The organism is Enterococcus sp. 3G6_DIV0642 (assembly GCF_002140635.1).
Taxonomy (GTDB): domain Bacteria; phylum Bacillota; class Bacilli; order Lactobacillales; family Enterococcaceae; genus Enterococcus_D; species Enterococcus_D casseliflavus.
Genome location: NZ_NGLH01000001.1, coordinates 3,295,781 through 3,411,123, shown reverse-complemented (window position 1 = coordinate 3,411,123; position 115,343 = coordinate 3,295,781). Strand labels below are relative to the sequence as shown.

Genomic DNA, 115,343 nt, shown 5'->3' with positions numbered 1-115,343 from the left:
TCCATCGTGGTGCACCATTGACGGAAGGTTCGATCGATCCAAAACAACTGTTACAAGTTCGCGATGTCTTGTCTGTTGAAAACTACCTATTACGGGAAGTTCAACGCGTTTACCGGATGCAAGGGGTAGAAATCGGCGACAAACATATCGAAGTAATGGTTCGTCAAATGCTGCGTAAAGTCCGCGTTATGGATCCAGGTGATTCAGGCATCTTGCCAGGAACATTGTTGGATATCGCCGACTTTAAAGACCGCAACTACGACACATTGGTAGCCGGCGGCGTTCCTGCAACTAGCCGTCCAGTCCTATTAGGGATCACGAAAGCATCCTTGGAAACCAACAGCTTCTTGTCTGCTGCGTCCTTCCAAGAAACCACTCGTGTGTTGACCGATGCAGCGATCCGCGGCAAGAAAGATCCACTTCTTGGATTGAAAGAAAATGTTATCATCGGTAAGATCATCCCAGCTGGTACTGGTATGCCTCGTTACCGTGAAATGGAACCAAAAGAAGTAACAGTTGCCAGCGAAAATGTCTACAGCATCTCAGACATCGAAGCACAAATGGCTGCTGAAGACGCATTGAACAGCCAAAACTAATCAATGCCCAGCACCTGATTGACTCAGTGTGACGGAAAAGCTTGTCATTCTTCGGAATGGCAAGCTTTTTTTGTTTAGCAAAAGGAAATGTTACGAAAAAGAATGCGTCCTTCTTTCATCCTAGAAAAAGGGCATTTGGAACAATAAATGAAAGCGTTATTTTTGAAATGTCCAAATCAGTGGACATCGATTAAGAAATACTCGAGCCAAAGAGGGCTATAGTAAAGATACGGAGGGAGACAGTATGAAGCTGAGCAAGAGAGAAACACGTTTGATTGAGCAGTTTATGACACAAGGAATGAATTTGACCGCTAATGAACTAGCCACAGCTGCTAAGGTTTCAACAAAAACCATTTATCGGACAATCAAACGGATCAATGAGGCTGCTGGTTCAGAAATCATTCGGTCTGAAATCGGCAAAGGATTTTGTTTGGATTATGAAGCGTATCTCAAAGGCACGATTGAAAATCAAGAAACGGATCAAAATGATGAGCCGCTTGAGCGGCGTCATGCGATTGCACTGCATTTATTGTTTAAATCACCAAAGCGATTAATGATCAAAGAGCTGTTCGCCCCTTACTATTTGAGTGAAGCAGTGATAAGTAGTGATATCAATCGTCTTTCGGAATATTTTCAGTACTTTGAACTCCAGTTGATCCGATCCGATAAGAGAATTTCAGTGATTGGTACCGAAAAAAATATCCGTCGCTGTGTCAACGATCTCTTTACGAAGACCCATGTGTGGAATGAAGAAATGGTTACGCAAAAATATCCCATCAATGCCTTTGATATCAACTTTATTACCTCAATTCTTGAATTTATTGAGCGAAAACTCGCGAACAGTATTGCGTATCCTTACAATATGAATATTTTCTCGCATCTGTATATTCTGATTTTACGAATGAGAGAAGGAGAAATTGACCGTGAAGAATTTATTGAGGGCTTAGATGAGGAAGAACAGCATTTGATTGAACAGCACCAAGAGTTTTATCAAATTGCCCAACAAGTGATTGAAAAAATCAATGCCTATCTCGTGACGGAGCTGCCAGAAAGTGAGGTATTTTATCTCTACCAGTATTTAGTGTCTTCCAGAGTGGAAAACAAACCCTTGGCAATGACCAATCTGACAAAAGAAGCCAGCGAAATCACGGAGTTTTTTACTAACCAGATGGAAAAAGCACTGGGTATTCAATTGAACCAGCAAACAGACAAGACCGATCTACTTTGCCATATCCAGCCGATGCTCTATCGGCTAAAGAATAAAATTATCGTGAAAAACGGTCTGCTAAGTGACATCCAACTAGAGTACCCAAGGATTTTTGAGCAAGTGGCACAAGTCAGCAAGGAAGTGGAGAAAACCTATGGAACGAATCCCATATCGGAAGACGAGATTGGTTTCTTAGTGCTGTATTTTGTGAAATTTAAAGTCATTCGTCGGCGCAGACAGCGAGTCTTAATCATGTGCAGCAGCGGCGTAGGGACTTCTGAGCTGCTGAAAGTCAAAGTCCAACGAGCATTTCCTGAACTGGATATCGTGGATGTGCTTTCCGCTCGTATGTACCGAAAGCATGCGCAAGACTACCAGAATATCGATTTGATCTTAACCACCATTAATTTGCCAGTAGAAACGCAGGTGCCGACGATTTTAGTCAATTCGGTATTTACCAAACAGGATGAAAAGCGAGTCCAACAACTATTAGGAGAGATGTAAAGATGAAAAACGAAAGCCAAACGATCCAAACGTTCAGCATCGCAGATGTAATCAATCCCAATCTTATCAAGATGGAAATGGAAGCGAATTCAAAAGAAGAAGCGATCACTGAACTGTCTGAACTTTTATATGAAAACCAAATAATTACCGATTTAGCAGGGTTCACCCAAGATGTCTTTGCCCGAGAAACGGAAGGAATGACCGGTATCGGACATGGCTTAGCAATCCCACATGGAAAGTCAGACAGTGTGAAAAAGACTTCCTTAGTGATCGGAAAAACCAAGCGTCCGCTTGAATGGGAGTCCATCGATGAAGCGCCCGTTCAAGTAATCATCTTGTTTGCAGTCAAAAATACCGATGCCAATACGATGCATATCAAGCTGCTGCAAAAAGTAGCGATGCTACTAGCGGATGAATCGTTTATTGATCGTCTCGTTGCGTCAGGGACAAAGGATCAAATGATGGCCTTGCTTGCTAAAGATCCAATGGCAGAAAACTAAGAAAGGGGGAGAAGAGATGAAAATCGTTGGTGTAGCTGCTTGTACTTCAGGAATCGCTCATACGTATATCGCTAAGCAAAAAATCGAAACAGCTGCGAAAGAACTTGGTCATGAAGTCCATATCGAAACCCAAGGAACCATCGGGACAGAAAGTGAATTGACGGAAGCAGCTATTCAAGCAGCCGATGTTGTCATTATTGCGGCAGATATCAAAATCGGCGGCAGAGACCGTTTTGAAGGCAAGCGAATAGTAGAAATTCCAACTAGTATGGTGATCAAAGCGCCTAAGCGTTTGCTTGAAACGATTGAAGAAAAATTAAATCAGGGATGAATCAACGAATGTTTTAACGACTTAAATTCAAAGGGGGATGAAACAAATGATGAAACAGCTGCAGTTGAAAAAACATGCCTTAACCGCCATCTCGTATATGCTACCTGTCGTTGTAACAGCTGGGCTTTTAATCGCTATCGGAAATCTTGCCAACGGCACGGCCATTGAAAATTACGATGCTGCCTATACGATCCCGGATGCACTGGTTTCGCTGGGGGTTTTAGGGATGGGACTGCTGGCGCCAGTGATCGCTGCCGCGATCGCCTATTCCATTGCCGATCGTCCAGGAATCGCTCCTGGTCTTTTTATGGGACTGATTGCCAATGCGATTGGTGCAGGCTTTTTAGGGGGAATGTTAGGAGGCTATCTCGCAGGTTATCTGGTCTTATTCTTAGTAAAAAACCTTAAAGTACCACGTTGGGCACAAGGTCTGATGCCAATGATGATCGTACCGGTCTTGTCGACACTGATCGTTGGTGCTTTGATGTTCTTCGTCATCGGTGTACCGATCGTGTGGGCTACTGAGGCGTTGACTACCTTCTTAACGAATCTGCAAGGCTCGGGAAATTTCTTATTTGGCGCGATTGTCGGTGGTATGGCTGCCTTTGATTTTGGCGGCCCCGTCAACAAAGTCGCCTCGCTATTTGCTGATGGTCTATTACTGGAAGGCATTCAAGAACCCGAAGCCGTGAAAATTTTAGCCTCAATGGTGCCGCCCTTTGGTGTTACAATCTCTTGGGTCCTCTCTCGTCTCTTACGCCGGCCCAAATATTCTACGGAAGAAGAAGACAACATCAAGATCGCTTTTCCAATGGGCCTTTGTATGATTACAGAAGGAGTGATCCCGATCGCTGCCGTCGACCCGTTTCGCGTCATTTTTTCTTGTACGGTCGGAGCAGCCGTCGGCGGTGGTCTAAGCATGGTTTGGGGCGTCGGTTCACCAGTGCCATCTGGTGGGGTCTTCATCATTCCTGCCATGACGGATCCACTGAAATTTACCATCGCACTCCTGATTGGTTCTGCCATCACCGGTGTTTTGCTGTTTGCATTGAAAAAGGCACCCGTGGAAACGCCGATCATGGAAGAGGAAGAAGACGTTGACTTTTCGTCGATTGAAATTTCTTAAGAAAAGGAGCGAAGAAAATGTATGTATCAATGAGAGAGATGCTGCAAAAAGCCAATCGAGAAAACTATGCCGTTATGGCTATCAATTGTTTTAATATGGAAACCGCTAAAGCAGTGATCGACGCCGCTGCAGAATCTCATGCGCCCATCATCGTGGATTTGTTGCAAGACCATTTAAAAACCCATCTGGATCATCGTTACTTAACCCAGCCGATCATTCGAATGGCAGAAAATGTCAATGTGGAGGTTGCCATCAATCTGGATCACGGACAGGATATCGCCTTCGTCAAACAATGTCTCCATGAAGGATTCTCAAGCGTCATGATGGATGCCTCTATGCATCCTTTAGAAAAAAACATCGCCATCACCAAAGAGATCGTGCAATTTGCGCAAGCCTATAATGCCAGTGTCGAAGCAGAGGTTGGGGACATGGGAGCAGTGGCTGGGGATCAGTATACTAGCGATGCGATGTATACCGATCCAGAGGAAGCCATCCATTTTATTCGAGCAACCGGGGTCGACTGTCTCGCTCTTTCTTACGGCTCCAGTCATGGGGATTATCCAGCAGGGTACCGCCCGGCATTTCGCTTTGATATCGTTCAAACCATCAAAGAAGCCACTGATCTACCGCTGGTTTTGCATGGTGGCTCGGGAGCCGGTAGAGAGAATATCTTACGTTCCGTGGCATTAGGAATCAATAAAATCAATGTAGGGGCTGATTTTATGAAAGCCCAAAGAAATGCCCTGCACCAACAGCTGGATGCTTGTCCGGAAAGCGATTATCCGACCCTGATCCACCAAACCATCGAAGCAGGAAAAGCAGTCGTCAAAGAGTATATCGAATTATCTGGATCAAAAAACAAATCACTTTAAAAAAGAATGGAGCACACTTATATGTTGATCAATATGAAACAATTACTGACCGTTGCCAAAGAAAATCAATTTGCCGTTGGTGCCTTTAACGTCGCAGACAGTAACTTTTTACGCGTCGTTATCGAAGCAGCAGAAGAAAACGATGCACCAGCCATCATTGCGGTCCACCCAACAGAATTGGCCTTTACAAAGGATGAATTTTTCCACTATGCAGTTTCCAGAGCGAAAAACAGTTCTGTGCCGATCGTGATCCATATGGACCACGGCGACAGTTTGGCAAGTATTATGCGGGCGATCCATTGCGGATTCAGCTCGGTGATGATCGATGGGTCGTTGCTGCCTTTTGAAGAAAATATTGCTCTAACAAAACAGATTACCGAGATTTGCCATCCGATTGGGGTATCTGTCGAAGGCGAGCTAGGAACGATCGGCAATACCGGAACCTCCGTTGAAGGGGGCGTCTCCGAAGTGATTTATACTCGTCCTGAAGATGCACAAGAGTTCATTGAGAAGACAGGCATTGACACACTAGCAGTTGCGATTGGAACTGCCCATGGTATTTATCCGAAAGATATCAAACCGGAATTAAAAATGGATGTCTTGCAAGAAATCAAAGATCGTGTCGATATCCCATTGGTGTTGCATGGCGGATCGGCCAATCCCGATGAAGAAATCGCTCAGGCAGTGGCAATCGGTATCCAAAAAGTAAATATCTCCTCTGACTATAAATACGCCTTTTATAAAAAATGCCGCCAAATCTTAGCAGAAACGGAATTGTGGGATCCAAATGCCATTTACCCAGAATGCATTGAGGCAGCCAAAGCAGTGGTTACGCAAAAAATGACCCTCTTCAATGCAATTGGGAAAGCAGCTCTGTATCGCCAGCAAAACGTCCAGCCATGGCGTAGTGAACAAAATTAAACAGTAAATAAATAACAAAAAAACCCTCAAAAATCGCTAAATTGCGGCTTTTCGAGGTTTTTTTTATTGCGCATTCTTTTCTTGCAGCATCCGAATCCCCTTTTCCTGAATCTGCCGAGCGATAAACGCCAAATCATTCGAAGTCAGGTTGATGTCTGCATAATGAAACACATTTTTTCTGCAGGAGGGGGTCAAATTGCCGATGATCAAATCATAAGTCTCGTCCAGTTTGGTCAGAGAAAACGAGTCCAGAGGATTTAAAATCGTGATTGTTAGCTGATAAGGAATAAACTGTTGGATTTTCGTCTGGATAAATTCCGTATGGTAACTATTTGTATCATAAAACAAAGCTAAGCGAAAGTCAGCGTGGGTATCGATGATTTCTTTGGCGAAATTTGGAAAAGAGGTATGGAAAATATAAATTAGGTAATTGATCGTACTTGGTCGAATGATTGGCAAATTCGAATGGGTCAAAACCTGAACGATGTCTTGATTGACTGTCTGTTGGACCAAATCACAGTTATTGACAAAACGAGCAAAGCGATCATCCAAGATGCAGTAAGGAACCTGCAAGTTGATTCCAAGAAAATAGGAAAAGACGACGGCATCCAACTTCTCTTCAAAATTGGCTTCATGATAGTTGTATTTTTTAAATATACGCTTGGTCATTTGATAAAACTCTTGTTTGGTCTCGCGAAAGACAGCGGGGTCTTGACCGATATGGGTTGTGATATAGCCGACCATTTTCTCGACGTAAGCACGACTGTAGCCAGTAAATTCGCTTAAATCGATTTTTTCTAAGAAATATTCGATGTGGTTCCCATTGGGATTGGAAGCGTATAAGCGATCGCGCTTCGTGTTGATATAGATTACAAAGGCAATTTTTTTGATGTCGGAAAAATAAAGTTTTAAGGGTGTCGCAGCAGCCATGATACGGGCGATCTTCAAGAAATCCTGCTCTTGGTTAATGTTGGCATCCACAAATTCATACTGGTACTTCTCTAAGAAGAAAATCAGAAAAAATTGGCGAATATTGTTTTCATTTCCTTTTAACTGGATGGGTTTGGTTGCGATGAAGAAATCATACGGTGCCAGAACCAAATTGATCCTCTTGATCAAACGAATGATCGATGACTTGCTTAAATTTAATTCTAGTGCCAGCATGTCATAACTAGTGAAACTTGATGAGAAGAGTAGTTCTAACAATTGAAACGCAGACGAGCGATTTAAAAACTGGCTGTATACGTCTAGTCGAGTAGCGAAAGGCTGCAAGTGTAGGCGAACAGCTGAATAATCGTCAAATTGTAAGTCCAGAAACGAAAATTCATTGTCGATTTCCGCGATATAGGTTTTCGCTGCAGACATTGAAATGGAAAATTTCACTGCCAAATCGTGAAGACTCGTCCCCTGATCGTCTAATAAATACTTAATCAGCTGTAGTTTCTTTTGTGTTGTAGATGATAACAATTTCCGTAACATGATTGCCCCTGAGCCCCCTTTTAAGTAAATAGTATCACGTTTTTACATGTATTCAAAAAAATTGCGTGTTGTATTTTTTTTGAATACATCCCACCCCAAAATTTTGGGAAAATAGAAGTGTGGAATAGTAGTAATACGTTTGATACAAGTAGCAAAGACCAAAATTTTTGAATCATGGGGAGGAGGCAAAAAGCAGTTGTTTGTTGGGATATCTTGCTCACTGTTGAACAATATTATTCGTCGAGCGCTTCCGAGATCAATTGAAAAAATTTATAAAAAGGAATGAACAATTATGAAAAAACAATTTTCTATCTATATATGTTTGCTAGTCTTGCTTGGTTCTATCCTTTGTGAACCAACGATCATACTGGCAGAAGCAATCAACGCAACCGAAAGCACCGAAAGAACGACCGAAACATTAGAAAGTACTGAACCTGTGACCGGAACGATCGATACGGAAAAAGCACCTACGGATTCATCGACAGCGGGAGCAGTTCAGTCAGCAACGAGTCAAGCAGAAGAAGAACAAGCAACCGTCCCTAGTGAAAGTCAAGCAACCCAAGCATCTTCGACACTGAATCAAAACAGCATTCAACCCCGAGCACCAGATGCTGAGACGGAAACGGAAGCTTCTGCTACCGCTGAAAATCTTAGTGCCAACCTGAATGAACGGGGCGTGCAGCTTTTTGACAATGTCCGAATCACTGACTTAAACGATCAGCCTTTCACTGCCGAAAATCCACCGATGTATAATGACAATATCAAAATTCATTTTGACTGGTCGTTAGCAGATACGGAAGAAATTCGTGCTGGTGATTATTATACGTATCAATTGCCGAATTATTTTGCCATTCATAACACCGTCAGTGGTGAATTGACCCGTTCCGGCGGACAATCGATCGGAAGATTTACCTTAGCACTCGATGGTACATTGACCGTTACTTTTAATGAGGCGGCACAAACACTTTCCAACCGCTCAGGGACTATTGATCTGATCACTGAATTAAGTGTAAGCACCGTTACTGAGGAAGTGACCATTCCTACCGGGATTTACGATGAAGATGGCCATGAGATCATCATTACATTGCCTATTTATGAGGTCGATATCATTAAGACTGGTAACGTGACTTCCAGCGGTTCAGTGGTTTGGGAAATTATTTTTAACCAAACCAGTCGTGAATTGCATGATGTGGTGATTACCGATAAGATGCCACAAGGATTAGCTTATAGTACCTCGACAGGCTACTTGTACGATGAATCCACCGATGAATGGATTCGTACCGATGGCTTATATACGTATAACAGTGTTAACAACACGTTTACCTTCAATCAAACGGTTAATCAACCGGTTCGAATCGTCATCAATAGTGCAGTCACCGATCCAACGGCTTCTTCTTTCAAAAACACGGCAACAATCAACGGTAGCGATTTTACAGAAAAAACCGCAGAAGCAACGGTTACCTACGATGAACAATCAGAATACAAACGATTTAAAGGCTACGATCCAGAAACGAAACGAGCATCTTGGGAAATTTCCGTTACATTGGACAAAGACCAAGCCAGAGTTTTGGATCAGACCTACTCGGGAACAGATCCTGAAAAAGCCTTGCACTTTTTTGTTCCAGAAACTTTGGTGATCACTGACAAAGACGGTAATCCAATCCCTTCAGAGGACTGGTCCTTTGATGGGACATACCAGCTGGACAAAGAGGGGGAAATCGTACGCTTTGGCATCACGTTTGCCAAAGCTGGCTACTACAAGATCCAATACGACACCCAGTTGTATGAATCGGTTTTAGCCGATACCCGTATATACAATTACGCTTCGATCCGCGACAATCAAAATACCTCGTTGACGGGCAGCGGGACAGTGACACCAACCAAAACGATCGGTGTCGTGAAAACCGCTGGCTCCAAAGACTATGAAACGAAGACTGTCGCATGGAAAATTGAAGCCAATACCAATCAGCAAAAAGTTAGCGACCTGATTATAGAAGACCGCTATCAATTGATCTCTGGCTCAAACAGCAGTGCTTTAGCTTTATTGGCGGATACGCTAGTCGTGACAGCCAGCGGGGTGACCGAGCCTTTAGAGCTCAATACCGACTATACGCTAGAGCTGATCACAGAAACGAAAACGCTAGCCGATGGCTCAACGAAGGAACTTGAGACTGGTTTTCGCATCAAGCTGCAAGGAGCGTACCAAACGACCTCGGCAACGATCACTGTTAATTTTAAAACCAGCTTCGATGTTTCACAACAGATCGCATTAGGAAGTTCTAGCAGCCGGTTTAGTAATGCAGCGTTTGTCCATTATAAAGATGAAGCCGGCAATACGTTCACGGAAGCTTCTGAATCCAATACTTGGATGGATACCAACTGGTTAAAAAATGCCTTGAAATACGGCCTATTCATTGGTGAAGGCGAAGATGTCGCCAAAGCGATTACCGCTGTATTTGGTCGGAATCTAGGAACTATTTTTGATGAGCAGACTGCTTCAAGCGATCAAGTCTATTGGATGGGGCTATTCAATACGTACAAAGAAAAAATCAATAAAGATGCAGTCATCACTGACCAGCTGCAAGAAGGCCAAACTTTGAAAGACTTGGCGCTTTACACGGTCACGGTAACTGGATATACGACACAAGTCAGAGCACTGAAAGAGCAATTGGTGCTAAACGAGGATTACAGTTACACTTATGACCCTGACACGAAGAAAGTTACGATCACCTTGCTGAAAGAAACGTCAGAAACACTGGCGGTCTTCTTGGCAACGGAAGCATCTGAAGAAGTATTTACCTACAAAAATACTATTACATTGACGGACAATGACACAACGTTGACTGCTGATGGGCAAGTCGATAAGTCTGCGAAAACGGACTGGTTGATGAAAAACGGCAGCCAGAATGCCGAGAAAAATCGATTGCTCGATTGGGAAATCATGATCAACGCTGACAGTCGCAAAATCCACAATGCGGTAGTGACCGATACCATCAACTACAATCAGCACACCTTTTTACGCGATGCCGACGATAACGTGATCGTAGATGTGTATGAAGCAGTCTTAAACAATGGCACTTGGGAAAAAGGGGAAAAAGTCACCTTCACCAACGAAGACAATCCGAAAATCACCTCGGATGTGGTGGCAGGGACGCAATCGTTAGTGATCGCTTTTGAAGAAATGATTGATAAACCGTACTTTATCGTTTATCAAACACAGCTTGATCCCGGGATTTTGAACAATGAACGGGTGGCCAATAGTGTCAATTTGACGGGTAGTGAGATCGAAATTCACACAGTGACCAAAGAAGTTACCATCAAGTCGACAGACGGTAGCGGAACCTCTTCTGGGACAAACGGCTCCTTGACGATCGTGAAATACGATGCCGATGGCACCAAAGAACGAGGGATCGATGAAGAAGCGGTTTTCCAATTAAGCCGTAAAAATGCGCAAAACACCTATGAAGTCATCTTGTCGAATCTGGTGGTGAAAAACAATCAGATCATGGAAAACGGCAACGCCATTGAACGGATCGACAATCTGCGCTACGGTGATTACATGATCCAAGAAATCACCGCACCAGAAGGATATGAACGAGATGCGACTCAGTACACCTTCACTATTTCTGATGAGCAAGTCAATTATGTTTTTGAACTAGCCAATAAGCGAGAAATCAAAGAAACAACCCTTGCCTTGAATGTTCAGAAAATGCTTGATGGACGCGAGTTGAAAGACGGCGAATTTACTTTCCAACTGGTGGATGAAGCTGGCTCTGTGATTTTAACGCAAACCAATGACGGTAACGGTCAAGTTGCCTTTGACGCCATCACTTACAACGAGCCTGGCGAGTACCACTATACGATTCGGGAAAAAGCCGGCAACGATCCAACCATCACCTATACTGACAAGGAACTAAAGGTAACTGTGACCGTCACGGAAGAAGACAGCCAGTTGATTGCGAAAGCAGTCTATGAAGGCAATCAAGTCTTTGAAAATGTCTATACGCCAAAAGCCGGTAGTGTCGTTTTGAGTGCTGAGAAAGTACTGATTGGTCGTGATTTGAAAGCAGAAGAATTTGACTTCGAGTTAGTCAATGAAGCAGGAACTGTACTTCAAACAAAAGCCAATGATGCAACTGGCAAGATCTACTTTGACGCTCTTCCTTATGATAAAGCAGGTGAATACCGCTATACCATCCGTGAGAAAGCAGGAACTGACGGTACCATCACATACGATGCAAAAGAACTGGCGGTAGTTGTAACCGTCACCGATGAAGACGGACAGCTTGTGGCAGTTGCCGAATACGAAGGCAACCAAGTCTTTGAAAACGACTATACGCCAAAAGCCGGCAGTGTCGTACTAAGTGCCGAGAAAGTCTTAACCGGTCGTACCTTACAAGCAAATGAATTCGATTTTGAACTAGTCGATGAAGAGGGAACTGTACTTCAAACAAAAGCCAATGACGCCACTGGCAAGATCTACTTTGACGCGCTCCCTTACGAGGAAACAGGTGAGTATCACTACACCATTCGTGAGAAGGCAGGAACTGACGGTACCATCACATACGATACGAAAGAACTAGCGGTAGTCGTGACCGTCACCGATGAAGACGGACAATTGACCGCAGTTGCGGAATATGAAGGCAACCAAGTCTTTGAAAACGACTATACGCCAAAAGCTGGCGGTGTGGTCTTGAATGTAGAGAAAGTGTTGACAGGCCGCACACTAGCAGCCAACGAGTTTGCCTTTGAGCTAGTCGGTGAAGCAGGCAACGTGTTACAGACGAAAACCAATGACGTAAATGGTCAAATCTATTTCGATGAATTGACATATGGCGAAGTCGGCGAATACCGTTATACGATTCGGGAAAAAGCTGGCGCAGATAGTACCATTACCTATGACACGAAAGAAATTGGTGTTGTCGTGAAAGTAACCGATGAAGACGGGCAACTAGTGGCAAAAGCAACGTATGATAGCAATGCGATCTTTGAAAACGACTATACACCAAAAGCTGGTAGTGTCGTACTGAGTGCCGAGAAAGTCTTGACAGGCCGCACGTTACAAGCTGACGAATTTATATTTGAACTGGTAGATGAAGATGGTAACATTCTTCAAACAAAAGCCAATGATGCAACCGGGCAAATTGCCTTTGATGCTCTTGCATATGACAAAGCAGGCGAATACCGTTACACCATCCGTGAGCAAGCAGGAACTGATGGCACCATCACTTACGATGCAAAAGAACTAGCGGTAGTTGTAACCGTCACCGATGAAGACGGACAGCTCGTGGCAGTGGCCGAATACGAAGGCAATGCGATCTTTGAAAACGACTATACGCCAAAAGCCGGCAGTGTCGTACTTAGTGCCGAGAAAGTCTTAATCGGCCGTACCTTACAAGCAAATGAATTCGCTTTTGAACTAGTCGATGAAGATGGAACTGTACTTCAAACAAAAGCCAACGACGCCACTGGTAAGATCTACTTTGATGCTCTTGCATATGACAAGGCAGGCGAATACCACTACACCATTCGTGAGAAAACAGGAACTGATGACACCATCACTTACGATACAAAAGAGCTGGCGGTAGTTGTAACCGTGACGGATGAAGACGGACAGTTGACCGCAGTTGCCGAATACGAAGGCGATCAAGTCTTTGAAAACAGCTATACGCCAAAAGCAGGCAGTGTCGTACTAAGTGCCGAGAAAGTCTTAACTGGTCGTACGCTACAAGCAAATGAATTCGATTTTGAACTGGTCGATGAAGACGGAACTGTTCTTCAAACAAAAGCCAACGACGCCACTGGCAAGATCTACTTCGATGCTCTTGCATATGACAAAGCAGGTGAGTATCACTACACCATTCGTGAGAAAACAGGAACTGACGGTACCATCACCTACGATACAAAAGAGCTTGCAGTAGTTGTGAACGTGACGGATGAAGACGGACAGCTCACGGCAGTTGCCGAATACGAAGGCAACCAAGTCTTTGAAAACAGCTATCAACCACAAGCAGGCAGTGTCGTACTAAGTGCCGAGAAAGTCTTAACTGGTCGTACACTACAAGCAAATGAATTCGCTTTTGAACTAGTCGATGAAGACGGAACTGTTCTTCAAACAAAAGCCAATGACGCAACTGGCAAGATTTACTTTGACGCTCTCGCCTATGATGAAACAGGTGAGTACCACTACACCATTCGTGAGAAAGCAGGAACTGACGGTACCATCACCTACGATGCAAAAGAACTGGCCGTAGTCGTGACCGTCACCGATGAAGCTGGACAGTTGACCGCAGTGGCGGAATACGAAGGCGATCAAGTCTTTGAAAACAGCTACCAACCACAAGCAGGCAGTGTCGTACTAAGTGCTAAGAAAGTCTTGACGGGTAGAGATTTGCAAGCCAACGAATTCGCATTTGAATTAGTGGATGAAGCTGGAAAGGTTCTGCAAACCCAACGCAATGACGCAAATGGAACGATTACCTTTGATGCAATGACGTATGACGATGCTGGGGAACATCGTTACACGATTCGTGAAAAAGCTGGCAACGACGCCACGATCATCTATGATGAAACCACCTATCAAGTAACGGTCACAGTCAAAGATCAAGCAGGAAAATTAGTAGCTGAAGCGGAGCAAACGGCAGACATGGTATTCAACAATCGTGTCAAAGAAGGCAAAACAACGAAGCAGGGAACTGACAACTTACCGAAAACCAATGACACCACGACCGCTGGTTGGGTCGTCTTGGGGCTGTTGTTAGTAGTGATCGCAGTAGGCATCTACCTTGATCGCAAAAAACGGACGCCGTTATCATAGGCAGGGGAAGCAACAGAGCAGAAAGAGAAAGCGGGATGAGGCCAACTTGTCCCGCTTTTTCCTGCCCTATTTTTCTTCACTTCAAAGAAAAAAAAGCGTCAAAAGTATGAAACGCTAGAAAGCGAACAATCAGCAAACCAAGACTCAAGAAGGGAACGAAGGGCAACTGCGCCAATCGTTTCTTCCAGATGCCTTGATAGCTAAAAAAAGCGAGGAGACCAAGACTGCTGGCTACTAGTAAGAGGGCCAAAAGTGTCGACGGCGATAGCCAAGTGCCCCAGCCTGCCAGCACTAAGAGATCGCCGTCGCCCATTTTTTCCTGCCAGACAAAAAAGACCAGTGGAACCAGCAAGCCTAAAGACAGCCATTGAAAAGAAGCGCCGCTTCTAAACTGTGCCAGCGCTAGCAGTAGGTGGGCGGGGTACAGCAGTTGTGGGTAGACGCTATAGTCTATCAAGTCGGTCAAGCTGAGTAAAAAGGCACTGGTCAGCCAGACAAAAGCCAGGAAGCTTTCGGAATCATGAAAGGCAAGCCCGCAAAGCCCGCCATAGCATATGCCAGCGAAGACCCAATAAAGCGGGGGTGAAAGCCATCTTGTAGGAAGGAGAAAAAACCAATGGTTATCCGAAACTTTGTTCACCCTCGGGGAATGAGAACGAGAATCACTTTTTGGCAGATTCCAAAACAGGGTTTGCAATAGTAAAAGCCAAAAGAAGCCGAGTAAAGCGCCTAAAAAAAACACGAAAATCGTCATTTTTCGTACCCCCTCATAAAGAAATACGTAAGAGAGTGAGAAATTTTCTCAAATAGATGATTTTGTTGTACTTTTTAATTGTTTCGTATTATCCTTAAAATAGATAATTTAGAGGAGGAATCGTTATGAAATTTGAACAAACAAAAGAAGTATTAAACCAACTTGTTGCTGATTTAAGCCAAATGGCTATGGTCGTTCACCAAACACACTGGTACATGCGTGGACCTGGCTTTTTGACATTGCATCCAATGATGGACGAATTCATGGATGATTTAAATGAGCAATTGGATGAAGTTTCTGAACGCTTGATTACATTAGATGGTTCACCATATTCAACTTTGCGTGAAATGGCTGAACACACTCAAATCCCTGATGAAGTCGGCAACTGGGACCGCACGATTCCAGAACGCTTAGCTACATTGGTGGAAGGCTACCGTTACTTAGCGGACTTATACCAAAAAGGGATCGAAGTATCTGGTGAAGAAGGCGACGATCCAACCCAAGATATCTTCATCGGCTTCAAAACAGCCATCGAAAAACGTATTTGGATGATCCAAGCGCACTTAGGCGAAGCGCCATTGATCGATCCAGCGAAATCTCGCGTACGTCATTAATCAACAAAAAACCAGCGAAGAATTTTCTTCGCTGGTTTTTTTACTTGCCCGCCAATAATGCTTTGGCGGCTTCAATTTGCTGTGCCACTTGATCAAAACCGGTGCCGCCATAAGAATGGCGATTTTTGACGGCGGTATAGGAGTCAAGTTTTTCAAAAATATCGCTGTCGATGGCAGGATGGATCGCTTGGTATTCTTCCAAAGAAACATCTTGCAGATAGATGCCTTTGCTCAAACACTCACTGACGAGCTTGCCGACGATCTCATGGGCTTGTCTGAAAGGTACGCCTTTGCCGGCTAAGTAATCCGCTAATTCTGTTGCATTGGAAAAATCCTTTTCAGTGGAATCTTGCATCCGTGCTTGATTGACCTTCATCGTTGCGATCATGCCTGTCATGATCTGCAAGCTTTTCGTGATGGTTTCGGCACTGTCAAACATGCCTTCTTTGTCTTCTTGGAAATCTTTGTTGTACGCCAGCGGCAAGCCCTTCATGACCGTCAAAAGACCAAAGAGGTTCCCATAGACACGTCCTGTTTTTCCACGGATCAGCTCCGCCATGTCAGGGTTTTTCTTTTGAGGCATGATGGAGCTGCCGGTGGAGAAGGTATCGATCAGTTCCACAAATTGGTATTCATGGCTGCACCAAAGAATCAGCTCTTCACAAAAACGAGACAGATGCATCATCAATAAAGAGGCGTTGCTTAAAAATTCCAAGATAAAATCACGATCGCTGACCGCATCTAGGCTGTTGCTGTAAATATTGCTGAACCCTAACTCTTGAGCGGTGAAAGCACGATCGATAGGGAAGGTGGTTCCTGCCAAAGCGGCACTGCCTAAAGGCATCACATCGATGCGGCTCAAACTCTCTTTGAAACGCTCTTGGTCACGCGTCAGCATACTGTAATAGGCTAAGAGGTGATGGGCAAAAGAAATCGGCTGTGCATGCTGCAGATGGGTATAACCGGGCATGATGGTGTAGATATTGGCTTCGGCTTGTAAAACCAGCGCTTCTCGCAACTCAGCGATCAAAGTGATCACCTCTTGCACGACTTCTTTCAAATACAAATGCATATCGGTCGCCACTTGGTCGTTTCGACTGCGGGCAGTATGCAGTTTGCCTGCCACGGGTCCAATCAATTCATGCAAGAATGTCTCGATGTTTAAATGGATGTCCTCATTTTCAATCGTGAAGGTCAATTCGCCAGCGGCCAATTGCTGCTGAATCGTGGTCAAGCCGCCAATGATCGCTTCGCCATCGGTTTGACTGATGATGCCCGTATGGACCAGCATTTTGACATGTGCCAAACTGCCAAGAATGTCTTGTTTTGCTAACTTTTGATCAAACGTGATGGAAGCCCCAAAAGCATCGATCCATGCTTCATTTTTCCCATCGAAACGTCCGCCCCATAATTTTGCCATATTCTCACCTCAAAAAAAGATTACGGCTGAAGCGGCAGCTTCAGCCGTGCATACTTAAATCAATGTTTCTGTTAGTTGCTGTTGTGCTTGGATCTCAGCGTGCACTTTGCTTGGCAGTCCCCATAATTTGATGAAGCCGATAGCCGCATGCTGATCAAAGGTATCTGCAGAAGTATACGTTGCTAAGTTTTCATCGTACAGGCTGTTTTCAGATTTCCGTCCTTCACAAATGACGTTGCCTTTGAATAATTTCAAACGCACGATTCCGTTGACGTAGACTTGTGTGCTTTTCAGGAAGGTAATCAAGGCTTCCGTCAATGGATTGAACCAAAGACCATCATAGATGACTTGGGCTAATTGCTGCTCGATGATTGGTTTGAAATGCGCCAATTCCCGAACAAAGACCAAATCTTCCAATTCTTTATGAGCCGTCATCAAAGCGATCGCTCCTGGACATTCATAAACTTCCCGTGATTTGATTCCCACCAGACGATTTTCGATATGGTCGATCCGACCAACGCCATGCTCGCCAGCCACCCGGTTCAGTTTCATGATCAATTCTGCTAGATTCATCGTTTCGCCATCAATGGCCGTCGGTACCCCTTGATCAAAGGTGATCTCAACGATCGTCGGTACGTCAGGAGTATCTTCTAATTCTTGTGTGATGGCGTAGGCTCCTTTTGGCGGTGTTGCCCAAGGATCTTCTAAGACGCCGCACTCACAGGCACGTCCCCACAAGTTTTGGTCGATGGAATATGGATTGTCCAAGTCAGCGGGAATCGGCACTCCTTTTTCAGCCGCATAGGCAATCTCTTCTTCTCGGGACCATTTCCATTCCCGAACCGGTGCGATGACTTTCAAGTGAGGCGCTAAAGCAGCGATCGCCACTTCAAACCGAACTTGGTCGTTGCCTTTACCAGTACAGCCGTGGGCGACGGTCGTTGCGCCAGTCGCTAATGCCAACTCCACCAATTTCTTGGCAATCAATGGACGAGACAAAGCGGAAACAAGAGGATAAGAATTTTCATAAAAAGTATTGCCTTGTAAAGCGATCAAAGCAAAATCTTGGGCGAATTCTTCGCGGGCATCGATGGCATAAGATTCAATCGCGCCAACTGCCAAAGCTTTGTCTTTAATGGATTGGGTGTCGCGACCTTCACCGATGTCTAGGCAGCAAGCCACCACATCATATCCTTGGTCCGTTAACCATTTAATTGAAACGGAGGTATCTAATCCTCCAGAATAGGCCAATATTACTTTTTCTTTCATACTTATTAACTCCTTTTCCGCGTGTTTTCAAGTGATTGAAGCTATCTTATCAGAATAAAAATAATAAATCAAGGGTAAAATTAAATATTTATACATAAAAGTGGTGATTATCAGGTTTTTATACTATTGTCGATGGTTAAGGAAAAGAAGTGGATGCTCACTTTGCTAATGAAAGTTTATACATAATATTCATAAAGATATTCAGTTTTAGAATCCTGCAACAACAAGTTTCGTTTTTCAGAGAAAATGGCAGAAAACGAATGGAGAAAATTTTCAAAAAGAGGCGGAATTACGTTGACATTAGGCTTTATAGAAGGTATTATGTTATATGGTATTGTTTGCCCCACAAGAGCCCCGGAAACTCAAGTGTATGTCAAACATTCGTGAAATTGAATTGGAGGAAAAAATTGTGCGTACAACATATATGGCCAAACCAGGCGAAGTAGAACGTAAATGGTACGTAGTAGATGCAACAGATGTTCCTATGGGTCGTCTTTCAGCAGTAGTAGCATCTGTCTTACGTGGTAAAAATAAACCAACATTCACACCTCATGTGGATACAGGCGATTTCGTAATCGTCATTAATGCAGAAAAAATCAAATTAACAGGTAACAAAGCAAGCGATAAAATTTATTACCGTCACTCAAACTTCCCAGGAGGATTGAAATCAATCTCTGCTGGAGAATTACGTGCTAAAAATTCTCGTCGTTTGATCGAAACTTCTGTAAAAGGCATGCTTCCTAAAAACACTTTAGGCCGTAAACAAGGAATGAAACTTCATGTTTATGCTGGCGCTGAACACCCACATGCTGCACAACAACCAGAAGTATTGGACATCACAAACTTAATCTAATAGGAGGGAATTTCATTGGCACAAGCTCAATATATCGGCACTGGCCGTCGTAAAAATGCAGTAGCCCGCGTACGTTTAGTACCAGGTACTGGTAAAATTACTGTTAACAAAAAAGATGTTGAAGAATACATCCCACACGCAGACTTGCGTGAAGTAATCAACCAACCATTCGGCGTTACAGAAACTAAAGGTTCATACGATGTTTTTGTAAACGTAAATGGTGGTGGATACGCTGGACAATCAGGTGCAATCCGTCACGGTATCGCACGCGCATTGTTACAAGTTGATCCTGATTTCCGTTTAGCTCTTAAACGTGCTGGCTTACTTACACGTGACGCACGTATGGTTGAACGTAAAAAACCAGGTCTTAAGAAAGCTCGTAAAGCTTCACAGTTTTCAAAACGTTAATATATTCTATATATCAACATTTCAAGACATTTTCCATTTATTTGGGAATGTCTTTTTTTTGTTTTGTGGTAACATATAGTATAAAAAATAGAAGGAAATTAAACAAATGAGGTGAGTTCGTTTAATTCTGAAGAAATGGAAATTATGGTTAACAGTGATTTCGAAAACTATTTAATACCTTTGGGACTTCCATCAGAAAATATACTAACTACAAAGTCGTAAAAGAATCAAATATCAGGAAGCTTTTAAACAATAATCCAAAGCATAAATCTAAAAATTCAAAAAATGCAATATAACTTTCGAAATTTAATTGGAAGATTTGTCTCAGCGTTAGATGACTTATGGAATGAGGTTGTTATTAATTTATATAACAAAAATAATAGTGTGTTGTATGGATATTTTTTGTGATTCAGCAGTAGGAGATAATTTAAGAGAAGATTAGTTGATATAAATGACTTAATTGATATTAAAGATAGAGTTTTATTAGATAATTGTTTAAAGATTGAGATAAAAACTGATATTGTTCATCAAAAATTAGTTCATATGTTGAATAAGAGGAATAATATTAGTAGCGCTCATCCAAACGATGGACAAATCAAACTTTTTGAATTATTTGGATGGCTTTAAACATGTACCGTGAAAGTAAGATAATTTCAAAAATGCTGACTTGGTTAACAAGGTCTTAAAAAAGCTCGTAAAGTTTCGCAGCTTTCAAAATGCCAATATAGCAACATTTTCAGACGCTTTGCAATTTAGTTTGGTAAATGCTTTTTTGAACTGACAAAAAGCATAATGATCTCAACCTGAAGACTATATAATTAAGAGATAATTGTAGCCAGTTTAGTGAATGACCAAGATATATGAGGAAATTATAGTTTGCATACGCAGTAAATCAATACTCCAAGAAGTCTGGGAAAATATAAATGAGTCAGACCTCGATTATATGACAATTCACGCTGAATGGTGTTACATATAAAGTAAAGATGGGGTAAAAATGCATTAAGAACTGTAATACTGCTCCAAACAAGTTTACTATACTAAAACGCATATTCACATATTCGTAATATATACTTATAGAGTTATTTCGCTAGGATAAGTAGAAAATGGAATAAGACAATGCTATGTATAAATATATATATAAATGAATAAAGTATTATTTTTAACAAAATTTGATTTTTAGGTTATAAGAAATGCCATAACCTTGTATAATTGTTTAAAAGGAAAGCTATTTTCTATACTAAATAAGAACGGAGTGATTTCATGGGAACAAACAAAGCTAGAGTTGATAAATCTATTAGAAAAATTCTCGCAGGAAAGTCTATTGACGAGGCCAAATCGAGTTTGCCACAAATAACTAGTACGATGAAAAGTAATTTTATTGGCAAAGAAGTTTCTGAAGAAACTTATCAGAGTATTGTAGGTGTTGTAGGTGGAAAGCTTTCAAAACTTTATGCATTGGAAGAAGATGAGTGTGAAGAAATAGCACATAATTTGTTAAAAAGAGAACAATGGATAAACGAGGTAATGGAGCTTGTTGAAGATAATCTGAATGTGGAAATGTCTGAAATATTACTAAAATCATTGCGAATAGCTTTAGCAGAAACTATTAATGAAGAAAAAGATGAAAGGTATTTTATAGAGAAATTGTTATACCGAATTGTGTTCCTGTCATTAGAAAATACAATGCAAGGAGCATTAGAAGGTTTAGATGAAGGATTAACTATCCCGCAAATTAGAAAGGAATTCATTGAACCTCTTGCTGATAAGTTATTTGAAGATGATGTGAGAGAAAATATTTCGAACTTGATTGATGGTAAAATAACATTGGCTACAGTAAATGAACAGATTGCTGATAAACTTAAAAATTTTGGTGGTTTCTAATGGAAACAAATTCTTACTTTCAAGATTTTATTGATGAAGCTACAGATTACTATTATATGAGTGAACATGAACGATGTAATGCTTGTGACATAGTTAACGTAATGCTTGCAGCTTTTGATGGAGATATTTCTACAGGTGGAGATTCAAATAATAAAGCCCCTAGAAAAATAGCTGTTTCAGCAAAAGTATATAATATTGAAAGATGGGAAAGTTCAAAGGATCAATTGATTGAACTTCTTAATTGGGTATCTGGAGATCTGTTTAATGTGATGTTTGAAAAAAACACAAAAATATTTAATATCTTACCATTAGAAATTCCTAGTTCTCAAAAAAAGTGTATAACTCTTTTTTCAGGAGGACTAGATTCTCTAGCAGGAGCATATCATAATTTTTCAAGTAATATTCTAAGTGATTACGTGGGATACGTCAATAAGTCAGAAGAGCAAACACACCAAGTATTATTACAATCTTTTTATAATAAGATTTTTTCTGTCCACGGAAGTGAGATTGATATTAGGAATAAATATCAAAAAGCAAAAACGTTTCACTTTCAGTCTACACGATCTTTATTGTATCTTTCATTAGCGATATCGAAAGCAATATCTAACTCTACAAGAGAGATTAGAATGTATGAGAATGGCATACTATCTTTGAATCCAGAATTTGGAAGATTTACTACAAAAACCACTCATCCTAAAACAATATTTCTTTACAATGAACTTCTTACTGCTCTTGGCTATGATATTCGAATTTTAAACAAGTTTGAGTATAAAACTAAAGGAGAAGTTATTGCAAATATGAATTTTGAATTTAAATCACAAATAAAAAATACTTTTACATGTGGTAAAAGCAGAGCTGGAAGACATTACAAACATAAAGGGCAATGTGGTACTTGTATTCCATGTATACTTAGAAAAATATCTTTAGCTTCGCATGATAATGAGACTTTCGATACTGAATATTTTGTTGGGTATGAAAATATCACTTCTGCGCCAAAGAATTATTTGAAAGATTACAATAACAATGTGGGATATTTTGAAGCATATGTCGAAGCTATTAAAAATGATACAATCTTTGGTGAAATATCTAACAATAAACCGAAATTTCATGAGGATGAAAGTTACTTACAAAAACAAAAAATAATGTTTGATAAATTTGTCGCTGAATACGAAAGGTTTATTGAAAAATATGGGATATATTGATTTGCATGTTCACATTGATTTTTATTCAAAACCATTAGAGTTAGCTAAAGAGTATGAAGAATTGAAGATATACGCTATTTTTGTCACTTACTTGCCGGAAATATTTTTGAAAACTCGATATGAATATGAGAACTATAAGTATGTACGAATGGCATTAGGGTTTCATCCAGATATGGTAGGAGAGTATATTTTTAGTAGGAATGAGTTTGAAAAAGGATTGAAGTATACTAGATATATTGGAGAAGTAGGACTTGATTTTTCTGGATCAAATCAACGATTAAAAAAAGAGCAAGTTGAAATATTTCAACAAATAACTAATCCTAAATACAACAAAGGTAATATTTATTCAATTCATTCTAGAAAAGCAGAAGTGGAAGTTCTTGAGATACTCAAAAAAAATAATGTGAGAAATGCAATTTTTCATTGGTATACTGGTGGAAAAAAAACGTTGAAAGATATTGCTGAATCGGGTTATTTTTTTTCTGTAAATCATAAAATGCTTTCTTCAAAGAATGGGTTGGAAATCATTCAAAGCATTCCGAAATCACAACTATTGTTTGAAACTGATGGACCATTTGCAAGAAAGGATAAAAAGATTGTTTATCCCCGAGACTTAAAAGAAATTTATGATGATTTTGAGAAGGTAATCCCAGGTTTTGAAAAGATAGTTTTTTCTAACTTTAAGAGACTATTGTTTCAGAAGGATATTGATAGAATTAATTGAAATCAGAGTTTAAGACAAGAAGGATCTTAAGAGGTTCTTGAACATGCTATGTTAGAGATTAAGCAACAGTTGAGTGATTACTTTAAAATATGGTGATAAAGTGTGTTGTACTGCGTATATATGTTAGTCGTTGGAGGTTATTATGAAAATATCAGAAATATTCGCTCTAAATAAACAACAACATGAATTAGATTTTATAAACATTGATATAGACAAAGAAATTCCATTATTTTTGGATGCTTATATTTTTTCTGTTAGGGACGATGTCTGGGCTAGGGAATGTAACATTCTAATAGAAGACTTCTTTAGAAAAATTCATGAGTATATTAAATTAGGAAGAAAAAAAGAACTATATAAGTTATGTAGTCCATTAAGTGAACCCAATGAAACATGTCTGGGGAGATCAAAAGGAAAGCCTAGAGGAACATTTCAAAGTACAGAAAAAGTTGTTGAAATTTTTTATAAATTATATGACATTCAGCATCAGCATGGAAATCAGTTTGATGTGATAAAGACTTTGTCTGATATGAAATTTTACATTGAGGATGTCGGGAATGATACTGTTTCTGAATATTATAACGAATTTAATACGGTTTCAATTGCTTGAGTATACTTATGAACAATGCCGTCTACATAATATTCCTACAGAAAAAATGGTATCAAAACCATTTTGGAATGGGATAACATCTAGATGGGAAAAAATGGAAGATATTAATCAATTAATAATTGGAGAAAAAAGAATTTTATTAGTCCCTAAGAATACAGTTTTTTCTGAAGGTGAATATACTTTTGAGAAGGATGTGTTTGTACAACATGACATGCTCAACTTTTTAACCCAACAAGAATTACAAATTCCTAGTAGTTCCTTGATTAAACATAGACAGCCTAAAAAGGATCAAGAAATAGGAGATCCTTACGTGACAAAGAAAAGTATTAGAGAAAGAGATAGAGTTGACAGAAAAGAATTTGTTCTCGAATTTAGTAGTAAGTATCCGGAAATAATGGACGCATTTAAAAAGAAGAAACACTTTAAAAGTTTAGATATAGAAAAACTTTATGAGGTTCAAAATGAGAAGTTAACGGATGATGACTATAATGAATTGATTGATGCGTTTATTTTAACTCTTAAATCTATTCCTAGTGGCAAAAGCAATGCCTATGAATATCATAAGTTTATCTCGGGACTTCTGACTTTTATGTTCTACCCTTCTCTATCCAATCCAAAGGAGGAGACACCTATAGATAGTGATAGAAAAAGGATAGATATATCTTATATAAATACAGCAGAAAAAGGTTTTTTTAAAAACTTGAAATCTGAAATAACCTCTAATTATATATATGTAGAATGCAAAAATTATTCTGGGAAAGTTTCTAATCCTGAATTTGATCAACTTTCGGGAAGGTATAATGAATCATCTAGTAAAGTGGGATTTCTTGTTTGTCGTAAAATATCTGATATTAATAAAGCGTACGAAAGAGTGTCAGCTCAATTTAGAAGAAAAAAAGACCTATCTCTAATTATTACAGATGAGACAATTCATTCAATGTTGAATGCTATGAAGATAAGAGACAATAAATCATTTGTTGACCTCAGCCATGAAAATATATTGTATGACATAAAAAGAAAAATCGAAGTGGAAAAATATTGATTTGAAATATTTGATGTAGAATATTTTAAATACTTATTTTTGGCTCGCACTGATTTTTAAAAAGTTGACACCATTTAATTCCAATTTCTTGAAACTCAATGAAATTTTAGTATGTGAATCACGTTATATTCATTACTATTGTAAGTTTTTAAAACGTTAAACTTTATATATTTTTTTCTTCAGACGATTTGAAATTTAGAGGCTTTTTGTCAATAATGAAAATGAAGAATCAGTTCTGATTCTTCACTCCTATAAATTATAGAGCTGGAAAATGTCTTTTTTTAAAAAGATATAATAATTATTCCGAAATATAAAAAAATAAGGTTGATAAGAATATGGGGAAATATAACAAGAGGAAAGTAAGTCAAGAAATATATGAAATAAGGAAAAAAATAGAAGAAGAATTCTATTCACATGAGTTTTTCTCAATGAATTCTGAACAAGCAGCTGAGTTAATATTTAAAAAATTGGGAACCATTCACAGAATAATTACAGGCCATGAGCATATATTTAAACGACAATTAAATTTAGATTTTCCATTATTTGATATGGCTAGTTTTTTTCAAGAATCATTAAACGAGATATTTAAGGGGTTAATTTTAACATATGAAAAAAAAGAAAGAATAAGCAATTATAAAATAACGGTTGAAGAAATTTTAGACTTAATGTCAATTGGGTACAAAATATCTATTTTTAGGACATATGAATATTTTCATTCTAAAGATGTTGTTAAAGTAACTATCAATAAAAAAAATCGCATGGACTTTAATTATGTCAACGATGAAGTGGTTAAGTATAATATCACTTATGATGTCCTGTTTAGAGACCTAGAGGTATATGGTAATCAAAAAGAAATTGTGAAACGTAATCTGAATAACATTTTTGATGTACTTGATTTTTCTCATAAACAAATGTTTCAAATAAATGTCGATATTGATTTTGGAGATTTCACGTTAAAAGACTATATTGAATTTACTACTATATTAAATAAAATTATCATTAGGGGAACTTATCAGTTTTTTATAGTTGCAAATGAGTATGGATTCGAAAAACATAAATTAAGTGAGTGGGTTAAAAAAATCAGAAAGGAGACTTATCTAAGTTCAAAAAAAATTGAGAAAATTATAACATTTTTAACTTTTGATTTTACAGATAGTCATTCGGATATATCATTATCATATTTTGTATCAGTTGATGGAGAATTAATGGTATTAAATACTTTATTTATGATACAACGATTAGATACTAATATCATTAGACTTCTAAATATAAAAAATAAATCCAAATTTGATAGTGAGCAAAAAAAACTTGAAGAGCATCAAGTTTGTCAAATAATAAATAACTTAGATTCGAGATATTTGATTGAGCGGGGAAAAAAAGCTATTCCTGGAGTTGACTTACTAGTTTATAGCCCTTTTCATAATGAATTACATATTATTGAATTAAAATTTAAGCTGCCAATTGATAGCGCCCAAGAAATTATTAAATTAGATCAACAAAATTTGAAAAAAGCATTAATTCAGAATAAAAAAGCTAAATTTCATATAGATGAAAATTCGGTACTTAGTGAATATTTTGGAGAGAATTTTTTTAATAAAAAACCAAATAGAATTCAATACTTCACGTTAACAAACTATTCTATTGGGATTGGTACTAGTACTGAGCTGCCTTCATCTATATTGTTAATAGATCATTACTTAAGACTCATGAATACTTCAATTGGAAATGTTTTGGTTAACGATGCTCTGAGTAGAAATGATAAAGGGATGCCTAGAAAATTTACGAAAAGATTTTCCAAGATAGAACTTTACGATTACCAATTTGTAATTCCTATGCATGGGGCAGAGTTTAAAAATATTCGGGAATTTATTGATGAATACCATTGTTATTAAAATATATTTAAAGTGAGGATATTTTTATATACTCAGAATCAGGTCCCAAAAAAGCTCGTAAATCATCATAGTTTCAAAATGCTAATATCTATGTATCGACTATTCAAGCATTGTACGATATATTTTTGGTTAAAATAGTTGCTCTCTTACAGTTCTTTGGTACTATGGACTGATCAGTATAATGAATGTAAAACGGGAATATTGGAAATATTAATAGTTCTAGCCATCATATCTATACCTTGTCTTAAATACTATTTTGCTTTATATTTACCTGAGAAATCAAGGTATCAATAATAGAAGGTAGTAGTAGTGATATAGTGAATAATGAAATAAATAAATATTTTTCAATAATAATGTTGCTTATAAGCAATAACACATAATAAAATAAGCACCAAATGATACTCTTATAAGTATCATTTGGTGCTTATTTTTTATTTCGCGGGCCAATGATGAACAATTCTGATTGGGACCCAAGTGATTTTTCATGATCAATCTCATCTAGCATTATTATCTTTTTACACAATAATCTAACTAGAAAACGATGGTTACCTTTTTTCTAGTTATGAAAACTTTCATTTATCCTCAATCGTCAAAATCTCAAGAATATCATCTATATTCAAAGCCTCAGCTATTCGTTCGATGTATTCAATATTGATTCGTTGCCGTTTTCCACTGGATAGTTCACTTAGCTTAGCCGGGCAATATCTATGTCCGCACGCCTAGAAAGCTCTCGTAAAGAAATATTATGTTTTTTCACAAGTTCTTAAATATGGATCACTAACACTTTTTCCTTATACACAAAAATTACCTCTTTATTGATGTTTATGTAAGTATCATAGAGTATAATGTTACCAAATCTGTTGCTTTATTAGCAAACATTATGTGAGTTCTTCCTATTTATCACCTTTAAGCTAAAAACACATCCAGTCATTAATATAAACAGAAAATCCGAGAGAAGAAACTGGTTAATGAGCGTCTACTCATCTCTTATAATGATTTTCAAGCGTTATTACAATGAAATTTCGGTATCAGTGCTCACTGGCTTTATAAGAAGTTCTTACATCAGTCATATTTACCAAATAATCAATACTAGTGTCATAATGGCTTGCTAACTTAATCAACGTTTGAATAGGGATATCCAGCGCACCGTTCTCGTACCGAGAATACGTTGACTGTGAAACATTTAAAAGAGTAGCAATTTGGCGTTGGGTTAAATCGTTGTCTTCTCGCAGATCACGGATTCTCTGAAACATAGTTCTCACCTCGATAACATTCTACTTTATGCGAAAAATGCATATTGACTTCTATGCGTTTTTCGCATAAAATAAGGTTAGTTACGAGGATAAGGCTTTTTGTAATCTGTTAGATTGAGCAAATAATCAACGCTAGTAGAGTAAAAATCTGCTAGTTTTATCAAGGATTGTGTCGGTATGTCTAGCTTCCCTGATTCATATCTAGAGTAAGTAGTTTGGCTAATGTTTAATAATTTAGAAAGTTGTTCTTGATTCAAGTCTTTATCTTCTCGTAAATCACGAATTCTATAATACATAAAATCACCTCACTTATATTTTAGGGGAAGGGATTTATGTTGCGACATTATATGCGATAAGCGCATAAAGTAATTTGCTTTTAACAACACACCTTAGACTTTCCTAAAAGAACCAATAATAAAACTACAATCGTAGTAAACGAAAGGGGGAAAATTACTACAAGTTTACTACTTTATTTTCAGACCAAGTGTATTAAAAAGTTTTAGCTTTTAGTTGATTTTTAACCAAGCAATTATAAGGAGGAATTTATGTGAGAAAAAGATTGTGTTTGCTAGGGGTAGTTTGTTTTGTCAGTATCCTGTTTCTATCTGCTTGTTCCAATGAATCAAATCATGGTGAGTCTAGTAGCAATGATGGGAAAGTTTCGCTAACCATGACAGCCTGGGGAAATCCCGCAGAACAAGAAGTATATCAGCGAGCGATTGATGCCTATATGAAACAAAATGAAAACGTATCCATCGAACTTATTCCTGCTCCTGGTGATACGTATGCGCAGCAATTACTCACGCAGTTGCAAGGAAGTCAAGCTCCTGACTTATTTTATGTAGGGGAGGTACAAATGGCGCAACTGATTGCGACGGGACGATTGATTGAATTAACAGATTTCTTGGAATCAGAGGATAGCTACGTCAAAGTTGATGACTTTGCCTCAGGAATTTGGGGCCCTGCTCGAAGAGGAGAGCAGATCTATGGTGTTTCTGTCGATTCCAATCCGATGTTGTTATATTACAACAAAAAAGTGCTAGAAGAAGCAGGACTTGATCCTAACGAACCGCAAAAATTATATGAATCTGGAAATTGGACTTGGGATAATTTCCAAAAGATAAATGAGACGGTCACTGCTAATGGAAAATATGGTCATGTCCTAGAAAATGGTGCACATCACTACTTCAGTTGGTTGTGGTCAAATGGGGGAGAAATGTATGGGGACGATGGTTCGTTTATTTTACCTGAAAATGAACGAGGAATAGAAACCTTTGCTTATTTGACGAAAAATGTAGTTGAGGGGAATTTTACCTATGCCGGGGCTTTGCCAGAGGGGCAAGGTGGGGATGCCATGTTTATGTCCAACCAAACAGCCTTTGTGTCAGCGGGGCGGTGGTTTACACCAATGTTCAGCGAAAATGAGGCATTAGAGTTTGATTACATTCCATATCCTACTAATACAGGTGAACAAATCGAGCCTAGCTTTATTGCAACCGCGTATTTAGCAGTAGGTGATCATTCAAAAAATAAGGAAGAAGCGTTGCGCTTTCTATCCTATTATACTTCGGAGCAAGGACAACGGGATCGATTAGAAGATGAGGGGAATGCTGTTCCTTCTGTGACGACAGCAGATGACATCATTGAAAATGCCACGATACCTGAGCATGCCAACTATTTAATCGATGCCAGAGATATCGGTAAAGTAGAAGATAAACAGGCATTGGTTCCAGGACTAAGTGATCAATTAGAAAGTATTCTTGATCTACTCTTCTTAGGGCAGTTAGATCTTGATGAAGCTGTAGTACGCTTGGAAAACACAGCCAATGAATTGATCGAAGCCAATCAACCGTAGCAATACTTATTATATGAGGAGGTGGTAGGATGAGGAAAAGCACAACAAAATGGGCCTGGTTATTTCTAACGCCACAATTAGTGGGGCTCATCATTTTTTCTCTGATTCCAGTGGCAATAGCAATTGGCTTGAGCTTCATGTCATGGGATGGGTTTGGTGCTCGGACGTTTGTAGGGATTCAGAATTATGTCAATCAATTTGCCAATCCTGATTTTTGGACAGCAACATACAATACGTTACTCTATACCTTATTCACTGTTCCGATCGGTCTGTGTCTGGCGCTGGTATTAGCGGTCGTTTTGAATAAACGTACGGGAAAAAATGTGTATCGATTGTTCTTCTTCATGCCGGTTGTGACAAGCTCAGTCTCTGTGTCCGTCATGTGGATGTGGATTTTAAATGGTGATATTGGGATATTGAATCAGGTATTAGGGATGATCGGTATCCAAGGACCTAATTGGTTGACGGATACTCGGATCGTGATGCTGTCTATCGCTATGTTAAGTATCTGGTGGCAGCTAGGTTACAATATGGTGATTTTTTTAGCAGGTATTCAAAATATCTCCAAATCCTATTATGAAGCAGCAGAAATGGATGGTGCCAGTAAGTTGCAGCAATTTTTTAAAATCACTTTACCGATGCTTTCACCAACCACATTCTTTCTATCCATTATGGCGATTATTAGTTCGTTTCAAGTGTTTGACCAAGCATTTGTTCTTACTCGAGGTGGTCCGGGGAAAGCCAGTTATACACTTGTCTATCACATTTATCAGCAGGCCTTTATTGATTTTCGCTTTGGGTCAAGTGCAGCAGGCGCGGTTATCCTGTTTGTCGCGATTTTGGTTCTTACATTGATTCAATTTTATGCGCAAAAAAGGTGGGTTCATTATGAAGAATAAGAAAATTAGCGTAGGCATATTGTGCTTACACGGATTACTAGCAATCGGTTCTTTTTTGATGGTCTTTCCTTTTCTCTGGACGATCGGCAGTTCCTTAAAAAATATGACACAGATTTTTGCAATACCACCTGTTTGGTTCCCGAATCCGATTGTTTGGCAAAATTACCTCGATTCATTGCAAGCGATGCCTTTTGGTCGCGCCTATTGGAACAGCTTCTACATTACGATCATCGTCGTTGTTAGTCAGCTTTTCACTGGATCGATGGCTGCTTATGCTTTTGCAAAGTTGAAATTTAAGGGCTCCGAGGCTCTGTTTCTGCTATTTTTAGCGACAATGATGATTCCTAAGCAAGTCACCATGATTCCATTGTATTTGATTATGGACAAGTTAGGTTGGTTAAACACGCATTTGCCATTGATCATTCCTGGTGCTCTATTTAACGCGTTTGCAGTTTTTTTATTGAGACAATTTATTCGAGGAATCCCCAAAGAATTAGAAGAGGCGGCAGTGATGGATGGTGCGAGCATCCCGCGTATTTATTGGAGTGTCATATTACCATTGATCAAACCGGCGCTTGCAGCCATGACGATCTTTATCTTTATGGGCACGTACAATAACTTCATGGATGCATTGATTTATCTTTCAACGCCTGAAAAATTCACGGTTCCTTTGTTGCTAAATAACTTTAAAGGACTCTATGTGACAAATTGGTCTTACATGATGGCAGGTGCCACGATTTCGGTAATTCCAATTATTCTGGTCTATTTGTTTGCCCAACGCTATATTATCGAAGGAATCACATTGACAGGGATCAAGTGATAGATAAAAAAGGATGATTAGTAAATGAAAATCAATCAACTGGCACAGTATTTAGAGTGGATAATGAAATTTGCGTACCTCAACATTCTCTGGCTAGGGTTTACCCTTTTAGGGGGTGGTCTCTTTGGATTTTTTCCAGCTACGATGACTAGCTTCATTCTGTTAAAGCGCTTCGTCGTTGAGGGTGAAACCGAATGGACAGCGCAGGACTTCTTTAGTTGCTATAAAAAAGTATTTTTTCGTAGTAATAAGTTAGGATGCATCTGTTGGTTGATTCTCGGTAGCTTAGGGATCAATTTTCACATAGTTTTAACCTCCGAAGAGCCGCTGTTTATCGGTCTACGCATTCCCATACTATTAGCGATTATTGGTACTTTATCCATGCTTGTCTATGTGTTTCCTATCAGTGTTTATTGGGGAAGATCGATGTATCAGACCTTTTTTTCGGCAGGATGCTTTGCACTAGCATTTCCAGTTCAAACAGCTAAGGTCTTGGCTTTTCTTATTCTCATAGCGTGTATAGGGTTTCTTTTTCCGATGTTTCTGTTGTTCTTTTCTGGAAGTGTATCAATGTATCTAGTGCTGAAAAATTATGTCTTGTTACAGAAGAAAATAGACAAACAATCGATGGAGTAAATGTTGCCAATAGGAAAATAGAAGATGGATTTTTCGAGAAAATATGAAAGAGATTGAGAGGAGCAAGTATATGGTTAAAATTACATTTATTGGTGCAGGAAGTACGATATTTGCAAAAAATGTGTTGGGGGATGCGATGCTGACCCCAAGTTTATCTGAGGCTGATATTGCATTATACGATATCAATGAACAGCGACTTAGAGAATCAGAGCTAATGTTGAGAACGATCAATAAAAATGCCAATCATGATCGGGCAAAAATCCGAACCTATCAGAATCGCAAAGAAGCTTTAACAGGCGCAGATTTTGTCATCAATGCAATCCAAGTAGGCGGCTACCAGCCATCTACAGTGATTGATTTTGAGATTCCCAAAAAATACGGTCTAAGACAAACCATTGGTGATACCATGGGGATCGGTGGGATTTTCCGCACCCTACGGACATTGCCAGTGATGCTAGAGTTTGCAAGAGAAATGGAGGAGGTCTGCCCTCAAGCTTGGTTATTAAATTACACCAATCCAATGGCGATGTTGACGATGGGGATTTTGAAAGGAACGAAGATTAAAACTGTTGGACTCTGTCATAGTGTGCAAGTTTGTGTGTCAGAGTTGTTTAAACAACTGGGGATTTCAGAACAATATAATGCTGACGAATTTCAGTGGAAGATCGCTGGGATCAACCATATGGCTTTTTTACTGGAATTGACAAAAGACGGGAAAGATTTTTATCCAAAAATCAGAGAACTAGCAGCAGCAAAATCACATCCCCATCAAGATTCGGTGCGTTTTGAATTGATGAAACGTTTTGGCTATTACATTACAGAATCTAGTGAGCACAATGCGGAGTATCATCCTTACTTTATTAAAAAATTGTACCCAGAATTAATCGATAGTTTCGATATTCCACTAGATGAGTATCTACGCCGCTGTGAAAATCAAATTAGTGACTGGAATCAGATGAGGGAAAGTATTGTTATGAATGGGGAATTAACCCATACTCGCAGTAATGAATATGCGTCATACATTATGGATTCAATTGTAACTGGTACTCCTTCTGTTATCGCAGGGAATGTTTTGAATAAAGGCCTCATAACCAATCTTCCTGAAGACTGCTGTGTCGAAGTTCCCTGTTTAGTGGACAAGAACGGCGTTCAACCAACCTATGTAGGGCAACTGCCTACTCAGTTAGCAGCGTTAAATCGAACAAACATCAACGTACAAGAATTAACAGTCGAAGCTGCATTGACGTTGAATCGTTCGAAAATCTATCAAGCAGCTTACCTAGATCCGCATCTTTCTTCGGAACTCTCGTTAGAAGCAATTACTTGCCTAGTAGACGAATTAATTGAAGCCCATGCAGGTTATTTGCCAGAGTACAAATAGAAAAAGTTCGGCTTTAGTCTATTGTTATGGTGCTGGAAGTTTATAAAAAGAAGCGAACTCAAAAATTGTAAAATAATTTTTGGGTTTCACTTCTTTTTTGTTGTTATATTAGGAGTTATGGCACAAAGATGTTCACTTTGTTGATGAAATTTTTTGTCCTTACGTAGAAAATGATCCAACACGAAAAGTTCGTTCAATAGAAGACTTGAGAAAATTTAGACTGAATCTTTTTTTATTACAAATCTGAAATGATACGAAAACAAGTACTTCGTTATCTAATCACAGATCATTCATATGCAAAAGTATTATGTGGCTGAATGTTGAGATTGACTAAGTATGGGACTGCTTTAGGAGGAAAGCGCAAGCGTCTCTATAGAAAACTTGATTATTTGAAAGAAAAGCTTTGTATTGATTTGGAGTAAATTCACAATTTTTTTGAATATCTTTAGTTTACCGAGATTCCCCTAAAAAGCTCATCTAACAGCTCTTAACCTTATATACATTTACAAATTTAACTCTTATCTTTTCGCTTTTAGTTAGTTAAAAAGCAAAAAATAAATGTGAATCCGAGCTATTTTTAAATAACTAACCAGATAATCTTCCGATTGGAACAGTTAAATAGTGAATAATTGTTAAAAAGAGATTAGGGAATGCAAGTTGTGATAAGCAGATTCATAAAAGAAGAATGCTAGAAAAGTAGAGAAAAAATAGGATTAATGAAATAATCGAGATTCTTATTTTTTAACAATTTTCGAAAACCATAAATGAATTGAAGGAAGCTTTGTGTGGGTGAAAGAATAATTACAAAAAAATATTGACTTAAAAAAATGGCTATGGTAATCTATAAACGAAAATATCGGAAACGTTTCCAAAAGGCTTCTTCGTTAAATTTTTATTTTTTTAAACAAAAATGGAAACGTTTCTAAAATGTATTGGGAGGAGATTGAATTGGAAAAGACATTGGGACCAGGTGGTGAGATAAGTGCGGTACAACGGGATAAAAAAAATATCTCGAAGTGGAAAAAATTAAAGAAACAGTTGCGGCGTGATAAGTGGATGTACTTGTTGCTCTTACCAGGTATCATCATGACGTTTATCTTTAAGTATGTGCCAATGTACGGTGCTGTGATTGCATTTAAAGACTATAATCCTATGCTAGGAATTTTGGAAAGTCCTTGGGTAGGACTAGATCACTTTAGGGAATTTATCAGTTCACCAAATTTTACACTTTTGCTGAGCAACACATTAAAAATTAGCATTTATGGTTTATTGTTAGGTTTTTTTCCACCAATTATTTTAGCACTGAGCTTGAATCAAATTATCAATAAAAAAATAAAACAGAAAATCCAGTTGATTCTATATGCGCCGAATTTTATCTCAGTAGTTATTATCGTGGGTATGCTGTTTTTGTTCCTATCCGCAAATGGACCTATTAATGGGTTAGTAGAAAAGGTTACGGGGCAACCAATTATGTTCATGTCTAATCCAGCTTATTTCAGAACGATTTATATTTTATCTGGAATTTGGCAAGGAATCGGCTGGTCATCCATTCTTTACACCGCAACACTGGCGGGAGTCAGTACCGATTTATATGAAGCAGCAAATATCGATGGGGCAAATATTTTACAAAAGATTTGGCATATCGATTTGCCTGCATTGAGGCCTGTGATGGTGATCAGCTTCATCTTGGCCGCCGGCGGTATTATGAATGTAGGATATGAAAAAGCCTACTTGATGCAAACTTCAATGAACATCCCTGCCTCAGAAATCATTTCCACTTATGTATACAAAGTCGGCTTGCAATCAGGTGATTATGCCTACTCTGCTGCTGTTGGTCTGTTCAATATGATTATTAATGTCGTTTTATTACTGATTGTCAACAATATAACCAAGCGGCTAAACGATGGTCAAGGCTTGTAATGAAAGGAGAAAATTATGAATAGTGCTTTATCAAAAATCGACCGTCAAATCTTATGGTTGAACCGAGTGATTGTAACATTTTTAGTCGTTATCACCATTGTTCCGCTGATTTATGTACTGGTAGCTTCTTTTATGGACCCAGCTACTTTGATCAATAAAGGTATAAGCTTCAATCCGAAAGATTGGACAATACAAGGATATCAGCGGGTATTTGCAGATGATTCCATTTTACGCGGTTTTGTAAATTCGTTGTTTTACTCTTTTAGCTTCAGCTTATTGACTGTATTTATTACGATGATCACTGCGTATCCTTTGTCTCGACCTAACTTGGCTGGGAAAAAGATTATTATGACTTTTTTTGTCATTACAATGTTCGTGGGTGGCGGCTTGATACCTACCTATTTATTGGTAAAGAACTTGGGCATGTTAGATAGTGTATGGGCGATTATCGTACCAGGTGCTATAAATGTGTGGAATATTATCTTAGCGCGTACCTATTTTAGTGCTTTGCCAAAAGAACTTTCTGAAGCTGCTACTATCGATGGGGCCAATGACTTGCAAATACTGTTCAAAGTCATGCTTCCATTAGCTAAACCAATTATGTTCGTGTTGTTTCTATATGCCTTTGTTGGACAATGGAATTCATACTTTGACGCCATGATCTATATCAAAGATCCCGACTTACAGCCGTTGCAACTTGTATTAAGAAATATTTTGATCCAAAACCAACCCTCACAAGATATGGTGGGAGCCAATACAGCCATGGCAGAAATGAAACAAATTGCTGAGTTGATTAAATACGCAACGATCGTCATTTCTAGTCTGCCATTAATCATAATGTATCCTTTCTTCCAAAAATATTTTGATAAAGGTGTTTTAGTTGGTTCTGTTAAAGGATAAGTATTGTTCACTATTTGTATGAATAAAAATTATAAAGGAGATTTTAAGATGAAAGCAAAATGGATGCTGCCAATCGTTTTTACTTCCGTACTAATTTTGGGGGCTTGTGGAGGCTCAAAAGAAAAGAGTACATCAAGCCCTGATTATGAATTAGAAAATGTCTCTTTTCCATTGAAAGAAAAAGTATCTTTAAAAATGATGTCTCAAAGTGCCCCTTTGGCTCCCAATGATCCTAATGACAAATTGATTTTCCAGCGATTAGAAGAAGAGACCAATCTCCATATTGATTGGACAAACTACAGTAGTGATTTTGCCGAAAAAAGAAATTTGGATATCGCTAGTGGTGATTTACCAGATGCCATCTTCAACGCCGCTGCAGGTGACTATGATTTATTAAACTGGGCGGAAAGTGGTGTTATTGTACCGATTGAAGATTTGATCGAAGATTATATGCCAAATCTGAAGAAAATTTTTGATGAAAACCCCGAATACCGACAAATGTCTACTGCACCTGATGGTCACATTTACTCTATGCCTTGGATTGAAGAATTAGGCGAAGGAAAAGAGTCGATTCATACAGTAAATGGGATGGCTTGGATCAACAAGGAGTGGTTGGATAATTTGGGTCTTGAAATGCCGCAAACCACTGATCAGTTGATGACTGTGTTGGAGGCTTTCAAGACGCAAGATCCAAATGGTAATGGTGAAGCAGATGAAATTCCTTTTAGCTTTATTAACAATGGAGGAAACGAAGACTTAAAATTTTTAATGGGGGCATTCGGTCTAGGTGATAATGATGACCACTTAGTCGTTGATAACGATGGCCAAGTACAATTTACTGCTAACAAAGAAGGGTATAAAGAAGCCATCAAATATTTCAACGAAATGAATAATAAAGGTCTTATTGATAAAGAGGCTTTCGAACAAGATTGGAATACGTATGTTGCCAAAGGGAAAGAACATAAGTATGGCGTGTACTTTACTTGGGATAAAGCAAATATCACGGGTGCAGATGATAGTTATGACGTCTTGCCAGTCTTAGCGGGACCAGATGGAACGAAACACGTTACTCGTACGAATGGCATGGGTTTCTCAAGAGATCGTTTCGTAATTACTAGTGCGAATAAAAACTTGGAACTTACAGCTAGGTGGATAGATAAAATGTATGAACCGTTACAGTCTGTCCAAAATAACTGGGGAACCTACGGTGATGAAGCACAGGCGAATATTTTTGAATTAAAGGATGGTATGTTAAAACATTTGCCTTTAGAGGGGACAGCACCGGGGGAACTAAGACAAAAAACCGAAGCTGGAGGACCATTAGCAGTTCTTGATTCTTATTACGGCACAGTCACTACTATGCCAGATGATGCGAAGTGGCGTTTAGATTTGATGCATGACACGTATTTGCCATATATTACAGAAGACAATATCTATCCACGTGTCTTTTTAGAAAAAGAAGAAACAGATCGATTAGCAAAAATTGAAACAGATATGTGGGATTACATCTATCGCAAAAGAGCAGAGTGGATCACCGGCGGTAAAATCGATGAAGAATGGGAAGAATACCTTGCTGAATTGGAACGTGTAGGTTTGGAAGAATGGATTCAAATAAAACAAACTGGCTATGATAATTTTTTGAAGGGAGCACAATAAGTGTTAGTAGAAGAAACGGCGATTTTGGATAAAGCAAATCGATTTATTGAAATGATGCGAGGAAAAGTTAACCCTCAGTATCGACAAAACTATCATTTTTCCGCACCCATCGGGTGGATAAATGACCCCAATGGGTTTATATATTACAAAGGGCATTACCATCTCTTCTATCAATACTATCCTTACGATAGTCGATGGGGGCCCATGCATTGGGGGCATGCGCGCAGTAGTGATTTGGTCCATTGGGAAGATCTACCAGTAGCGTTAGCCCCAGATCAACCTTATGACAGCGGCGGGTGTTTCTCAGGAAGTGCAATTGAAAGAGACGGAAAACTATATTTATTTTATACAGGCTGTCAAGAAATTGATGGTATTAGCCATCAGCATCAATGTTTGGCGGTCTCTGAAGATGGTATTCATTTTAGCAAATACAGTGGTAATCCTGTGGTAGCAGAAAAACAGCTAGGTGAAAATGGGCTGATACAAGAATTTCGTGATCCTAAAGTAATTGTTCACAACGATGCTTACTATATGGTAGTAGCTACTAAATCTACACAGTCTACTGGTAGAATAGTGATGTTTCAATCGTCAGATTTGTATACTTGGCACTTTTACTCTGTGTTGCTAGAAGGGACTTCAGAGCAAGGAATAATGTGGGAATGTCCTGATTTATTCCATTTAGACGGACGAGATGTCTTAATCATGTCTCCGATACAAATCAAGAAGAACGGACTGGAATATCATAATATCAGTTCTACCATGGCTTGTATTGGTGAGGTAAACTGGGAAACAGGTCAGATGATAGTTGATAATTTCCATGAAATGGATTTTGGAATGGATTTTTATGCACCACAAACAACAACAGATCCTAATGGTGGACGGGTGATGATTGCTTGGATGCAGATGTGGGATCGTACATTGCCTACACATGAGTTAGGCCATCTTTGGGCAGGCTCTATGAGTTTGCCCCGAGAGTTAAGAGTGAAAAAAAATCGATTGGTACAAAAACCCATCTCAACTGTATATAGTCATTTAGTTTATCAACAAGGCAGTGAAAATATCGCAGTGACTGACACATCAGTCGTATTTCGAAACGCACTGTCGGATTCTTCATATTTACATCTAGTCGCAGATTTGGAGAAAGCAGAAGTTTTTACAATTGAATTACTGCGGTCTAAGACGGATTGTCTCAAACTAACTTATGACACTGCTAAACAGGTTTTTGAATTGGATCGTCAGAAACTAGGAAGAGAGCTTACAGGGGCGGAAGAAGAATCTCTGAATGTCCGAAAAGTTGAAGTACCTTTGATTGATAATCAGCTCGTTCTTGAGATTTTTAGAGATACCTCATCAGTTGAAGTCTTTATTAATGGTTTAGAAGTTATGACGGCTACTTTCTATGAGCTGGAAAAAGCTCGAGATATCTTGTTTCATTCGATTGGAGAAAGTCGTATTCAAGCTTTTGAAACAGCGAGTGTGAAATAAATGTTTGATTGCTTAGGCGATGAATCAATTATTTAATAGGTTTTGAAGGACAATTTTTTAGAAAAGAACAGATAGCTAGATTTCCCATGGCTTTGCTATTAGTATTTTGAAAAAATTAGTAATTTATGACAAAATTCATTATACTAAACTTGTGCAGAAATGTGAGGGATCAACTATGAAAGCAACAATGAAAGATGTCGCAAAATTAGCAGGTGTCGGATTAGGAACTGTTTCCCGGGTATTGAATAACGGCTCTGTTAAAGCTTCTACTAGAGAAAAAGTTGAAGCAGCAATGACAGAGTTAAACTATCAACCAGATTTTTATGCCCGGGGGTTAAAGATGAAGCATACGAATACGGTTGCTTTGATTCTACCCACTGTATGGCATCCATTTTTTGGCGAATTTGCCTACCATGTAGAAACAGCATTAGAAAGACAAAACTACAAGCTTTATTTGTGTAACTCCAGTGGGAATAGTGAAAAAGAACAAGAATATATCCAGATGGTTAGCCAAAATAAAGTAGACGGCATCATTGGAATTACTTATTCAGATATCGATGAATACATTTCGAGTAATCTGCCTTTTGTTAGTATTGACCGTTATTTCACTGAAGAGGTGATTTATGTGACCGCTGACAATGCGGCCGGTGGACGTTTGGCTGCAAATGAACTTTATCGCCGAGGATGTCAGAATGTAGCATATATCGGTGGGTACCAAGAAACACCGAATGAAACGAAGAGTCGTCGAAAATATTTTGAGATTGAGTGCCGTCAATTGGGGATTTCCTATAAAGCGTTAGATATGTTAGAACCTTTAGACCATCTCTCAGAACGTGTAACAAATTTTTTGTTAGAGAATCCCGATATCGATGGGATTTTTACGATCAACGATCCGATGGCATTAGCTGTCATTGGTATGCTTGAAAAAATAGGGAAAAACGTACCAGAGGATGTCCAAGTTATCGGATTTGATGGTCAAAAGATGACAGAAGGAGACCCTTATCTCGTCTCAACAATTGCCCAACCTACAAAGCAAATGGCGGAAGTGGCAGTGGCAAAATTAATTGCTGTCATTAATGGAGAGACAGTAGAAAAACGTACCGTATTGCCGATTGAATTTGGTGAAGGTGGAACAACGAAATCTTTAGTGAGAAACGATTTTGCTTAGTGCAAATACGTTTCTTTTTTTGAAAATGAGTGAATGAAAGGTGTAGATAAAATGTTATATGGCGGGATAGAAGCTGGTGGAACAAAGTTTGTCTGTGGGATTGGTAATGAACAATTACAAGTGATAGAACGGAAAAGTTTTCCAACCACAACACCAGAAGAAACGATGAAGCAAGTGTTTGATTTCTTTGATAAGTACAAAGGAAATATCGCATCAATTGGTGTAGGAGCATTTGGGCCTATTGATATTCAAATCGAATCAAGAACTTACGGATATATCACCAACACCCCGAAGTTAGCTTGGCAAAATTATCATTTTGTAGGAGCTTTGGAAAACGCCTTGTCGGTTCCCATCTATTGGACTACCGATGTAAATGCTGCTTGTTATGGAGAATATATGGCAGGGTATGGAAAAGGTAAAAATAGTGTTCTGTATTACACCGTTGGTACTGGTGTTGGTGGTGGTGCTGTAGTCGATGGAAAAATAGTCACAGGTTTCAGTCATCCTGAAATGGGACATATGCTCTTACAACGTCATAATGAAGATCAATTTGAAGGAATCTGTCCTTTTCATCATGATTGTTTGGAAGGGTTAGCCTCAGGCCCCGCGATTGAAAAACGCTTTGGAAGAAAAGCCCAAACCATTTCATTTGATCATCCTTATTGGGCGATTGAGGCAGATTATCTTGCTCAGTGTGTGTATAACACAACGTTACTATATGCACCGGAAGTAATAATTTTAGGTGGGGGTGTAATGAAACAGCCGCAACTACTCGAGTTGATTCGCCAAGCGTTTAAAGAAAAAATGGGTTCCTATGTGGATACCCCTACTCTCGAAGAATACCTACTAACTCCAATGCTTGCTGACGATGCAGGATTGATCGGCTGCTTAGCTTTAGCAATAAAGAAGTTGGAACAATAGCAGCATGTTAAAGAACGTGTGAGAGAGTTTTTATAGCAGTTAGGATAGATAAAAAGGTTAACTAAAATGTGAGCTAGAAAAAAGGATGGCTAATAATAGATGTTCATATATATTTTTTGCGTAATCGAATGTCGCAAATAAGAATTTTTTCTTTCGTTCTCGTCTTCAGTTATATTGTTGTCTAGCTGCCTCAAAATTACTTCTTAGTGCTTGGTTTTTGTTTTATCACAGATATTCATTATAGAAAGACACGATGTGAAAATCTATTATTCTCGGTAGTTTATTGCTTCTAGTTGGGATGATTGCGTAGAAACTTAACGTCAGTTAAAGTGCGTCACGAATAGTAGTAACGAGAACTAATGAGACATTAGAATGTTATAAGAAACCCGTCAGAAGAGTCTACCTGACGGGTTTTATAATTATTAGAAGGCTTGCTCCTCCTCACATCTTCGCAATCTTCCGCACCGTGTTGATAGTCCGAATCGTAATCTGTTTGCCGACGCTGGTACTGGCTGTTTTTTTCCACCAATTGGTTTTTTGATAGTCTTTGCGGATGTAGGACCAGAAGACGACGTCTTTGTAAGGGAAAACCTGTTCAAGGTTGGCATTTGGAGCCCCGAGTTTTTCAGATAACACCTCGTAGGTCAGTGAAGGCATCAAAAAGATCAGGTTGTCATAGATGGTTTTATCTTCCGTTCCTGACCAATCAGGTATATGGGCCAAGCGTTCCTGCAGCTCTGATTGGCGAATGATATAAATAGCGATATCAAAGGAAAAGTCGCGTTTGACCATTGTTTTAATCATTTCGGCAAGGGCTTGTGGATCATCTCCTTCACTGGAAAAAATCACATTGCCGCTATTCAAATACGTGACCACATCTCTAAACCCCAGTTCTTCAAAACCGGCTTTCAATTCTTTCATAGAAATTTTGTTCTTTCCACCGACATTGATGCCTCTTAATAAAGCGATGTATCGTTTCATGGCTAGCCCCTCCTTTAAAACGCTTCTTTTAGCTGATTATAGAATGGATGGAGCGGAAGCACAATCCTGGCTTCTCAGCTACCCAAAATACGTGAGCGAGAAGCGATTAATGCAAGCTTATTGGTGGAGTGGCCGTGGCGTACGTATTTTTGCACTGCTGATTAGTAAAAACGAAGAAACAGCCTATAGATGGTAATACCCCTCACAAATTTGCTAAAGCAAGCGAATTTGTGAGGGGCACTTTAAGTTGTTTTCTCTATTTCTGGTTTCATTGTTAATCCACCGCAATCCTCACAGACACTGTCTGTACGGGGACATCATAAAAGGGATCTTCTCGTCGGCCTAAAAAGTCTTGGGCTTGCTGAGGGAAGAGGGCGTACATCAGCACGTCTTCTTCGCTTTTGGCATACTCAGCGATTTCTTCCTTGAAGGCTGGCAGTTGCGGTGCCAGTAGATCAGCTGGTCTGACGGTGATCACTTCGGCATCTCCGATAATTGTTTCTTTGATTTCTTCGCTGATGGGTGCTGGCGATTGTCCATAAAGTCCTTTGACGTAATCTTTGATCTCACTTGGGACAAGTTTGTAGCGTTCTCCTGAAATTACATTCATCAAGGCTTGAGTGCCGACCATTTGCGACAATGGGGTCACTAGCGGTGGATAACCCAAGTCCGCTCTGACTTTTGGTACCTCTGCTAAGACTTCTTCATACTTGTCTTGCAATCCTTGTTCCGTCAATTGGCTGAGTAGGTTCGACAACATGCCGCCAGGTACTTGATATATCAAGGTTTTGGGTTCGATGTCTTTGACTTTTGGATTCAGCAGCCCTTCTTCACGGAAACGATCACGAACGGGATTGAAATGTTCTGCAATCTCAGCGACTTTCTGTAAATCAAGTCCCGTAGCAAAGCCGCAATCTTCTAAGGCGATCGCCACAGATTCGGTCGCTGGCTGACTGGTGCCGCCAGCAAAAGAGGAGATGGCAGTATCAATGATGTCTGCGCCAGCTTCCGCAACTTTCAAGTAAGTCATCTCAGCAATGCCGCTGGTGGCATGGGTATGGACTTCCAGCGGCAGATCGACCGCGTCTTTGATTCGGCTGACCAACTCGTAGCCGGTTTGCGGCGTCAAAACGCCTGCCATATCTTTGATACAGATAGAATCTGCGCCGAGGTCTGCCATTTTGTTGGCAAGGTCAACGAAGTAATCCACGGTATGGATCTGGCTAGTAGTATAAGAGATCGCCGTTTGACAGTGTCCACCCGCTGCTTTTGTGGCACGGATGGCAGTTTCCAAATTGCGGACATCATTTAAGGCATCAAACAAACGAAGAATGTCGATGCCGTTTTCGACCGATTTGGTCACAAAGTCAGCAACGACGTCATCGGCATAGTTTTTGTAGCCTAAGAGATTTTGTCCCCGTAAGAGCATTTGCAGTTTGGTCTTTTTCACTTCTTTGCGGATCGCCCGCAGTCTTTCCCATGGGTCTTCATTTAAAAAACGCAGGCAAGCATCGAAGGTCGCGCCGCCCCACATTTCTAGGGCATGATAGCCTGCTTGGTCCATGGTTTTTAGAATCGGCAACATATCGCTGGTAGGCATTCGTGTAGCGATCAGACTTTGTTGGCCGTCCCGCAAGACGGTTTCGGTAAATTGGATTTTTTTCATTCTTTCACTCTTTCCTGAATGATTTTACGGATCTGCCGCTGCATGTCTGCCACGCTATGAGTTCTAGAACGGCCACAAACTTTGGCGTCTTGTTCACAGACGTAGCAGCTTCTTGCAGGCAGTCCAATTTCGGTGCGGCTGATAGGTAAAAGCTGGTCTTGGGTTTTGGTTAAGACATCCAGATCCACCAACCGGCCGTAAGGATGATTGGTCTCAATCTGAACCATCATTCGTTTTAGTTCATAAGGATCTGTGGGCAGTACGAGATAATATTCTGGTCCGGTCTCCAAACTGCGGTAGAGGTTTGCCAGTGGAATTAGTTCCTTGACGACCTCTTCGATTTCCGTAATGAGTTCTTCAAAAACTGCGGTCAATGAGGCAGAATTTTTCACGGGACCAGGAATATTCATGGTGGCAACAAGTAATGCCGCTTTTTCATCCGCAGCGAGAAGCTCCCGTTGAAGGGAGCTTCTATTTTCTCGCGCCTGCAGCATGTCGGTTAGCGTCACAGGGGTTCCTGAAAATAGGGCATCAGACATTTTTGACCACATCAATGATCGTGCCATCGCGGTATTCGATCAAAGCGACGGTTTTTTCCCCGTACTTGATTGGTTCGGGTTGACCGACAATGCTGTAGGCTTTTTCTTTTAATTCTTCAATGGTGTATTGGGGAATATCCAATGCTTCAAAATGGCTGATCAGGTCTTCGCGAGCTGGATTGATGGCGATCCCGATTTCTGTGACGACGACATCAATGCTGGCGCCTGGCGTGACGATCGTGTTGACGGTATCGACGATCGTTGGGATCCGTCCCCGCACGAGAGGAGCGATCACTAAGCTCATTTTGCACGCCATACTGGTATCTGAGTGTCCGCCAGAAGCACCGCGGATCACACCGTCAGAACCGGTGATGACATTGATATTGAAATCCGTGTCGACTTCCAGTGCGGAAAGAATGGCGGTATCCAATTGATTGATAAACGCCCCTTTGCTTAACGGTGAGGCATACATATTGGCATCGATCTCGTAATGATTGGCGTTTTTTCCTAGCGATTGTGCGGAAGGGTGATCAAAGTCTTGGACATCGATCAGTTTTTCCACTAATCCTTCTTCTAACAGTTCCACCATGGCATTGGTAATGCCGCCAAGGGCAAAGCTGGCTTTGATCTCATCTTGGATCATTGCTTCGCGTAAAAAACGAGAAACGGCTAGTGCGGCACCGCCTGTTCCAGTTTGGAAGGAGAAGCCTTGTTGGTAGTAAGGCGAGCTCGTGATGACCTTGGCTGCATACTCAGCAATTAGCAATTCTTTTGGATTTTTGGTAAAGCGGGTCGCACCTTTTGCGATCCCTGCAGGATCACCGATGGCGTCGACTTCCACGACATAATCGACATCCGTTTGGGGAATGCTGATTGGGGTATTTGGAAACGGCACCAGAGTGTCGGTGATGATCACGACTTGGTCGGCGTATTTTGCATCGACCATTGCATAGCCCAATGAGCCGCAGGTTGCTTTTCCGACGGTACCATTGGCATTGCCATACGCATCTGAGCTAGGCGCTCCTAAGAAAGCGACATCGATGTGGATATCGCCGGCGGCAATCGCACGAGCCCGACCGCCATGAGAACGGATAATGACTGGGGCATCCATAATGCCTTCGGAGATTGCGGCACCGACTTTGTCCCGCAGACCGCTAGAGGTGATATTGGTCACGACCCCAGATTTGATATGTCCGATCAATGGTTCATGGACATTCGCGATGGAACTAGGGGCAATCGCAAGATTCTTGATGCCCATTTTTGCGATCTCGTCCAAAACGAGATTCATGATAAAGTCCCCTTCGCGAAAATGATGGTGGAAGGAGATCGTCATGCCGTCCGTTAGCCCTGTTTTTTCAATGGCTTCACGTATGCTGCCTAAGACCTTGCTTTTGCCTGGCAGGACTGGCTCGATCTTGCGACTCGCTTCTTTGTAGGCATGGATATTGGCCGTTTCATTTTCAAAGACCCCGTATTGGTTGGCATAGCATTCAGGGATGTCTTTTCCTGCTTTGTTTAACACCATAATTACACTTCCTCCTCGGTAATCAATTTCGCTGCTTTGGCAAGGGCGATCACGCGTTCCGCTCGCTCAACGATTGGTTTATCGACCATTTTGCCATTCAAGGAGATCACACCAGAACCTTTGCTTTCGGCTTCGCGAATGGCCCAGATCACTTCTTTGGCCTGTTGGATCTCGGCTTTTGAAGGCGCATAGATCCCATTGACTAGGGGAATCTGCCGTGGATTGATCACTGATTTTCCGTCAAAACCAAGCTGCTTGATGCGAGTCGTTTCAGCGATAAAGCCATCGGTGTCATTGATATCAGAAAAGACGGTATCGATGGCGGCGATCCCTGCAGCTCTAGCTGCATGCAAGATCATACTGCGGGCAAACAACAATTCTTGCCCATCTGGGTAGCGACGAGTCTTCATATTGGTGACATAATCTTCTGCCCCTAAAGCGATCCCGATCAAACGATCGGAAGCTGTAGCGATGTCTCGGGCATTTAAAACGCCTTCGGCAGACTCGATGGCAGCCATCATTTTGGTGGTTCCTACAGGCAGATCGTTTTCTTCTTCTACTTGTGTGATCACAGCGGCAACGTCAATGATATCTTGGGCGGTTTCGGTTTTCGGTAGACGAATGACGTTGACCCCCGCTAGGACCATCGCTTCGATATCAAGGGCACCCACCGTGTCGAGGCCGTTGATGCGTACGACGGTTTCGATGGCAGAATAGTCAAAGGTTTTTAAGGCAAAATGCACCAGTGTCCGAGCGGAGTCTTTTTCATTCAAGGAGACCGCATCTTCTAAATCAAACATAACGGAATCGGCGCCATACAATGGTGCATCCCGTAGCATGGCAGCATTGGCTCCTGGTACAAACATCATCGTTCTTCTTAAACGTTCCATGTGTCGATCTCCTTCCAAGCATACTGTTCTTGTTCGGCGGCCCGATGAACGGCGGTCAGAGTTCGGGCTTTGATGGTACAGTCCAAGGCGCCTTTATCGGTGGCGGTGATTTTGGCCTGTGTCACGCCTAGATGGTTCAGCGTCTCAAGGATGACGGCGCGAATTTGTTTGCCGAATTGTTTTTCGACACTGCTATCGAGGGTCAGCTCGATGGTTTGGGTTGTGGTAGGCTCGATCGCGATCAAGATATCACTGGATTCAACAGAGCCAGCAACCGCACTTTTTTTGATTTCCACTTATTATCACCTCTAAATATAGTTATGCTGCATTAAAAATGAGAACGTTGTTTCTGGTAAAAATTGCTGCAAAGAAAGTAAATTTTTTTCTGCAATCGCTTTCCGAACGTTTGTAGCCGAAACGGTTGATTGGTTGATCTTCAGACGGTCGATCACGATCAGTTCAAGCTCGGGAGAAAAAACGGCAGCCATGGCCTCGTTGTAGAGTTGGGTCACGGGCGAGTAAGGCTCTGAGCCTACAAAACGCGTAGTGATCGCCAACAGCGGGGCAATTTTTTCTTTGAAGAGGGTTGCATCAAAAGCGGCTTGTTTTTTGGCGATCGCCTCAGGTGCTTGCTCTTTCAAGAAATAACTGGGAAAGACCGCCGAGGAGACGAGATAGTTGTTGGTCGGCAGCACCGTTACATTTGGCAGATGAGCCACACCATCCGTCACCATCTGCAGCCGTTCGCTGGCAGAAAATTGCGAGCGGTCTTCTGATAAAACGAACACATAAACCTGTTCTTTTTGACTCGCAGCCGTTTCGACTAAGTACAAATGTCCTTTAGTAAAAGGATTAGCGTTCATGACGATCGCGCCGTTGTTTTGTCCAATTCGCTGCCGTTGCAGCTGTTGGGCATAGCTTTCAAAAGAAGGAACGCCTTGTTCCATGAACAAGATGTCTTGTGCTGCCAGCACTTCACGAAACCCGAGGGATTCAAAAAACAGGCGGTTTTTCGGTGCTGTATAGACGAAGGACTTGGTGAAGCCTTCGTCTTTGATATGATCGCTAAGGTGTGAAATCAATTGCGTCAACAGCTGTTCGGAGCGTCTTTTTTCACAGACCACCACATACTTGATGATATTGGCATAGCAAGAAGCAGTAGCAATCAAGGTTTGCTGGTCAAAAATGCCGACGGTATAGGCTACCTCTTCACCGACGGCTAAGCCAGCACGGGTGATCAATTTTTGCCATTGCAAAAAGACTTCTGGATCTTTTTGCAGCCAGATTCTTTTTAGGGTATACATACAATGCCTTCTTTATTTTTTTACTGGGAAGAGCTTCGACAAAAGCAAGGATGCGAAGTAGATGATCAGGATCACGACAAAGACGCCGCCCCAACCGAATAACAACAATTCAAATGAAGTCAGTAAATCTTGACTCATAGTTTTCCTCTCCTTTCTAGTGACCTAAGCAATCAGTGCCAGCAGTAAGCCACCGGCGATGACCGAAGCAATCTGTCCTGAAACGTTGGCACCGGCTGCATGCATCAAAATAAAGTTTTGCGGATCTTCATCTGTCGCCATTTTTTGGATGACCCGACTAGACATTGGAAACGCAGAGATACCAGCGGCACCAATCATTGGATTGATTTTTTCTTTACGGAACAAGTTCAGCACTTTCGCAAACAACACGCCGCCGACCGAGTCCATAATGAAGGCAACCAGCCCTAAACCAATAACCATCAATGTATCGACTTGTAAGAATTCTTCATATTGCATTTTCACAGAAATTGATAAACCTAGGAGGATACTAATGATATTCACTAGTTCGTTTTGAGCAGTGATGGACAAACGATCCAAGACACCACATTCCCGTAAGAGATTTCCAAACATCAAAAATCCAACCAGTGGCAATGAAACAGGTGCAATTAACCCTGCTACGATCGAGATCACGATCGGGAACAAAATTTTGGCCGTTTGCGAAACTTCGCCGGCACGATACGACATACGAATTTTTCGTTCATGCTTGGTCGTCACTGCTTTGATGGCAACCGGTTGAATGATCGGTACTAGCGCCATGTAAGAGTAAGCTGCTACCATGATCGCACCCATATATTTCGAGTTCAGCGTATTTGCGACAAAAATCGAAGTCGGACCGTCAGCAGCGCCGATGATCCCGATGGAAGCTGCGTCGTTTAAATCAAAACCAAGCAACACGGCAACGATGATCGTAAAGAAGATCCCGAATTGCGCAGCAGCGCCAAACAACAAAAGAAATGGATTTTGTAGCAAGGGACCAAAATCGATCATCGCGCCAATCCCGATAAACAAAAGCAAGGGGAACAATTCAGTTGAGATCCCCATATCAAACAATACTTGGAACGGGCCAGCTTCTCCGCCAGCACTTAACACACCTGAGTTCGGGAAGTTCACTAACAACGTGCCCAATCCCATGGGTACTAATAAGGTCGGTTCATATTCTTTCTTGATCCCCAAATACATTAATAGACCACCGATGAACATCATAACGATCCGTCCCGGCTCCGATCCTAACCCGACTACACCTTCAATTAACGTTTCCACTACGTCACTTCCTTTTCAATAAATTAGCCGATCGTAATCAGCAGTTCTCCTGGGTTGACCATGTCGCCCGCATTGACTGCAATCGCAACCACGGTTCCTGCTTTTGGTGCCACGATCTCATTTTCCATCTTCATGGCTTCTAAAATCATCAACGACTGATTTTCTTGTACAGTATCACCTACATTGACCAAGAGACGTAAAATCGTTCCCGGCATCGGAGAATGAATCGGCTCGCCATCAGCAGGAAGCGTAGCTGGCGCTGGCTGCGGTGCTACTTCTGGTTCTGGTGTGCTGACTGCCTCTGGTTGAGCAGGTACCGCTGCAGGAGCCGGTGTTGGCACTGCTGGGGCAGGAGCGGTAGGTTGCGGCGCACCGATTTCTTCCATTTCGACAAGGTATTCTTGCCCATCGATCGCTATTTTAAATTTACGTAACATGTTTTTCCCTCACTTGTTTTCATTTTTTTTGGCTATTTTTTTGATTGTGAACTGAGAATCAGGCAGCTCTCCTGCGGCAATACTGGCAGCAATCAGGGCGACTCGCTTAAATTCAGGATTGCGTTTCTCAATTCTTCGAATGACAAACTGACTTTCAGGGTAACATTCAGCCCCTAGTGCGGCGGCTATCAGACTGACTAATGGATAATCTTCTGCAGGCGCTGGCTGATAGCTCGACACTTCTTGCCAATCAGACGCGGGTGGATCCGTTATCATTTCCTGTGGCTTCAAAGGGGAGCTGACAGGCGCATCAGGTTCATCATGCGTTTTTTTGAACAATCTTTTAATAAGATTCATGGGTTTCTCCTTTCTCAATGATTCGTTCCCTTTCATTATAGAAACTCCCGTTCAATCAGCGAGATTTATTTCGGCTAAAAATTGTTTTTTCAGTGTTCCTTTTTTAAAAAAAGAGCGAAAAACCTTAGTAAACGTTGATTTATCAAGGTTTTTCTTGCGTTAATATTCTGTTAAGAACTTTTTAAACGAAAAATAAGATTTGAAAAGAGAAATTGTTTTTTTGCTGTTCTTTTTTAAAACGGGTCTTTTTTTCTATTTCTTGATTGTTTATTCTTAGACGTGTAAAGCATTCAATAACATTATTTCCTTTAAGAAAAGAAAAAGATTCACAAACTAGTGACGCTTGTCGCTAACAAATTACGGGCCTGTAATTTTTTTAAAATGTTTTTTGATAACGCTTACACATTTCGGTGCATGAAAGGAAGAAGAAAATGTTCTTAACGATTTTATCCTATGCTATGATTATTGTCTTCATGTTCGTCATCATGAAGAAAAAAATGTCACCCTTTACATCCTTAGTAATTATCCCATTACTATTTACCCTCGTTGCGATGGTTGCTGGTGTTTCAGAAAAAGGCAATATCGGTGATTTTGTCCTTGAGGGAATCTCCACCACAGCCAACACAGGGATCATGTTGCTGTTTGCGATTTTGTACTTTTCCATTATGTTGGATGCGGGATTGTTTGATCCAATCACGAAAAAAATGATTTATTTTGCTAAAGGCGATCCGATGAAAGTCTTGATGGCAACGGCAGTCGTTGCCGCTGCAGTCTCTTTGAACGGTGATGGAACGACCACGACCTTGATCTGTTGTTCTGCGTTTATTCCCATCTATAAGAAGTTGAATATGAAAATGATGAACCTTGGTGTCTTGATCATTTTGCAAAACACCATCATGAACTTGTTGCCATGGGGAGGACCGACTGCTCGGGCAATGGCCGTGCTGGAAGTTGATGCGGATATTCTTTCTTATTTGTTGCCAGGAATGATTTTGTCTCTGCTCTATGTGGTATTCTTTGTAGCTCGCAGAATGGGGATCCAAGAACGGAAACGTTTAGGAGTTACCGAGCTGACGAACGATGAGATTTTAGAAATGACAACTGTGACTGATCCTGATACATTAGCGATCCGCCGTCCGAAAAACTTTGTCTTCAACGGTATCTTAACGATCGTCTTGATTGGCTGGTTAGTAGCAAGCTCCTTTATCTCTAGTATCGCTTTACCACCAATCTTGTTATTCCTAGTAGGTACGTGTATCGCATTGATGGTCAACTACCCAGTCTTGAAAGACCAGTCGTCACGGATCGGTGCCAACGGTGGTGACGCCGTGCAAGTCGTAATTTTAGTTTTTGCAGCAGGCGTCTTCATGGGCTTGTTCCAAGGCTCAGGGATGGCAACGGCTTTGGCGAATAGCTTCACGCAAATCATCCCTAAACAATTGGCTGGTTTCTGGGGCTTAGTCATTGCCCTGATTTCTGCACCTGGGACCTTCTTTATTTCCAATGACGGATTTTACTTTGGGGTCCTGCCAGTCTTAGCAGAAGCAGGTCGTTCGTATGGTTTCACCAATATGCAGATGGCCTTAGCCTCTTTAATGGGCCAAGCGTTCCACTTGTTAAGTCCATTGGTTGCCTTCATCTACTTGCTATTGCGCTTGACGGGCTTAGATATGGGGCAATGGCAAAAAGAAGCTGCGAAATACGCACTGGGGATTTTCGTGATCTTCGTCGTTACGATCGTGCTATTAGGTCACATGCCGTTTTATATTCCACAGTAATTTCATACAGAAACTATCGAGCAGGCTGCCATTTTGCTCGGTAGTTTTCCTTGTTTATCGATAAACTTATTTTTTCCCAAAAATCTCATTTGTTTTTAGTATGATAGGAGTAAATCATGAATCCAATTATTGATGCAGTAAATAAAAATCTGGATCTGACCAAAAATAAACCATTAAAAGATTTGATCTATGAAGCATTCAAAAAAACCATCATTTTAGGAGATATTCCCGCAGGCTCTCGCATCAATGAGAAAGAATTTTCCGATACGCTAAATATCAGCCGAACCCCGATTCGTTACGCCATGACTCAGCTCGTGGCTGAAAAACTGGTGGAGCATGTGCCAAAAATCGGCATCGTCGTAAAAGGGATCAGTATTAAAGATGCTTATGAGATTTACGATATCCGTAAATCATTGGATACGTTAGCGACCATCAAAGCGATGGACTTGATGACTGAGGAAGATTTCCAGGAGATGCGCTGCTTGTTAGAACATGGCGAACAGCTGAATCGTGAGGATGATGTGGATGGGGTCTTGAAAAACTTTTCGGACTTCAATGCGTTTATTTACGAAAAAAGTCAAATGCTGCGGTTAAAAAGTATCGTGCTAGATCTGCAAGCGTACCTCGTGTATTTTCGTGACATTGCGATTCGCTCTTCTAGAAGAAGGGATGCGGCATTGGCGGAACATTGGCTGATTTATCGCGGCATGAGAACCAATGACACGGAACAGATCACGTTGTTGACCCATGAACATTTGGATCACTCCCTGCAATTTATTCTTGCTGAAATGGAGCGAAGAAAAATTGACTGATTCCCGTCTTTTTACCGCCAGCAACTATGCAGTCAATGCGCTGCACTATGAGGTAGCGTTAGCACCCAAGCCTGGTTTAGTAGATCCTTGCTCCTCTGGTGCGCATCAGGACATGAATGTGTTTACCTTTATCAACAGTATCACTTGTTTGGCGCCGTTTTTTCAGCGCTATAGCCAAGCGGGCTTTGCCCATACAGGCTCGCTGATCCAGCTATTTGACCAGTTACGAGAGATCGGTCAAGAAGCAGAAGAAGCGATGCTTCAGGCAACCAAAGGCATCAATACCCACAAAGGGGCAAATTTTTCCTTTGCAGTTTTGTTGGGGGCGACAGGAGTCTATTATCAACAAAATGGCAAGGCGGAGCTGACGGCTGAAGATACCAATCAGATCCTGCAGCTTGCCGCTGATATCTGCCAGCATTTGGTCAAGCAAGACCTGCAGCAAATCACCCACAAAGACCAATTGTCTTATGGAGAAAAAAATTATTTGACCTACGGCACGATGGGGATTCGTGGAGAAGCTGCAGCTGGGTATCCAACGGTCAAAAAACTGCTGGAGTACTTGCGGCAGCAATCGCAAAAAAACTCCGTTTCCTTGTTGCGCGGATTGGTCTATCTAATGAGTGAAACCGAAGACAGCAACCTTGTCCATCGAGGAGGTTACGAGGCGATGAAGACCGTGCAGCAGGAGATGCAAAAAATTCACCAAGCCAATCTGTCAGATACAGACTTGCTTCGTGAATTAACGATCTATGATCAAGTATTGATCGCACGCCATTTGAGTCCCGGCGGCTCGGCGGATCTTTTAGCATTGGCGCTTTATTTCTTGCAGCTAGAAGGCGTCTCCTTCTGGTAAAAAGGTATAGCCGATCCCCCAAACGGTTTTTAAAAAGCGGGCGTGCTTCGGCTCATCTTCAATTTTGTTTCGCAGATGATTGATAAAAACCATCACGGTATTGGCATCGAATTGGCCATCTTGCCAGACATTGCTGTAAATCTGTTCTTTCGAGAACACTTGATCTGGATTTTCCATGAAAAAGCGCATCAGCATGATTTCTTTTGAAGACAACTTGATGGGCTGATCATTTTTGAAAAACTGATAGCGTTTTTGGTCAAAACGAAACATGCCGCTGCACAGATCGCCTTCCGGTTTGGCGATCCCTTTTTCTCGCAGCACGTTGCGGCGATCAAGAATCGAAACGATTTGTGCTTTTAAGAGTGCTGGTGAAAAAGGCTTCGTAATGTAGTGATCGGCGCCAATCTCATAGCCGTTGATCATGTCTTTTTCGTCACTTTTTCCGCTCAAAAAAACGATCGGCACCGTGGGGTTTTCTTCCCGAATCAGTTGTGCCAAATGATAGCCGTCATTTTCATGCTCTAAACTGATATCCAGTAAAAAAAGATCAAAGCTGACACGAGAGTTGATCGCAATCGTTTTTTCAACGGAATCGGTCTGGTAGATCAAAATACCCGTCGACTGTAAAGATTTCCAAATCAGCCGCCGAATGGCAGGGTCATCATCAACGATTAAAATTTTTTCATCTCGCAAAATATCCGCCTCCTGTATCAATAGTATTATAGTAAATATGAAAGGGGTTTACAATGAAACCGCCATCAAAGTTTTGGCTGTATTTAAGTGTGGTCGCTACCTTATTCATTACACTGATTGGACTTATTTTTACCTTTACAAGTTATAAAAGCGCACAAAGACAAGCTGAAACCGTCGGGTTGCGGCAGTTGGAAACGGTCAACCAAGCGGCGATCAAGCTGATCAGCCGCAGTATCGAATCGTACCACATGGCTCTTGCCAATTATGCCGATGACCACCTCGAAGGCGCCGCCTTGGCTGACTTGCAGCGGCCTTTAACGTTACCAGTGATCAATTCTGCGAACAATGCCATGGTCGGATTGTTTTTGATCAACCAACAAGGTCAGGTCATCGCCCAAAATACCGCAACGGCGGTCAATAAACCAGAAGATCCGCCGGTGCAAGAATTGTTATTCAAAGACCCATCCTTAGACAAAGTATTGGCAGGACGGCAGGTACAAAATGGGCAAGTCTATTTTGATGGCAAGCAGGCCTATTTAAATGTGTATCAGTCCCTAACCCTTGACGACAAAGAAGCGGTTCTTGTGATGCCTTTGAATCTGCAGCGCATGTATCATCATGAATTTACCACCGATCGCAATGTTTCCGGCTATACGATGGTCAAAAACGCCGATATGCGGATCGTTATGCACCCATCGGACGAACAAATTGGTTTTTCCATCGTTGAGAGCCGCAAAAAAGAATTTCCAGAGCTGGATTTCACCGATCTTGAGCGCTTGGAGCAAGAACAAATCGACAATGAAGAAGGCACCTCCGTCTATTATTCTTATTGGTGGAACGAAGAAACACTGCAAAAAGTGCTGAAATTGGCTGCTTATCAATGGATCACCATAGGCGACAGTCGGCTGATCGTCGCTAGCAATGCCGATTTTTTGGAGCAAAGCGGTCTCTTTTTACAAGACAACTTGATTTTGATCGGCCTACTGGGTTTGTTGTTTGTCATTATGATTTTATTGACCGTCCTGATCAAAAACTACATGAAACGCAATCAAGCCTATGTCGAAAACCAAGCATTGAAAGAACGACAACGGCTGTTAAAAGAAAAGCACGAAATCGAAAAAAACATTTTGCAAGAATCAAAACTGGAAACCATTGGCTTGCTAACGACCTCGATCGTCCATGACCTAAACAACTTTTTGACGCCAATGATTGGTCATCTGCAATTGCTGATCGAGGAAAACCAACACGATGAAGTCTTGATGGAGGATTTGCAAGAAGTCTGCAAAGCAGCAGAAAAAGGCAAAGAGTTATCTAGCAATGTGCTGCGTTTTTCGAAACTCGAAAGTGCCGACAAAAATGTGCAGTCAATTGCCGCCACCTTGACAGAGGCCATCGATACTATGCGTGCGCTGTTGCCAAAAGCCTTTTCCCTTACGTATGATATCCAAGAAGTAGGATATGCCGTCTACGAGAAGATCGATCTGCAAGTCATTATTTACAATTTGTTGATGAATGTATACCAAGCAAATGCCGATTGCAGCATTCGCTTGAGCCGCACTTCGACAGAAAGCGCCACCTTTCTGTTTCGTAAGCAAGCTTTCTCCGCGCAACAGGAGTTTGCTTTGATCGAAATCTCCGACAACGGTCCCGGCATACCAGAAGCGATCCAAGAAAAAATCTTTACCCGCTTTTTCACGACCAAGAGTGCCACTGGCGGTACTGGTCTAGGACTCTTCACTGTCTCTTCGATCGTGGAAAAAAACGATTGGTTGATTGATGTTACAAGTACGCCTAAAGGAACCACCTTTTATATTGGTATCCCTCTAACTGATCCCGAAAAAGCCGCTGAAAGTAACTGATCCAATGGGGTGGTTTCAGTGGTCTTTTTCTTGGGTATGTTGGAAGGCATTGATTTTTTGCAGGACTAGCAAGACGAGTACCAAAACAAAGATCGCTAAAGCAAAAAATAGGGCATCGTTCGCCATACCTTCCGTCAACAATAACTCGCGCAAAATCGCAGTAATGCTGATCAGAATCAAGTAACGGACGGGAATATGGTGTCCGTCCTTCATATACCGCAGCAACATCAAAATGATTTCTAATAAAATGAATAACGTGGCAATTTCTTCAATCAAAAAGGACAGGTGGGGCGCTTCACTTAAGGGAAAGAGCGTCGTGCTGATCATAAAAATCGCTTTTCCCATAAAAATCAAGACGACAACGACTAAGATCGCCAACATGCTATCAATACAAATACTGATCACTCGCTCGAACATTCGGGTCAATTTTTCCATTCGCCACTCCATTTCTGCTTTTTCTTTTATTATACAAAAGAAGACGCAGAGCAAAGGGAAAAGAACAGAGAAAGAACAATCGCGGCCATATCTTTTTGACCGTAAGCTTAACGATCCTTCTATGAGCGTGTCTTTTGTGATAGCTTTCAATAGCAGAAAGTAGCGAGAAAAATATATTATCTTTTTTCGGCAAAATTAGAAAACAATGAGAATCAATAGTTAAAATATACACAAATTATTACGGGACACTTAGTTTCTTTTTTTGTTACAATGGTTAAATAAAATAGAACGCTGTTAAAATGTTGCTTAAACAATGTTTTTGTCGCTATCGAATAGAAAAATAGTCCGATCGCAAGATGTTTATCATTGTTAATAAAGTAACAAGTTGGCAGAGTTCGCAAGAAAAATGCTGCTTTTCTTATCGTATATGACGGGGATCAGTGAGGAGAAAAGAGCAAGAAAAACGGAGGGAAACAAATGAAAAAAAGTGGATGGTCAAAATGGGTGATTGGGGCAGCCTCATTATTGTTGCTTAGTGCATGTGGCGCCGATGGCGGAACAAAAGCCAGCAGCAGTGCGGCAAGCTCTTCTTCAGAAAGTGAAGTCACTTCAGGTGCTTCCCAACAAGAGTATACCGATCCAGCAGAGTTAAAAGATCAATATGATATCGTCATCGTTGGTGCTGGCGGTGCAGGGATGGCAGCAGCCTTGTCGGCTAAAGATGCTGGAATGAATCCAGTCATTTTAGAAAAAATGCCGATCGCAGGCGGAAATACCTTGAAATCTTCTGGCGGAATGAACGCATCAGAAACCAAGTTCCAAGAAGCCCAAGGCATTGAAGATTCCAATGAACTATTTTTTGAAGATACCCTAAAAGGTGGTAAAGGAACCAACGATCAAGATCTGCTGCATTATTTAGTAGACAACTCTGCTTCAGCGATTGATTGGTTGGATTCAATGGGGATCACTTTAGACAATATCAGCTATAGCGGCGGTGCCAGTGTAAAACGGATCCATCGTCCTCACGACGGTTCAGCAGTCGGTACGTACTTGGTGGATGGTTTGTTGAGAAACATTCATGAGCAAGAAATTCCTTTATTTGTAAATGCTGATGTGACAAAAATCAATGAAACAGACGGCAAAGTCACTGGCGTCAACGTGAAAATCAATGGCGAAGAAAAAGAAATCGCTGGTGATGCAGTGGTTGTTACTACTGGTGGTTTTGGCTCCAACAAAGAACTGATCGAAAAATATCGTCCAGATCTGAAAGGCTATGTCAGCACGACTTCTGAAGGAAGTACAGGCGATGGCATCAAGATGATCGAAGAATTAGGCGGCGCAACGGTTGATATGGATCAAATCCAAGTCCATCCAACAGTGGTTCAAGATACAGGTATGTTGATCAGTGAAACCGTTCGTGGAGAAGGCGCCATTTTGGTGAACCAACAAGGGGAACGTTTCTACAATGAATTAGAAACCCGCGACAATGTTTCAGCTGCTATTACGGATCTGCCAGAAAGCTATGCCTACTTGATTTTTGACAATGCGTTAGCAGGTAGAGCCAAACAAGTCGATTACTACAAAGAACAAGGTGTAGTGGTAGAAGCCGACACCATCGAAGCCTTAGCTGAAAAAATCGATGTCGATCCAGCAACCTTGAAGAAAACTTTAGATACATGGAACCAAGCAGTGGCAGACAAAGCCGACAAAGATTTCGGTCGTGAAACGGCGATGGACTATGATTTGACGGAAGGACCATTCTATGCGATTCAAATTGCACCTGGGATCCACCATACAATGGGCGGCGTCAAGATCAATACGAAGACCCAAGTGTTGAAAGAAGATGGCACACCAATTACTGGCTTGTATGCAGCAGGTGAAGTGACCGGCGGTATCCACGGACAAAATCGAATCGGCGGCAATGCTGTAGCCGACATTATGGTCTTTGGTCGCCAAGCAGGCGCGCAATCCTCTGATTATGTGAAAGAAAACGGGAAATAAGCGGCTGTTTTTTCCTAAAAAAGATCGTCTATAAAGAAATAAACTTGGAACGAATCCTCTTAAGCGATTAGGAGGAGAATCGTTTCAAGTTTTTTTGTATTTCTAACTGAAAGGACGAAAAACTAGTCATTATAATCTTATAATGATTAATTCGTTTATCATACATATATAAATAAACTATTTATAAATGTAGGGTTTGCTTTTCAATGAATCGGAATCAAGGAATAAACGGATAGGATTGGTTTATTCGATGATAAAAAATTTTAGGAGGCAGATTATGAAAAACGCATTGGTAAAATGGTCGGTCGGGGTGGCAATCTTACTTGGAGGGACCTTGTTCTTCACGGGGAAACAAGTATTTGCTCATGGTTATGTGGAATCACCGGTCAGTCGGGGCTATCAAGGGTCTTTGGATCGCAATACGTTAGGGTGGAGCGCTGCGTTTGAGAAATATGGCAATGTCATTTCAAACCCACAATCATTGGAAACTAAAAAAGGCTTTCCAGAAGCAGGACCAGTAGATGGTCGCATCGCTTCAGCAGATGGTGGACTCGGACAAATCGGGGACTTTGTTCTTGATGAACAAGGAACCAATCGTTGGACCAAACAAGACATCAATCAAGGACCATTGCGGGTCAACTGGCATTATACAGCGCCTCACAAGACCACAAAATGGCATTACTATATCACGAAACCAGGATGGGATCAAAACGCGCCACTTTCAAGAGATAGCTTGGAATTGATCGCTACTGTGAATCACGATGGATCGGCTGCCAGCAATAGCCCAAGCCATACCATTACCATTCCAGAAAATCGTCTCGGTTACCATGTCATTTTAGCGGTCTGGGATGTTGCCGATACGCCAAATGCCTTTTATAACGTGATCGACGTTAACGTTTCTGGTTCAACAGTCATTCCTGAAAAACCAGCAGCACCGGCAAATGTCCGCTCAGAACGAGTGACTAGCAGCACGGTGGCTTTAGCATGGAACGGTCAAACCGATGCGAAAGAATACAACGTGTATCGCGATGGTGCCTTAGTGGCAACGACTACTGAGCCAACCTTTACCGACACGCAATTAAAAGCCAACACAACCTATAGCTATCAAGTAGAAGCTGTCGGCTTTACGGCGTTAGTTTCAGAAAAAAGTGCTGCAGTGAAAGTGACTACCTCAGCAGACAATCAAGTCGAAACCCCTTCGACACCAGGCAACCTGCATCAAATGAGCGTGACAGACAGCAGCGTTTCCTTAATGTGGCAAGCATCGACTCATACAAATGGGATCGCTGGATATGATGTTTACCGCAATGGCGTCAAAATTGCTACGGCCACAGGAACAACCTATGAAGACACGAATCTAGCAGCGGATACAACCTACAATTACCAAATCAAAGCAATCAGCAAAACGGGCGAACAATCCGCTTTCAGTAACCAGCTGAGCGTGAAAACCAATGCCAAAGAAGAAACGGAAACACCTGGAGGCGGGGAGTCAGAATACCGTGTGTGGAAACTAGGTACTTTCTCTGCACCAGAAGTGTATACAAGCGGTGAAATCGTGAGCCATAAAGGCAGCAATTATGTCGTGATTAACACCCACTCAAATTACGGGGACACCACTTGGTCTCCTGATCAAGCACCAACCTTGTTTCAGAAGCTGTAACCCTTGAATGAATCAGTAACGCAAGAGCAGTGCGGTGGCACTGCTCTTTTTGACTCTTTTATGAGGAAATGATTGAACCTTTGTTTGATTCGTGCAACCAATTGGACGAATTCGTTTGAGGAATGCAAAAACAGGTGCTGCTATGCATCATGCGTAGCAGCACCTGTTTTTTGTTCTTGATCAAGAATAGAAGAAACGGATCAAGATCCCACCTAAAATCAGCACGATCGCACCACATAAACGGTTGGCCATTTGGGCAAAAGCAATCATTTCCATTCTATCAGAGGCAGACAATACAGCGATATTGCCTGTTCCCCCCATGGAGTTGTTGATCATACCGGCGCCAATTGCGGTTTCAACGGGGTACATCCCCAATACCATCCCGAAGAACCAGCTGGCAGCCCCCATAGATACGACACTGGTTAGGCAAAGCACGACAAATTGCCAAGTAAAGGCAGAGGCCAATGTTGACAGATCGATCAATGCCAAACCAATCCCCGCCAAGACCGCGTGGGTCAAATTCGTCATCACAACATTGTTGAACATCACCACAGAATCTTCGAGTTTCTTAGGGACAATGTTCAAGGCTTTTAGAATAAAGACAATCACGATCATAAAGGCATACTCGTGAATTTTAGGGAAAAAGTCGCTTAAAATCGCACCAACGACCAACAGTGAGAAGGAAAAGAGCATCCCGACCCCGATTTGTTGGGCATCAAGCGTTATTTTTGGTTTTTCTAATTCTTCTTTCGTGGCATTGATCAGTGTACCATGGCCATTGTATTTGGTTTTAGCAAAGGCCTTAGCGATAAATAAAGCACCAATAATGGCAAGAATATTCCCGAAAGTAACTGCTGGCGCTAATTGAGAAAAGATGGCAGCTTGATTGCCGTTTGCCAAGCCATCAGCATAAATTTGTGAAAGTGGGGTGATTCCCGCACCCATCCCGCCAGACATCATTGGTAGAGAGACATACATCACCGAATCAGCAAAGCCATTGCCTAGCAGCATACCGACAAGGCCGACGGAGAAAAAGCCTACTACCATAGTGATCAAAGCAACGGGAATGAATTTCGTAGAAGCTTTCACCAACAAATTACGGTTCATCCCTAAAATCGAGCCGCAAATCAAAGCGGCAATATAGAAATCAAGAAAGCCAAAACCGCCCCCCATGAAGTCACTGACCGCGTCAATGACTTTCGTGGGTACGAGATGGAAGGAGGCTAAAAGGGTGGCACCAAGCAGGGTAAAAACTGAACCGCCGCCAAGATAAGAATTCATGATCGGGAGTTTTTCCCCAATGAAATACAGCAGGTGTCCTAAGGCAACCAGTAAAATGGTGATCCCAACCATATTTAATGGCAACTTGTCTAAGGCAATCGCACTGAATATGACAACCATGAAAAAGAGATACAAGGGAAGACTAATTCCCGAAATCGTCATCGTTTTTAATTTATTCATTTTTCAGACCTTCCTAGTATGTTGGATACCATTTGAGATTTTGGACAGCTTTTGCCATATCGGTTTCTTGCGCTTGGGCTAACCCTTGTTCTTTGGCTTTATTGGCAACTGCTTCAGCCACTTTGATAGAAACGTCCGCAACGTATTCAAATGGTGGAAGAACTGGTGCACCGGGTTGGCTCAAGTCAACCAAACCACTTAATGAGTGAGCAGCGGCACCAATCATTTCATCGGTCAAGAGAGAGGCTTCTGAAGCCAACATACCTAACCCTAGACCAGGATAGATCAAGGCGTTGTTTGCTTGACCGATTTGGTAGTCGACCCCTTTGTATTGGATCGTTCCTGAAGGGACACCGGTTGCCACAAAGGCTTTTCCATCAGACCATTCGATTACTTGTTCAGCCGTTGCTTCTAATTTTTTGGTTGGATTCGAGATAGGGAAAATCACTGGACGAGCAGTGTTTTCACACATCGCTTCCACAACTTCTTTGGTAAAGGCACCGGCATTGGTTGAAGTACCGACCAAAATCGTTGGTTTTGCGACTTTAATGACATTGATCAATTGCGTCATATCGCCAGCATTGGCAAAGTCAGCCCGTTTTTTGGCAAATGGTTTTTGTGCAGGAGTCAAATCGGACATATCATCGAACAAAAGCCCTTGTTTGTCAACCATAAAGAAATGATTGTAGGCTTCTTCTTCTGAAAGACCTTCGCTGACCATTTCGGCATGGACACGGCTGGCAATCCCGGCACCAGCGGAACCACCGCCATAACATAAGTAGACTTGATCCGTTAATTTTTCACCTGTAATATCTAATGCGCCGAAGATACCGCCCAGTACAACGATTCCCGTTCCTTGGATATCATCATTGAAAGTTGGAATCGATTGTTTGTATTTGTCCAAAATCGTTGCAGCATTTGAACGGCCAAAGTCTTCCCAATGCAAGTAAAGTTTAGGGAACAATGATTCTGCCGTTTGAACAAATTGATCGATGAATTGGTAATAGGCATCACCGTAGACACGTTCTTGCCGATTGCCTAGATACAAATGATCCTCTAACAATTCTTTACGGTTGGTCCCAGCATCGATCACGATTGGTAAAACAGAAGCAGGGTCGATCCCAGCAGCTGCTGTATAAATCATCAATTTACCGACAGAAATATCGACACCTTGGACACCCCAGTCACCAATCCCAAGAATCCCTTCAGCGTCAGTGGCTACGATCAAGCGAATGTCCCGATCGCCAGCGGCATTTTTCAACGTTTCTTCGATGTTTTCTGGATGATTGATATCTAAGTATGCTGCATATTGAGGATCAACGAATAGGCGGCTGTAATTTTCAATGGTGTCAGCAATCGTTGGATCGTAGACGATCGGATTGAATTCAACGATATGTTGGTTGAACAAATAGTAGAACAATGTCCGATTGGTATTAAAGATCTCCATTAAAAAGTGACGTTTTTCAATGTCGGATTCTTTGGTGACATATTGTAAATAGGCTTGTTCTGCTTGTTCTTCGATCGTTTGTACGTGAGGGGGCAATAAACCGATCAACCCTAGTTCTTTTCGTTCTTCTTGCGTAAACGCGGTTCCTTTGTTTAAAAATGGGTTATTTAAAATGTCATGTGCTTTCATTATGTTCCTCCAATAGGTGTATTTTGAGTACTCGTTCATTTCCATTAGCTACTTTAATCCTCGGACAGAATTATAGTCAACTATCGGTGGTATAATAAAAATTATTTATAACAAAACCGATGCGAGCTTGAATCGGCTAAGGGAGAAATCAGACGATGAACATACGAGATTTAGAATACTTTAACGCTTTGGCAGAGATGCTTTCTTTTACGCAAGTGGCGCATAAATTTGCTGTCAGTCAACCAACCGTCAGCTACGCTATCAAACGCTTGGAAGAGCATTATGGCTGTGATTTGATCGCTCGAGAAGCCTCTCATCGCTCCATCTCATTGACGACAGAGGGGGAAATTTTGAAGGCTCATGCGCAATATATCTTAGATGAATTTGTGACCTTGGACCGAGCCATCGACCATGCTAAAAACAATCGGACCCACATCGGTTTGCCGCCAATCATTCGTTCCAAAGTCTTTTCAAAACTCTTAGATGAAAAAGAGATCATCCGCTTTATTTCGAAATTTCACTTGGTATCTGGGGGATCCAATGAATTGCTTTCAAAACTATTATCAGGAAAAATCGATTTCAGCTTGTTGGGCAGTGTCAATCCCCTCGTCCACCCGAATCTGCAGGTGAAGTTGCTGCACCAGCAAGAGTTTTTTATCTTTGTGTCAAAAGAAAATCCATTGGCAGAAAAAAAGGAAATCTCATTCGAAGAAGCTGCTGAATATCCCTTTATCCTATTGGAAAAAGGCTATACCCATATGCGCGCCTTTCAGAATTTAAGTGAGAAATCAAAGAAGAAGCCAGAAGTCCCCTTTTATTTTTCAGACGTCCAGACGATTGGCCAACTGGTCAGTTCCAATATAGGCATTACCCTGATGACGGAATTTCCCGTGTTTCAAGAAATGGAAGGCTTAGTGAAAATACCACTGGTCCCTGAAGATAAGGAGATCTTTTATATTCAATATGCCTACTTAAAGAGTGCGATGTTGAATCAAGAGGTCCAGAAGTTGATTAGGATCTTGGATGAGCTGTCTTGGGAGGATGAAGGGTGAGGAATGGGGGTTTCTTGAGGTAAGGTCAGAGAAAAATGGTGTCGGTATGTGTTCTTGAGCTGCTGAAATAAAAGGGATCTTTCAACGTGGAAAAAACAAATGGATGGTTCCTTTAAACGATGAAACGAGAAAAAAATTCCTTTACTTAGACCGTTCTTATCGCATGAAAAAACGCTGGAAGCCTTGATAAATATCGGTTTTTAGCGTGGGTTTTTGGTATAATAGTAGGACAGTAAAGTTTGTGACGGTGGCTATCTTTTGAAAGGTGGTGGTGCTTATGAAAGTAAGTGTTCACTCTTTAGAAAGGAGAAGCCTTTTGTCTGTAGCTGAAGCATTAGGGCTAATGATTAGTTTCGGTTCTTTAATCGCAACGATTATCTTTGGCATCCTAACTGCAGCAAAAAACGACAAAAAAAAGTAACCAGTCACTAAACTTTGGCGAGTTGACTGATTACTAAAATAATATAAAACTTGCCACCGTCTTAAACGGTGCTGTAGGGGAGTTGTTCACGCAACTCCTCTTTACACAGTAATTATAGCAAGATTTCGGTGAGATATCAATCATTGACGCTACAGACGTGCTATTGCACGTCTATTTTTTTGCCCTCCTAAGTGGTGGGGAGCAGCTGGAAGGTGGAGGGCAAAAAAGATCGCTTTTCTTTCTTAAAAATTTCTAAGTACTACCATTGTTCCATAATTTAATAACACATTTTCTCGGTATTATTAATCTATCGGGTACTTAAAATATCTTTCATGTGCATGAAGAAACTGAATGAACAATGGAAAATACCAATAACGCCCTACAATCGGCGCTTATACTGGCTGCCTAGCTGGACAAAATGTGATTGCGGTGAGTTAGTAAAACAAGTTTATGTGAAAAAAGGGGATTTTTTCTATCCTGATGGGCTTTTTAAGTAACGCTGCGACGGTTGAGAATCTGCAATTTACGCAAAGAAAAGAAGAGTTAGGTATTTTTAAGAAGAACGAAGCAAAGGCAATCCTTGATGCCATACATGCACTATAAGATGAAGAGGATGTGATCCGCAAAACTTTTACAGATAGCGGTCATGTTGACTGGGTATCTGGAACGTATTTTGATTTTGAGATTGCAAAATTAACGTTTGAATAATTACTGAAGGAATGGTCAAAACCAATTAGAGGAGGAACAACAATGGATGATTTATTTCTAAATAAGGAACACTTTTCTGGGCGCCATTTTTGGAGTTAGTAAAGAGTCTTATATAGGATTGAATAGTTTGATTAAGTCGGATAATCACTTAGTAAATATTCTAATAACCAAGGTCAATCCTTTTGAAATTATCAGTATAATCATACTCGCATATCTGTTTACAAAAAAATAGAAGGAAGTAAAAAAGATTTTACACTTATTATTTCTATATGGTATATCCTGGATTTGCTTATTCTTTACTTTTTTTCTAACTAAGAGGGGTTACTTTTCTGATGTTCCAAGATTACAAGAAAGAAATGCAAAATTAATGTGTTATTTTTTTTAACTTACTTTATTATTGTTATTATTAGTTTGATGTTCATAAACTTAGATCGGCCAGAAGTAGTAATGGGCGAAAATGATTTTTACTTTTTCACAAAAGTTTTTTTCAATAATTTCATTTTTTTTTATATTATGTAGCGGATGTGTTCTAAATAAGTATGTTACCTATGTTGTAATAATATCTAATGCTTATCTTCTAGGCATTAATACGCCGCTAATTATTATGTTACAAATGGGTGCAGTATCCGTTCTACTTCATGGAGGGATCGAGTTTTTTGGTTTTTTCTTGGGTGCACTTATTGGTTTGAAAAGTATTGAATATCATGTGGCAAACGTCAAAAATACAAAATTAATTTTATTATTAGGAATTATCGCTATTTTTCTAGGTGCATTGGTAGAAGCATATATCACCGCTATTTTTAATGATTTAAATAAGGAGAATTACTATGCAGGAAATTTTGAAAGTAACAGATGTTAATTTTGAGAGGAGCGACTTTAGTCTCAACAACATAAGTTTTAAACTCTACAGTGGGGATATTGTTGGTTTGATAGGTGAAAATGGTGCAGGGAAAACAACTTTATTTAACGTAATATTTAAAAATTTAGAGCCGTCCAATGGAGAAATATCTTTTTGGGGCGATCAGCACACAAAAACAGACAAATCAGAAATGGCCATTATTCTAGACAAAAATCATTTCAACGCATCATTTACAGCTATTGATATAAACTCTATTTTTAGCAAAGTTTTTAACAACTGGAACAAGGAGCTATTTTTTTCATACATAAAGGAATTCGACTTACCAAAAGATAAAAAAATTAACGATTATTCACATGGTATGAAAGTGAAATTAAATTTTGCCTATGCTTTTTTTCGAAAGCCCAAATTGTTGTTGCTGGATGAGGCAACTAATGGATTGGATCCCGTATTTAGAGATACATTACTATCTTATATATCAGATTTTTCAAAGGAAACTGGATGTGCTGTGTTTATTCCTTAAGGAATAAGATTAAAATAATGTATGTTATCTCATTTTTGATCATATACTTTACTGCTGTTTTGATATTTAAAGAAACTGGGCTTATAATAGCTAATATTATTAGTATATTTTTTTCTGTATCGATTGTACTACCATTATTCACAGATGATCATAAAGACGATTGGTACTATTTTTCTACTACTTTGCCTATTAGACATACGGATATAGTCCTATCAAGATATACTGTTATGGGAGTTGTTCTAGCAACTATTTCACTATTCAATTTGATTGTAGATTCTATATTTTTACTTTTTTACAACCAATACTCAATTTTGGTATACTTAAGTGTTATAGGATTATCAATAGCTATTAGTGTAATATACACTTCCCTTTTAATACCAGCGGTTTATTTAGCTGGAATAAACGGAAGCTCAATCGTTTTTCTGATACTGATTGTTATATTCATGTTAGTTCAAAACTTATTGAAAACTTCTATGATAAATGAAATATTTAAATTATCAAATTACATTCTCTTTTTCTGCTTGTTCTTAGTTTGTTTATTGTTTTTGCTTATATGGATATACCTATCTTTTAGAATTACAAAAAAGATGGTTAACCAATGTCCAAATACAGATTAAAGGAGCTTTAACATGTACGATGTAAAGTCAAAAAAATTTTATTGTAACAGATGTAAGAAAGAAATAAGTACTTATGAAACATGTTGGACTAAATGGCAATTTCCTCCCAAAATCAATAGCGCTCAAGAAAAATCCCTCAAGGCTTTAGAGAATCAAAATGCATCTATCTTATGTTTAAAGTGCGCCAACAATATTTTCTCTGAACCGTTTTAAAAAGTTGATGTATTTATACTTCCCGTTATTAGTTACCAAATAAGATGTATTTCAGGATAAAAAAGGTGTCAGAAACTTAATAGTTTTTGATCCTTTTTTGATCCCTCGTTTAAGGGGGCACTGGAACATCCGTACAGAAAATAGCGGTAGTTTTTGGGAATGATTAATTAGAATCATTTTGACAATGACTTTTTGAAACTATAAAACATTGTTATAATAAGATTTTATAACTTATTTTACTGATTGCCAAAAACTAATGTTCCAGTGGCCCTTATAGAGACAAATTTATAACAAGAAAAGTCTATTCTGAAAAACACTATATAATAAATATATACACGTTATAGTGTTTTATCACGAAGGGATGATTCATATGGTTTTTGAGCGGAAATGTTACGGTGACCAAGGGAAAGTACCTGTTACACCGTATAATCAACGATGGTATTGGCCACCTGATTGGATAGAATGCGATTGTGGTGATCTAGAAAAAATTACGGTAAGGAAAGGAAATTCTTTTTACTCAAATGGACATTATCTATGCAAAACTTGTGACCGAGAGTATCGAAAAATTGATGGTACTAATCGATTTGTTTTAGTGAGAGATAAGGTAAATTAAAAAATTTATTAATCCATGTATTCTTAGAGCATTGCTAATAGTGCAGTGTTTTTTTTATGAAGATGATGCAACTACTTTATAAAATTTACCTAATAATGTATTTCCCTTCTATATCAGTAATCGTTTACAGTATTGTTTTATTACATCTTCAAACTGTTATCTAGACTAAGACATGTTTTTTTTATATAATCAAGATAATTAATTACTTGAGGGGTTTAATAATGAAAAAGAACTATCAAAAATTATTTTTGTCAGTGTAATAATGGTCTCAACTTTGTTGATAATCAGATTCCAAAAAAAGAAGTTAGCTACCTTCCAGTTCATTATTTTACAGAAGTTATTACAGATAATAAACAAGAACTAATTGATAGATCGAATATAAACAAAGTCTCAATTGCTGATAAACAATTAATTGTAGAACTGAAAAATGAATTGAACAACTATGATGAAGTATCATATTTACTCGATGGAAATGATGATGAACTAACGTTGTCACTTTATATTAATCAAAATAATAATAGAAGTAATAATTCTCAGAGTCACAGTAAATCAACCTTAGTTTTTCCATTAACTAACAACATTGAATCTGGTATCAATATAGTGAATATATAAGCTAATAATTAATAAGAGAGCTGAATCGATTCGAAAAGAGTAACAAGGATGATTTTGAATTTTAAATTATTAGATTAGGTGAGTGAGGAATATAATATAATGATTATTTATATAGTATGTTATTGGGTGTTACTCATTGCTTGTGGTGTACTAATTAGACAAAATGAAAAAGGAAATAAACAAATTTACCAAAAAATTGCAAATGAGTTTGGCTCAATGTCTTTAAAAGAGGCTGAAGGATTGTTAAAAAAACAAACCAATTATTTTTTTAAAGAAAATCCTAAAACTGGTTTTTTCTTGCGTCACCTAGCGTATTTTTTTCAACTCATATTCATACTCCTATATTTTTTTACGCCATTCTTATCAATGGTGTACTGGTTAAGTGTCCTTTTTATTTTTTTTCAGTTAACTCTTATAGCGGATATTATAGCTATTTTATATGTAAAAAAAGTATATTCGAAGAACGAAATTGAATTGTTTTGGAAAGAATATTTAGACAATCATCCTACAAACTTATTGAAAGTAGCGTTAGATAATGGATATTACACACCTAAGTCAAATGTCCTATTAATTAATCGTTCTATATTGTTACTTGTTTTTTCAGCTACTGTAGCGTTAATCCAATTCTTCTATCACAACTTTGGTGTATGAGAAAATGACTTAGGTTTTTTTAGGGTGTTTATAATGCTGGTGTATGTATAGAATCATATAGTATACATTGAAGCGAAAAAGCACTTTGGTTTCTTCTAATAAGAATGATAGATAGAAAATCTTCTATTAACAAATTTTCTTGAGAAATGAGGGAGGGCAATAACCGGGAAGTTTTTGCTCCTCCTTTAATTATTTACAGATGCTTATAATTTCTGGTTTGACATTGTTTAGAAGATATTAGAATGCACAGCAACTATTGTTGTAAGGAAGGATTCGGTAGTATGTTTCAGGCAAATCGCCAGAAATAGCCATGAAATCCCCTCTATTCTACTCTCTTTTTCAAGAATTCCTGTTAAATGATAGGTTTTATGTCAAAATGAAGGGTAGAAATGGATGAGGAGTGGTTGGAATGAAAGAAACGATATTAGCAATGAAGCTGAAAGAATATAGAGAAAAAAACAAGCTGACGCAAAGTATGCTAGCAGAATTATTAGAAGTAAGTGACAAGACGATCTCAAAATGGGAATTAGGTGCTACGTACCCTAGCAAAAAAAATATGATCAAAATAGCCGAAGAATTGGATATCTCATTAGAAACATTACTTTTGGAAGAAACTAAGAAAGACAATGAGGATTTAAAAGTAAGTATCAAGTATGGGGTGATCAGTTTTTGCTTGATCTTTTTTGTCACGATGATCATAACTTCGTTCAATCAAGACTTCAGCACGATTATGAATCTTTCTATTCAAGAAAAATTTGGTGTATTGTTAACCACCGCTTTAAAACTATTGAGTATCTCTGTGCCGCCAGCGATTATCATTGGCTCCGTGTTTTATTTTTATATCTTCCCTAAAAATAAAAAAGAGAACGAACCATTTCCTCGATTTCGACGGAAATGGTAGATTAGATTATAGGAATCAAGTCATGGACAGAAAAACAGCATTTTAGATAAAAAAGAGTACTTCAGTCTGGCTGGTGTGAAAAGCGCATAAATTTTACAAGAAGGAGAGAGCAGGATGGGACTATTTGGTAAAAAGAAAGAAGTCAGAAATTTAACGAAGGAAGAAGAAGCAGAAATCAAAGAAGAAATGGCACGACAAATGCTTTCAAAAAACGAAAATGATATTGGCATGGTCAAGAAAATCAAAGATCTGACAAACATGAGCACAGGACAAGCGAAAGAGCTATTCCTGAAATTCAGGGATGAGTTAACCGAGAGATAGCGGATAGGGAATCAGCCAACAACAGTCTTTCAAATGGGAGCCAGATTCGCTTCATTGACAGCTTATGCGGTTGAAAAGGATGTTGTAATCTGGTCAGTTAGTTTTATAAAACTCGGTTACGCCGTAGCAATTCTATTACAATCAAGATTTTTATCTTCTACTGGAGGGCATAACGATGTCGAAAGAGTTAAAAAAGGTTTACAGTATTACGGTTATTCAGGTAGTGATTTACGTGATCGCATTCGCCATGGCTTTTCTTAATCGTGGGGTCTCACCGAACTGGCCCTTCTACTTGGTCCTAGTAGGAATATTAGTAGGATTTTTTCTCCCCAAAAAATATCGCTCACAATTTTCTTCGACTGCTCCGGGTATTTTTTTTTAAGAACCGTACGAGACGTACAGAAAATATAATCGAACTGACCGTCACTTGTTTCGTCATTTTTCTGGTTATTTATTTAAATCTTGTCTAGAGGGGGTGTGACCATGAATACTATCAAAAAGAAGCGACGGTTAGGATTGGTGGGTCTTTATTTACTTTTAGCTATACTGTCCTCACTTATACGACAAGTGAAGTACTATGGCATAACGGCGGTACTTATGATCATTCTCACTTTCCTCGTACTGGTCATTTTATGGGCGTCTTTGCTTCGTCACAACGTTATTCGTGTCACTTGGACAAGTATGACTTATGAACCAAATCTTCATAAAAGTGAACGGGTGTTTTTGTTTAGCCTCGTTACTTTAGTAGCGCCGGTTCTTAGATTTCATGACCTGACTGTCTATGACCTAATCGTTTCTGTTGTAGCTATATTGGTAGGGATAGTTGGTTTTGTAATAAATGAGCATCGATTAAATCGGAAAAAACAGAAAGGATAAAGAGAATTTTTGTGGTGGGTTAAAAAGATAAATTTACTGACTCCTTTCTCATTGCTTAAAGAATTATAATCAACTATTTATAGTTCAAAATATATGTTAAGAAAATAAAAATCAAGCATAGAGAAGAATTTCTCTGTCCTAATTCCTAGTATGATACATTGCTAACAGTATCATATTTTCTTTTATAGAGTGGAAAGGCTTACCCCGTCTTGATTAAATCAAGGATACCTCTTCATTAGGCAATTATAGTAAATATATAGTAGAGCTAGCGTGCCTGATAAAACAAATCATCTCATTCCTCTCTAAAATCCAGCTTTAAACAATTCTGTCAGTATACCAGTTGGTTCTTATGGACTGTTAATTAGTAATGATGATACAACGACAAACTGACTGTTTTCGTCGTTTTAAATAATTCTTTAAAATGAAAGCGTAAAAATAATTTAAACTTCTTTTTTGAGTGGTCGGCATATATAATAAGAACATACAGTAAGAAAGTGTATGCTGAAAAGAGGACTCTTATGAAAAAATTTGCAATTGGCTGTTTTGGGATCAGCCTTTTTATGACGATCGTTGGCCTTTTTTTACAGACGATTTTGATCCCTATTCAAGATTTTGACACAATCAGCAAAGAAGAACTTAAGAATATCCAACTTGATCTTGCTATTAATTATCCATTAGGAACTGGTATGCTCTATATCGGGCTTCCTTTGTTAGTATGCTCGAGTGGTTATTTGGTTTTTTGTTATTTTAGAGATAGGAAGAACTGAAGCTTATCTTGAAAAAAATGCTTAAGAGGAACGCAATATAATATGATGTATGTTTGTATTTAAATGAAAAGGTAATTATTGTTTGTTTGGATCTGTAATGTTTGAGGAAATACTAACTAATTAAGGAAGTGCTTTATGAAAATAAATGATGTTTTGCATAGACGCCAGTATACGATTAATTTATCTTCTAATACTCCACCGCTTGATTTAGCTTCTTTAAGTAATATGGGGGTCTGGAGTAATCCAAAAGAGAAACATTATATATTGATTTTGACACACAATGACGATCCCATTAACGATTCTTCTATGTTTGAGAAAATTTTTAAGGAGCGTACTGGATTACAGTCAAAAGATTTTATATATGAAGCAAAACATGGACCGATGACCCTACAACGTGCTGTTGATTCGACTTGGTTTTGAAAATATAGAGTTTTTTGAATAGATGCAATAGCACAATGCATGAAATCATGGTATTGAGATTATTTTGAAGGAATTGAAAATAATGAATTTTTTTAGGGAAGCAGGTCTGAATAGCTATGAACAATCACGAAAAGAATCGAAAACAACATTCAATTAGCAATCTATCTAGTAATTCCTTTAACGTAATGAATACAAAATCTGATCCTTCACAAACTGGATCACCAATACCTTTTCAAAATGGCGACTTTTCATCAGTTGATCGAAACATTCATTCTTCAAAAACAGTCGCTGAAATGCTTTGTTTCTATTTAGCAGGTAGTATTATTGCGGCAATTGGGTGTTATTTGTATATTAAGCTGCCCTTATTTGCTAATTTACTGGAGAATACGATTTTATCTTTTGCTATTACTTTTGGGATTATCATCCTAAGCTTTGTTTTGTCTCATTTTATAACGAAAGTACTTACTGCTCATATCAGAAATAAATGACCAATATGAAATGAATTGTGAGGATAAATAGATGTATTCAAATTACCAGAAGCTGCCGCACTATTTAAAAAAGTGGTATGCATTATTTTATATTTTACCATTGATGCTTCTCTTATTTGTTAATGCCCTGACAGCTTGGTTATCTTTTCCCATAAACATAGGAATTCTATTGATTCTTTATGGAGTAAGTTGTTTGATTGCTACCAAGGCGTCTCAAGGTAAAAAAGAATGGTTTGTTCTAGATGGCATCACTTTTGGGATTGCCTTGATCACTCTTTCTATCATTTAATTGAAATAAAGAGGTAGCCTTTGATGCAGAGATAATAGTGGAGAACCGATTATTGCGCATGTCGTCTCTTCTTTCGTTGTGATGGCAGCAGCCATCTTGATCTAAAAATTACTGTGCAGTGGCTGTCTATAAGCGTAAAGGAATTGAGGATGGCTTGGTTGTTCGCCTAGAAGCTCTAAAATTAGGTTGATTGAAGCCGATTTGAGAGTTCAGATAAGCGTTACGGGCTTGCTATTTTTTGCAGTCGTTATATACTGATGTCTATACTTCATGGTTTCGTATGTCGTCATCATTTCGGTAGTATTGCTGATATGAAAGACCGCAGCAAAAGTGAGCGAATAGGAGGAAGTAGTGATGCAGCAAACAGAAGAAACTGAATTATTTGTAGAATGCCCAGTGGCTAGCGTCCAGAAGGTCGTACGCGGCAAGTGGTCCATGGTCATCTTGTCCTTTTTACGGCACAAAACGCTTCGTTTCGGTGCGCTTAGTCGTAAAATGCCCATGGTGACCCAAGCAAATTTGACAAAGGAATTGCGCATGCTTGAAAGCTATGGCCTCATTCATCGTGAAGACTATCCGCAAGTGCCGCCAAAAGTTGAATACTCACTGACCGAAATGGGACATAAATTCATGCCAGTTTTGGATGCCTTAGAAACATTTGCTTCTACCTATGAGTCAGAAAACGAAAAAGTAGTCAATCCTTGAAGCGTTCAAGGATTTTTTTTTGTACCTGAAATCCGTATGATTACACAAATCTATTGAAAACGATAGTACCTATCAAAAAATATGGTACTTTTTATTATTGAGGTAATAGGTCATAATGAAATCATCTTAAGAAAGAAGGGTTTTTTATGAAAAAAATGATACTGAATCAATATGGCTCTGTAGATGTGATGCAAATTGTTGAAACTGCTATCCCTGAGCCAGCTGCTAAACAAATTGTGATCAAAACCGCAGCGATCGGCGTGAATGATCCTGATATTGTTATTCGTGCGAATGGACCATTTCCAACGATGCCAAAAGAATTGAAACCTGTGCTTCCACACTCTTTGGGACAAGACTTTTCTGGTATCGTAACAGCTGTCGGAGATGATGTGACCCGCTTTTCAGTAGGTGATCATGTGGTTGGGATGGCGTTTATGAGTACATATTCTGAATACATTTTGTTAGACGAGTCAGCAGTTGTTGCTGCTGTACCGAAGGAGCTGGACTTGGTGCCGTTAGGTGGATTTTTCCTTGGCGTAGCCACAGCTTATGGTGCAACCATTCGTGATGGTCAAGCAAAAGATGGACAAAAAGTACTGATTCATGGCGGTGCTGGCGGTGTCGGGTCTAAAGCTGTTCAGCTGGCAAAACATGCCGGAGCGTATGTCATAGCAACAGGCAGCGCTGAACAAGCTGACTATATGAAGGCACTAGGTGCGGATGAAACGATCGATTATCAGACAGAAGATTTCACAAAATTGGTTTCTGATGTCGATTTAGTGGTCAACTTGACTGGTCCTAAAACATTGGAGAACAGTTATCAAGTAATCAAAAAAGGTGGACGCGTCACTTCTGTTAATGCGCCAATCAACCAAGAAGAAACGGAGCGTAGAGGAATTACTGGTATGTATTCTATGGGGTTCATGACTGTTGAAGAGCTGGAAAAAGTCATTGATCTTTATGCGCAAGGAAAACTTGATGTCCTTGTAGACAAGACATATCCCTTTGAATTAGAAGCAATCAAGCAAGCTCACCTTGATTTCCAAGCAGGCGGAAATACTGGCAAAAAGATCATTGTCTTTGATAAATAGGGAGTAGTAAATAGAAATCGTACAATAGAGATTTTAAGAGCGAGCGTAACAGAACGCTGTCCGTTGTTTAGCTACAAGCCCAGTGCTCCAGAGAAATGAGTTTAATCGATGGATTCTTCAGTTACTTGATCAAGGCAGAATCTCCAAAGAGTTTTGTGAGAATTACAATGAAAAGAGACAAGATACGACTCAGTAAGGACCAATACAAGTCCGCTTCCTTTCGAAACGGAAGCGGACTTGTATTGGTTTCCTTCAATAAAAACCCTATTAGTTTTCAGTATCTAACATCCGCACCATAAACCATTCCACTTGTTGCGGTGCATCGTGGTCAAAGAATGCGGACTCTTTTTTATCTAAAGCGGCTATTTTTTCAATGTCTTTCTGGGAAAGCTCAAAGTCAAAAATAGCAATGTTTTCAGCCATCCGTTCTGGACGAACTGTTTTTGCTAAAGCGACGATCCCTCTTTGCATCAACCAGCGAAGGACAACTTGGCCAACCGTTTTGCCATATTGCGTGCCAATTTCTGCTAATGTCGGATTGGTAAATAGGTCATGACGTCCTTCTGCAAAAGGTGCCCAAGCTTCCACTTGGACGTCATATTTTTCATGCCATTCCTGATCTTCCACTCGTTGATTCCAAGGGTTCACTTCGATTTGATTGATTTGAGGTTTCACCTCATTCAAGCCGACAAACTCGATCATCTTAGCTGATTTGAAATTTGAAACGCCAATTGCACGTAATTTCCCTGTTTTTTGAGCAGCAACCATTGAGCGCCAAGCACCATAAATATCTCCATATGGTTGGTGAATAAGGTAGAGATCAAGATAAGTTAATCCCATTGTTTCAAGCGAATGTTCAATCGTTTCTTTCGCTTTATCTTCGGAAGCTTGGAGAATAAATAATTTAGAGGTAACAAAAAGTTCTTCTCGAGTGACTAGACCTTCAGTGATGGCGCGCTTGATTCCCTCGCCTGTTTCTGTTTCATTTCCATAAATAGAAGCAGTGTCGATCAGTCGATACCCAGCTTTGATTGCTTGGTAAACAGCTTCTGCTGTTTCTTCCAAAGGAATTTGATAAACGCCAAATCCTAGTTGCGGCATGGTGACACCATTATTGAGTGTGATTGTTTGCATAATGTTTCCTCCTCTAATTTTCATTGCATGTTCTATCCTAAACCTTGGAGTTAAGTCCATAGCAAGTGAAAGATGTTACTTTTTTCGTTCCCATAATTTTTCCACTTTATCAGGGGTCATATTTCCTGCTTTAAATTTTGCGATATGCTCATCATACGTTTCTATCTTATAAATAAGTAGGTCTCTTACTTCCTGCATTGCTGCTAACTTTTTCTCTAATTCTTCGAGTTGATCGGCTAAAATCTGTTTCTGAGCTTTTTCGACATTTTGACTTTCACGTACTTGTGCCAATTGAGCAAATTCAATTAGCGATTCGATCGACAATCCTGCATTTCGTAAATGTTTTGCTAAATAGATCCAGTTTAGATCATTTGTTGTGTACACCCGATAGCCACTCTCATTGCGTTGGACAGGTGGAATCACACCGACTCGTTCATAATAGCGCAATGTGTCTACGCTCAAATCAAACATTTCCGCTGCTTTTTTTATATTCATCGTTGGTTCTCCTTATCTTTTCTATAAGTAATCATAAACCCTGAAGTGGACTCTAGGGCAAGTGGTTTAAAATCGTTTATTGAAAAGAATATATTTTGTTCGTTATGGCGACTATTCGGGAAGAAAAAGCTACAAGCATTTTTATTTCAACAGAATGATTTGAGAAATCATCAGTATTGAAAGCTCCTTTCTTAGTGTGTTTCAAAGCAAGTCATACTCTCTTAGAATTGATTGTTTCGTTATCTATTTGAGCGAGGCAGTTTTTATCCATAGATTTTAAATAAATCCATCTCATGTTATGATGATGTTGAAAATTCTTAACTTGGATCAATGAAACAGCGATTCTTGTTATGAAAAACGAAAATAAGCTGATGAGAGTGTGACTATCCATGAATATAAAAGAAGTAAGTAGTATGAATCAAAAGTTAGAGCAACAATTAATTGAAGTATGGGAGAGTTCTGTTAAGGCGACGCACACCTTTTTGTCAGAGACCGAAATCCAAGCCATTAAGCAATACATTCCAGAGGCATTGCATCATGTGCCACATTTGATTATCGTAGAAAGTGAAAATGGAGAGCCAGCTGGCTTCATGGGGATCTCGGATCGAAATCTTGAAATGCTTTTTATAGCAAATGAACAAAGAGGCAAGGGACTAGGAAGAAAACTCTTGGCATACGGGATGGAAAACTATTCTGTAAATGAACTGGGAGTAAATGAACAGAATCCTCAGGCGAAAGGATTTTATGAGCATATGGGATTTGAGGTATACAAAAGAAGCGAGTTAGACGAACAAGGAAACCCTTATCCAATTCTTTATATGAAGAAAGTTGATAACAAGTAGCTGTTAAAAATTATTTGCGTTTGCGGGAAATATGTAAGAAGGAGTCGAGACATATATAGCTAGTCACGACCCCTTCTTTGATTGCTATTATCCTTATTAATAAGTAAAGTAAGGATCAAATGATTTTCTCTTAACTAGCTTTCTCTTCTTTTTTTATCTCTTCTTTTTTCTGATTTGAAAATGGTGTATCAGTCTCTTCAGGTAAGATGATTGGTGGATGATGGGAATGCTGATTACTTCCACACATGGTGATGATTTGTTCTTTTGAAGCTTCAGAGATTACTTTCATTGTATACCTCTCCTTTCTTTTATATTTCCAGATGACATAAGGTAGGCCTATATCATCTAAATTCATGATTTATTTAACTGAATTAGCTCATCAAATGAACCTAGAAATTCCTGATTTGTTGAGTGAGTAACGACAATGATTATTTTATCTGTAAGTGAGCAGATTAAGTCACTGATAATCATCTCGTTTATACTGTCTAGACCAGATGTTGGTTCGTCAAAAAGAATAACATCGGAATCTTTAAAGATTGCCCGAGCAATCTCAAGCCGTCTAAGCTCGCCGCCAGAAAGAAAGTTTATCCATGTATTATCTTGCGTATCGGTTAAATCATTGTTATCAAAGCGATCATCTAATCCACTTCGTTTTAAAACATCAACGATTTTTTCAAGTTCGTATTCACTAAAAATAGAAACGTTGTAAGCAATACTCGTCTGGAAGATAGCAGTTTTTTGTTGGACAAGTGCAACTTTCTCATAAAGGGAGTCTCTAGATAGCTGATTCATCTCTTGCTGGTCAACCAATACTTGATGATCGTCGATAGGGTAAATTCCCGCTAAAATATTCAATAGTGTCGACTTCCCGCTACCGCTTGCGCCAGTGATAGCATATTTTTTTCCACGCTCAAATGTTTGAGTAAAACCATTAAAAATCAAACGATTTCCATGATGGAAATGCAGATTTTCAATCGATAAAGTAGTTATTGGTTCTGCAAGTTCAAGTGAGCGATTGGGCTCATCATCATCGGTACCATCAATGAAAGCTATAAGATCGTCCGCGACCTTCTTGCTCGCTAAAATATCTGTAACTGAAGTACTGAAATACTCTAACGGACCGGCAATCGTACTCATTAGTGTAGTCATCGCAATAAGATCGGGAATGGTGATTATTTTGGCAGCAACAAAGAAACCACCAACGATCCATGTCCCTGAATAGGCAAGATCCCCAAGTCCAAAAGAAATTGCATAAGTCAGTCCTTGTAAGGTTTCAAAAGTGATACTTTCCTTTTTTAATCGTTCACTACTGTTAGTAAAAATTTTCGTATATGTTGGAAAACCTTTGCCGACACGTAAGGTCAGGTATCCTGAGAGAAGTTGGTCAAATAAACTAAGTGTACGATCTTGCTCCAGAACAACGGACTTGCGACGATCACTAAGGATTCGCTTAGCGAAATAAGGGGCTAGCAAAGGACTAAAAGCTAAGAGCAGCATAATCAATGAAAAAGAAGTGTTTAATTTTAGTGTGAATAAAAGAGAGAATAGAAAGGTAAAAATGCTTAAAATCAGTCCAAATCCGGGCTTTAAAAATTCTAATTCAACGACTTTCATTTCATTTGCCAACTTTGAGAGATACTCGTTTTTCTCATTTTTAAGAAATAGTACCGGATTCATTCGAACGATTTTCTGCGAGAGACTCTCTCTCAGTTGATTCATTATTGATTGAACTAAGACGGATTTACTTCTTCTTGGAATAAAATCGCTCATCGTGTTCAATAAGATGTAAAAGAAGGCGAATATACCAATAAATAAAAGTCTTTTTACATCTCCTGACATAGCAACCTCGGTGATTTGTCTATACACCAAAGCAACCCCAACTTGAATGAGCGCTGCCATTGCGCATAAAATCACATGCAAAAAGAAAAGTGGTTGGTTTCTTTTTAATATTTTTTTCATTCTCTCCCTCCTATGTAAAAACTATATCACAAATTAAAAAAAAATTGAAATATTATTTTGTGAAATGTATAATTATTGAAAAAGGGGGTTAGGTGATGCGTTTTTCACGGTATGTCGATATCATTGAGAACGGTAACGAGACTATTCTTTGCAATACATTAACGCAAGAAATAGTTACTATTGATTCAAAAAAAATGAAAAGTAAAACGGAGATTTCGAGCGAAATAAGTGAAGGTGAACGAAAATATTTATTTGAAAATGGATTTATACACGGTGATTTGGAAAGTTATAAACAGAAAACAATCAATTTAAAGAGAGACTTAGTTACTATCACTATAAATATCACAGAAGATTGCAACTTTTCGTGTACTTATTGTTACCAGAATGATTTCCTTTCTAAAAATGTTATTACTGATCAGACGATAAATAATATAATGCAATACATTTTAGACATTGCTCAGCTAGGCGTTCGGAGACTATATATCTATTTTTTCGGGGGCGAGCCACTTCTTTATAAAAAAAGAATTCTCGCAATTAAAAGTAAGATTGATCAAATTGCGTCAGAGAAATCACTCTCAATTTCTTATGGTTTAGGAACAAACGCCTATCTACTCACTCCAGATTTTATAAATCATTTTGATTCTTTAATTGTCGATACTACACTAACATCTAGAAAAGATCATGATAGAAATAGATCTCTTAAGAGTGGAAGCGGAACGTATGATAAGATTTTTGAAAATCTAGCGGTAGCATCTAAGAGCGGACGTGTTAAAATCCATATTGGTTATAATACATCTGATAAAAATACAGAAGAGTTTCAGTCTTTTCTCGTTACGATCCGCCAAAGTGATATCAAAGCCCATATCAATTGCTATTACATTAATAACTATGAGTTTAATGAAAATTATTTCAATGCATTATCCTATGAAAAATATCTAAAGTGGGTATCTTCAACTGCAATTGATCACCTAATTGAAAACGGTTTCCTGGTGAATGTCTCTCCATTTTCTTCGTATCGCTTTGAGTGCGATGCGTATAATCCTTGGTCTGTAAAGTTTTTCTCTGATGGATCTATAGGGTTATGTAATGCAACAAATTTTTATGAACGTAGAATAATAAAAAGTTTTACAGAATCATCTTCTTTTGCAGAAGATGTTCAATATAGCCTTTATGACCAAAAGAGTGTTCTTCCGAAAAGCAACAATCAGTGTAATTCATGTGAATTAATTGCAGTGTGTCGAGGAAAGGTACAGTGTGATACTTCATGTAACCCCAACTATTCAATTGATAGAGAAACATTCATACGTTCTTTTGTAAAGCATACAAATCTAGGTAACAGAAAATTTTTTACCCAATTTAATTAGGAGTGATTTTATGAAATTATCGCAATATACGATTGTTGAAGAAGTGGATAATGAAATACTTTTGTACAATTCGGTATACTCTGCTATCGTTTTACTAACTCAAAGCGAGTTCCATGATCTACAGACTTTTATTAATAACGATAACTTTGAGAAAACAGAATTATTCTCTTATTTAGAAAATCAAAATATCATTGTTTCCGATGAGATTGATGAAGAAGCAAGATTAGTGTCTGTGGCAAATGAAAAACGATATAATCCTAGTCAAGTAACTTTCACAATTGCCCCTACGATGAACTGTAATTTTTCCTGTTTTTATTGTTACGAGCAAGGGTTTAGACAACATACTATGACTACTGAAACTGCTAAGAAAACAGCTGAGTTTATTCTTAAAAATGTATTACCCCATCAGTCATTGAAAGTAATTTGGTATGGAGGAGAGCCTTTGATGGGATTGAACTCTATTAAAGTTATAAGTGAAATAATAATGAAAAACGAAAAAAAATATAAAAATTTCAACGCAGAAATTGTATCCAATGGTTATTTGCTAACAGAAAAAGTTGCACAACTTTTAAAAAGTTATCACGTTAATTATGCTCAAATTACTCTGGATGGGGATCAGATAAATCATGATTCTAGAAGATGTTTAACAAATGGGAAAGGGACATTTGCAAGAATATTACAGAATATAGTTAAAACTCTAAAATATATTCCAGTAACTGTAAGAGTAAATATAGATAGGGAGAATAATCATGAAGATGTTATTCGTTTGATGAACTCGCTGGATAATTTTAATTTACTTAAGAAAGTTGGCTTTTATCTTGCGCCGGTAGAGGATTTTGATACCTACAAAACACCCACATGTTATACATCCCAAGAGTTTTCGAAAGAAGAAATAATGGTTTATAAAAGTCTTTTGGAAAGAGGGATAAATATTGTTGCCATACCACGGACAACGATTGGGTTCTGCGAAGCTATCAATCGAGATGACTATGTAATCGACCCTAATGGATTTTTATATAAATGCTGGGTTCATATTGGTAAAACGATTGGACGAGTTGGAGATATCTATACAGGAATACAATTGAACAGTGTGCATAAAACATTTACAGAGTACAAATTTTTTTCGAAAGCGAAATGTTCAAGTTGTAAAGTTCAACCTTTGTGTTTAGGAGGCTGTCCGTTAATTCGAATGAATACAGGTGAGTCGAAGTGCGTTAGCTATAAGTACAATATTGAAGAGCATATAAAAATGGCTTCGGCAAGACTAATATAATCTGGTGGAATATTTTTGCTTCAGAAGATTGATAAGGTCTTCTTAAAAAAATAGCTTAGTTAAATAAGGTTACTATGTTACATTGTGAATAGAATCTATACTTACTTATGAAAATAGAAAGCGTAACTCAATTTTCTCATTCATATTGTAATAAATGATTTCTCATATTAAAATTTTTATAAGAAAACTAAATAGTGAGCAAAGCTCACCCCAAGCAGCCTCCGAAACTGTTTTCGGGGGCTGCTTGAGGTTTGGGGGGCTTAGCTAGCTAAGTAATGATCGATCACTAAAAAAATGATCAAAACAGAATAGGCAATTTTTTCTTTTCAATCAAAAAATTTTGATCATTTTATCAAGCAGAGGATGGCACAAGTAAGTGGAAAGTAGGTAGTGGCTATTTTTTTGTTCAGGATGGGGAAGTAGATTTGTCTAGGATACGCCGGAGGATAAACGTTTTGAGGATCATTTGTTTTTGACTTACCTATGTGCCATCACTGCGGAAACCCTGTGGATGAAGGCGTCATGTACGACACCAGATACTCGGATGAGAGCTAAGGACGTTTGATTGCCGTGCCTGACACGCTTTTTCTAACCGCAAAGTCGTAGGGGCTAAAGAGCTACAGCGCTGAGACAGATGACTGCCCCGTGCGATTTTGGGTGTTTTTTGAACCCTACAAGCTGCTATTGCTACGCGTCTATTCGTCGCAAGCTTGGAAGGTCTTCTCATAAAATGCCCGTCAGCTGTCAACAGGCTGCCTTTTGCATCAGGAAGCATCAGCGTTCCAACAAATCTTTTTGATCCAGTAGTCGCCCACTCATTTTGGGCAACTTCTATCCGAGAAAACATTGCGTTAGAAGTATGTCTGTCCGTCTTTTCCAGATAAAAGTCAGCTGAAAGAGGGCTGATACTTAACAAAACGGCAGTTAGGACGACCACAAGCGCTCTCAAAAAAACTCAGTCCTTTCTTTTCAATGGTCATTGTTCTTATCTGCACTTCATGATAGCACCGAAACGCGAATTATTTTTCGCGTTTTTTTGTTTTTAAAATAAAAAATTAGGTATTCGCTTTTTTGGGTTAAATGGTATACCTGAGATGGAATAAAAATAATAAAAGAAAGGACAGGATTTACAATGAAGAAAACATCATTAGTTGCAGGTTTCGTTTTAGGTGTAGGCGTTTTGTTTACTCTAGGTGCATGCTCAACAGTGGAAGAATCAGGGGAAGTGGTCTCTGGGTCTGGAACGGAAACGTTGATCAGCGATTCGTCAGATGAAGTAGTTGTGGGAAGTGAAAAATTGAGTGATGACGGGTATTTTGAAGAAATCGTAACTAAGGGAATCGATCCGAAAATCAAAGACGTCGTTTGGTATGAAACGAATTATGAAAATGCTGGTTGGGATCACATTCGCTTTTTAGTGAATCATGTAAAAATCGTGAATGTAGAAGAATTCAAAGACAAAGACAAAGAATACAAAACATTGCTCTCACTGAAATATCAATTGTTTAATGAAGATTCGAAAGACAAAAAAATCAAACCTGACAAAGCCTATTTGGTGTTGAATGATGGCAAAAAAGTAGAAGCGGAAGTGTTTGTGGACTACTTAGATGATGAGATTTTGACCCATGACAAACATAAAGATGGCTTTATTCATTTTAAAGTGGCGCAAGAACAAAGTTTGCCAGCGATCAAAGCGGTCGAAATCGAATTTAAAGCAGATGGAGATTTGACACATACGTACCATATTGATCTATCTTCCGCTGCTGAAAAATAGTATCTAACGATAGGAGGTAAAAAAAATGGATACTAGCAAGAAAAAACTATCATTGTTGAGTTTTTTTGCAATAACTGCTTCAATGGTGATGACGGTATATGAGTATCCAACCTTTGCGACATCGAAGATGAATTTAGTTTTTTATTTACTCGTCGGCGGTTTCCTCTGGTTTATCCCTGTAGCCCTTTGCTCTGCGGAGATGGCTACTGTAAAGGGATGGGAAAAAGGGGGACTCTATACCTGGGTCTCAAAAACATTAGGGAGAAAATGGGGCTTTGCTGCCATTTTCTTCCAATGGTTCCAAATCACGGTAGGCTTTATTACGATGATTTACTTTATTGTCGGGGCGCTTTCCTATGCCCTAAATTGGCCGGCTCTTAATACGAATGTTTGGCTGAAGCTGATTGCCACTTTAGTGATCTTTTGGCTGATCACGATCTCGCAATTTGGCGGAACAAAAAATACTGCGAAGATTGCCAAAGTAGGGTTCTTTGTGGGGATCGTCGCAACAGGGATCATTCTTTTTATCTTAGGAATTGTCTACATTGCTCAAGGGAATCCCGTCAAAGTTTCTTTTGGATCAGGCGCTTGGATTCCTGATTTCACGAAAATCAATACGCTGGTCGTTTTTGTTTCCTTTATTTTAGCCTATGCAGGGGTTGAATCTTCTGCCAGTCACGTAAAAGATATGGACAATCCTGGAAAGAATTACCCGAAAGCTATTTTGATTTTAGTTGTAGCAACGATTCTTTTGGATACGTTAGGTGGGGCAACGGTGGCTGCCACGATTCCCCAAAATCAATTGTCTCTTGATACTGGCGTGATTCAAGCCTATTCTTATTTGATCCATCATTTTGGCGGCGGAGAATGGCTGGTTCGTTTGATTGCCGTGGTCATCTGTTTAGGTGTCATTGCAGAAATTGCTGCTTGGGTGGTCGGCCCATCGACTGCGATGCTTGAAGCAGCTGAAAATGGCTTGCTGCCAAAACAAATGGCCAAAGTCAATCAACACAATGTCCCAATCAATATCGTTTTGGTACAAGGCATCATTGTTTCCATTTGGGCGGTTGTCTTGACATTAGGCGGTGGAGGCGCCAATCTATCCTTCTTCGTTGCGATGGCGTTGACGGTCTGCATCTATCTGGTGGCTTATGTCCTCTTGTTTCTTTCCTATATTAAATTAGTCAAAGAAAAAGACGACTTAACAAGAACGTATCATATTCCTGGTGGGAAAAATGTGAAAATTGGTGTTGCGATGGTTGGTTTGCTTGTTTCTATTTTTTCTTTCTTTATTTCCTTCTTTCCACCGAGCGATATCGGCACCGGAAAGGGCGGAACCTATTTAGCCATCTTGATCATCAGTTGGCTGATTATTGTCGTGATACCGTTTGTCATCTATAAATATGTAGGTGAAAAAGCAAGCGATAAAAAATAAAAAGCACAACCTATGAGGAGGAGAGCTGCATGTTATTTAGTAAAAAAAATCGAAAAGAAGCCCAATATTTGGAGCCTATCTATGGGAATGAGGCAATGGATCAAGCGATCCCTATGTACAAATTACCAAAAGAGTCCTTGGTACCGCGGGATGCCTATGAATTAGTCAAAGATCAATTGATCGATGAAGGGGTCTCAAGACAAAATTTGGCGACGTTCTGTCAAACCTACATGGAACCAGAAGCAGTCAAAATTATGAGTGAAACCCTTGATAAAAACGCCATCGATAAAACCGAGTACCCACGGACAGCAGAAATTGAAAACCGCTGTGTCAATATGATCGCTGATTTATGGCATGCCCCAGAAGCGTCCGATTTTATCGGTACATCAACGGTAGGCTCAAGTGAAGCGTGTATGTTAGGTGGATTGGCCTTAAAATTTGCTTGGCGCAATCGGGCAAAAAAACTTGGCTTAGATATCAATAAACAAAAACCAAACTTAGTGATTTCTTCTGCCTATCAAGTCGTTTGGGAAAAATTCTGTGTCTACTGGGACATTGAAATGCGAACGATCCCTATCGATGAAGAACATGGCAGCATTAATGTTGAAAAGGTCACGGACTATTTAGATGAATATACGATCGGGGTCGTTGGTATTTTAGGAATCACTTACACTGGACGATACGATGATATCAAAGCACTAGACAAGAAATTAGAGGAATACAACAAACACACCGACTACAAAGTCTACATCCACGTGGATGCGGCTAGTGGGGGATTGTACACGCCATTTATGGAACCAGAACTTGAATGGGATTTCCGTTTGAAAAACGTTCGTTCCATCAGTACGTCTGGACATAAATATGGGTTAGTCTACCCTGGTATCGGTTGGGTGCTTTGGAAAGAAAAAGATTTCTTACCAGAAGAGTTGGTCTTTAAAGTAAGTTATCTTGGCGGTGAAATGCCAACGATGGCCATCAACTTTTCAAGAAGCGCCAGCCAAATCATCGGACAATATTACACCTTTATCCGCAATGGGTTTGAAGGCTACCGCTTGATCCACAAAAAGACCAGCGATGTTGCCCAATATTTAGCAAAAGAGATTGAAAACATGGGTTACTTCGATATTTATAATGATGGTTCACGGTTGCCGATCGTCTGCTACAAATTAAAAGAAGATGCCGATATTTCTTGGAATCTGTATGATTTGACGGATGAATTTGCGATGAAAGGCTGGCAAGTCCCTACCTATCCATTACCTGATAATCTATCACATATCAATATCCAACGCTTTGTTTGCCGGGCAGATTTAAGTATGCAAATGGCAATGGATCTGGTGCAAGACATGAAAGAAGGAATCGAGCGCTTGAACAAGCGACCAAGCCGTCATGTTTCATCCGATCAAACCTATGGCTTTTCACATTAAGAAACGGTATCGCTAGAAACCCTTTCATTGTTTTTTTCAATGAATAAAAAGTCCCTTTATGAAACTTTTTTTGCAAGACTGAATGAACATTGGTTTATAGAAAAATCAAAGGCGGTTGCATCGACTGCCTTTGATTTTTTTTGTTTATAAGAACGGGTAAGCACTTGATAGTGTCATTTTTTAAGAGTAAGTAAAAAAATGGCGCTTGATAATTTCATTTATTGACATTTCTGGCTTGTGATAGTATTAATTATTATGGTCTAAATATATTTTTTTAGAGAAGCATGTTTTACATATGCAAAAAGAAAATCCGAGAACATTGTCGCGAGAAAATTCTGAGGAAAGTTCGTCTGGCAGGGCGCATTTTTGTTCGTTCGTTTTGGTTTATTTGGGGAGTAAGTGAAGGAAAAGTATGTGTAGAAAGGGCATGTTTTTACTGCATTTGTTTGTTTCATAGGAAATGTACTGCTATCTTTTTCTGTAAATTGGTTGTAACTATTCGAAAAGAATAAGGATTTACACAGGAGGAAAAACAGTCATGTATAAAGAAGACTTACTGGATAAAGACTTGAAATTGGAGTATATCTTGCTCAAATTCTTGTATTTATCGACTGGTCATATCAAAAAAAGTGATGCTTGTCGGGAATTAGATATTACGATGCCAACCTTGACGAAACTATCAGAAAATCTTCAGCAACAACTAAAAAATGAGAAGGTCTCTTTTGCAATCAACCGTTATACCCTTGATCTGCAAGTAAACGACAGCGTCTCATTGGATGATTTGACCGACACGTTATTGAAAAAATCTGTAAAATATCAAATCATCCATTATTTGTTTCAACATGCAGGCTATGATGCTTTCGTATTAGCTGATGAATTAAAAATAAGCGTCGGGACACTGAATCGTGTGATTGCAGAGTGCAATCAGCTGCTGCAGCATTTTGAATTAAAGATAAAGAACAAAAAGCTAGCGGGAACGATGACGCAACGCATTTATTTTTACTATAATTTTTTAAAAATGGGGGAAACAGCGATCGACTCTGTCTTGATCGATGACCTAGTGGCGGAGCTAGCGAAAAAAATAACCCTCTCGATTGCGCAACAAAAGCAGTTGAAGATCTGGCTATTTGTGATCATGAAAAAAGTCACGCCTCACACAACCTTGGGAAGCTTAAGTCCGGAGGAACAAATCAAAATCAATCGCTGCCAAGAAATGCCGATTTGTCGCTTTATTCGACAAGCCTATGTGTCGAAAAAAAGCATCTGTTCAGTAGACGAAGCCAAGATCGTCCCCTTCTTTATCTGTCTTTTTCTCGTTACGGTAGGAGGAATTCCTTACGAGGAGCTTCGCTTAGGGCTGTATACCAATAAAAATCCTGTCTTTGAGATTACCGATGAAGTCATGGCAGCGATCCAGTCCATTTATTGTCTTGAAGCCTCGCATACGACGATCGATATTAAAGCCAGTGTCTTCTCCTTGATCGCACAAGTCTATTACTTTCATGGGGTAAATTACTCCATTGACAGAGTCACCTTGAATTATTACCACAAGCTGTTTCACAATTCCTTGCGAGATCAAGTGATTACAGACATCCTGCAACACATCATTGCACCAACCAACTTGTTTACGCCCACGAAACTCAACTACCTCAAGAAACGTCTGGTCTTTTTAATCTATCTGTTATCACCGAAAGAGGAATATCGGGTACGGATCGGGGTCTTAAATATGGGCTCTAGTCTTTTGGCAGATGCTTCCATTTACTTGTTAAAAAATGAACTAAAAGGGAAACAAAATGTGACTATTTCTCCTTATAACAATGAGGAAGAATACGATTTGCTGATTTCAAACGCCCGTGTCCCTCAACTTGGCAACAATTATGGTCAATTTTATCAAGTGACTGCCATCGGTGCCGATTTAGATGTCAATCAGGTTTCTGCGATCGTCGATCAAATTGCTTACTCTAAGTACCATTCTTTTGTGGTGTGAGCCATTACTTGTTAGTTAAAAAGCAGTGAGTCAACGGATAGGTGATTCGCTGCTTTTTCAATTATCTGCAAAGGATGAGAAGGAAAAGGAGCTTGAATTGCTCTTATCATGGATGACGGAATGAAAACAGGGATCAGTCAAGCAGCTTTCTGCTAGATAAATGTGCCCAGTATCCTTGTATAACGTATCGCAACAGAGCAGAAGACATCAAGCGTGAAAATAATAGAAGGGATTCAAAATGCTGATTTTGGAAGGATGTAAAAAAAGACCCACATAGAGATGTGGGTCTGGCATCGTTAGTTCTGATTTTCTAATCTCTCTAGAATCTTTTTGGGAATTGCGTCTTTTTCAACGCCATTCGGGCCTTTTATTGTACGCTTTTCACTGATCACCGCTTTTACATAAGAATTTGGTGTTAAGGGTTTTGCGTTATCTTCTGATAATGAAACCTCAAGGGTTTGGGTGCTGCCATCTTCTTTTACAAAGTCTAATGTGTAATCGTAAGAATACCAGGGAGACTGGTCGCCGATGCCGCTCTTACTTTCGTGTTGGACCTTAGGCGGAATCTCAGACGGGACATACGCGTAAGCTGTTTGTCCTGAGTAGGTGGATTGATAATATTCATAGCCTTTGTATCCGACAAACCCTAAAAGTACGACTAAGATGAATCCGATTATTTTTTTCATATAAACCATCCTTATCCTCAAATATGGAGCTATTATAACAGAATGGTTCTATAGATGACCTTTCATCAGACGAACAGTTTTGCAAGGAGAAACGTTACTAGCCAGTCGTGAAAAAGCAGGGAACGCCGCTAGTAAAGGGTTCAATCTATAAATTGTCAGGGGATTGTTGCTTAGAGCGACTAGAAATAAGAGGGGAAGTAGACAACAAGACCTTAATTAAAAAACACAGCATGGAAAATGCTTCTTTTATGTATGCCCAGCAACAGACAGCTTGATGAGACGTGCCGTTTGTTTTTTCACTATAGAAAGGCGAAAGAGGGCGCACCAGTTTCATAAAAAACCAGCAAAGACGCTCCGTAAGAGACCGTCTTTGCTGGTTTTTTTCTACCGAAAATGCTTGAGAGCAGTCCATGGCAGCTTTTTATGGTTCGATTTTACTATACAAATCGAGGGCTCTTTTCCTGGCTTCGTTATGGTCGACTATAGGCAACGGATAGTCGGTGCCTAAAACTATTTGTAGGTCGGCTTGTTCTTGGTTAGTCATCAGGTAAGGTTCGTGGACGAATTTTAGTGGCAACTGGGCGAGTTCGGGAACAAATTGTTTGATGAACGTCCCATCTTTGTCGAATTTTTTCCCCTGAGTGATGGGGTTGAAAATTCGAAAGTAAGGAACTGCATCGGTGCCGGTCGAAGCTGCCCACTGCCAGCCGCCGATATTGCTGGCAGCGTCGTAGTCGATCAATTGTCGAGCAAAATAGGCTTCTCCTTGCCGCCAATCGATCAGTAAATCTTTGGTTAGAAAGGAAGCGACGATCATCCGTAGACGGTTATGCATCCAACCGGTCTGATTCAGCTGCCGCATCGCGGCATCAATGATCGGATAGCCGGTTTGTCCTGCTTGCCATTTGTTTAGCGCCTCTTCATCTTTTTGCCAATCCATGTTTCGATATTTCTCAATGAGTTCATAGTTTTTTTGTTCTGGATGAGTGAAGTAGATCATATGATAAAAATCTCGCCAAGCCAGTTCTTTTAAAAAGGTCGCTTTGCCAGTGCTGGATGGCATTTCTTGGCAAGCGGCCCAAACCTTCCGAATAGAGATTTGTCCAAAAGACAAGAAAGGGGATAGACGACTGGTTCCTTTGATTGAAGGGATATCACGGTCTTTTTCATAGGCAGCCAAACGCTTTTGCACAAATGCCTGCAATTGCTTATGCGCATAGTCTTCCCCAACGATCGTTGAGAAATCAGTCTTTCTATTTTTTATCAGCTCAGCTAGCAGCATTGTCCCTGCTTTGAAGTGAGGGGCATCATTAAAATGAGCGGCTTTTTCAAAATCAAGGGCATGCTTTTGATACACCGGTTTGGGCAACTGGATCCATTTCTTATAATAGGGCGTAAATTTTTTGTAGTATGTCCCATCCTCTTTGGTGACTTCCGTTGGTTGATGCAGATGATGGTCTTCAAAAGAATGAACGGTGATGCCTTTTTGCTCGACCAATTCTGTTATGTAGAGATCGCGTTTACGACCATATCCACGGTTATCAAAGTTGAAGTAAAGCTGGCTCCATTCTGGATAGCAAGCGAACAACTGATCAAAGGCTTCTGTCAAAGTCCCCGTCAAGAGGTGGATCGTCAGATTTTGCTTTTTGGCAGCCTCGATAAAGTGAGCAACCGCGCTAAAAAAGTAATCATGGCTTGGTGCATCGGGGAGAAACTGCTTGTCATTGAGATGAAACACACACAACAATTGGTCGTTTGCTTGAAGAGACGCAAGCGCCTCAGTAAGTGCCGTGTTGTCCTCTAAGCGTAGATCCTTTCTAAACCACATCACATGAATTGCCATACAAACCTCCTTGATAGTATAACCGTGCAAAAAAACGATCGGATTTCGTTTATAGTAAAGGAAAGATGGGATTTATTCAAATTTGGCGATTGCAACAGCTAACCAGAAATCTTTGCAAGCGTCCGTGATTATAGAAAGCATATGGAACAAGAAGATGCGTCGCTTTTCAATAGCCGATCTTGTAAACAAAAAAAATCGAACACAGAACAAGAGTCTGCGTTCGATTCTAGCAATCAACAAAATTATTTTATTTTCCGTTCATCTGGCACGATGTCTGCTTTTAACAACCAGATGTGGAAGAACCATTCTGCCGCACCGATCAATACTGCTGGGATCAATACTAACATCCAGATGTCATTTGTATAGTCCATATAAGTCAGATACAGCCATAGGATAAGGGCTGCTGCGCCGGCATCTGCGATCGTTGCCGCAATGTTACCGATCTTCCGCAAAATGACCAAATCGCCTAGCACATAGATCATCACCACAATGATCACACCGACGATCGTCGAGTCCATAAAACTGACATCGTAAATTCCTGACAACACAATCCACAAAATCGCCCAAATCATTAGTGCTTTGACAACCAACGCTTTTAGATGTTTCATTTCATACACTCCTTTTTATTATTTATTCCAAAAGCAAGAAGGTCATCTTAGAGATAACCTTCTATTTCAAGGCTATCATCTGACATTTTTTTGTGTCAAAAATAATGATTGGAATGGTTTTTTATGCTATTTTAAGCATAATTACTTGACGAATGGTCGTGAATAGTTTAAACATTTTAAGGAATAAGTAGTGGGATTAATTTGTGAAACGAAAGAAGAATAGAGGGGTTTTTGTAAGGAGATAAAGTATCGGTACAGTATTTATTGGAGTCAAACAATTTAACAAGGAAATTTAAATGAAGCGACCCGCAAAAGTCAGGTTTTGATCTGCTTTTCGAGGGTCGCTTTATGCCTTCTTCTTATTTATTTTCTTCTAACAGCTCGAAAATAATTGAGCCCGGTTCCTGCAAATACTACGAAACTAGCCAATAGGAACAAAAATCCTAGGGGGATTAGATAGAAATTTTCATGTAAAATGCCGGATTGATCGATGTATTCCACGGAGCTAGCTTTGATGAAGAAGCAGGCAAAGCCGAAAAGTAGTAAAAATGTTCCGATCAAGGTAGTGATCAAATTGAGTTTGGCGCGTCGGGTCTCGCTGCCGTCTTTGATTAGTTTTTCAGTGATCTTGTTCACTTGAGTTCCTCCTAAAATCAATTCATCAAGCGAGAGTTGAAAAATCGTGGCGATGGCAATCAGCATTTCTAAATCTGGTAGATTGCGATTGTTTTCCCAGTTCGAAACGGCTTGTCTCGTCACGTGTAGTTGAGTGGCAAATTGTTCTTGGGTCAAGTTATTTCTTGTGCGTACTTCTTTGATTTTTTCGCCAAATTCCATCTTTTCTTCCTTTCGCTGATGTGACTTAAGCATAGTCGAACCCCGCGTTGGTTCCAAGAAAGCAGGGCTTGCTGCTTGATAAATCAAGGGAAAGTGGTGCTTGCGTCGCTTTTTTGTCCGCTCTTGGTTAGGGCGGGAGCCAATCATCTTTAATAATCAAAGCGATCAGCTGCTAAGTAAACGATTTGATGTGTGTTATTTTTACAATATATCTTTTCTTTTATTATAGCATTGTGATCGAGGGGAGGGAAATGTGTGATTCAGGCCTTTCGCTGCTTGATCGGTAGCTGTCCGGCAGCTGTCGAGAGTATCGAGTGGGGGATAGCGCAACAGCAAGTTTCTTTTCTTAAAGAAATTCACTTAGTTGACAAATCGTAAAACATCTTGTTTAATATACCCCGAGGGGTATACGAAAGGAGCAAGAAATGTTTTCACTATTTAAACGCATACCAAGTATGTCAACAGCAGATTTACAAAAAGAAGGAGCCAAAGAATGGACGGTTCTGGATGTACGCACGCCGGCGGAGTACCGCAGCGGGCACATTGCCTATGCGAAAAATGTACCGTTAAATAAGATTGCGGGCTTCACTCAAAAAGGCGACAAGAAGCTGGCAGTCATTTGCCAATCGGGGATGCGAAGCAAACAAGCAGCCAAAATCCTAAGTAAAAAAGGTTTTGATGTGGTCAACGTTCGTGGCGGCATGAATCAATGGCGCGGAACAACCAAAGGAGGAAAGTAATGATGGAAAAAATAGTTATTGTCGGTGGGGTAGCAGGGGGAATGTCGGCAGCCACGCGCTTACGTCGGCTTAAAGAAGCAGCGGAGATCATTGTTTTTGAAAAAGGTCCTTTTGTCTCTTTTGCGAATTGTGGGCTGCCGTATGCTATTTCTGGTGAGATCAAAGAGCGAGATGCCCTATTGGTCCAAACACCTGAGGCATTAAAAAAACGGTTTAACCTAGATGTGCGGCCTTTTCATGAGGTACTGGCGATCGATCCGCAGGAGAAAACGGTCACGGTCAAATATGGCGAACAGGTCTTCACGGAATCTTATGATGCGTTGATTTTATCGCCGGGGGCAAAACCGCTAGTACCAGCGATCAAAGGGCTAGAAGAAGCAACCAACGCCTTTTCTTTGCGCAATGTTCCTGACTTAGACCAAATTATGGCGCATCTTGAAGACAAAAAGCCTCAAAAAGCGACGATCATTGGCGCTGGGTTTATTGGTTTAGAAGTCGCTGAAAATTTACATAAAAAAGGCCTCGAAGTAACGATCGTAGAAAAAGCACCCCACGTATTGCCACCTTTGGACGAAGAAATGGCTGCGTATGTCAAAAATGAATTGATCAAGCAAGGGGTCAAAGTTTTGACCTCGCAGTCAGCGACCGCTTTTGAAAAAGCAGGGCAAGAAATCGTTCTGGAAGATGGCACGATCCTGGCTTCAGATGTCACGATTCTTTCGGTTGGTGTCCAACCAGAAACGGATTTGGCGAAACGTGCTGGTATCCAATTAGGACACCGGGGGGGTATCCTAGTAGATGAGCAATACCAAACCAGCAAGAAAGATATTTACGCGGTGGGTGATGCCATCGTTGTGAAACAACAAATCACCCACGAAGACACGCTGATCTCCCTGGCGTCACCAGCCAATCGCCAAGGTCGGCAAGTTGCTGATGTATTGGGAGGACTGGCTCGCAAAAACAAAGGCGGTATCGGGACGGCGATCGTGCGCGTATTCGATATTGCGGCAGCGTCCACAGGGTTAAGTGAGCGCAGCGCCAAACTGGCGGGGCTAAATCCTCAGGTGGTTCATCTTTCAGGCAAAGACCATGCTGGGTATTATCCTGATGCGACGGATATTTATTTGAAGCTGATTTTTGATGCTGACACTGGAAAAATCTACGGTGCGCAAGGCATCGGAACCAAAGGGGTCGATAAACGGATCGATATTTTGGCAACAGCGATCAAAGGCGACTTAACGATCTTTGACTTGCCTGAACTGGAATTCACCTATGCACCGCCTTTTGGCTCAGCCAAAGATCCAGTGAATATGATTGGCTATGCAGCGATCAATCTGGCGGAAGGAATCAGTGAGAATATTCAGTGGCACGAATTGACGGATGCCTTAGAAAACGGTAAGCAGTTGTTGGATGTTCGTTCAGAGATGGAATTAGCCAATAATGGACGTTTTCAACAGGCGCTCCACATTCCGTTAGATGAATTGAGGGATCGGTTGTCTGAATTGGATCCAAGCGTTTCGTATGTCGTTACGTGTCATAGCGGATTGAGAAGCTACATTGCCGAACGCATCTTAAAACAAGCGGGCATCAATTGTCAAAACCTCGATGGTGCCTTTTCGTTGTATAATACTATTAAGCCGGAGATGATTATTCATGATTAAAGCCATATCTATGGACGAATTTACCCAAAAAGAAAAACGTGAACCGCTTGAGATCCTTGATGTCAGAGAAGTTGATGAGTTTGCACAAGGGCACATCAAAACAGCACAAAACCTACCGTTGAGCGAGCTTACGGAACAAATCAGCGACTTAGAGAAGGATAAAAACTACTATGTCATCTGTCATTCAGGGGCTCGTTCGCAAATGGCGTCTGAGTTTTTGAGCCAGCAAGGGTTTCAAGTGACCAATGTCCTCGGCGGCATGTCAGCATGGAGAGGAGAAATCAAACGATGACCGCATGCAACAAAGATATTTTGAATCGGTTAAAACGAACCGAAGGCCAGTTGCGGGGGATTCAAAAAATGATCGAAGACGAGAAAGAATGCGTCGATGTCATCACGCAATTGTCCGCCGTCAGTTCCAGTGTTAACCGTATTATGGGGATCATTGTCGCTGAGAATTTGAAAAATTGTTTGGAAAATCCAGACAGCGACACGGAAACCCAAAAGCAGAAAATCGATCAAGCCGTTCAGCTGATCGTGAAGAAATAACGGAATTTTTGAAAGGTTTGTCGCGTTTTTTCATTTGAAAGAGTTTATTGTCAACCAGTTTGAAGATTCGAAGCTGACCGCAAAAGAAGGGAAATACCTATTTTGCGGTTTTTTGTACATTAAAAAAATGATTGCGTTTTCTTTTTTTGGATGCTATGATTAATTTAAGAAATAAATAATGATTTTTTTTATGTGTATGTGACTGTACGGCAGGCAAGGCATAATAAAATCAATTTTGCGAGGATTCGCAGATTTGATTTTATTATGCCTTTTTTTACGCTTAGAAAGGAGGAAGGAGAAGAATACATGTATTTGATTAAGAAGGTTTTGAATGTAAACGTTATTATTGTTGAGAAAGACAACAAAGATGTTATTGCTTTTGGCAAGGGTATCGGTTATCGGCAAAAGAAAGGTCAATTGATTTCGGAAGAGAAAATCTCTAAATTCTATCTTCCGATTGAAGATAATCGAATGGAGTCCTTGATTACGTTTATGAACAATGTACCTGTAAAGTATATCGAGCTAGCGTATGAAGTCATTCAAGAAGCGGAGAAATATCTAGATACGGAGTTATCTGCTAATACACTCTTTTCACTGACTGATCATATTTATTTTACTGTCGAGAGGATCAGAGACAATGTCATTATGACTTCTTCAATGTATTGGGAGTTCAAACGATTTTATCCTGAAGAATTTCAGGCTGCTCAAAAAGGTGTTGCCATTATTGAAAAAGCACTTGGTATTTCTTTGAACGAACAAGAAGCAGCGAACATTACTTTCCATATCATTAACGGTAATAGTCGCTCAGCAATTCATGCTAATGCTATCCAAATCACAAAAATCGTGACAAATATTTTAAAGTCTGTACAAATGTTGGTGAAGAAAAAATTGGATAGCCACAGTCTGCACTATGAGCGTCTGGTTACACATGCCAAATTTTTTGCAGAACGCTATTTAACGAACACGATGTTAAACAATGATGCAGTTTTAATAAAGACAGTCTCTACGCTGTATCAAGAACCGATGGCCTATAGTCAGCGAATAAAACGGACTTTAGAAGAAATCTATGAGAAACCAATCACTGAAGAAGAAATTGCATATTTAGCTATTCATATTAATAGACTATTACTATCACAAAACGAGGAGTGAACCAAATGGTTGATAAAAAGAAAGAATCAGTAGACAAAATCATTCAATCGATCGGTGGAGAGAAAAATATTAACGCGGTCTATCATTGTGCAACTCGCCTTCGCTTCCAGTTAAAAGATACCACGCAATTCAATCAAGCACAGGCGAAGGAAATTCCAGGAATACTAGGGACTAAATTGACCGGAGATGAAGTACAATTTGTGATTGGTGGAGAAGTAGGAAATTACTATTCGACTGTAATCAATCAGTATAAAATCACGGAAAAAAACAGTGCTGAAGCTGTAGATACACCTAAAAACGGACTTGTGAAACGAATCGTCGAAAACATTGTTGGTGTAATGGCGCCAATCATTACAGCATTGATCGGATTTGGTTTAATTCGGGCGGTTTTAGCTTTACTGGTCCTTTTGGGATTGAGTAGAGAAAGTTTAAATTATCAAATCATCAATATGATTGGAGATGCCGCCTTTTACTTTTTGCCTTTTTTAATTGCGGCTAGTGCGGCAAGACAATTCAAAACCAATCTTTATTTAGCATTGGGGATCACAGGCGTCTTACTACATCCAACATTTCAGAGTCTGGTTGCCTCGGATGTTTCTATGCAGCTGTTTGGGCTTCCGATACGTGAAGCCGCTTATTCAGGAACGGTTATCCCAATCATCTTGATCGTCTGGGTTATGAGTTATGTTGATCGTTTATCTGAAAAGATCATTCCGAGTGTACTAAAAACCATGTTGAAACCGCTTTTCATCGTGATCATCATGGCTCCGCTAGCACTGATGATCTTAGGACCTATCGGCGCGATTTTTGGAGATGGATTGTTCTTTGTTGTGGATTATCTGCGAGTGACTGTTCCATGGCTCGTGCCGACACTGATGGGCATCTTCACGCCTTTATTAGTAATGGTTGGTATGCATACGGCTTTGACTCCGATTGCGCAAGTCTCCTTTTCAACCGTAGGCTTTGAGATCGTCCAAGGACCAGGTATGTTAGCAAGCAACATTTCGCAAGCGGGGGCCGCCTTTGGGGTATTTGTTAAAACCAAAGATAAACAGATGAAACAAATTGCTTTTTCCAGCGGTATCACGGCGCTGTCTGGTATCACGGAACCTGCACTGTACGGGGTTAACTTGAAACTGAAAAAACCACTGATTTATGTGATGATTTCAGGTGGAATTGCTGGTTTTTATGCGGGGATCAGCGGACTAGTCCGCTATTCATTCGGATCGCCGGGGCTTTTGACCTTGCCGGTATTTTTCGGAGAGGATGCCTCTAATATTGTAAAAGCAGCCATAACATTGGCGTTAGCTTTTTCGATATCGTTTGTTTTGACAGTCATTTTTGGTTTTGAAGAGAGTATTGAAGAAGATATGAAAACGTTGGAGAATCCTTCACCGATTGCTTCAGAAAAACGGACAGCGGCTGAAGAAGCATTGATTCAAGGCTTCGTCCGTGGCAGCGTTTTGCCGCTGAGTGAAGTAGCTGACGAGGTTTTTGCTACCGAACAAATGGGACCAGGGCTAGCGATCGATCCTGCGTCAGGAGAATTCCATTCACCGATTGAAGGCACGATAACGACTGTCTTTCCAACAAAACATGCCATCGGGTTGCGACATGATAATGGATTAGAAATGTTACTGCATATTGGATTAGATACAGTGAAACTGGATGGAGAAGGATTTGAACTTTTTATTGAGGAAGGTCAGCGAGTAAAGGCGGGTGAGTTGCTAGCCCGTGTTGATATTGATTTTATCAAGTCTAAAGGCTACGATCCAACTTCTGTTTTGATTTTTATGAACAATCAGAATGAACCGGTATTTTTTGAGCACGATGAATTGATTGATTACTCGAATAAATTAGTAACAATTATTTAGAAGAAAGAAGGGGAAAAAATGAAAACAAAATTTCCAGATGGATTTTATTGGGGTGGGGCGACAGCTGCCAATCAATTAGAAGGAGCGTATCAAGTGGGCGGCAAAGGAATGTCAATCAGTGATCTGCTTCTGGGAGGCGATGTGAACACGCCTCGGCGAATCACCACAGAAATTGAAGAAGGTGCTTTTTATCCAAGTCATGAGGCGATTGATCATTTTCATCGATACAAAGAGGATATTGCTTTATTTGCAGAAATGGGATTTAAGCTGTATCGCTTTTCTATCGCATGGACTCGTATTTTTCCGACCGGTTTAGAGAAAGTACCAAATGAAGAAGGGTTAAAGTTTTACGATGATCTGATCGCAGAATTAAAGAAGTACGAGATAGAACCGATGGTCTCATTGTCTCATTATGAATCACCGATAGAAATGACAAAACAGTTCAATGGCTGGGAAAGCAGAGGAATGATTGAATCGTATGAAAGATTCGCCAAGACGGTCATTGATCGTTATCAGGATGATGTGAAATATTGGCTAACATTCAATGAAATCAATATTTTATCCAGAGATGTAGGGGTGGGTACGTATTTAGGAGGAGGAATGTATCCAAAAGATATTGATGATTTTTTGAATACACAAAATATCGATAACAGTCAGCAACGGTTTCAGGCGCTCCACCACCAATTCGTTGCAAGTGCCCGAGTGATCAAGTACGCAAAAAGTCTACACAAAAATTTGCAAATGGGCTGTATGATTGCCTATCGAATGATTTATCCGTTGTCTTCTCATCCAGAGGATATTCGTTTTGCACAAGAGATGACTAATATCAGTAATTTTTACTGTGGTGATGTTCAAGTGAAAGGTCGCTATCCATATTTTGCTAAAAAGTTTTGGCAAGATAGAGGGATAGACCTTACTATCGAAGCAGGAGATTTAGAAGTACTGAAAGAGGGCACTGTTGATTTCTATACGTTTTCTTACTACCAATCTTCTACTGTGACTAAAGTAAATGATCAAGCCGAAAAGCAAACGGGGAATTTTTTCAATGGGGTTAAAAATCCGCATCTTACAGCGAGTGAATGGGGCTGGGAAATCGATCCATTAGGATTGCGCATTGCGTTAAATCAAATTTATGAACGCTATGAAATTCCCTTGATGGTGGTCGAAAATGGGTTAGGTGCAATGGATACCCTCATTGAAAAAAATGGTGAATATACAGTCGAGGATGATTATCGTATCGACTATTTACGAAGACATATTAAGGCAATGGCTGATGCTATTGCAGATGGTGTTGATCTTATCGGATATACTTCTTGGGGGCCCATCGACCTTGTTTCAGCAGGAACTGGACAAATGGCAAAACGCTACGGGTTTATTTATGTAGACAAGCATGACGATGGGACTGGCTCGTTGGCTCGCTATAAGAAAAAGTCCTTTTATTGGTACAAAAAAGTGATTCAATCAAATGGTGAAGGAATTAAATAGAAAACTGCAAGCTCAAGTTATTACAGAAAAAAGCGAAGGTGCTGCTGAGCCTTCGCTTTTTCGTCGCCTACAATTGGACAGGGGGATTAATTGTGGCTGACTTCTTCGTAAAAAATGGCGTTGCGTTCTGCAATCAGTTGGGTTTCCCTTCGCTCTAATTCGAGAAAGGTTTCGTCTGCCAGCAATTCGGCAGCAGAGTAGCCGGCCGCCAAGAAGTTTTCTGCATAGGTCAATTTCTGATTCGTGATGTTTCTTCGTTGCTCGGCAATAATGAGTAGCTGTTTCACATTCATACACTCACTCCATTCTTTTATAAAAAGCAAGTACTAAAAGAGGACAGCTGATAATACTTGCAAGTCAACGGTGAAGGCGGGAAAACGATCATGGTCAGCTATTTGTAAATAAGAGGAGAACGACAGGTTCGTTTCTGATTGATCGTTTTATACGGAAGCTTTGTACTAAGTATAAAAAAATTTCCCCCGTAGCAACAGAACGTAGTCGTTTACATAAAGCAACGATTGGTTTACATTCTTTGGACAAGTGGGTGTAACAAGAAAACCAAGCAATTTTGTCCTGGAAAACGGCGGGATTTGACGACAAAAAACCTGCGGCCGCATCAAGCGGAAGCAGGTTTCACGGGCTAGTAGAAATAGCTTAAACGGTTTGTTTTGCTGGGCGTAGCAAGACTTCGCTGATCGCCACATGTTTGGGCTGTTGAATGGCATAAACCACTGCATTTGCTACATCTTCTGGTGTTAGGCTATTGCCTTCTACGCGAGAGGTTTCTTTCAAGGCTGCTTCTAGTTGAGCATTGCCGACGGTTTCAAACAATTCCGTGGAGACCATTCCTGGAGAGACGATGGTGGAGCGAATGCCATGTTCACGTTCTTCTTGGCGCAAGCCTTCCATGATTGCACGAACTGCAAACTTTGTCCCGTTGTACACGGCAGAACCTGGGTAAATGACATGTCCGGCAACTGAGTCAGTGGCGATGATCAAGCCGTCTTGTTGTTTTTGCATGATGGGCAGCACAGCGCCGATCCCGTTCAATACCCCCATGATATTGATATCCAGCATTTGTTGCCAGCTGTCATAGTTCAACTCTGCCAAGTTTCCTTGAGGCATGATGCCAGCATTATTAAAAAGGACATCAATCCGACCAAAGGAGGTCATGGCTAAATCAATGACTTGTTGGACTTGTTCGCGATTGGTGACATCAGCTGTTTGATACAAGACATTTTCTCCTAATTTTTCAGCCAGTGCTTTGATGCGCTCTTCACGGCGGGCAGCGATCACTACTTTTGCCCCTTGCTCGGCTAGTTTAACGGCAGTTGCTTCCCCAATTCCTGAAGAGGCCCCCATAATTACGATAACTTTCTCTTTGATTTCTGTCATTTGTATTTCCTCCAGTGAATGATTTTTTCAGCGAATCCTGCTACTGCCAATGGTGAACCTGTGAGACGATAGGTGATTGACAGTACAGTGCTTGCGGTGTATTTTAATTGTAGAATCTGAAGTTAGGTTTAGGTCAAGCGATAAATATAATTTTTTTTAGGAGCGATGCAAGTGAGTTACTCGATTGGCGAAGTATCACAAACGACCAATATCCCCATCTCGACACTGCGTTATTACGATCGAGAAGGGATGTTTCCGAAGTTGGCCCGCAGTAATGGCGGCATTCGGGTGTTTTCAGAAAAAGAAGTAGCGACGATCAAAGTGATCGATTGTTTGAAGAATACCGGCATGCCCATCAAAGACATCAAGAATTTCTTGGATTGGGGCGAGGAAGGCGATGCGTCTTTGCAGAAACGGCAGCAGCTGTTTCATGAACGTCTGGAAGAAGTCACAAAGCAAATGGCAGCCTTGCAAGAAACCATGAATACGATCAAATACAAATGCTGGTACTACGATACCGCGATGGCAGCAGGCACCGAAGCGGTGGTAAAAGAGTTGCCGCTAGAAGAAATACCCGAAGAAGTCCGAGCATACAAACTGTAAGCCCATCGAAAAACCACCTGCTGTTTTTGCAGGTGGTTTTTCGATTCTACTGGTTTTTCTGGGAAAATCAACCTTGCCAGTTGCCGTTTTCTAACGGCAGTTCATCAGTCCCATGAAAATTGGATTTCGTTCGTCGGCAGTGTTACTCAATAACGCCTACAGGAATCAAATAGCGGGGTTCATTTTCCGTTGGCAGCTGCAGCAGCTCTGTGAGTTCATAATCCGTGAAGGCGCCGATCGGCACAGCGCCTAAGCCTAACGCTTGGGCCTGCAAAAGGACGTTTTGGGCGGAATGACCGACTTCGATATAGGCATAGCGTTCGATTCCTCGGTCCCCATAGCGCTCGATCAGTCGTTCATAAACCACTGTATAAAGCAATGTGGCAGGTGCCCATTGAATCGCTGGCTGATCCAACGAACCTTCCGCCAATGCGGTCCGAAAATCGCCGGCAAGAACTTTTGCTAAGGCATGTTGCTCAGGTTGATACAGATAAAGCCCTGGCTCAAGCCCCGTTACCTGTGTGACCACGACATAGAGGTCTAAGGGATACAAGGCACCAGCCGAAGGCGCTGTGCGGCGACCATCTTCTGTAGTGACACCGGCAGCGGCCCATAAAAGCTGTGCTAACTGTTCTTGTGTTAGCTCAGTATCTTGAAAATCCCGTTGCGAGCGCCGCTCGAAGAGAGCTTCCGCCACACTGGTATCCCCGTCTAAGATTGGTTGTGGCAATGGAAAGGTTTCATAGGAAACTGCTGGTTCGGAAGAAGTTGCGGTGTTGGCAGTCGGTTGTTCTTCAATTGGTGCCGTATCCGCACTGCAGCCAGTGAGGAGTAAGCCCAGCACCAAAAGAGCGACTAAATGAGCAAAGCGAAATCGTTTGTAACGGGTCATAAGGATTCCTCCTTTTTCTAAGGGCTTCGTGTTATTTATAAGTATAACAAGGATTGTTTTTTCATGCGCTTTTATTCACAAATTTGTGAGCGGTGACAAGCGCATCAGCTCAATCAGGTCATAGGGAAAGCAGACTCTTTAATATTTTCTAAAGGCTTAAAAAGTATTTACTATCGAGAAATCGTCTAGATTCTGTTCTGGCTCTTTCAATCAATGATCATTGGAAAAGTATGCAGCAAATGCCAGAGTGTTATCTAAAGGAAGACAATCATCATTAGATGGGGAACAGCCCTTTGAGGAGCCGTCTGGAATCAATAAAGCCCCCTTGTCTCTTGCGACAAAGGGGGCGGGACTAACTGTTCATTTCTGCGACTTCTTCCTCCATATCAAATTCCAACTGTTTGGCAGCATTGAGCTGGTCGCTATAGTAGCTGGCAAGCTCTTCAGCAGATTGCGGTGTTAGATTGTTAAAGGCAAAAGTCACATAGGAGCCATGATCCTCTAGGCAAATCGAATTGATAGTGAAGCGACGCTTATCATCGTAAAAGACGTAACTTTCACCTGGTATGAAGGTTTGCTCGGGATGAGTACGGACACGGAAGCCATTGAAACTCATTTGATACATCTCGAACGTCTTGGCATCATAAGAAAGCTGACGATTGATGGCGATACTCAAGGCTTCACTATCACTTTCGATAAAACGGTTTTTCCCGATCAAAATGGCATAAAACAAGCCATAGAGGTTATAGAGCGACCAAATCAAGGTCACGATATAGCCGAATTCATACCCTTCTCCTCGGTACAAACGATACCCAGCTACCAGACAGGCAAAGGAAATCCAAGTAAAGAGGATGATGTGGGGCAAGACGGTTCGCCAATCAAAGGCGTTGCTGCCGACGATCTCTTTTTTGGTCACGTTGAATTTTTTCTGTGATTTCATAAATTCTTTGATCAATGCCCCGGTGTGGATAGGAGCGACAAAGCAATCATAGATGTGGGAACTTGTCAGGTTCCTGATCTTAGGGACATACAGCCGAAACGACAGGGAAATCATAATGAAAGGCGGTAAAAAGAACAGCAACAATTGGTGATTGTTGCTTCTGACGATAAAGATATCAAAAACCATAAATAAGGTTGGTGCCAATAAAAAGATGATTTTTTGGAAAGAGGTAAACCAATACAAATAGGAGTTGTAATAACAAAGTTTTTGCATGAACGACAACCCTTTTAAGCGGCGCGGTTTGAAGTGGTCAAAAATTTGTTTCGTTCCTTGCGCCCACCGAGTCCGTTGTGAGGTCAGCTCTTTGGCAGTGTAAGGAGTGATCCCCAAGGCATAGGCTTTATTGATAAAAATCGTTTCATAGCCGGCGTCTTGTAAAAGCATCCCGGTCGCCATATCTTCGGTGATACTGCTGGTAGGAACGCCGCCGATCTCTTCAAGGGCACTGCGGCGAATGATGGCATTGGTACCGATATGGATCAAAGCATTCTCACGAGAAAGTGCGGGTTCTAGAAAGCGCATGAATAATTCCTGTTCGTTGTACATGGATTTGCGCAGTAATTGAAAAGGATCTTTGTTATAAAATGTTTGTGGATATTGCACCAATGCAACTTTAGGATTGCGGAAATAGTCGACAGCTTCAAAAATAATGTTCTTTTTGACGATAAAGTCAGCATCCAGAAGCAAAATCAAGTCACTGCTGGTTTGGGACAAGGCATAGTTGATATTCCCAGCTTTAGCATTGGCATTTCCTTCGCGGGTCAAATAGCCGAGGTTCATTCGCTCGGCCATTTCTTTTAGTTCCTCTCGATGGCCATCATCGCAGATATAGATTTTTTTATTGGGGTATTTCAAGGCTTTGACAGCCAGTGCGGTGGCGATCACCAGCTTGATGTCTTCATTGTAAGTACAAATAAAAGCGGCGACACTTGGCAAGAATTCTTCTGCTTCATCCCCCTCGTAGCGGTATTCTTTTGAGAGCTTATTGGAAAAAAGGTAAACAAAAAAGCCATAGACAAATAAACCAATGACTTCCGCAATATAGAGAATAATCCCAAATACTAGTGAAGCAGAACTATCAATCGGGATCGTGAAAAATAAACGCCAAACCAAGTAAATAAACAGAAAAGCAATCGTGATCTTCGAAAACAGCTGTTTGATTCGATTATTTTTCTTTGCCAGAAAATACAACAAGAAAATGACCAAAAACAACCCAGATAAATAAACCAATTCCAAACCAATCTCCTCCTTTGTTATACTAAAATAGTAATAAGTTTTTAAAAATAAATCAAAGTAAACGATTGCATTTTTTTAACATGTGAGAAAGAAGAAGGAGGACAAGTACGAAGAAGAGAAAAAGGCCAAACAAAAACCCTCCAGCAACGAATTGCTGGAGGGTTTCATTTAATTGGCAGCTGCCAATGCTGCTTGGTTTTGTTTGGCATGATAGGCTTCCACGTCTAGGATTGCCTGTTTAAACATTTCTCGCGTGATCTCATAAGGCACGTGGACGATGTCATTGGTGGTCATTGCTTTGTCTAAGATTGCCTCAAGATCGCTGGTGTCGTTAAGGCCCATATCTGCTAGGCAAACCGGCAGTTTGTTTTCCTTCATAAAGGCGTAGATGCGCTGGAAGAGGGCATCTTGCTGATCGAGCTGCAACAAGGCCAAAACGCCGTAACTAACGGATGCGCCGTGTAAATAGTCTTCCATTTTTTCCAAAACGGTCGTTCCGTAGTAAAAGGAATGAGCAAGGGCGGAGTTGTAATCATTGACGACTAAGACGGAAACTAAGCCGGTGGTTACGATGATATCCAAGACGACTTGCTCAATGGCATAAGACGGCTGATTGGCGGCACTGTCTTTCAAGGCTTGTGTGCCGTATTGCAATAAGCGTTCCGTGCACATTTTGCCGATTTGGATGCCTAACCCATCGGTGTAATCTAACTGATCGCCCCGCGCTGAAAATGTCGATTCGATCTCTTTGGAGAGGGCATCGCCGATTCCTGCCCATAAGTACTTGTCGGGGGCTTGGGCGATGATCTCACTGTCGATAAAGGCATGGGTCGGCGGTTGCGAAGGGAAAAACAACCCTTGCATCTCGCCGTTTTCTTTATAGATGACACAAACCGCGGTGACTGGTGAGCAGTTGGAGCCAATCGTTGGGAAGGTGAAGACTGGTTTGCCAGCTTTTTCCCCAACCACTTTGACGGTATCGCAGACGCGGCCGCCACCAACGGCGAATAGAACATCGGCGGCTTGGACACTTGGAGTAGCGAACAGCTGATCGACGTTTTCATAGGTCGAGTTGCCGCCGTACCACAAGGTATCCGTCACTTGGACTGCTGACGTTAAAGCGGCTTTGATCTTGTCTTCAGCTTTTTCAAGGGCGGTTTTTCCGCCGATGATCACGGCATTGGTGCCGTATGGTTTTACGATGTCATTTACTTTTTCGTAGGCGTCCGCCCCGATTGTGTAGTTTGGCAAAAAGATACTTTGACTCATACTTTTCTCCTTCTTTCTTGGCCACGAGATTGGCTAAAATTGGTCCGGTAATTTGATGGATCACCATGCCGACTGCGGCAGGGGTAACGGCTGCAGCAATGGCGGCAAAGTGGGCATTGGCTAACGAGATCGCTAGGCCAGTATTTTTCATTCCTAATTGAAACATGATGGATTTGGCTTGGGTGGCACTGACGCCCATCACACGGCTCAGACCATAGCCTGCGCCGTAGCCGATCAAGTTATGGAGCAAGACTAAGAAAATCACGATCAAGCCAGATTGGACGATGACGGCGCCGTTGCGAGCGACAGTTCCTGCAACGATCAATAAGATACTGACGGAAGAAATCAACACAAATGATTGCAGAAATCGCTCGATGTGCTTGGCAATGAGTTTGTGGACGATCACCCCTAAAATGATTGGCAAAAGCACCATCTGCAAGACAGACAAGAGCATTTCCCAGAAGGAGATCTCGGTGTACTGACCAGCCAAGACATAAACCAAAAAGGGTGTAACGACGGTCGCTAACAAGGTCGATACCGTGGTCATGGAAACGGTGAGGGCGACATCGCCTTTGCCGATGAAGGTCATGACATTGCTGGCGGTTCCACCAGAAACGCAGCCTAGTAAGACAAAACCGATAATCAAACTGGAAGAAAGACCAAACAGCTGCGCTAAGCCGTAAGCCACCAAAGGGCTGATGGTGAACTGGAAAAGCACCCCTAAGATGAATGCTTTGGGCTGTAAGACGACCATTTTAAACGCAGCAACGTTTAGAGTCATCCCCATACAAAACATGATGATGCTCAAAAGAATCGTTGTACGAGGCGGAATCCATAAGAAGGGTTGCGGGAAAAAATAAGAGACGATCATCAATAAAATCATGATGTAGATCAAATACTTGTTTACAAAAGCAGCGATCGTGTTGACGGTTTTCATAATAAAAAATCATCCTTCCTTTTTTCTGCTTGACCAATCAAGTGTCCAAACAGAAGGGGTCTTTAGAATAAGTGCAGTGCATAACCGCGGGGAATCGGCAGCAGTTGGTCAACGAGCGTTTTGGATCTATCTGACATCAAGGTGTCAGCTTGCAAAAGGCCGCTTTCTTGAAAATGGGTATAAAAAAACACTCCATCTCAAGAAGCTGTTCTTCTTTTTGGATGCAATGTGAATAGGGACTCTTTGAATGTATAAAATCAAACAGTCCCGACTATAATAATAAAATAATTCGTTTGCTAACATTGGTGCGGGTCATATACGCCACCGTCCTTTTCTTTATTTGGAATTTTCTAAATATTTAAATTATTTCTACCTAGTCTACAAAAGAGTCAACGCTTTGTCAATTGTTTGAGAAAATTTTTTTCATTTTTTTGGGTGTTTTTTAAAAAACATGGGTTTCTATGGGGAAAAACAGCAAGAATTGGTTTGTGCTGTGCTTTTTTCCCCTTCGTTTAGAAACAGAATAGTTGTTGGATCTTGGTTTTTGTCCTACGATGATACTAGCAAGAGTTGGAAAAAGAAACGAGAGGAGCAAAGAAAATGAAAATTTTTGTCGTTGGTGCTACTGGACGAGTAGGCCAAAAATTGATCACCTTTCTAGAAAAACAAGGACACATCGTTTATGCTGGTGCGCGCAGCAGTGAGAAAATCACAGAAACGGAGACGATCAAGCCCGTGTTCTTTGATTTACACACAGAACCGGAAGAGATGGCGGCGAAATTCGCAGATGCGGAAGCGGTATACTTCGTGGCGGGTTCCCGAGGCAAAGACTTGCTGCAATCTGATCTGTATGGTGCGGTCAAAGTGATGCAAGCCGCTGAAGCAAAAGGAATTAAGCGCTACATCCACCTTAGCTCAGCCTATGCCTTAGAACCTGAACAGTGGCAAAGGGAAGGCATGGCGTCATTGATGGATTACACGATCGCCAAATTTTTCTCTGATCGCTGGCTGATCGACAACACCGCACTAGACTATACGATTTTGCAGCCGGGTGCGTTGAAAGAAACGCCAGGTTCTAGTTTGATCGAGATCAGTGAAACGACCTCTGGTGCGATCCCCATCGAGGATGTCGCCGTCTTGTTAGGTGAAATGCTGGAACGTCCAGCAACTTATCAAAAAGTCATCAAAGTCCAAGCTGGGGAAACCCCCATCAGCGAGGCACTGGATCAGCTTTAAGGCGAGCCTTTGGGCTTGAAGAGAATGTACTGAAGGAGCTGTACGGCAATGAATCGTTGGCGTGCGGCTTTTTTTTGTGAAGAAGCCAGCCACTTTTCATTTTTGAAAGCGGTGACTCTTGACTTTGGAAAAATAGTTTGTTACGCTTATTGCTAACTTTAGAGGGGGTGGTAAACGAATGTCAAGCGACTCGAGTGACGGTGAGCAGAAACACTATTTTGACTTGCCTTACTTTTTAATTGAATAGGAGACAAACAACAGCGCGTTATTTAGGAGCAGTTTCTAAATAAGGGGCTTATTTGTGTTATCCATCAATGAAAAAGAAAAGGAAGAAGAAAAAAATGAATAAAAAAGAGTTTCAGTTATCAGTGTCAGAAACAATCGAACAGTATCAGGTGCCGTCAATCGATCAAGGGTTGACTGAGGCGCAAGTAACCGAGCGGTTAGAAACCTACGGATTGAACCAATTAGCGGTCAAAAAAACCGCCAAGTGGCGTTTGCTGCTGCGACAATTCCATAACACGATCATCTACATTTTGATTTTCTCTGCCATCTTAACGCTGCTGATGGGGCATTTCTCTGATGCCGTGATCATTGGCATCGTCGTGCTGGTCAATGCGTTGATCGGTTATTACCAAGAAGCGAATGCTTCCGATGCGTTAGAACGGATCAAAGAGATGCTATCAGCAGAAGCCACGGTCTATCGGAATGGGATTCGTCAAGATATTCCAGCTGCCGAAGTCGTTCCAGGGGATGTCGTATTCCTAGAAGCTGGTGACAATGTGCCCGCAGATCTGCGAATCATCGAAGCCGACAACTTGCGTATCCAAGAATCCGCCTTGACTGGTGAAGCCGATTCGGTGGAAAAAATAACAGATGCCTCAATGGATGAAGCAACGCCATTAGCGGAACAACGGAATTTGGCGTTTGCTTCGACTTCCGTGACGTCAGGAAGCGGGAAAGGGATCGTGATCGCTACTGGCGTCACGACTGAAATCGGGAAAATCTCAGCTGAAGTCAATCAAACGGAAGAACGAAAAACGCCGTTGATGAAAGAGATTGATGGACTGGGGAAAGGCATCACCTATGTGATCATGGGCGTGGCGGTCTTGCTATTTGTCGTCAGCTTGTTCCAGCAGACCTATGCGATCTCTGTCTTATCCTTAGCCGTTGTCACCATGATCGTCGGCTCGATCCCAGAAGGATTGCCAGCAACGACCTCGGTGGTTTTGGCGATGGGTGTCAGCGACATGGCAAAAAACAAGCACACCATCATCAAAACGCTGCCAGCGGTTGAAACGCTAGGCTCAGTGGATGTGATCGCGACGGATAAAACAGGTACCCTGACCAAAAATGAAATGACGGTCAAAGACATCGTATTGGCTGAGCAGGAATATGAAGTGACGGGTGACGGCTATGCGCCGGTGGGAGAAATTCGTCCAAAGCAGGAGGACGTCCACGCGCAAGACACCTTGCAGTTGTTTTTGGAAGCTGGTTACGAAGCCAACGATACGGTATTAGTGCCAGAAGGAAATCACTGGACGATCAATGGGGAACCAACAGATGGCTCCTTCTTGACGCTGTATCATAAGCAATTTGCCTATCCGCAAGCACCTGCTTACCAAGAGCTGGATATGCTGCCCTTTGATTCGGACAACCGCTACATGGCGAAACTAGTGGCAAACCCTGCGGGGGAACGCTTGCTATTTGTTAAAGGCTCCCCAGATAAATTGTTTGAAATGGTGCAAAAACAAGCGGCGCCTTTTGATGAAGCCTATTGGACAGACCATGTCCGCCGCTTGTCGGCAGAAGGCAAACGAGTGGTAGCGGTGGGCTATCAGAAAGTTTCGATTGATCACATTGATGAAACGATTTTTGAGCAAGGGCTGCAATTACTAGGGATCGCTGGGATCATCGATCCGCCGCGAGAAGAAGTGATTGCCTCCCTGAAGGAAATGAACCAAGCCGGTGTTCAAGTGAAAATGATCACTGGCGATCACCCTCTGACCGCCAAAGCGATTGGGGAAAAGCTTGGCTTAGCGGATGAGATTCACGTCGTGACTGGTGCCGAGTTGGATCAGATGAGTGAAGCTGAATTTCAAGATGCTGCCTTGACGAATCAAGTCTTTGCACGAACCACGCCGAAAAATAAATTGGACATTATCAGAGCGCTACAAGCCAAAGGCAAAGTCACGGCGATGACAGGGGACGGAGTCAACGATGCCCCTGCGTTGAAGCGGGCGGATATCGGTGTAGCGATGGGGATCAGCGGCACGGATGTAGCCAAAGACTCTGCTGATATGATCTTGACCGATGACAATTTCGGTACCATGTCCTTAGCGATTCGCGAAGGACGCAGGATCTATGACAACATCAAAAAGAGCATTCTGTTTCTGTTGCCGACATCTTTTGCCGAAGGGCTGATCATTGCCTTTACGATCATGATGCAAAAAGAATTGCCGCTGCAGGCGACGCAACTGCTGTGGATCAACATGGTTTCTGCTATTACGATCCAGTTTGCGTTTATCTTTGAACCAGCAGAGTCTGGGATCATGAACCGCACACCGCGAAAGACAGGCAATAAATTGTTGAATCGCCACGATATTTGGCAGATGGCGTATGTATCGATCTTGATGGCAGTCATCAGTTTGATCGCTCATGACTGGCTCTTGCTGCAAGGCGTCAGCGAAGCCGTTGCCAGTACCATGATGGTCAATATCGTGGTCTTGAGTAAGATTTTCTATTTGTTCAACATCCGTACAAGTGCACCAGCGTTTTCTAAAGCTTCCTTCACCAATCCAAAAGCATTCGTGATCATTGGTGTGATGCTGGTTCTGCAACTGTTATTGACCTATGTTCCATTTATGCAAAGCGCCTTTCATACTGAGGACATGTCCTTGATCGGCTGGGTCATCTCAGCAGCTTCTGGGATGGTCGTCTTACTCGTGACGGAGTTTGATAAATGGCTTCGTTCGAGAAAAAATATTTAACCTAGGTTTTCTCGTGTTTTTCACAGGCAAAACCGCCTTGCTGCAGCTTAGGAAAATGGCGGAACGACAAGAGATTTCTGCTGTCGCTGCTTTGGGGTTGCCAAAAGAAAAAGCCAAGAGGAATTCCTATCGGCTTGTAATCAGGCCTATTGACAAACAAAAATGGTCGGGCTAAAATGCACATGAATTGAATAGTATTCTTCGGGGCAGGGTGTAATTCCCGACCGACGGTGACAAGCGCAATGCTTGAAGTCCGTGACCCGCATAGCTATGCGGTGGAGCCAGTGTGAATCTGGCACCGACAGTGAAAGTCTGGATGGGAGAAGAAAAACCACAAAATTTCAAGGGGCGCAGTGCGTCTAAAATTGATTTTTTGCCGGTCTTGTTTGTCTATGCCTCGTGAGATTCTCACGAGGCATTTTTTTATTGAAAGGAGGAAGGAAGATGCATAACGAATACATGCGTTTGGCGATCGCAGAAGCCAAAAAAGGGCGCTACCAAACCTTTACCAATCCGCTAGTGGGCGCTGTGATCGTCAAAGAGCAACGGGTCATTGCCAAAGGGGCTCACTTAGTCTATGGGCAGCCCCATGCGGAACGAAACGCCATCGAACAATGCCATTCCTCCGAAGACCTAATCAATTCGACTTTATACGTGACATTAGAACCTTGCAACCATCAAGGAAAACAGCCGCCTTGCACCCAGCTGATCATCGACAGTGGCATCAAAAAGGTAGTCGTCGGCCAGTTAGACCCTAACCCAATCGTGGCTGGACAAGGCAAGCGCTTTTTAGAAGAACAGGGCATCGACGTGTTGGTGGGCATCGAAGAAACAGCGGTGCGACGTTTGAATCCACACTATAATTTTTACCATCAGCATCAGCGACCTTACGTGGCGTTGAAGCAAGCGATCACTTTAGATGGCCGGATCGCTCATGATGCGTTGACCCGCAGTGCGATCACTGGTTCAGCGGTTTGGCAAAACGTCCATCAAGAACGTGGGGACTATCAAGGAATCTTAGTGGGCAGTCAGACGGTGTTGACGGATGATCCCACCTTATTGACCACGGTTGAAACCAGCTTTCCGCCGATTCGCATCGTGTTAGACCGTCGGGGGCGAACGCTGTCGCAACCCCATTTGGCACTGTTTGTCGATGATTCGGCACCTGTGTGGATTTTTACGCAGCAGACAACTGTCAGTGATTTGCCAGCTCATGTGTCAGTGATCCAGCTGGAAGAGTTGACAATTGTTTCATTGCTGAAGGAGCTTGCCGCACGACAGGTCCAATCGCTTTACGTAGAAGGAGGCGCTGCGATCCATGATGCCTTTTTAGCCAGCGGACTGTGGCAAGAAAGCATTGCCTATGTGGCGCCAAAGTTTCTTGGGGGCAATAGTCTCGCAAGTTTTACCAGTGAGCGTACCCCGAAACAGCTGCAGCAGCTAACAGAGGTGACGGTGACTGCAGTTGGGGAAGATGTTTGCATCCGAGGAAGGAGACCAGAGGAATGTTCACAGGATTGATTCAGGAAAAAGGCCGCATCAAAGAGATCCGCAAGCAAAGCCGCACGATCCAGCTAACTTGCAGTGCGTCCGAAGGATTACTGGCGGATTACCAGATCGGAGACAGTATGGCGATCAACGGGACGTGTTTGACGGCGATCGCCAAACAAGCGACGACGTTTACGGTGGATATCATGCCAGAAACCTTTCAACGAACGACCTTTAAACAACTCTCGGTGGGTGCCGAAGTCAATTTGGAGCGAGCGATGGCAGCAACGCAGCGTTTTGAAGGCCACTTTGTCGCTGGCCACATTGATGTAACGACCCGTTTGATCCAGAAAAAGCAGTTGGAAAATGCCTTGATCTTGACGTTTGCTTATCCTGTCAGTGTGCAAGGGGAAATCATTCCGCAAGGGTCGATTGCGATCAATGGCGTCAGTTTGACGGTTACCCAGACGACGGCACAGGCATTTTCCGTTAGCTTGATCCCCCATTCCAAAGACCAGACGACGCTGGGGCAGTTGAAACAAGGGGAGTGGGTCAATATCGAGACGGATATGATCGGGAAATATGTCAAATACCAACGAAAATGAAAGAAGGCAGACGATGCATAAAGTAGAACAAGCAGTGGAATGGTTAAAAAAAGGCGGCTTAGTGATTGTCGCCGATGATGAAAATCGGGAATCAGAAGGAGATTTGATTGGGATCGCTGAATACGCAACGCCAGAAGCCGTCAATTTTATGGTGACTTATGGCCGCGGCTTGATCTGTGCACCCATCTCACAAGCGATCGCTGAAAAGCTGGCATTGCCTGAGATGACCGCCAATAATACGGATGCCTTTGGCACCGCGTTTACCATCAGTGTCGATCACGTGACGACGAGTACGGGAATTTCTGCGAAAGACCGGGCAGTGACGATTGAAAAGTTGGCTGATCCTGCGTCACAAGCTGCGGATTTTT

106 protein-coding genes and 1 riboswitch (2 of these 107 running past the window's edge) are annotated in these 115,343 nt (G+C 40.6%); of the genes, 71 read left to right on the top strand and 35 right to left on the bottom strand.

The window, feature by feature from the left end; genetic code table 11:
• The 7 genes from rpoC to A5878_RS16475 all read left to right on the top strand — a co-directional run.
• A protein-coding gene (gene rpoC, locus A5878_RS16505) for a DNA-directed RNA polymerase subunit beta' (protein ID WP_005230340.1) crosses the window boundary here: on the top strand, positions 1–596 show its end. Its footprint begins 3,055 nt before the window's first position; 596 of the gene's 3,651 nt are visible here — the last part of the coding sequence; the start codon falls outside the window, past its left edge; its stop codon occupies positions 594–596.
• A gap of 244 nt (positions 597–840) precedes the next feature.
• Positions 841–2,307, top strand: coding sequence for a PRD domain-containing protein (locus A5878_RS16500; RefSeq protein ID WP_005230353.1), 1,467 nt, complete (start codon positions 841–843; stop codon positions 2,305–2,307).
• A gap of 2 nt (positions 2,308–2,309) precedes the next feature.
• Positions 2,310–2,807 (top strand): PTS sugar transporter subunit IIA, encoded by a 498-nt coding sequence (locus A5878_RS16495; RefSeq protein ID WP_005230355.1) that lies wholly within the window; start codon positions 2,310–2,312, stop codon positions 2,805–2,807.
• Positions 2,808–2,823: 16 nt separating this feature from the next.
• Positions 2,824–3,138 carry a PTS fructose transporter subunit IIB gene (locus tag A5878_RS16490; protein ID WP_005230357.1) on the top strand — a complete coding sequence of 105 codons (315 nt, stop codon included), beginning with the start codon at positions 2,824–2,826 and terminating at the stop codon, positions 3,136–3,138.
• A 46-nt stretch (positions 3,139–3,184) separates the two neighbouring features.
• A complete protein-coding gene (locus tag A5878_RS16485; protein WP_086295778.1) occupies positions 3,185–4,264 on the top strand; it encodes a PTS fructose transporter subunit IIC in 1,080 nt (359 codons plus the stop codon).
• 17 nt (positions 4,265–4,281) lie between these two features.
• Positions 4,282–5,136 carry a class II fructose-bisphosphate aldolase gene (locus tag A5878_RS16480; protein WP_005230362.1) on the top strand — a complete coding sequence of 285 codons (855 nt, stop codon included), beginning with the start codon at positions 4,282–4,284 and terminating at the stop codon, positions 5,134–5,136.
• Positions 5,137–5,157: 21 nt separating this feature from the next.
• Entirely contained in the window at positions 5,158–6,057 is a 900-nt protein-coding gene (locus A5878_RS16475; RefSeq protein ID WP_005230365.1) for a ketose-bisphosphate aldolase, read from the top strand.
• Between the two features lie 63 nt (positions 6,058–6,120).
• Here the strand turns inward: A5878_RS16475 and A5878_RS16470 are convergent, their stop codons facing one another.
• A complete protein-coding gene (locus tag A5878_RS16470) occupies positions 6,121–7,536 on the bottom strand; it encodes a helix-turn-helix domain-containing protein (protein WP_005230373.1) in 1,416 nt (471 codons plus the stop codon).
• 292 nt (positions 7,537–7,828) lie between these two features.
• On the opposite strand from A5878_RS16470, the gene A5878_RS16465 reads away from it, so the two are divergent.
• Positions 7,829–14,353, top strand: a complete 6,525-nt coding sequence (locus A5878_RS16465) for a Spy0128 family protein (RefSeq protein ID WP_086295777.1) — start codon at positions 7,829–7,831, stop codon at positions 14,351–14,353.
• 76 nt (positions 14,354–14,429) lie between these two features.
• Here A5878_RS16465 and A5878_RS16460 read toward each other — a convergent pair whose 3' ends face one another.
• A complete protein-coding gene (locus tag A5878_RS16460) occupies positions 14,430–15,107 on the bottom strand; it encodes a prepilin peptidase (RefSeq protein ID WP_005230380.1) in 678 nt (225 codons plus the stop codon).
• A gap of 125 nt (positions 15,108–15,232) precedes the next feature.
• Here A5878_RS16460 and A5878_RS16455 point away from each other — a divergent pair, with 125 nt between their 5' ends.
• Complete coding sequence (locus tag A5878_RS16455; protein ID WP_005230382.1) at positions 15,233–15,721, top strand: Dps family protein; 489 nt, start codon at positions 15,233–15,235, stop codon at positions 15,719–15,721.
• Positions 15,722–15,761: 40 nt separating this feature from the next.
• On the opposite strand, the gene argH is transcribed toward A5878_RS16455, so the two are convergent.
• Together argH and A5878_RS16445 are read right to left on the bottom strand one after the other, a co-directional pair.
• Positions 15,762–17,141 carry an argininosuccinate lyase gene (gene argH, locus A5878_RS16450; RefSeq protein WP_005230384.1) on the bottom strand — a complete coding sequence of 460 codons (1,380 nt, stop codon included), beginning with the start codon at positions 17,139–17,141 and terminating at the stop codon, positions 15,762–15,764.
• Between the two features lie 54 nt (positions 17,142–17,195).
• Entirely contained in the window at positions 17,196–18,410 is a 1,215-nt protein-coding gene (locus A5878_RS16445; protein WP_005230386.1) for an argininosuccinate synthase, read from the bottom strand.
• A 406-nt stretch (positions 18,411–18,816) separates the two neighbouring features.
• On the opposite strand from A5878_RS16445, the gene rplM reads away from it, so the two are divergent.
• The 8 genes from rplM to A5878_RS16400 all read left to right on the top strand — a co-directional run bounded on the left by rplM (position 18,817) and on the right by A5878_RS16400 (position 27,019).
• On the top strand, positions 18,817–19,263 hold the full coding sequence (gene rplM, locus A5878_RS16440) for a 50S ribosomal protein L13 (protein WP_301969661.1): 447 nt from the start codon (positions 18,817–18,819) through the stop codon (positions 19,261–19,263).
• A gap of 15 nt (positions 19,264–19,278) precedes the next feature.
• Positions 19,279–19,671 carry a 30S ribosomal protein S9 gene (gene rpsI, locus A5878_RS16435; protein ID WP_003128901.1) on the top strand — a complete coding sequence of 131 codons (393 nt, stop codon included), beginning with the start codon at positions 19,279–19,281 and terminating at the stop codon, positions 19,669–19,671.
• 1,260 nt (positions 19,672–20,931) lie between these two features.
• Complete coding sequence (locus A5878_RS16425) at positions 20,932–21,552, top strand: hypothetical protein (protein WP_086295776.1); 621 nt, start codon at positions 20,932–20,934, stop codon at positions 21,550–21,552.
• On the top strand, positions 21,552–22,754 hold the full coding sequence (locus A5878_RS16420; protein ID WP_005230403.1) for a hypothetical protein: 1,203 nt from the start codon (positions 21,552–21,554) through the stop codon (positions 22,752–22,754). Before A5878_RS16425 ends, A5878_RS16420 begins: the two co-directional genes overlap by 1 nt.
• Positions 22,741–23,478, top strand: a complete 738-nt coding sequence (locus tag A5878_RS16415) for a TatD family hydrolase (protein ID WP_197525958.1) — start codon at positions 22,741–22,743, stop codon at positions 23,476–23,478. The genes A5878_RS16420 and A5878_RS16415 overlap by 14 nt, the downstream gene beginning before the upstream one ends.
• Before the next feature lie 142 nt (positions 23,479–23,620).
• Positions 23,621–24,085: a hypothetical protein gene (locus tag A5878_RS16410; protein WP_034869513.1), complete on the top strand. Its 465-nt coding sequence runs from the start codon at positions 23,621–23,623 to the stop codon at positions 24,083–24,085.
• A 94-nt stretch (positions 24,086–24,179) separates the two neighbouring features.
• The gene (locus A5878_RS16405; protein ID WP_241761045.1) at positions 24,180–25,127 is read left to right on the top strand and encodes a hypothetical protein; all 948 of its coding nucleotides are present in this window, start codon (positions 24,180–24,182) and stop codon (positions 25,125–25,127) included.
• 335 nt (positions 25,128–25,462) lie between these two features.
• On the top strand, positions 25,463–27,019 hold the full coding sequence (locus tag A5878_RS16400) for a hypothetical protein (protein ID WP_005231948.1): 1,557 nt from the start codon (positions 25,463–25,465) through the stop codon (positions 27,017–27,019).
• Between the two features lie 1,028 nt (positions 27,020–28,047).
• On the opposite strand, the gene A5878_RS16390 is transcribed toward A5878_RS16400, so the two are convergent.
• Entirely contained in the window at positions 28,048–28,272 is a 225-nt protein-coding gene (locus tag A5878_RS16390) for a helix-turn-helix domain-containing protein (RefSeq protein ID WP_034869511.1), read from the bottom strand.
• Between the two features lie 77 nt (positions 28,273–28,349).
• Positions 28,350–28,568 carry a helix-turn-helix domain-containing protein gene (locus A5878_RS16385; protein ID WP_080650843.1) on the bottom strand — a complete coding sequence of 73 codons (219 nt, stop codon included), beginning with the start codon at positions 28,566–28,568 and terminating at the stop codon, positions 28,350–28,352.
• 251 nt (positions 28,569–28,819) lie between these two features.
• On the opposite strand from A5878_RS16385, the gene A5878_RS16380 reads away from it, so the two are divergent.
• The 11 genes from A5878_RS16380 to A5878_RS16330 all read left to right on the top strand — a co-directional run bounded on the left by A5878_RS16380 (position 28,820) and on the right by A5878_RS16330 (position 41,913).
• The gene (locus tag A5878_RS16380; protein ID WP_050759625.1) at positions 28,820–30,127 is read left to right on the top strand and encodes a sugar ABC transporter substrate-binding protein; all 1,308 of its coding nucleotides are present in this window, start codon (positions 28,820–28,822) and stop codon (positions 30,125–30,127) included.
• A 29-nt stretch (positions 30,128–30,156) separates the two neighbouring features.
• Positions 30,157–31,026, top strand: a complete 870-nt coding sequence (locus tag A5878_RS16375) for a carbohydrate ABC transporter permease (protein WP_005230425.1) — start codon at positions 30,157–30,159, stop codon at positions 31,024–31,026.
• The gene (locus A5878_RS16370; protein ID WP_034869509.1) at positions 31,016–31,846 is read left to right on the top strand and encodes a carbohydrate ABC transporter permease; all 831 of its coding nucleotides are present in this window, start codon (positions 31,016–31,018) and stop codon (positions 31,844–31,846) included. The genes A5878_RS16375 and A5878_RS16370 overlap by 11 nt, the downstream gene beginning before the upstream one ends.
• Positions 31,847–31,870: 24 nt before the next feature.
• The gene (locus tag A5878_RS16365; protein ID WP_005230427.1) at positions 31,871–32,482 is read left to right on the top strand and encodes a DUF624 domain-containing protein; all 612 of its coding nucleotides are present in this window, start codon (positions 31,871–31,873) and stop codon (positions 32,480–32,482) included.
• A 70-nt stretch (positions 32,483–32,552) separates the two neighbouring features.
• Positions 32,553–33,863: an alpha-glucosidase/alpha-galactosidase gene (locus tag A5878_RS16360; RefSeq protein ID WP_005230428.1), complete on the top strand. Its 1,311-nt coding sequence runs from the start codon at positions 32,553–32,555 to the stop codon at positions 33,861–33,863.
• A gap of 927 nt (positions 33,864–34,790) precedes the next feature.
• The gene (locus A5878_RS16355) at positions 34,791–35,783 is read left to right on the top strand and encodes a sugar ABC transporter permease (RefSeq protein ID WP_005230430.1); all 993 of its coding nucleotides are present in this window, start codon (positions 34,791–34,793) and stop codon (positions 35,781–35,783) included.
• A 15-nt stretch (positions 35,784–35,798) separates the two neighbouring features.
• Positions 35,799–36,683, top strand: a complete 885-nt coding sequence (locus A5878_RS16350) for a carbohydrate ABC transporter permease (RefSeq protein WP_005230433.1) — start codon at positions 35,799–35,801, stop codon at positions 36,681–36,683.
• Between the two features lie 48 nt (positions 36,684–36,731).
• A complete protein-coding gene (locus A5878_RS16345) occupies positions 36,732–38,339 on the top strand; it encodes an ABC transporter substrate-binding protein (RefSeq protein WP_002323465.1) in 1,608 nt (535 codons plus the stop codon).
• On the top strand, positions 38,340–39,824 hold the full coding sequence (locus A5878_RS16340) for a glycoside hydrolase family 32 protein (protein WP_034869507.1): 1,485 nt from the start codon (positions 38,340–38,342) through the stop codon (positions 39,822–39,824).
• A gap of 175 nt (positions 39,825–39,999) precedes the next feature.
• Positions 40,000–40,992 carry a LacI family DNA-binding transcriptional regulator gene (locus A5878_RS16335; protein ID WP_005230454.1) on the top strand — a complete coding sequence of 331 codons (993 nt, stop codon included), beginning with the start codon at positions 40,000–40,002 and terminating at the stop codon, positions 40,990–40,992.
• A 51-nt stretch (positions 40,993–41,043) separates the two neighbouring features.
• Positions 41,044–41,913 carry an ROK family protein gene (locus tag A5878_RS16330; protein WP_005230455.1) on the top strand — a complete coding sequence of 290 codons (870 nt, stop codon included), beginning with the start codon at positions 41,044–41,046 and terminating at the stop codon, positions 41,911–41,913.
• Between the two features lie 441 nt (positions 41,914–42,354).
• Here the strand turns inward: A5878_RS16330 and A5878_RS16325 are convergent, their stop codons facing one another.
• The 11 genes from A5878_RS16325 to A5878_RS16270 form a co-directional block, all read right to left on the bottom strand.
• The gene (locus A5878_RS16325) at positions 42,355–42,894 is read right to left on the bottom strand and encodes a DUF1697 domain-containing protein (RefSeq protein ID WP_002323461.1); all 540 of its coding nucleotides are present in this window, start codon (positions 42,892–42,894) and stop codon (positions 42,355–42,357) included.
• Positions 42,895–43,168: 274 nt separating this feature from the next.
• On the bottom strand, positions 43,169–44,560 hold the full coding sequence (locus A5878_RS16315; protein ID WP_005230457.1) for an oxaloacetate decarboxylase subunit alpha: 1,392 nt from the start codon (positions 44,558–44,560) through the stop codon (positions 43,169–43,171).
• Entirely contained in the window at positions 44,557–45,111 is a 555-nt protein-coding gene (gene citX, locus A5878_RS16310) for a citrate lyase holo-[acyl-carrier protein] synthase (RefSeq protein WP_050759624.1), read from the bottom strand. Before citX ends, A5878_RS16315 begins: the two co-directional genes overlap by 4 nt.
• Entirely contained in the window at positions 45,092–46,624 is a 1,533-nt protein-coding gene (gene citF / locus A5878_RS16305; RefSeq protein ID WP_005230461.1) for a citrate lyase subunit alpha, read from the bottom strand. The genes citX and citF overlap by 20 nt, the downstream gene beginning before the upstream one ends.
• 2 nt (positions 46,625–46,626) lie before the next feature.
• A complete protein-coding gene (gene citE, locus A5878_RS16300; RefSeq protein WP_005230463.1) occupies positions 46,627–47,514 on the bottom strand; it encodes a citrate (pro-3S)-lyase subunit beta in 888 nt (295 codons plus the stop codon).
• Positions 47,502–47,810, bottom strand: coding sequence for a citrate lyase acyl carrier protein (gene citD / locus A5878_RS16295; RefSeq protein ID WP_005230465.1), 309 nt, complete (start codon positions 47,808–47,810; stop codon positions 47,502–47,504). The genes citE and citD overlap by 13 nt, the downstream gene beginning before the upstream one ends.
• Positions 47,811–47,822: 12 nt before the next feature.
• Positions 47,823–48,818 carry a [citrate (pro-3S)-lyase] ligase gene (gene citC, locus A5878_RS16290; protein ID WP_005230467.1) on the bottom strand — a complete coding sequence of 332 codons (996 nt, stop codon included), beginning with the start codon at positions 48,816–48,818 and terminating at the stop codon, positions 47,823–47,825.
• A 12-nt stretch (positions 48,819–48,830) separates the two neighbouring features.
• Positions 48,831–48,956, bottom strand: a complete 126-nt coding sequence (locus tag A5878_RS17745; RefSeq protein WP_008381833.1) for an OadG-related small transporter subunit — start codon at positions 48,954–48,956, stop codon at positions 48,831–48,833.
• A gap of 24 nt (positions 48,957–48,980) precedes the next feature.
• Positions 48,981–50,096: a sodium ion-translocating decarboxylase subunit beta gene (locus tag A5878_RS16280; protein WP_005230469.1), complete on the bottom strand. Its 1,116-nt coding sequence runs from the start codon at positions 50,094–50,096 to the stop codon at positions 48,981–48,983.
• A gap of 23 nt (positions 50,097–50,119) precedes the next feature.
• Complete coding sequence (locus tag A5878_RS16275) at positions 50,120–50,533, bottom strand: acetyl-CoA carboxylase biotin carboxyl carrier protein subunit (protein ID WP_005230471.1); 414 nt, start codon at positions 50,531–50,533, stop codon at positions 50,120–50,122.
• Between the two features lie 9 nt (positions 50,534–50,542).
• On the bottom strand, positions 50,543–50,890 hold the full coding sequence (locus A5878_RS16270; protein WP_034869502.1) for a hypothetical protein: 348 nt from the start codon (positions 50,888–50,890) through the stop codon (positions 50,543–50,545).
• Positions 50,891–51,321: 431 nt separating this feature from the next.
• Between A5878_RS16270 and A5878_RS16265 the strand changes: the two genes are divergently transcribed.
• From A5878_RS16265 to citG, 3 genes are all read left to right on the top strand, one after another.
• Complete coding sequence (locus tag A5878_RS16265; protein ID WP_034869500.1) at positions 51,322–52,668, top strand: CitMHS family transporter; 1,347 nt, start codon at positions 51,322–51,324, stop codon at positions 52,666–52,668.
• A gap of 116 nt (positions 52,669–52,784) precedes the next feature.
• The gene (locus A5878_RS16260) at positions 52,785–53,480 is read left to right on the top strand and encodes a GntR family transcriptional regulator (protein ID WP_005230494.1); all 696 of its coding nucleotides are present in this window, start codon (positions 52,785–52,787) and stop codon (positions 53,478–53,480) included.
• A complete protein-coding gene (citG, locus tag A5878_RS16255) occupies positions 53,473–54,336 on the top strand; it encodes a triphosphoribosyl-dephospho-CoA synthase CitG (RefSeq protein WP_228077415.1) in 864 nt (287 codons plus the stop codon). The genes A5878_RS16260 and citG overlap by 8 nt, the downstream gene beginning before the upstream one ends.
• Here citG and A5878_RS16250 read toward each other — a convergent pair.
• Positions 54,313–55,029: a response regulator transcription factor gene (locus A5878_RS16250; protein WP_005230498.1), complete on the bottom strand. Its 717-nt coding sequence runs from the start codon at positions 55,027–55,029 to the stop codon at positions 54,313–54,315. The genes citG and A5878_RS16250 overlap by 24 nt on opposite strands.
• Before the next feature lie 53 nt (positions 55,030–55,082).
• Between A5878_RS16250 and A5878_RS16245 the strand changes: the two genes are divergently transcribed.
• Positions 55,083–56,888, top strand: a complete 1,806-nt coding sequence (locus tag A5878_RS16245) for a sensor histidine kinase (RefSeq protein ID WP_005230500.1) — start codon at positions 55,083–55,085, stop codon at positions 56,886–56,888.
• 15 nt (positions 56,889–56,903) lie between these two features.
• Here the strand turns inward: A5878_RS16245 and A5878_RS16240 are convergent, their stop codons facing one another.
• A complete protein-coding gene (locus tag A5878_RS16240) occupies positions 56,904–57,323 on the bottom strand; it encodes a phosphate-starvation-inducible PsiE family protein (protein ID WP_034869496.1) in 420 nt (139 codons plus the stop codon).
• Between the two features lie 477 nt (positions 57,324–57,800).
• Between A5878_RS16240 and A5878_RS16235 the strand changes: the two genes are divergently transcribed.
• A complete protein-coding gene (locus A5878_RS16235; protein WP_015510577.1) occupies positions 57,801–59,324 on the top strand; it encodes a flavocytochrome c in 1,524 nt (507 codons plus the stop codon).
• Between the two features lie 277 nt (positions 59,325–59,601).
• A complete protein-coding gene (locus A5878_RS16230) occupies positions 59,602–60,984 on the top strand; it encodes a lytic polysaccharide monooxygenase (protein ID WP_034869493.1) in 1,383 nt (460 codons plus the stop codon).
• A gap of 180 nt (positions 60,985–61,164) precedes the next feature.
• On the opposite strand, the gene A5878_RS16220 is transcribed toward A5878_RS16230, so the two are convergent.
• Positions 61,165–62,445 (bottom strand): 2-hydroxycarboxylate transporter family protein, encoded by a 1,281-nt coding sequence (locus tag A5878_RS16220; RefSeq protein WP_005230514.1) that lies wholly within the window; start codon positions 62,443–62,445, stop codon positions 61,165–61,167.
• Positions 62,446–62,458: 13 nt separating this feature from the next.
• Positions 62,459–64,120 (bottom strand): malolactic enzyme, encoded by a 1,662-nt coding sequence (locus A5878_RS16215; RefSeq protein WP_276527804.1) that lies wholly within the window; start codon positions 64,118–64,120, stop codon positions 62,459–62,461.
• Positions 64,121–64,236: 116 nt separating this feature from the next.
• Here A5878_RS16215 and A5878_RS16210 point away from each other — a divergent pair, with 116 nt between their 5' ends.
• The 16 genes from A5878_RS16210 to A5878_RS16115 all read left to right on the top strand — a co-directional run bounded on the left by A5878_RS16210 (position 64,237) and on the right by A5878_RS16115 (position 76,205).
• Positions 64,237–65,133: a LysR family transcriptional regulator gene (locus A5878_RS16210; RefSeq protein ID WP_005230517.1), complete on the top strand. Its 897-nt coding sequence runs from the start codon at positions 64,237–64,239 to the stop codon at positions 65,131–65,133.
• A 277-nt stretch (positions 65,134–65,410) separates the two neighbouring features.
• A complete protein-coding gene (locus tag A5878_RS16205; RefSeq protein WP_015510573.1) occupies positions 65,411–65,554 on the top strand; it encodes a putative holin-like toxin in 144 nt (47 codons plus the stop codon).
• Positions 65,555–66,719: 1,165 nt separating this feature from the next.
• Positions 66,720–67,121, top strand: coding sequence for a hypothetical protein (locus tag A5878_RS16195; protein ID WP_005230519.1), 402 nt, complete (start codon positions 66,720–66,722; stop codon positions 67,119–67,121).
• A complete protein-coding gene (locus tag A5878_RS16190) occupies positions 67,090–67,641 on the top strand; it encodes an ATP-binding cassette domain-containing protein (RefSeq protein ID WP_005230521.1) in 552 nt (183 codons plus the stop codon). Before A5878_RS16195 ends, A5878_RS16190 begins: the two co-directional genes overlap by 32 nt.
• Positions 67,620–68,258 (top strand): ABC-2 transporter permease, encoded by a 639-nt coding sequence (locus A5878_RS16185; RefSeq protein WP_005230522.1) that lies wholly within the window; start codon positions 67,620–67,622, stop codon positions 68,256–68,258. Before A5878_RS16190 ends, A5878_RS16185 begins: the two co-directional genes overlap by 22 nt.
• A 1,537-nt stretch (positions 68,259–69,795) precedes the next feature.
• The gene (locus tag A5878_RS16170; RefSeq protein ID WP_005231945.1) at positions 69,796–70,347 is read left to right on the top strand and encodes a hypothetical protein; all 552 of its coding nucleotides are present in this window, start codon (positions 69,796–69,798) and stop codon (positions 70,345–70,347) included.
• 409 nt (positions 70,348–70,756) lie between these two features.
• A complete protein-coding gene (locus tag A5878_RS16165; protein ID WP_034869487.1) occupies positions 70,757–71,248 on the top strand; it encodes a helix-turn-helix domain-containing protein in 492 nt (163 codons plus the stop codon).
• A gap of 114 nt (positions 71,249–71,362) precedes the next feature.
• The gene (locus A5878_RS16160) at positions 71,363–71,569 is read left to right on the top strand and encodes a hypothetical protein (protein WP_005230526.1); all 207 of its coding nucleotides are present in this window, start codon (positions 71,363–71,365) and stop codon (positions 71,567–71,569) included.
• Positions 71,570–71,623: 54 nt separating this feature from the next.
• On the top strand, positions 71,624–71,830 hold the full coding sequence (locus A5878_RS16155) for a hypothetical protein (protein ID WP_228077414.1): 207 nt from the start codon (positions 71,624–71,626) through the stop codon (positions 71,828–71,830).
• Positions 71,831–72,052: 222 nt separating this feature from the next.
• Entirely contained in the window at positions 72,053–72,445 is a 393-nt protein-coding gene (locus tag A5878_RS16145; protein WP_034869483.1) for a hypothetical protein, read from the top strand.
• A 518-nt stretch (positions 72,446–72,963) separates the two neighbouring features.
• Positions 72,964–73,212, top strand: a complete 249-nt coding sequence (locus A5878_RS16140) for a hypothetical protein (protein WP_005230532.1) — start codon at positions 72,964–72,966, stop codon at positions 73,210–73,212.
• A gap of 135 nt (positions 73,213–73,347) precedes the next feature.
• Entirely contained in the window at positions 73,348–73,632 is a 285-nt protein-coding gene (locus A5878_RS16135) for a hypothetical protein (protein ID WP_005230534.1), read from the top strand.
• A gap of 116 nt (positions 73,633–73,748) precedes the next feature.
• Positions 73,749–74,120 carry a hypothetical protein gene (locus tag A5878_RS16130; RefSeq protein WP_005230536.1) on the top strand — a complete coding sequence of 124 codons (372 nt, stop codon included), beginning with the start codon at positions 73,749–73,751 and terminating at the stop codon, positions 74,118–74,120.
• Positions 74,121–74,151: 31 nt separating this feature from the next.
• Entirely contained in the window at positions 74,152–74,409 is a 258-nt protein-coding gene (locus A5878_RS16125) for a hypothetical protein (RefSeq protein ID WP_005230538.1), read from the top strand.
• A gap of 354 nt (positions 74,410–74,763) precedes the next feature.
• Positions 74,764–75,114 (top strand): helix-turn-helix domain-containing protein, encoded by a 351-nt coding sequence (locus A5878_RS16120; RefSeq protein WP_034869480.1) that lies wholly within the window; start codon positions 74,764–74,766, stop codon positions 75,112–75,114.
• Positions 75,115–75,260: 146 nt separating this feature from the next.
• The gene (locus A5878_RS16115; protein WP_005230541.1) at positions 75,261–76,205 is read left to right on the top strand and encodes an NADP-dependent oxidoreductase; all 945 of its coding nucleotides are present in this window, start codon (positions 75,261–75,263) and stop codon (positions 76,203–76,205) included.
• A gap of 267 nt (positions 76,206–76,472) precedes the next feature.
• Here A5878_RS16115 and A5878_RS16110 read toward each other — a convergent pair whose 3' ends face one another.
• Positions 76,473–77,339, bottom strand: a complete 867-nt coding sequence (locus tag A5878_RS16110) for an aldo/keto reductase (protein ID WP_005230543.1) — start codon at positions 77,337–77,339, stop codon at positions 76,473–76,475.
• A 75-nt stretch (positions 77,340–77,414) separates the two neighbouring features.
• Positions 77,415–77,834, bottom strand: coding sequence for a MerR family transcriptional regulator (locus A5878_RS16105; protein WP_005230545.1), 420 nt, complete (start codon positions 77,832–77,834; stop codon positions 77,415–77,417).
• A gap of 389 nt (positions 77,835–78,223) precedes the next feature.
• Between A5878_RS16105 and A5878_RS16100 the strand changes: the two genes are divergently transcribed.
• Positions 78,224–78,676, top strand: a complete 453-nt coding sequence (locus A5878_RS16100; protein ID WP_005230546.1) for a GNAT family N-acetyltransferase — start codon at positions 78,224–78,226, stop codon at positions 78,674–78,676.
• Positions 78,677–78,806: 130 nt separating this feature from the next.
• On the opposite strand, the gene A5878_RS16095 is transcribed toward A5878_RS16100, so the two are convergent.
• Positions 78,807–78,965, bottom strand: a complete 159-nt coding sequence (locus tag A5878_RS16095; RefSeq protein ID WP_008380281.1) for a hypothetical protein — start codon at positions 78,963–78,965, stop codon at positions 78,807–78,809.
• Between the two features lie 62 nt (positions 78,966–79,027).
• Complete coding sequence (locus A5878_RS16090; protein WP_005230550.1) at positions 79,028–80,635, bottom strand: ABC transporter ATP-binding protein; 1,608 nt, start codon at positions 80,633–80,635, stop codon at positions 79,028–79,030.
• A gap of 95 nt (positions 80,636–80,730) precedes the next feature.
• Between A5878_RS16090 and A5878_RS16085 the strand changes: the two genes are divergently transcribed.
• From A5878_RS16085 to A5878_RS16055, 6 genes are all read left to right on the top strand, one after another.
• Positions 80,731–81,999, top strand: a complete 1,269-nt coding sequence (locus tag A5878_RS16085) for a radical SAM protein (protein ID WP_005230552.1) — start codon at positions 80,731–80,733, stop codon at positions 81,997–81,999.
• A gap of 10 nt (positions 82,000–82,009) precedes the next feature.
• A complete protein-coding gene (locus A5878_RS16080; RefSeq protein WP_005233213.1) occupies positions 82,010–83,272 on the top strand; it encodes a radical SAM/SPASM domain-containing protein in 1,263 nt (420 codons plus the stop codon).
• A 1,132-nt stretch (positions 83,273–84,404) separates the two neighbouring features.
• The gene (locus A5878_RS16070) at positions 84,405–85,046 is read left to right on the top strand and encodes a hypothetical protein (protein ID WP_005230557.1); all 642 of its coding nucleotides are present in this window, start codon (positions 84,405–84,407) and stop codon (positions 85,044–85,046) included.
• Between the two features lie 25 nt (positions 85,047–85,071).
• Positions 85,072–86,481: an amino acid permease gene (locus A5878_RS16065; protein WP_005230559.1), complete on the top strand. Its 1,410-nt coding sequence runs from the start codon at positions 85,072–85,074 to the stop codon at positions 86,479–86,481.
• Positions 86,482–86,510: 29 nt separating this feature from the next.
• On the top strand, positions 86,511–87,905 hold the full coding sequence (locus A5878_RS16060) for a glutamate decarboxylase (RefSeq protein WP_005233215.1): 1,395 nt from the start codon (positions 86,511–86,513) through the stop codon (positions 87,903–87,905).
• A gap of 538 nt (positions 87,906–88,443) precedes the next feature.
• On the top strand, positions 88,444–89,892 hold the full coding sequence (locus A5878_RS16055; RefSeq protein ID WP_005230563.1) for a helix-turn-helix domain-containing protein: 1,449 nt from the start codon (positions 88,444–88,446) through the stop codon (positions 89,890–89,892).
• 296 nt (positions 89,893–90,188) lie between these two features.
• Here A5878_RS16055 and A5878_RS16050 read toward each other — a convergent pair whose 3' ends face one another.
• The 4 genes from A5878_RS16050 to A5878_RS16035 all read right to left on the bottom strand — a co-directional run bounded on the left by A5878_RS16050 (position 90,189) and on the right by A5878_RS16035 (position 93,866).
• A complete protein-coding gene (locus tag A5878_RS16050) occupies positions 90,189–90,578 on the bottom strand; it encodes a YxeA family protein (protein ID WP_005230565.1) in 390 nt (129 codons plus the stop codon).
• A 421-nt stretch (positions 90,579–90,999) separates the two neighbouring features.
• The gene (locus tag A5878_RS16045; RefSeq protein ID WP_034869476.1) at positions 91,000–92,421 is read right to left on the bottom strand and encodes a deoxyribodipyrimidine photo-lyase; all 1,422 of its coding nucleotides are present in this window, start codon (positions 92,419–92,421) and stop codon (positions 91,000–91,002) included.
• Positions 92,422–92,663: 242 nt separating this feature from the next.
• Complete coding sequence (locus A5878_RS16040) at positions 92,664–93,029, bottom strand: DUF2512 family protein (RefSeq protein ID WP_005230569.1); 366 nt, start codon at positions 93,027–93,029, stop codon at positions 92,664–92,666.
• A 363-nt stretch (positions 93,030–93,392) separates the two neighbouring features.
• Positions 93,393–93,866, bottom strand: coding sequence for a DUF3955 domain-containing protein (locus tag A5878_RS16035; RefSeq protein WP_050759621.1), 474 nt, complete (start codon positions 93,864–93,866; stop codon positions 93,393–93,395).
• A 255-nt stretch (positions 93,867–94,121) separates the two neighbouring features.
• Between A5878_RS16035 and A5878_RS17735 the strand changes: the two genes are divergently transcribed.
• The 8 genes from A5878_RS17735 (at position 94,122) to A5878_RS16000 (ending at position 101,324) form a co-directional block, all read left to right on the top strand.
• Complete coding sequence (locus A5878_RS17735) at positions 94,122–94,244, top strand: hypothetical protein (RefSeq protein ID WP_255209316.1); 123 nt, start codon at positions 94,122–94,124, stop codon at positions 94,242–94,244.
• Between the two features lie 47 nt (positions 94,245–94,291).
• Entirely contained in the window at positions 94,292–94,606 is a 315-nt protein-coding gene (locus A5878_RS16030) for a rhodanese-like domain-containing protein (RefSeq protein WP_005230579.1), read from the top strand.
• Positions 94,607–94,608: 2 nt separating this feature from the next.
• Positions 94,609–96,267 carry an FAD-dependent oxidoreductase gene (locus A5878_RS16025; protein ID WP_005230581.1) on the top strand — a complete coding sequence of 553 codons (1,659 nt, stop codon included), beginning with the start codon at positions 94,609–94,611 and terminating at the stop codon, positions 96,265–96,267.
• A complete protein-coding gene (locus tag A5878_RS16020; protein WP_060791880.1) occupies positions 96,260–96,559 on the top strand; it encodes a rhodanese-like domain-containing protein in 300 nt (99 codons plus the stop codon). Before A5878_RS16025 ends, A5878_RS16020 begins: the two co-directional genes overlap by 8 nt.
• On the top strand, positions 96,556–96,816 hold the full coding sequence (locus A5878_RS16015) for a metal-sensitive transcriptional regulator (protein WP_005230585.1): 261 nt from the start codon (positions 96,556–96,558) through the stop codon (positions 96,814–96,816). The genes A5878_RS16020 and A5878_RS16015 overlap by 4 nt, the downstream gene beginning before the upstream one ends.
• Before the next feature lie 306 nt (positions 96,817–97,122).
• Entirely contained in the window at positions 97,123–97,965 is an 843-nt protein-coding gene (locus A5878_RS16010; protein WP_005230588.1) for a PRD domain-containing protein, read from the top strand.
• Positions 97,966–97,970: 5 nt separating this feature from the next.
• Complete coding sequence (locus tag A5878_RS16005) at positions 97,971–99,839, top strand: beta-glucoside-specific PTS transporter subunit IIABC (RefSeq protein WP_086295774.1); 1,869 nt, start codon at positions 97,971–97,973, stop codon at positions 99,837–99,839.
• 18 nt (positions 99,840–99,857) lie between these two features.
• Positions 99,858–101,324 carry a glycoside hydrolase family 1 protein gene (locus A5878_RS16000; RefSeq protein ID WP_005230590.1) on the top strand — a complete coding sequence of 489 codons (1,467 nt, stop codon included), beginning with the start codon at positions 99,858–99,860 and terminating at the stop codon, positions 101,322–101,324.
• An 86-nt stretch (positions 101,325–101,410) separates the two neighbouring features.
• Here the strand turns inward: A5878_RS16000 and A5878_RS15995 are convergent, their stop codons facing one another.
• Together A5878_RS15995 and A5878_RS15990 are read right to left on the bottom strand one after the other, a co-directional pair.
• Positions 101,411–101,617: a hypothetical protein gene (locus A5878_RS15995; RefSeq protein WP_005230591.1), complete on the bottom strand. Its 207-nt coding sequence runs from the start codon at positions 101,615–101,617 to the stop codon at positions 101,411–101,413.
• Positions 101,618–101,978: 361 nt separating this feature from the next.
• Positions 101,979–102,719, bottom strand: a complete 741-nt coding sequence (locus A5878_RS15990) for an SDR family oxidoreductase (RefSeq protein WP_005230592.1) — start codon at positions 102,717–102,719, stop codon at positions 101,979–101,981.
• 165 nt (positions 102,720–102,884) lie between these two features.
• Between A5878_RS15990 and A5878_RS15985 the strand changes: the two genes are divergently transcribed.
• Positions 102,885–103,322, top strand: a complete 438-nt coding sequence (locus A5878_RS15985; protein WP_005230594.1) for a MerR family transcriptional regulator — start codon at positions 102,885–102,887, stop codon at positions 103,320–103,322.
• A gap of 142 nt (positions 103,323–103,464) precedes the next feature.
• Here the strand turns inward: A5878_RS15985 and A5878_RS15980 are convergent, their stop codons facing one another.
• The 4 genes from A5878_RS15980 to A5878_RS15965 all read right to left on the bottom strand — a co-directional run bounded on the left by A5878_RS15980 (position 103,465) and on the right by A5878_RS15965 (position 108,656).
• On the bottom strand, positions 103,465–104,214 hold the full coding sequence (locus A5878_RS15980; RefSeq protein ID WP_086295773.1) for a SagB/ThcOx family dehydrogenase: 750 nt from the start codon (positions 104,212–104,214) through the stop codon (positions 103,465–103,467).
• A 352-nt stretch (positions 104,215–104,566) separates the two neighbouring features.
• A complete protein-coding gene (locus A5878_RS15975) occupies positions 104,567–106,450 on the bottom strand; it encodes a glycosyltransferase family 2 protein (protein WP_005230599.1) in 1,884 nt (627 codons plus the stop codon).
• A 168-nt stretch (positions 106,451–106,618) separates the two neighbouring features.
• On the bottom strand, positions 106,619–107,719 hold the full coding sequence (locus tag A5878_RS15970; protein ID WP_005230601.1) for an iron-containing alcohol dehydrogenase family protein: 1,101 nt from the start codon (positions 107,717–107,719) through the stop codon (positions 106,619–106,621).
• Entirely contained in the window at positions 107,655–108,656 is a 1,002-nt protein-coding gene (locus A5878_RS15965; RefSeq protein WP_005230603.1) for a bile acid:sodium symporter family protein, read from the bottom strand. The genes A5878_RS15970 and A5878_RS15965 overlap by 65 nt, the downstream gene beginning before the upstream one ends.
• 600 nt (positions 108,657–109,256) lie before the next feature.
• Here A5878_RS15965 and A5878_RS15955 point away from each other — a divergent pair.
• From A5878_RS15955 to A5878_RS15930, 5 genes are all read left to right on the top strand, one after another.
• A complete protein-coding gene (locus tag A5878_RS15955; RefSeq protein WP_005230609.1) occupies positions 109,257–109,892 on the top strand; it encodes an NAD(P)H-binding protein in 636 nt (211 codons plus the stop codon).
• Between the two features lie 341 nt (positions 109,893–110,233).
• Entirely contained in the window at positions 110,234–112,882 is a 2,649-nt protein-coding gene (locus tag A5878_RS15950) for an HAD-IC family P-type ATPase (RefSeq protein WP_005230611.1), read from the top strand.
• A 193-nt stretch (positions 112,883–113,075) separates the two neighbouring features.
• Positions 113,076–113,214: riboswitch (FMN riboswitch) on the top strand.
• Between the two features lie 112 nt (positions 113,215–113,326).
• Entirely contained in the window at positions 113,327–114,403 is a 1,077-nt protein-coding gene (ribD, locus tag A5878_RS15940) for a bifunctional diaminohydroxyphosphoribosylaminopyrimidine deaminase/5-amino-6-(5-phosphoribosylamino)uracil reductase RibD (protein WP_086295772.1), read from the top strand.
• Positions 114,388–114,975 (top strand): riboflavin synthase, encoded by a 588-nt coding sequence (locus tag A5878_RS15935; RefSeq protein ID WP_005230617.1) that lies wholly within the window; start codon positions 114,388–114,390, stop codon positions 114,973–114,975. The genes ribD and A5878_RS15935 overlap by 16 nt, the downstream gene beginning before the upstream one ends.
• Positions 114,953–115,343, top strand: partial view of a bifunctional 3,4-dihydroxy-2-butanone-4-phosphate synthase/GTP cyclohydrolase II gene (locus tag A5878_RS15930; protein WP_005230620.1) — the start only. The gene runs 821 nt beyond the window's last position; only the first 391 of its 1,212 coding nucleotides appear in the window; the start codon lies at positions 114,953–114,955; its stop codon lies off the right edge, out of view. Before A5878_RS15935 ends, A5878_RS15930 begins: the two co-directional genes overlap by 23 nt.

Coding starts and splice junctions, on each gene's coding strand:
- A5878_RS16400 (WP_005231948.1), top strand. CDS start 25,463: ATGGGGAAATATAACAAGAGGAAAGTAAGTCAAGAAATATATGAAATA.
- citC (WP_005230467.1), bottom strand. CDS start 48,818: ATGTATACCCTAAAAAGAATCTGGCTGCAAAAAGATCCAGAAGTCTTT.
- A5878_RS16325 (WP_002323461.1), bottom strand. CDS start 42,894: ATGAAACGATACATCGCTTTATTAAGAGGCATCAATGTCGGTGGAAAG.
- A5878_RS16415 (WP_197525958.1), top strand. CDS start 22,741: ATGGGATATATTGATTTGCATGTTCACATTGATTTTTATTCAAAACCA.
- A5878_RS16490 (WP_005230357.1), top strand. CDS start 2,824: ATGAAAATCGTTGGTGTAGCTGCTTGTACTTCAGGAATCGCTCATACG.
- A5878_RS16385 (WP_080650843.1), bottom strand. CDS start 28,568: ATGTATTATAGAATTCGTGATTTACGAGAAGATAAAGACTTGAATCAA.
- A5878_RS16260 (WP_005230494.1), top strand. CDS start 52,785: ATGAATCCAATTATTGATGCAGTAAATAAAAATCTGGATCTGACCAAA.
- A5878_RS15950 (WP_005230611.1), top strand. CDS start 110,234: ATGAATAAAAAAGAGTTTCAGTTATCAGTGTCAGAAACAATCGAACAG.
- A5878_RS16050 (WP_005230565.1), bottom strand. CDS start 90,578: ATGAAAAAAATAATCGGATTCATCTTAGTCGTACTTTTAGGGTTTGTC.
- argH (WP_005230384.1), bottom strand. CDS start 17,141: ATGGCAAAATTATGGGGCGGACGTTTCGATGGGAAAAATGAAGCATGG.
- A5878_RS16335 (WP_005230454.1), top strand. CDS start 40,000: ATGAAAGCAACAATGAAAGATGTCGCAAAATTAGCAGGTGTCGGATTA.
- ribD (WP_086295772.1), top strand. CDS start 113,327: ATGCATAACGAATACATGCGTTTGGCGATCGCAGAAGCCAAAAAAGGG.
- A5878_RS16020 (WP_060791880.1), top strand. CDS start 96,260: ATGATTAAAGCCATATCTATGGACGAATTTACCCAAAAAGAAAAACGT.
- A5878_RS16480 (WP_005230362.1), top strand. CDS start 4,282: ATGTATGTATCAATGAGAGAGATGCTGCAAAAAGCCAATCGAGAAAAC.
- A5878_RS16130 (WP_005230536.1), top strand. CDS start 73,749: ATGAACAATCACGAAAAGAATCGAAAACAACATTCAATTAGCAATCTA.
- citE (WP_005230463.1), bottom strand. CDS start 47,514: ATGGAACGTTTAAGAAGAACGATGATGTTTGTACCAGGAGCCAATGCT.
- A5878_RS16015 (WP_005230585.1), top strand. CDS start 96,556: ATGACCGCATGCAACAAAGATATTTTGAATCGGTTAAAACGAACCGAA.
- A5878_RS16355 (WP_005230430.1), top strand. CDS start 34,791: ATGTATTGGGAGGAGATTGAATTGGAAAAGACATTGGGACCAGGTGGT.
- A5878_RS16220 (WP_005230514.1), bottom strand. CDS start 62,445: ATGAATAAATTAAAAACGATGACGATTTCGGGAATTAGTCTTCCCTTG.
- A5878_RS16190 (WP_005230521.1), top strand. CDS start 67,090: ATGCAGGAAATTTTGAAAGTAACAGATGTTAATTTTGAGAGGAGCGAC.
- A5878_RS16100 (WP_005230546.1), top strand. CDS start 78,224: ATGAATATAAAAGAAGTAAGTAGTATGAATCAAAAGTTAGAGCAACAA.
- A5878_RS16210 (WP_005230517.1), top strand. CDS start 64,237: ATGAACATACGAGATTTAGAATACTTTAACGCTTTGGCAGAGATGCTT.
- A5878_RS16460 (WP_005230380.1), bottom strand. CDS start 15,107: ATGACGATTTTCGTGTTTTTTTTAGGCGCTTTACTCGGCTTCTTTTGG.
- A5878_RS16160 (WP_005230526.1), top strand. CDS start 71,363: ATGGGACTATTTGGTAAAAAGAAAGAAGTCAGAAATTTAACGAAGGAA.
- A5878_RS15955 (WP_005230609.1), top strand. CDS start 109,257: ATGAAAATTTTTGTCGTTGGTGCTACTGGACGAGTAGGCCAAAAATTG.
- A5878_RS16370 (WP_034869509.1), top strand. CDS start 31,016: ATGAAGAATAAGAAAATTAGCGTAGGCATATTGTGCTTACACGGATTA.
- A5878_RS16085 (WP_005230552.1), top strand. CDS start 80,731: ATGCGTTTTTCACGGTATGTCGATATCATTGAGAACGGTAACGAGACT.
- A5878_RS16495 (WP_005230355.1), top strand. CDS start 2,310: ATGAAAAACGAAAGCCAAACGATCCAAACGTTCAGCATCGCAGATGTA.
- A5878_RS16375 (WP_005230425.1), top strand. CDS start 30,157: ATGAGGAAAAGCACAACAAAATGGGCCTGGTTATTTCTAACGCCACAA.
- A5878_RS16195 (WP_005230519.1), top strand. CDS start 66,720: ATGATTTTTACTTTTTCACAAAAGTTTTTTTCAATAATTTCATTTTTT.
- A5878_RS16345 (WP_002323465.1), top strand. CDS start 36,732: ATGAAAGCAAAATGGATGCTGCCAATCGTTTTTACTTCCGTACTAATT.
- A5878_RS16120 (WP_034869480.1), top strand. CDS start 74,764: ATGCAGCAAACAGAAGAAACTGAATTATTTGTAGAATGCCCAGTGGCT.
- A5878_RS15970 (WP_005230601.1), bottom strand. CDS start 107,719: ATGAGTCAAAGTATCTTTTTGCCAAACTACACAATCGGGGCGGACGCC.
- A5878_RS16090 (WP_005230550.1), bottom strand. CDS start 80,635: ATGAAAAAAATATTAAAAAGAAACCAACCACTTTTCTTTTTGCATGTG.
- A5878_RS16330 (WP_005230455.1), top strand. CDS start 41,044: ATGTTATATGGCGGGATAGAAGCTGGTGGAACAAAGTTTGTCTGTGGG.
- A5878_RS16025 (WP_005230581.1), top strand. CDS start 94,609: ATGGAAAAAATAGTTATTGTCGGTGGGGTAGCAGGGGGAATGTCGGCA.
- A5878_RS16005 (WP_086295774.1), top strand. CDS start 97,971: ATGGTTGATAAAAAGAAAGAATCAGTAGACAAAATCATTCAATCGATC.
- A5878_RS16315 (WP_005230457.1), bottom strand. CDS start 44,560: ATGAAAAAAATCCAATTTACCGAAACCGTCTTGCGGGACGGCCAACAA.
- A5878_RS16235 (WP_015510577.1), top strand. CDS start 57,801: ATGAAAAAAAGTGGATGGTCAAAATGGGTGATTGGGGCAGCCTCATTA.
- A5878_RS16055 (WP_005230563.1), top strand. CDS start 88,444: ATGTATAAAGAAGACTTACTGGATAAAGACTTGAAATTGGAGTATATC.
- A5878_RS16145 (WP_034869483.1), top strand. CDS start 72,053: ATGAATACTATCAAAAAGAAGCGACGGTTAGGATTGGTGGGTCTTTAT.
- A5878_RS16030 (WP_005230579.1), top strand. CDS start 94,292: ATGTTTTCACTATTTAAACGCATACCAAGTATGTCAACAGCAGATTTA.
- A5878_RS17745 (WP_008381833.1), bottom strand. CDS start 48,956: ATGAGTCAAGATTTACTGACTTCATTTGAATTGTTGTTATTCGGTTGG.
- citX (WP_050759624.1), bottom strand. CDS start 45,111: ATGTGGTCAAAAATGTCTGATGCCCTATTTTCAGGAACCCCTGTGACG.
- A5878_RS16500 (WP_005230353.1), top strand. CDS start 841: ATGAAGCTGAGCAAGAGAGAAACACGTTTGATTGAGCAGTTTATGACA.
- A5878_RS15980 (WP_086295773.1), bottom strand. CDS start 104,214: ATGACCCGTTACAAACGATTTCGCTTTGCTCATTTAGTCGCTCTTTTG.
- A5878_RS16410 (WP_034869513.1), top strand. CDS start 23,621: ATGAAAATATCAGAAATATTCGCTCTAAATAAACAACAACATGAATTA.
- A5878_RS15965 (WP_005230603.1), bottom strand. CDS start 108,656: ATGAAAACCGTCAACACGATCGCTGCTTTTGTAAACAAGTATTTGATC.
- A5878_RS16445 (WP_005230386.1), bottom strand. CDS start 18,410: ATGAAAGAAAAAGTAATATTGGCCTATTCTGGAGGATTAGATACCTCC.
- A5878_RS16110 (WP_005230543.1), bottom strand. CDS start 77,339: ATGCAAACAATCACACTCAATAATGGTGTCACCATGCCGCAACTAGGA.
- A5878_RS16405 (WP_241761045.1), top strand. CDS start 24,180: ATGGAAGATATTAATCAATTAATAATTGGAGAAAAAAGAATTTTATTA.
- A5878_RS16465 (WP_086295777.1), top strand. CDS start 7,829: ATGAAAAAACAATTTTCTATCTATATATGTTTGCTAGTCTTGCTTGGT.
- A5878_RS16065 (WP_005230559.1), top strand. CDS start 85,072: ATGGATACTAGCAAGAAAAAACTATCATTGTTGAGTTTTTTTGCAATA.
- A5878_RS16365 (WP_005230427.1), top strand. CDS start 31,871: ATGAAAATCAATCAACTGGCACAGTATTTAGAGTGGATAATGAAATTT.
- A5878_RS16485 (WP_086295778.1), top strand. CDS start 3,185: ATGATGAAACAGCTGCAGTTGAAAAAACATGCCTTAACCGCCATCTCG.
- A5878_RS16215 (WP_276527804.1), bottom strand. CDS start 64,120: ATGAACGAGTACTCAAAATACACCTATTGGAGGAACATAATGAAAGCA.
- A5878_RS16360 (WP_005230428.1), top strand. CDS start 32,553: ATGGTTAAAATTACATTTATTGGTGCAGGAAGTACGATATTTGCAAAA.
- A5878_RS16115 (WP_005230541.1), top strand. CDS start 75,261: ATGAAAAAAATGATACTGAATCAATATGGCTCTGTAGATGTGATGCAA.
- A5878_RS15935 (WP_005230617.1), top strand. CDS start 114,388: ATGTTCACAGGATTGATTCAGGAAAAAGGCCGCATCAAAGAGATCCGC.
- A5878_RS16420 (WP_005230403.1), top strand. CDS start 21,552: ATGGAAACAAATTCTTACTTTCAAGATTTTATTGATGAAGCTACAGAT.
- A5878_RS16390 (WP_034869511.1), bottom strand. CDS start 28,272: ATGTTTCAGAGAATCCGTGATCTGCGAGAAGACAACGATTTAACCCAA.
- A5878_RS16135 (WP_005230534.1), top strand. CDS start 73,348: ATGAAAATAAATGATGTTTTGCATAGACGCCAGTATACGATTAATTTA.
- A5878_RS16010 (WP_005230588.1), top strand. CDS start 97,123: ATGTATTTGATTAAGAAGGTTTTGAATGTAAACGTTATTATTGTTGAG.
- A5878_RS16230 (WP_034869493.1), top strand. CDS start 59,602: ATGAAAAACGCATTGGTAAAATGGTCGGTCGGGGTGGCAATCTTACTT.
- A5878_RS16455 (WP_005230382.1), top strand. CDS start 15,233: ATGAAATTTGAACAAACAAAAGAAGTATTAAACCAACTTGTTGCTGAT.
- A5878_RS16140 (WP_005230532.1), top strand. CDS start 72,964: ATGAAAAAATTTGCAATTGGCTGTTTTGGGATCAGCCTTTTTATGACG.
- A5878_RS16060 (WP_005233215.1), top strand. CDS start 86,511: ATGTTATTTAGTAAAAAAAATCGAAAAGAAGCCCAATATTTGGAGCCT.
- A5878_RS16425 (WP_086295776.1), top strand. CDS start 20,932: ATGGGAACAAACAAAGCTAGAGTTGATAAATCTATTAGAAAAATTCTC.
- A5878_RS16035 (WP_050759621.1), bottom strand. CDS start 93,866: ATGGAATTTGGCGAAAAAATCAAAGAAGTACGCACAAGAAATAACTTG.
- A5878_RS16040 (WP_005230569.1), bottom strand. CDS start 93,029: ATGAAACATCTAAAAGCGTTGGTTGTCAAAGCACTAATGATTTGGGCG.
- A5878_RS16045 (WP_034869476.1), bottom strand. CDS start 92,421: ATGGCAATTCATGTGATGTGGTTTAGAAAGGATCTACGCTTAGAGGAC.
- A5878_RS16000 (WP_005230590.1), top strand. CDS start 99,858: ATGAAAACAAAATTTCCAGATGGATTTTATTGGGGTGGGGCGACAGCT.
- A5878_RS16095 (WP_008380281.1), bottom strand. CDS start 78,965: ATGAAAGTAATCTCTGAAGCTTCAAAAGAACAAATCATCACCATGTGT.
- A5878_RS16350 (WP_005230433.1), top strand. CDS start 35,799: ATGAATAGTGCTTTATCAAAAATCGACCGTCAAATCTTATGGTTGAAC.
- A5878_RS16240 (WP_034869496.1), bottom strand. CDS start 57,323: ATGGAAAAATTGACCCGAATGTTCGAGCGAGTGATCAGTATTTGTATT.
- A5878_RS16070 (WP_005230557.1), top strand. CDS start 84,405: ATGAAGAAAACATCATTAGTTGCAGGTTTCGTTTTAGGTGTAGGCGTT.
- A5878_RS16270 (WP_034869502.1), bottom strand. CDS start 50,890: ATGAATCTTATTAAAAGATTGTTCAAAAAAACGCATGATGAACCTGAT.
- A5878_RS16105 (WP_005230545.1), bottom strand. CDS start 77,834: ATGAATATAAAAAAAGCAGCGGAAATGTTTGATTTGAGCGTAGACACA.
- A5878_RS16080 (WP_005233213.1), top strand. CDS start 82,010: ATGAAATTATCGCAATATACGATTGTTGAAGAAGTGGATAATGAAATA.
- citF (WP_005230461.1), bottom strand. CDS start 46,624: ATGGTGTTAAACAAAGCAGGAAAAGACATCCCTGAATGCTATGCCAAC.
- A5878_RS16125 (WP_005230538.1), top strand. CDS start 74,152: ATGTATTCAAATTACCAGAAGCTGCCGCACTATTTAAAAAAGTGGTAT.
- A5878_RS16185 (WP_005230522.1), top strand. CDS start 67,620: ATGTGCTGTGTTTATTCCTTAAGGAATAAGATTAAAATAATGTATGTT.
- A5878_RS16275 (WP_005230471.1), bottom strand. CDS start 50,533: ATGTTACGTAAATTTAAAATAGCGATCGATGGGCAAGAATACCTTGTC.
- A5878_RS15985 (WP_005230594.1), top strand. CDS start 102,885: ATGCAAGTGAGTTACTCGATTGGCGAAGTATCACAAACGACCAATATC.
- A5878_RS16165 (WP_034869487.1), top strand. CDS start 70,757: ATGAAAGAAACGATATTAGCAATGAAGCTGAAAGAATATAGAGAAAAA.
- A5878_RS15990 (WP_005230592.1), bottom strand. CDS start 102,719: ATGACAGAAATCAAAGAGAAAGTTATCGTAATTATGGGGGCCTCTTCA.
- A5878_RS15995 (WP_005230591.1), bottom strand. CDS start 101,617: ATGAATGTGAAACAGCTACTCATTATTGCCGAGCAACGAAGAAACATC.
- A5878_RS16245 (WP_005230500.1), top strand. CDS start 55,083: ATGAAACCGCCATCAAAGTTTTGGCTGTATTTAAGTGTGGTCGCTACC.
- A5878_RS16475 (WP_005230365.1), top strand. CDS start 5,158: ATGTTGATCAATATGAAACAATTACTGACCGTTGCCAAAGAAAATCAA.
- A5878_RS16205 (WP_015510573.1), top strand. CDS start 65,411: ATGAAAGTAAGTGTTCACTCTTTAGAAAGGAGAAGCCTTTTGTCTGTA.
- A5878_RS16170 (WP_005231945.1), top strand. CDS start 69,796: ATGATTATTTATATAGTATGTTATTGGGTGTTACTCATTGCTTGTGGT.
- A5878_RS16470 (WP_005230373.1), bottom strand. CDS start 7,536: ATGTTACGGAAATTGTTATCATCTACAACACAAAAGAAACTACAGCTG.
- A5878_RS16265 (WP_034869500.1), top strand. CDS start 51,322: ATGTTCTTAACGATTTTATCCTATGCTATGATTATTGTCTTCATGTTC.